The organism is Mycobacterium sp. NGS61 (genome assembly GCF_059812325.1).
Window position 1 is genome coordinate 172378 of record NZ_JCALCL010000002.1, and the last position, 115343, is coordinate 287720.

Here is a 115343-nt window from a genome sequence, read left to right on the forward strand (position 1 = left end):
CCCTGCGTCAATACACTCGGTGCATCCAGCCCAACTTTGTCCCCGCGAGGCCGCCGCAATGACCGTGTCCGCAGTCGAAGCGCCCGCTGCGGCGGCCGCCGAGCGTGGCCCGACGGTAGGCCCGTTGTGTTGGCCCGCGGCGCTGTGGTCGGTGATGTCCGTGCGCTGGGCGGCGGTGGCGCTGCTGCTCTTCGCGGCCGGCTTCGCGGCACAGCTCAGCGGTGCGCCGCAGGGTATCTGGTGGTCGTTGTACCTGGCGTGCTATCTCGCCGGCGGCTGGGGATCGGCGTGGGCCGGGGCGCAGGCGTTGCGTCACCGGGAGCTCGACGTCGACCTGTTGATGATCGTTGCCGCGGTGGGCGCGGTGGCCATCGGGCAGATCTTCGACGGCGCGCTGCTGATCGTGATTTTCGCGACCTCGGGGGCGCTCGACGAGGTCGCCACCAAGCACACGGCGGACTCGGTCAAGGGATTACTGAACCTGGCGCCCGACCGGGCTGTGGTGGTCGACGGGCACGGCAACGAACAGACAGTGCCGGCCGGCGAACTGGTGGTCGGTGACCGGGTGGTGGTGCGGCCGGGAGAGCGCATCCCGGCCGACGGGGCGGTGCTGGCCGGCGCATCCGAGGTCGACCAGTGCTCCATCACGGGTGAGTCCATGCCGGCCGCCAAGTCGGCGGGCGATGAGGTGTTCGCCGGTACGGTCAACGGATCCGGGGTGTTGCACGTCGTCGTCACGCGCGACCCGTCGCACAGTGCGGTGGCCCGCATCGTCGAGCTGGTAGCAGCGGCGTCGGCGACGAAGGCGAAAACCCAACTGTTCGTGGAGAAGATCGAGCGGCGCTACTCGGTGGGCGTGGTGGGTGCCACCCTCGCCCTGATCGTGATCCCACTGTTGATCGGCCTGCCACTGCAGTCAGTTCTGTTGCGCGCCATGACTTTCATGATCGTGGCCTCACCGTGCGCGGTGGTCTTGGCCACCATGCCGCCGTTGCTGTCCGCGGTCGCCAACGCCGGTCGGCACGGTGTCCTGGTCAAGTCCGCGCTGGTCATGGAACATCTCGCCGACATCAGCGTCGTCGCGCTGGACAAGACCGGCACGCTGACCTGTGGGACACCGCAATTGAGTACCGTCGAGGTGTTGCGGCCGGAGCTGGCGGACGCGCGCCGAATACTCGAATTAGCTTCCGGCGCAGAGCAATTCAGTGAGCACCCGCTGGGTCGCGCGATCGTCACGGCAGCCCGCCGTCGTGGGGTCGCCATCGCGGCGGCCGAGGACTTCCGCGCCCTGCCCGGCCGCGGGGTGCGGGCGACCGTGGACGGTGCTTTCGTCGAAGTGTGCAGTCCGGACAGCTATCGGGGGGAACCGCCGGCCGCGCTGGCGGCGATGTTGGCGGATGGTGCCACGGCGGCCGTCGTCGTCGTCAACGGAGTGGCGGTCGGGTTGCTCGGACTCACCGACCAGATTCGCGGCGACGCCGCGGTGTCGGTGGCTGCGCTGAGCGCGTTGACCACGACGCCACCGGTCTTGCTGACCGGCGACAACGTGCCCGCGGCGCGACGGGTGGGCCGGGCCGCCGGCATCACCGACGTGCGCGCGGCCATGCTGCCCGACCAGAAGGCGGCGGCAGTCCGCGCGCTACAGGGCGCGGGGCACCGGGTGCTCGTCGTCGGCGACGGGGTCAACGACGCGCCCGCCATGGCCGCGGCGTGCGCGTCGGTGGCGATGGGCGCCGGGGCCGACCTCACGCTGCAGACCGCCGACGGGGTGACGGTCCGCGACGAACTGCACACCATTCCGACGATCATCGGGCTGGCCCGGCACGCCCGCCGGGTGGTGGCGGTGAACCTCGCGGCCGCCGGCAGTCTCATCGCGGTGCTGGTGCTGTGGGATCTGTTCGGGCAGCTCCCGCTGCCGCTCGGGGTCGCCTGCCACGAAGGTTCCACGCTGCTGGTCGCCCTGAACGGACTGCGCCTGTTGACCGACCGGGCGTGGCGGGCCGCCGCGTCGGGTTGCGGCCCGGCAGCCCCGCCGGGAACAAAGACCGTGGTCGCGGCGTTACCGCTGACGTGACTACCCAAGACCTCACCGCTACACAGTTCAACGACACGATCGCCGGCAACGAGATGGTGCTCGTCGACTTCTGGGCGTCCTGGTGCGGCCCGTGCCGGGCCTTCGCGCCGACGTTCAAGGCGGCCTCCGACAAGCACCCCGATGTGGTGTTCGCCAAGGTCGACACCGAAGCCGAGCAAGAGCTGGCCGCGGCGGCCCAGATCCGGTCCATCCCCACGCTGATGGCGTTCAAGAACGGCCAACTGCTGTTTAACCAGGCGGGCGCCCTGCCGCCGGCCGCGCTGGAAGACCTGATCCAGCAACTGAAGGGCTACGAGGCTGCGGAGGCTGAAGTAACCGAGGTCTAGACCCGGCAGCCCGCGGGCGCTCTGCGATACCGTGCACAGGTGAGTCTGGTCCTCCTGGAACACCCGCGGCCCGAGATCGCCCTGATCACCCTGAACCGTCCCGAGCGAATGAACTCGATGGCCTTCGACGTCATGGTTCCGCTGCGGGAGGCCCTTGAAGAGGTCGGCACCGACAACTCGGTGCGGGTGGTGGTGCTCACCGGCGCGGGCAAGGGCTTCTCGTCGGGGGCGGATCACAAGTCCGCGGGCTCGGTTCCGCACGTCGATGGCCTGACCCGCCCGACGTATGCGCTGCGGTCCATGGAGATCCTCGACGACGTCATCCTCAAGCTGCGCCGCCTGCATCAACCGGTGATCGCCGCGGTGAACGGCGCGGCCATCGGCGGCGGACTGTGTCTGGCCCTGGCCGCCGATGTGCGGGTGGCCTCTACCACCGCATACTTCCGGGCGGCGGGCATCAACAACGGCCTGACCGCCAGCGAACTCGGCCTCAGTTACCTGCTGCCCAGGGCCATCGGGTCGTCGCGGGCCTTCGAGATCATGCTGACCGGCCGTGACATCTCCGCCGAGGAGGCCGAACGGATCGGATTGGTGTCCTGCCAGGTGCCGCCCACCCAGCTGCTGGACACCTGTTATGCGATCGCGGCGCGCATGGCGGCGTTCTCGCGTCCGGGTATCGAGTTGACCAAACGCACACTTTGGAGTGGACTGGACGCCGGTAGTCTCGAGGGACACATGCAGGCCGAGGGCCTGGGACAGCTTTTCGTCCGTCTACTCACCTCCAACTTCGAAGAAGCGGTTGCCGCACGCGCGGAGAGACGGCCGGCGGTGTTCACCGACGAAAAATAGGGAGCAGATGTGATCACGGCTACGGACCTGGAGGTCCGCGCTGGTGCGCGCATCCTGCTCTCACCCGACGGGCCGGCGCTGCGGGTGCAGCCCGGTGATCGGATCGGGTTGGTCGGCCGCAACGGTGCGGGCAAGACCACCACCCTGCGGATCCTGGCGGGGGAGGGCCAGCCCTACGCCGGTACGGTCACCCGCAAGGGCGAAATCGGTTATCTGCCACAGGATCCCAAAGAGGGCGATCTGGACGTGCTGGCTCGCGACCGGGTGTTGTCCGCCCGCGGTCTCGATGTGCTGCTCACCGACCTGGAAAAGCAGCAGGCGTTGATGGCCGAGGTCGCCGACGACGACGCGCGGGACCGCGCCATCCGCCGCTACGGCCAACTCGAGGAGCGCTTCGTCGCGCTCGGGGGTTACAGCGCCGAAAGCGAGGCGGGCCGCATCTGCGCGAGTCTCGGTCTGCCCGAACGAGTGCTCACCCAGCAGTTGCACACCCTGTCCGGCGGGCAACGGCGCCGGGTGGAGTTGGCGCGAATCCTGTTCGCCGCCTCCGACAGTGGCGCGGGTTCGTCCACCACGTTGCTGCTCGACGAGCCCACCAACCACCTCGACGCGGATTCGGTGGGCTGGCTACGGGACTTCCTGCGGTCGCACACCGGTGGCGTGGTGATGATCAGCCACAACGTCGACCTGATCGCCGATGTCGTCAACCGGGTGTGGTTCCTCGATGCGGTGCGCGGTGAGATGGACGTCTACAACATGGGCTGGCAGAAGTACCTCGACGCCCGCGCGACCGACGAGCAGCGTCGCCGCCGCGAGCGCGCCAACGCCGAACGCAAGGCCGCCGCGCTGCGCACCCAGGCCGCCAAGCTGGGTGCCAAGGCCACCAAAGCCGTTGCCGCGCAGAACATGTTGCGCCGCGCCGACCGGATGATGGCCTCGCTGGACGAGGAACGCGTCGCCGACAAGGTGGCCCGCATCAAATTCCCCACCCCGGCCCCGTGCGGCCGCACCCCGCTGGTGGTCAAAAGCCTGAGCAAGACCTACGGCTCCCTGGAGGTGTTCACCGGGCTCGACCTGGCCATCGACCGCGGCTCGCGGGTGGTCGTGCTCGGGCTCAACGGTGCCGGCAAGACCACGCTGCTGCGGTTGCTGGCCGGGGTGGAGACGCCCGACACCGGCGGCCTGGAACCCGGACACGGTCTGCGCATCGGCTATTTCGCGCAGGAGCACGACACCTTGGACAACGACGCGACGGTCTGGCAGAACATCCGGCACGCCGCTCCCGAATCCGGCGAGCAGGAGCTGCGCGGGCTGCTCGGTGCGTTCATGTTCAGCGGCCCGCAACTCGACCAGCCGGCGGGCACGCTGTCCGGGGGTGAGAAGACGCGGCTCGCGCTGGCCGGCCTGGTCGCATCCACCGCCAACGTGTTGCTGCTCGACGAACCGACCAACAACCTCGACCCGGCCTCACGCGAGCAGGTCCTCGACGCGCTGCGCAGCTACCAGGGCTCGGTGGTGCTGGTGACCCACGACCCCGGTGCGGCCGAAGCCCTGGACCCGCAACGCGTCCTGTTGTTGCCCGACGGCACCGAGGACTACTGGTCCGAGGACTATCGCGACCTGATCGAACTGGCCTGAGCTCCCGCTGGATCTACCGGACGGCGAGTTCGAGGCGGTTCAAGCGACGGACCAAGATGCTCGGAAGCCACTCGCCGACGTCTGCCGGCTCGATCCAGGTCGTGCGTTCCAGCAGCATCCTGAACACGATGTGCGCCTCCAGCCGCGCAAGGGCGGCGCCGACGCAGAAGTGCACTCCCTTCCCGAAGGCCACATGGCCTTTGGCGCCGGCGCGGTCGAGGCGGAACTCGTCGGGCGCTTCGAAATGTGCTGGGTCGCGGTTGGCGGCGCCCCACATCAGCAACAAGTGGGAATCGGCCGGCACCGGCACCCCGCCCAGGGTGGTGTCGCGCCACACGTGGCGATAGTGCCCGCGGAAGGGGGCCTCATACCGGAGTGCCTCTTCGATGAAGGCGTTGAGCAGGTCGGGATGCTCGCGCAACTGCTGTTGTATCGCCGGCTGTTCGGCCAGCACCCAGGCGGCGCTGCCCAGCAACGATGCGGTGGACTCGCCGGCAGCGCTGAACAGCGTGATCATGATGCCCATCGCCACCATCTGATCGACTTCGCCCGATGCGTACCGAGCCGCCAGGTCGGCGATCAGACCGGATTCGGCTGAGTTCCCGGCCTTCTCGAAATGCTCCATGACATAACCCGACAATTCGAATGCAGCCACGCCGGCTGCCTCGAGTTGAGATTGTGTGACGACTCCGTCGAGCATCGTGGTGGTGGCGAAGCCCAACCTGATCAGGTTGTCGACATCGGCGTCGGGCAGACCCAGCAGCTTGGCAACGACCATCATCGGAAGCCGGTTGGCTATCGCGCTCATCCACTCGATACGCCCGTCCCGCAGGCCCTCGACCCACAGCCGCTGGGCGACCTCGCCGGCAAATTGTTCGATGATGCGGACGCGCTTGGCAGCTAGATGTGGCAGCAGGATCTTGCGGTGAACCGCATGGATCGGATCATCGGCGGTGGCCAGAGCGTGGTGGGGGCTGCCGGCCTCCATCATCGGGAACGGGGTGATGGTCCCGTCGTCGTGGTAGACCATCGTCGCGGTGAGGTTGGAGGAAAAGTCTTCGACCCGCTGGACGGCATCAACGACCGCATCCCAGCCGCAGACCGCGTAGAACGCCGAGTCCCCGATGCGGTGCACCGGGGCCTGGGCGCGCATCCGTGCATACAGCGGATAGGGATCCTGCAAAGCCTGCGCGCCGAAGAAGTTGAGCGGCTCATCCAGCACAGGCATGCCCTCAGGTTCGTGCCAATCAGCTAACCGGTCAACACTTCCCGCTGAAGTTGATAACCGTTGCAGATTCCCACCCAGCTGCGAATCCTCAGATCGGCGACGCCATCAGCTAATTAGCGTGAGAAGATTCCAGTCAAAATTCTCATGGTGCGAAATGCCTTGCAATGACGTCGACGCCGGTGGACCATCGTCGTATGCCCCGGACGGACTGGCTGGTCGGGCGGGACCGCCACACCGAAGCTGCCGAACGGATCTACGCCGCTGCGGCCGACCTCATCGCCGACGTCGGATACGACGCATTCACCATCGAGGCCTTGGCCGCCAGGGTGCACTGCTCTCCGGCGACGATCTACCGGCACGCCGGCGGCAAAGCAACCATCCGCGATGCCGTCGTCGCCCGGCTCGGCACGAAGATCGTCGATTCCGTCCGCGGTGCCATCGAGGACCTGACCGGCCCCGACCGCGTTGTCGCCGCGACCATCGTTGCGCTCCAACGGGTGCAAGCTCAGCCCATGACTCAGCTCTTCCAGTCGATGAACATGAACTCCGGCAGCGACTGGCTCGCCAATTCGCCTGCCGTGCAAGCCTTTGCCGCTGAAATGCTCGGCCCCGACAACCCCGACCCACTGGCCGTGCAGTGGCTGATCCGGGTGTTCCTGGCGCTGTGGTGTTGGCCGTTGAAAGACCCGGAAGCTCAAATGGCATTGCTGCGGCGCTTTTTCGCAGCGTCCTTCGCCGACGACTGACGGTCCCGTGCAACAGCCGGGTAGGCGACCATGACACTGTCCCCAACGAAGATGGATCAGGCCAGATCCGGCCGCCGCACCGAATTCTCCACCAGGTCCAGCACCGCCGCCAACCGCTGCGGGTCTTCGCCCGACGCCAGCCGCGCCACCAGACCGTCCAGCACCAGGTCCAGGTAGCAGTGCAGCACGTCGGCGGGCACGTCGTCGCGAACCCGGCCGGCCTGCTTCTGCCGGTGCAACCGTTCGGTGGTCGCGGCCGCCAGCTCGGCGGACCGTTCGGCCCAGCCGCGGCTGAACTCGGGGTCGTGACGCAGCTTGCGCGCGATCTCCAGCCGAGTGGCCAGCCAGTCGAACTGCTCGGGAGCGGCCAGCATGTTGCGCATCACCTGGATCAACCCTTGGCGCGAGGCGACTTCCGCCATGCGCTGGGTGTCCTCGCGCGCGAGCGCGAAGAACAGCGCGTCCTTGTCGCGGTAGTGGTGAAAGATCGCACCACGCGACATGCCGATCTCTTTCTCCAGCCGGCGCACCGTGGCCTGGTCGTAGCCATACTCGGCGAAACAGCGGCGCGCGCCGTCCAGGATCTGACGGCGCCGCGCCTCGAGATGGTCCTCGCTGACTTTGGGCACAGGCGGGGGATGTGGTTGCGGCTAGCCAGAGTTCAGCATGTTGCGCAGTACGTACTGCAGGATGCCGCCGTTGCGGTAGTAGTCGGCTTCACCCGGGGTGTCGATGCGGACCTTGGCGTCGAACTCGATCGGGTCGCCGGTTTCCTTGCTGGCCTTGACCTTCACCGTCTTCGGCGTCTTGCCGTCGTTGAGTTCTTCGATGCCGGTGATGTCGAAGGTCTCGGTACCGTCCAGGCCCAGCGACTGCGCCGACTCCCCGTCCGGGAACTGCAGCGGAATCACGCCCATGCCAATCAGATTCGAGCGGTGGATACGTTCGAAGGACTCGGTGATCACCGCCCGCACGCCCAGCAGCCGGGTGCCCTTGGCCGCCCAGTCGCGCGACGAGCCCGACCCGTACTCCTTGCCGCCCAGCACCACCAGCGGGATGTCTTCCTTCGCGTAGTTCTGTGCCGCGTCGTAGATGAACGCCTGCGGCGCATCCTCTTTGGTGAAGTCGCGGGTGTACCCGCCGGACACGTCGTCGAGCAGCTGGTTGCGCAACCGGATGTTGGCGAAGGTGCCGCGGATCATCACCTCGTGGTTGCCGCGGCGTGAGCCGAAGGAGTTGTAGTCCTTGCGCTCGACGCCATGCTCGTCGAGGTACTCCGCGGCCGGGGTGCCCGGCTTGATGCTGCTCGCCGGCGAGATGTGGTCGGTAGTGACCGAATCACCAAGCAGCGCAAGAACTCTGGCGCCCTTGATGTCACTGACCGGCTCGGGTTCCTTCGACATCCCGTCGAAGTAGGGAGGCTTGCGCACATACGTCGAGTCCTCGTCCCATTCGAAGGTGTTGCCGCTGGGCGTCGGCAGGTTCTGCCAGCGCTCGTCGCCCTTGAACACGTCGGCGTAGTTCTTGGTGAACATCTCCTGGCTGATGGCCGAGGCGATGGTGTCCGACACATCCTTCTGCGACGGCCAGATGTCCTTGAGGAAGACATCGTTGCCGTCCTTGTCCTGGCCCAGGGGGTCCTCGTCGAAGTCGAAGTCCATCGACCCCGCCAGCGCATAGGCGACCACCAGCGGCGGCGACGCCAGGTAGTTCATCTTCACGTCCGGGTTGATGCGGCCCTCGAAGTTGCGGTTACCGGACAGCACGGCCGCGACGGCAAGGTCGTTGTCGTTGACCGCCTTCGAGATGTCCTCGGGCAGCGGCCCGGAGTTGCCGATGCAGGTGGTGCAGCCGTAGCCGACCAGGTAGAAGCCCAGCTTCTCCAGGTACGGCCACAATCCCGCCTTGTCGTAGTAGTCGTTGACCACCTGCGAGCCCGGCGCCATCGTGGTCTTCACCCACGGCTTGGAGGTCAGCCCCTTCTCGACGGCGTTACGTGCCAGCAGCGCCGCGCCCAGCATCACTTCGGGATTGGAGGTGTTGGTGCACGACGTGACCGCCGCGATCACCACCGCGCCGTGGTCCAGCACGAACTCGCCGTATTCGTCGGACTTCACCTCGACGGGGTTGCTGACCCGACCCTTGGCATGCACTGCGGCCGAATGGACCTTGGGAGCGTCGTCGGCGTGGCCGTTGTCCGGCGAACCGGGATCGCTGGCCGGGAACGACTCGTCCACCGTCTCATCCAGTTTCGAATAACCCTGCTTGTCGTCGGAGCCGTCTTCGACGTAGCTGGTGATGTGCTTGCGGAAGGTCGACTTGGCTTCCGACAACGCAATTCGGTCCTGCGGGCGCTTCGGGCCGGCGATCGACGGCACCACCTCGGACAGGTCGAGTTCCAGGTACTCGGAGAAGTTCGGTTCGTGGTCGGGATCGTGCCACAGCCCTTGCTCTTTGGCGTAGGCCTCGACCAGCGCCAGCTGCTCTTCGCTGCGCCCGGTGAACTTCAGGTAGGAGATGGTCTCTTCGTCGATCGGGAAAATCGCTGCGGTGGAACCGAATTCGGGGCTCATGTTGCCCAGCGTGGCGCGGTTGGCCAACGGCACTTCGGCGACACCGTTGCCGTAGAACTCGACGAACTTACCGACGACGCCGTGCTTGCGCAGCATTTCGGTGACGGTCAGCACCACGTCGGTGGCCGTGACGGCCGGCTGGATCTCGCCGGTCAGCTTGAAGCCGACGACGCGGGGGATCAGCATCGACACCGGCTGACCGAGCATCGCGGCCTCGGCCTCGATGCCGCCCACGCCCCAGCCGAGCACCCCGAGGCCGTTGACCATCGTGGTGTGGGAGTCGGTGCCCACGCAGGTGTCCGGGTAGGCGACTGTCTTACCCGCGCCGTTGGCGCGGGTCATAACGACACTGGCCAGGTATTCGATGTTGACCTGGTGCACGATGCCGGTGCCGGGCGGCACCACCTTGAAGTCGTCGAACGCACCTTGCCCCCAGCGCAGGAACTGGTAGCGCTCGCCGTTGCGTTCGTACTCGATCTCGACGTTGCGCTCGAAGGCGTCGGCGGTGCCGAACAGGTCGGCGATCACCGAGTGGTCGATCACCAGATCGGCCGGCGCCAGCGGGTTGACCTTCTCGGCGTCGCCGCCCAGGTCGCCGATCGCCTCGCGCATGGTGGCCAGGTCGACGATGCAGGGCACCCCGGTGAAGTCCTGCATCACCACCCGGGCGGGGGTGTACTGGATTTCGATGCTGGGTTCCGCCTCGGGATCCCAGTTCGCGATCGCCTCGATGTGCTCCTTGGTGATGTTGCTGCCGTCTTCGTTGCGGAGCAGGTTCTCGGCGAGCACCTTGAGGCTGTAGGGGAGTTTCTTGGTCTCAGGGACGGCATCGAGACGGTAGATCTCGTATTCTTTGTCGCCGACCTTGAGGGTGTCGCGGGCTTCGAACGAGTTCACCGAACCTTTGCTAGTCACATCAACTCCCGAGGATTAAGTTCTTCCCGCCGACGGGCCGTGTCGGCGGGGGCGGTGCAACTTTAACAGTACGCTTGTCCTGCATTAGATTGCCACCCGCTCTTGCCCAGTCTTGTCGCATCGCGCGCTCCTGGGAAGGTCGGGTCTCACCCCCGGCCGCACCGGGCGTCGCACGGCCGAGCGTCGCACCGCCGAGCGTCGCACCGCCGAGCGTCGCACCGCCGGGCGTCACACCGCCGAGCGTCACACTAGAGTGATTGCGGTCGCCGAGCGTCACGCCAGCGTGGCACCTGGGGTCACGGCGGGACCCTGCGGTCGCCGAGCGTCACGTCAGCGTGGCAGTCGGCGTCGAACGTCACGCCAGCGTGACAACCTGGGGTGACGGCGAGACCCTGCGGTCGCCGAGCGTCACGCCAGCGTGGCAGTCGGCGTCGAACGTCACGCCAGCGTGACAAACCTGGGGTGACGCCCAGACACCCGGCGCCTGCGGGACACCCGGGTCGAAGAGATGACGACGGAGGAAGTACGCGATGACCGAACTGCCGTTGCCGCAGACGATCCCGTTTCTGCCCGCATACATCCCGCAGGACGTCGACATCAACGCGATCAAGGCCGAGGTGCACGCGGACGGCGTCGCGGCGCCCCCGGGACCCGAGCCGGGTCTGCTCGACATCGTCAACCATGCCCGCAGCGAAGGCATCACGCTCAAGATCGTGCTGCTCGACCACAACCCGCCCAACGACACCCCGCTGCGCGATATCGCGACCGTCGTCGGCGCCGACTACCCGGACTCCACCGTCCTGGTGCTCAGCCCCAGCTACGTCGGCAGCTACAGCTCGCACTTCCCGCGCGTCACGCTGGAAGCCGGGGAAGACCATTCCAAAACCGGCAATCCGGTGCAGTCTGCGCAGAATTTTCTCAACGAGCTCAATACCCCAGAGTTCCCCTGGACTGGCCTCACCATCGCTTTGCTGATCGGGGTGTTTGCCGCGGCTGCGGGCACCCGACTGATGCAGCGTCGCAATCGCCGACCAGCAACGTCGCCGACTCGGCCCGAGGTGGCTTCCAGCGCCGACGCGTAGGGCATCCAAGCAGGTGGCGACCCTGCGTTGCAGCGCCTGCAGGCTCTGATCCTTCCTGGTTGGCAAACCCTCCAGGTCACTGTTGGGTCACAGTAAACGCACTTCCTGAGTGCAATTTGTGACTTGCGTTTCTTTAGCGGCAAGTGTGACGTACGGTGCGAATGATGCTGATGTTGTTTATGGCGCGTTCTGCGAAAACCGGCGCCGTCCGTCCGATTTAAGCCGTAGGAGATCCAAGTCGAATGAGACGGACACGCCCTGGCTCTGCCTCTCAAACCGCCGCCCGGCTGGTGCGCCCAGCCGTTCCGGCGGTATTGAGCGTGGCGCTGTTGCTGGGCACCCCCGAACTTGCCCACGCCGAGCCTGCCGCGGACAGCATCGCGGTGCTGATTGCCAACGTCGCCCGGGCCAACCAGCGCCTCGAAGACCTGAGCGCCACCGTCGAAATCGAGCAGGAGAGCGTCAACAAAGCCCTCGTCGCCGTCGAGGACGCCCGCGAACAGGCCGAGGTCGCCGGTCGCGAACTCGAAGCCAGCCAGCAGGCCGTCAAGGACGCCGGTGCGGCCATCACCGCAGCCCAGCGCCGGTTCAACGTCTTCGCGGTCGCGACGTACATGAACGGCCCCGACGGCGGCTACCTGTCCGCCCACAGTCCCGACGAGATGATCGCCGCCGCCGGTGCCGCCCGCACCATGGCCGCCAGTGCGCAGGCCGTGCTGACCCGGTTGCAACGCGCCCGCACCGAGCAGGTGAACAAGGAATCAGTGGCGCGGTTGGCCAAGCAGAAGGCCGACCGGGCCGCTGTCGACGCCAAGGCCAGCCAGGACGCCGCGGCCCACGCGCTGGAGGACACCCGGCGCAAGTTCGACCAGCAACGCGAAGAAGTCAATCGCCTGGCAGCCGAGCGTGAAGAAGCCGAAAACAAGCTGCAGCAGGCCCGATTCGTCGCGTGGACGCAGTCGGGCGGCCAGGGCACCCCGCCGAACATGTGGGACACCGCCGGCGGCACCGGCGGTGGCCGTCGCTGGGACGGCTGGGACCCCTCGCTGCCGCAGGTGCCCAGCGCCAACGTGCCCGGGGACCCGATCGCGGTGGTCAACCAGGTGCTCGGCTACTCGGCGACCTCGGCGCAGGTCACCGCCACCATGGGCAAGCAATTCCTGCAGGGGCTGGGCATCCTCAAGCCCGACGACACGGGCATCACCAACGCGCCGACCGGTGCGACGTCGGGGCGCATCCCGCGGGTGTACGGACGGCAGGCCTCCGAGTACGTGATCCGTCGCGGCCTGTCCCAGATCGGCGTGCCGTACTCCTGGGGCGGTGGCAACGCGGCCGGACCCAGCCACGGCATCGACTCCGGCGCCAACATCACCGGCTTCGACTGTTCCGGACTGGTGCTCTACTCGTTCGCCGGCGTGGGCATCAAGCTGCCGCACTACTCGGGTTCGCAGTACAACATGGGCCGCAAGATCCCGACCTCCCAGATGCGCCGCGGCGACGTCATCTTCTACGGCCCCGGCGGCAGCCAGCACGTCACCATCTACCTCGGCAACGGCCAGATGCTCGAGGCGCCCGACATCGGTTTGAAGGTGCGAACTGCGCCGGTACGCACCAGCGGCATGACGCCGTTCGTGATCCGCTACATCGAGTATTAACGAGGACTCATGCGCCACAAGCGAATTCATCTGCCCCTAGCCCGGCTCCTGCCCCTGATCCTGGGGTTGGTCGCCGGGCTGGTGGTCGCTGTGGCGCCCCCCGCCGCCGCCGACGGGGAGTGGGATCCCACCCTGCCCGCCGCGGTGAGCGCCGGCGCCCCGGGCGACCCGCTGGCGGTTGCCAACGCCTCGCTGCAGGCCACCGCACAGGCCACCCAGACCACGCTCAACCTCGGCCAGCAGTTCCTCAGCGGCCTCGGCATCAACCTCGGCGGTACGCCGGCGGCCGCCAACACCAGCGGCAGCCGGATTCCGCGGGCGAACGGCCGGGAGGCCATCGAGCACGTGATCCGCCGTGCCGGATCCCAGATGGGCGTGCCGTATTCGTGGGGCGGTGGCTCGCTGGAAGGCCCCAGTAAAGGAGTGGACTCCGGTGCGGGCATCAACGGCTTCGACTGCTCGGGTCTGATGCGGTACGCGTTTGCCGGCGTCGGTGTGTTGATCCCGCGGTTCTCCGGGGACCAGTACAACGCCGGGCGCCACATCCCGCAGAACGAGGCCCGGCGCGGCGACCTCATCTTCTATGGCCCCAACGGCAACCAGCACGTCACGATGTATCTGGGCAACGGACAGATGTTGGAGGCTTCCAGCCTGGCCGGCAAAGTCACGATCAGCCCGGTGCGCAAGCCCGGCATGACTCCGTATCTGACTAGGATCATCGAGTACTGAGCCGAAGAGCCGGGGGGCGTACCAGGGGTGGTGCCGGCCCGTCAGCGAAGCCGGTGACGTCGACGGATTCCAGGACGCCTGGAATAGTTGAACGCGGGCACGTCGCTGCCCCGCGATATTGGTCGTGACGGCAGTCGTGTCCGAAAAGAGCTGTGGAGGGTTATTGATGACAACAGCAGGTGGCGGTTACCCGGGCCAGGGTGCACATTCTGGTCCCGCACTCGCCAAGGAGGCGCCGTCGGGCGGCGCTGATGGGCTGGCCGCCGAAGTGCACACCCTCGAGCGGGCCATCTTCGAGGTCAAGCGGATCATCGTGGGCCAGGACCAGCTCGTCGAGCGGATGCTGGTCGGTCTGCTCGCCAAGGGGCACGTACTGCTGGAAGGTGTACCCGGCGTTGCCAAGACGCTGGCCGTGGAGACCTTCGCCCGCGTCGTCGGCGGGACATTCGCCCGCATCCAGTTCACCCCGGACCTGGTGCCCACCGACATCGTCGGTACCCGCATCTACCGGCAGGGCAAGGAGGAGTTCGACACCGAGCTCGGCCCGGTGGTGGTGAACTTCCTGCTCGCCGACGAGATCAACCGTGCCCCGGCAAAGGTCCAGTCCGCACTGCTCGAGGTGATGGCCGAACGTCACGTGTCCATCGGCGGCAAGACTTTCCCGCTGCCCAATCCGTTCCTGGTGATGGCCACCCAGAACCCGATCGAGCAGGAGGGCGTCTACCCGCTGCCCGAGGCGCAGCGCGACCGCTTCCTATTCAAGATCAACGTCGGTTACCCGACGCCCGAAGAGGAACGCGAGATCATCTACCGGATGGGTGTCACCCCGCCGCAACCCAAGCAGATCCTCGACACCGGTGACCTGCTGCGCCTGCAGAACGTCGCGGCCAACAGCTTCGTCCACCACGCGCTGGTCGACTATGTGGTCCGCGTGGTGATGGCCACCCGCCAACCCGAGCAGCTGGGCATGAACGACGTCAAGACCTGGATCGCGTTCGGCGCCTCACCGCGCGCCTCGCTGGGCATCATCGCCGCGTCGCGGGCCCTCGGGCTGGTGCGCGGGCGCGACTACGTGATTCCCCAGGACATCATCGACGTCATTCCCGACGTGTTGCGCCACCGCCTGGTGCTCACCTACGACGCGCTGGCCGACGAGATCACCGCGGAGACCGTGATCAACCGGGTGCTGCAGACGGTCGCCCTACCGCAGGTGAATGCCGTTCCGCAGCAAGGGCATTCGGTGGGACCGGTGATGCAGGGCGCCACTGTGGCGGCTGGCGGTCGGTGACCGACTCGAAACCCGCCGCGGCTAAGCCCGCGGTGCGTCATCCGCCTTCGATGATGCGTGGCACCATCGACGACCCGAAGTTGTCGGCGGCGCTGCGCACCCTCGAGCTGACCGTGAGCCGCAAACTCGACGGCATCCTGCACGGCGATCACCTGGGCCTGATCCCGGGGCCGGGCAGCGAGCCGGGGGAGTCGCGGATCTACCAGCCCGGTGACGACGTACGCCGGATGGACTGGGCGGTCACCGCGCGCACCACCCACCCGCACGTGCGGCAGATGATCGCCGACCGCGAACTGGAGACGTGGCTGGTGATCGACATGTCGGCCAGTCTGGACTTCGGCACGTCGGTCTGCGAGAAGCGCGACCTGGCGGTGGCTGCCTCGGCGGCCATCTGTTACCTCAATGTGGGCGGTGGAAACCGGATCGGGGCGCTGGTGTCCAACGGCACCGACACCATCCGGGTGCCGGCGCGCTCTGGTCGCGAGCACGTGCAGACCCTGTTGCGCACCATCGCGACCACGCCGAAGGCGCCGGTCGGGGTGCGTGGAGACCTGGCCGCCACCATCGACGCCCTGCGCCGGCCGGAACGGCGCCGCGGCATGGCGGTGATCATCAGCGACTTCCTGGGTCCGATCAACTGGATGCGACCGCTGCGTGCGATCGCGGCCCGGCACGAGGTGCTGGCCGTCGAAGTGCTCGATCCGCGTGACGTCGAATTGCCCGACATCGGCGACGTGGTCCTGCAGGACGCGGAGTCCGGGGCGGTTCGCGAATTCACCATCGACAGCCAGCTGCAATCCGACTTCTCCCGGGCCGCATCGTCACATCGCGCCGACGTGGCCCGCACGATCCGCGGTTGCGGCGCATCGGTGATGACGCTGCGCACCGACCGCGACTGGATCGCCGACATCGTTCGTTTCGTGTCCAATCGCCGACGCGGGGCTGTGGCGGGGCGCCGGTGAACCACACCCATCCCGCGACGGCCACATATTCCACGACGGGTTTGTTATGAGATTGCCCCTGCTCGGGCCGATGAGCCTGTCCGGCTTCGAACACTCCTGGTTCTTCCTGTTCCTGCTGGCCGTGGTCGGCCTGGTTGCGTTGTACGTGCTGTTGCAGCTGGCGCGGCAGCGGCGCATGTTGCGGTTCGCCAACATGGAGTTGCTGGAAAGCGTTGCGCCCAAACGGCCTTCGAAGTGGCGGCACGTCCCGGCGATCCTGCTGGTGTGTGCCCTGGTGTTGCTGACCATCGCGATGGCCGGGCCCACCAACGACGTCCGTATCCCGCGTAACCGCGCGGTGGTGATGCTGGTGATCGACGTGTCGCAGTCGATGCGCGCCACCGACGTCGAACCCAACCGGATGGTCGCCGCGCAGGAGGCCGCCAAGCAGTTCGCCGACGAGCTGACCCCCGGCATCAACCTCGGTCTGATCGCCTACGCGGGTACCGCCACGGTGCTGGTGTCGCCGACCACCAACCGGGACGCCACCAAGGCCGCGCTGGACAAGTTGCAGTTCGCCGACCGCACCGCCACCGGGGAGGCGATCTTCACCGCCCTGCAGGCCATCGCCACCGTCGGCGCGGTGATCGGCGGCGGGGACACGCCCCCGCCGGCCCGCGTGGTGTTGTTCTCCGACGGCAAAGAGACGATGCCGACCAATCCGGACAACCCCAAGGGGGCCTTCACCGCGGCGCGCACCGCCAAGGACCAGGGCGTGCCGATCTCCACGATTTCCTTCGGCACCCCCTACGGCTTCGTCGAGATCAACGACCAGCGCCAGCCGGTGCCCGTCGACGACGCGACGCTGAAGAAAGTCGCCCAGCTCTCCGGCGGCAACTCCTACAACGCCGCCACGCTGGCCGAATTGAAGGCGGTCTACGCCTCGCTGCAGCAGCAGATCGGCTACGAGACCATCAAGGGCGACGCCAGTGTGGGCTGGTTGCGGCTGGGCGCGCTGGTCCTGACGTTGGCCGCGTTGGCGGCGCTGCTGATCAACCGACGGCTGCCTACTTGAGCTTCAGTTCAACGCGATGACCGCCGACGGCGGGTACGACGCCGGGATCGGGTTGATGTTCTGCACGATCGGCGAGCCCGGTGGCGGCGGCAACACCCGGCTCAGCGTGAAGCGCGCGCCGTCGGCCAATTCCTGACGGGTGCACATGAACTCCTCGGTGGTCCGCAGCCGCCAGCGGTCCTGACCCAGACAGGCGCGGTTGCCGTCGCGGGTGACGGCAAGCGCCATCGCCAGTGCGTCGGCCCACGATTCGTCGGTTCGGGTCTCCAGCACCACCGGGCGGCCGTGCGCGTGGGCGGCGATATAGCTGAGCGCTGCCGGCACCCCGGCCAGTTCGTCACGGTCCCGCCGCAATGCGGGCGTGTTGAGCGCGAGCGTCACCCCGACCGTCAGGCCCAGGGCCGCCGCGGCGACCGGCAGTCGGCGTACCCAGCCCTGGTCGCGGGCCGTGGCCAGCAGCACCAGCGCCACCGCGCCCAGCATCAGCAGCGCCAGCGGCAGCGCGTAGGAGAAGATGCCGATGTAGGACGCGAAGAGTTGGTCCACCCCGTACCAGCAGTACAGGCCGAACAGCGCGGTGGCCACGGCGGTCACCCGCAGCAGCTGACGGCAGAAGTCGTGCGGGGTGCCGTCGGGCAGCGTGGCGAGCGCACGGACCAGCAGGACGTTCCCGACGAACAAGACGACCAGGATCACCGCGCCGGCCGCCGGGTTCGGCCCCCAGAACTGCACCAGGAACCGCGCCGTGTCGAGCAGCGGGTTCGGCGCCCGGTGGCCGTAGGAGATGTACTTCGCGATCTCCCCGGGCCAGTGCAGCATCTCGTTGAGCACGATGGGCAGCAGGAACACCACCAGCACGACCGCGGCGATCAGCAGGTCGCGGCGGTGTGCGAGCAGGTTGCGCCGCTGCGGGAGCAGCGCCGCCAGGGCCAGCAGCGGGACCAGTGCCAGGAACTCGGCGTGCCCGTGCACCAGCAACCCGCCGGCGAGCACCATGATCCACAGGTGGCGCAGCCGGCCGGCCGCGACCGAGGCGACCGCGAACAGATACAGCAGGAAAGGCGCGAAGCAGGCGTGCGGGATCCAGGTCGAGCAGACCAGCTGGGTGTGCTTGGCCAGGAAGATCAGCAGGACACCGAACGCGGTGAGCACCGCGGGCACCGAACGCACCCAGGTGTAGAGGATGGTCAGCGCCAGCCCGAGCAGCGTCGCATTGAGCGCCATGATCGTCATCGCCTGCCCGTTGTAAGGCGCCGGAACCAGGTGAGTCACGTCGTGCAGCAGCCACTCGCCGAAGGCCTGCAGGTAGAAGTAGGCCGGGCCGGGGTGATGGAAGCCGACCCGGGAATAGTGCCCGGTCAACAGGTCGAAGTGCTTGGCCTGGATGGTCAGCATCGAATTCGACGCGGGATCGCCGGCCTCGTAGATGGCCTGGGTGAACAGGTCGGTATTGCGCAGCAGCAGCAGGATGAACAAAGCGCCGCCGCAAGCGGCGAAGATCGCTCGGGCGGGCGGGGTCCGGGAACGGGTCGACGGGTCGGCCATGCGGCCCTGATCCTATGCAGCCGCGTGGCCGCCAGGGTTTGTCGGGGGCACCGGGTTTCGGGCCGACCGCGGTGAGGCGATAGGTTGACGGGGTGACTGGTGCAGCCACTGAAATTGCCTTCGAACCTCCGGCCGACGGCGGCAAACCGCCGTTCGTGTCGCGATCAGTCCTGGTCACCGGCGGAAACCGGGGTATCGGACTGGCCATCGCCCAGCGGCTGGCCGCCGACGGGCACAAAGTGGCCGTCACCCACCGCGGCTCCGGTGCGCCCGAGGGGCTGTTCGGCGTCGAGTGCGACGTCACCGACAACGCCGCCGTGGATCGTGCCTTCACCGAGGTCGAGCAGCATCAGGGGGCGGTCGAGGTGCTGGTGTCCAACGCCGGCATCTCCGCGGACGCCTTCCTGATCCGGATGACCGAGGAGCGGTTCCAGAAGGTCATCGACGCCAATCTCACCGGCGCGTTCCGGGTGACCCAGCGGGCCTCGCGCAGTATGCAGAAGAAGCGCTTCGGCCGGATCATCTACGTGGGCTCGGTCTCCGGCAGCTGGGGGATCGGCAACCAGGCCAACTACGCGGCCTCCAAGGCCGGCCTGATCGGCATGGCCCGCTCGATCTCCCGGGAACTGTCCAAGGCCGGGGTGACGGCGAACGTGGTGGCTCCCGGGTACATCGACACCGAGATGACCCGCGCGCTGGACGAACGGATTCAGGCCGGGGCGCTGGATTTCATCCCCGCCAAGCGGGTCGGTACCGCCGAGGAGGTGGCCGGAGTGGTCAGCTTCCTGGCGTCCGAGGACGCGAGTTACATCGCCGGCGCGGTCATCCCGGTCGACGGCGGCATGGGCATGGGCCACTAGGTAAAGGACGGACATGGCAGGCTTGCTCGACGGCAAACGGATCCTGGTCTCCGGGATCATCACCGACTCATCGATCGCGTTCCACATCGCCCGGGTCGCTCAGGAGCAGGGCGCTCAGCTGGTGCTGACCGGGTTCGACCGGCTGCGGCTGATCCAGCGCATCGCCGACCGGCTGCCGGAGAAGGCGCCGCTGATCGAACTCGACGTGCAGAACGAGGAGCATCTGGCCAGACTGGCCGAGCGGGTCAAAGCCGAGATCGGCGAGGACAACAACCTCGACGGCGTGGTGCACTCCATCGGGTTCATGCCGCAGACCGGGATGGGCATCAACCCGTTCTTCGACGCACCCTACGAGGACGTGTCCAAAGGCATTCACATTTCGGCGTATTCGTACGCGTCATTGGCAAAGGCGTTGCTGCCGATCATGAATCGCGGTGGCTGCATCGTCGGGATGGACTTCGACCCCACCCGGGCGATGCCGGCCTACAACTGGATGACGGTTGCCAAGAGCGCTCTGGAATCGGTCAACCGGTTCGTCGCGCGCGAGGCCGGCAAGGTCGGCGTCCGCTCGAATCTTGTTGCGGCCGGGCCGATTCGGACGTTGGCGATGAGCGCGATCGTGGGTGGCGCGCTCGGCGAGGAAGCCGGCGCACAGATGAAGCTGCTCGAGGACGGCTGGGACCAGCGCGCCCCGATCGGTTGGAACATGAAGGACCCGACGCCGGTCGCCAAGACGGTGTGCGCTCTGCTCTCCGACTGGCTGCCGGCCACGACGGGTGACATCATCTACGCCGACGGCGGCGCCCACACGCAGCTGTTGTAATGGATTTCGACGCGCTCCTGCTGCTGTCCTTTGGTGGTCCGGAAGGGCCGGAGCAGGTGCGGCCGTTCCTGGAGAACGTCACCCGGGGACGCAACGTGCCCCCGGAGCGGCTCGACGACGTCGCCGAGCACTACCTGCATTTCGGCGGGGTCTCACCGATCAACGGAATCAACCGGGCGCTGATCGCCGAGTTGCAGGACCAGCAGGGTCTGCCGGTCTACTTCGGCAACCGCAACTGGCAGCCCTACGTGGAAGACACCGTTGCGACGATGCGCGACAACGGGATTCGCCGGGCGGCGGTATTCACCACCTCGGCGTGGAGTGGCTACTCCAGTTGTACGCAGTACGTCGAGGACATCGCCCGGGCCCGGGCGGCGGCCGGGCCGGATGCGCCCGAACTCGTCAAATTGCGAACGTACTTCGACCATCCGCTGTTCGTGGAGATGTTCGCCGAGGCGGTCGCTGCCGCAGCCGGCACCGTGCCCGACGATGCACGGTTGATCTTCACCGCGCACTCCATTCCGATCGCCGCCGATCAACGCTGCGGTCCGAATCTGTACAGCCGCCAAGTGGCTTACGCCGCACGGTTGGTGGCGTCGGCGGCGGGGTACCGCGACTTCGACGTGGTGTGGCAGTCGCGGTCCGGGCCGCCGCAGGTGCCGTGGCTGGAGCCCGACGTCGGCGACCATCTGGCATCGTTGGCGGACAAGGCCGTAATCGTCTGTCCCATCGGCTTTGTCGCCGACCACATCGAAGTGGTCTGGGATCTGGACCACGAGTTACGGCTGCAGGCTGCAGATCTCGGCGTTGCATTCGCCCGCGCCGCCACCTTCAACGCCGACGCCCGGTTCGCCCGGCTGGCCATCGATCTGATTGACGAACTGCGCGACGGCCGCGCGCCGGCACGGGTGTCCGGCTCCCGTCCGGTGCCCGGTTGTCTCGCCAGTGCCAACGGCCAGGCATGCCTGCCGCCGCACTGTGCCCGCGAAATCGCGTAGGGCAGGTTCGGCTGCCGCGCCCCAAGCCGCTTTGGCGGCGGTGACTCCGTTGCCCTGAGCAATCGCGCGACCATCCCCCGGATGCTGACGGATGGGGCGCGCGTGGTCAGGCCGCGGCGATAGCAAACACGCCGCGCCCGGGTCTGACACCGCTACCCGTCGGCGCAGAATTCAGTCGGCCCACGCGGACTGCAGGATCGCGGTGACCGCGGCCATGCGCGCCGAGCGGACCACCGCGCTGAGCGGCCGCAGGGCATTGGAAGCGAGCTGCGTTTCCGAAGAAGATTGCGTACCAGTCAATTCCGGTGCGGCGGTACGGTCGGGCAACCGGCTCAGCCCGGCGCTGACCGCGATGATCGCATCGACATGCGCGGCGTTCTCCAGCACCCGCAGCGCGCGGGTGGGCGCGTGGTCGGGAATCCGGTGTTGCCGTGCGGATTCCAGCATCTGCTCGACGAGCCCGCGCGGATTGTCAACGCCGCTGGCCGATTCCAATCCCATCACGCTCAACGCATCGGCAGCCGACCGCACTGCCGAACGCAGTGTGTATTCGGCGTCGCCCAGTTCGTGGTGGTCGAACACCGGGACGCCGGGCAACGAGTACACCATCCACGTCAGCGCGCACAGTTCGGGTTCGTCGGCTTCGTCGTCGTCGCTGTAGGCGTACTCGGGCACCAGTCCGATCGCGCTGCGCGCATCGTCGGGGTTGGTGACGATCACCGCCTCGCCGGCAGCCAACGCGTCGCGTTCAAACTGGGTGCCGGCGCACAACCCGCGCACATCGCCGGGCACCGGGATCACCACGTTGATGGTGCCGCGCGGACGGTCGGGCGTCTGACGACCGACTGCCGCCCGCAGCGTCTGCAGCAGCGACACCGTCCCGGCGTCGCTCACATCGGGCCACGGCAGCCCGGTGTGGCCCGCCGCGACGGCGTCGTAGGCCGCAACGGATTGCGTTGGCGCCCAGAGGGATAACGCATCAAGGACGTCGTCGGGCGCGGCCTTGCCTGCGAGCCAGGCGTTGGCCCACATCGACAGTGAGACACTGGGGCACCACATGGTCTCGCAGTGTAGTGGCTCGCCGCCACGGGCGTGGATTGTCGGAGATCACGCGTATTCTGTGCCCATGCCCGTCGCACTGATCTGGCTCATCGGAGCTCTGGTGCTGGTCGGTGCGGAGGCCCTCACCGGCGACATGTTCCTGCTGATGCTCGGCGGCGGCGCGTTGGCCGCCGCGGGGGTCAGCTGGCTGACGGACCTGCCGGTCTGGGCGGACGGAGTGGTGTTCCTGGTCGTGTCGGTGCTGTTGCTCACCCTGGTGCGGCCGCAACTTCGCCGGCGGATGACCCCGCAGACCGCGCTGCGGACCGGCGCGGAGGCGCTGGAAGGCAAGCACGCGGTGGTGCTGGATCGGGTCGCCCACGACGCCGGGCAGGTCAAGCTGGACGGTCAGGTGTGGACGGCGCGCCCGCTCAACGACGGCGACGTCTACGAACCCGGCCAGTCCGTCACCGTCGTGCACATCGACGGGGCCACCGCCGTGGTGTTCAACAACGCATAGCGACCGACTGAAGGAGTTCCGGTGGAAGGTGCGGTGACCGGCCTGGTCCTGCTGGCCGTCCTGGTGGTATTCGCCATCATCATCGTGGCCAAATCGGTGGCCCTGATACCGCAGGCCGAGGCTGCGGTCATCGAGCGACTGGGCCGGTACAGCCGCACGGTCAGCGGCCAGCTGACGTTGCTGGTGCCGTTCATCGACCGCATCCGGGCCCGCATCGACCTGCGTGAACGGGTGGTGTCCTTTCCGCCGCAACCGGTCATCACCGAGGACAACCTGACGCTGAACATCGACACCGTCGTCTACTTCCAGGTCACCGTCCCGCAGGCGGCGGTCTACGAGATCAGCAACTACATCGTCGGTGTCGAGCAGCTGACCACCACCACGCTGCGCAACGTGGTCGGCGGCATGACCCTCGAGCAGACCCTGACCTCCCGCGACCAGATCAACGCCCAGCTGCGCGGCGTGCTGGACGAGGCGACCGGCCGCTGGGGGCTGCGGGTGGCGCGGGTGGAGCTGCGCAGCATCGATCCGCCGCCGTCGATCCAGGCGTCGATGGAAAAGCAGATGAAGGCCGACCGGGAAAAGCGCGCGATGATCCTGACGGCCGAGGGCACCCGGCAGGCGGCGGTAATGCAGGCCGAGGGGCAGAAGGCGGCGCAGATCCTGGCCGCCGAGGGTGCCAAGCAGGCCGCGATCCTCACCGCTGAGGCCGATCGGCAGTCCCGGGTGCTGCGCGCCCAGGGTGAACGCGCCGCCGCCTATCTGCGGGCGCAGGGGCAGGCCAAGGCCATCGAGAAGACGTTCGCCGCGATCAAAGCCGGCCGACCGACCCCGGAGATGCTGGCCTACCAGTATCTGCAGACGTTGCCGGAGATGGCGCGCGGCGACGCCAACAAGGTGTGGGTGGTGCCCAGCGACTTCAACGCTGCGCTGCAGGGCTTCACCAGGTTGCTCGGCAAACAGGGCGAGGATGGGGTGTTCCGGTTCGAGCCGTCCCCGGTGGACGACGCGCCGCGGCACTCCGCGGACGACGACGACGCAGAGGTGGCGGACTGGTTCACCACCGGCAGCGATCCGGCGATTTCCCAGACGCGCGCCGCCACCGATGTCCTGCCGCTGCAGCCCGGTCAACGCCCGGTGGATGGGCCGCCGGAGCTGCGTCAATAGGATTGCCGGATGAGCACTTTGACTTCACCGAAGACCTACGCCGGACTGGCTGCGTTCCACGCCCTGGACGCGGTGTTGTGCGCGGTCGAGGCGCCGCCCATCAAGAAGGCGCTGGACACCGTCCAATGCCCGGAGAACGTGCGCCCGGTGTTGCCGGTGGTGAAGGTGGCCGCCGCCGTCGGCCTGGCGTCGGTGAACCGGTTTCCGGCGCTGGCTCGGCTGACCACGGCGATGCTGACGCTGTATTTCACATTGGCGGTAGGCGCGCACCTGCGGGTGCGGGACACGGTGGCCAACACGTTGCCGGCCGCGTCGTTCCTGGCGTTGGTCCTGGCGATGACGGTCAAGGGGCCGGACACCGCCGACGCTTCGTAGCCTCGCGGTGTCCGCGCCCGCGACCGAAAGCCGTGCTAGCGCGGAGCAGTCGGCGATGCGCTGGGCCCCGCGGAAGGCGATGCCGGTGGCTGACCCGGCCCCGGTGGCTGCTGCCCGGCCGGCCCACCCGGCCCAGCAGGTCCCATTGGGGGCGGCCCGCCCGGGAACGGCGGCGGCAGCATGCCGTGTGGACCGCCCATCGGGCCTTTACCGCCGGCCATCGGACCGCCCGGTCCGCCGGGACCGGGGAAACCCATGTGCGCTGCGCCGGGTGGCGGTCCGAAGCCTGGTGGCGGCGGTGGAGGTCCGAAGAAGGTGATCGCCAGCACGGCGGCTCCCGCGGTGAACATCGAACCGATCAGTCCACCCAGCAGTCCGGCGCCGAACAGCGCGCCGAGGGGAAAGCGCCGTTTCTGCGCCGCCGCCGGAGCAGCAGCGGGCGGCGGAGCGACGACTGCCTCGTCGCTCGGTGTCGTGGTGTGGTCGGAGGTCATGGGGACTCCTCGGGTCGTTGGTGCGTTGCTGGACGCGACGGTAGGAGCCGAACTTGAAGCAAAGCTGAAGATTGCCGGAGCCGGCCCGGCGCAGTCCGGACCAAGCAGCGTCGTGTGAACAATGGGGGGCATGACTCGCGCCGATCGCACCGGTAGCAGGACCGGCCAATTCAGCGTCGGCACCCCGCGGGTGTTGGTGGTCGAGGACTCCGAAACGATTCGGGTGATGGTCAGCGAGGCGCTGTCCGACGTCGGTTATCACACCGACACCCGTTGTGACGGAAACCGATTGGAAGAGGTGCTGGAAGGTCTGCGGCCCGATCTGGTGGTGCTTGACGTGATGTTGCCGGGCCGGGACGGATTCGAACTCATCGACGTCGTGCGGCAGTGGGGCGACATCGGCATCGTCTTGATCACCGCCCGTGACGGCCTGCCGGACCGGTTGCGCGGCCTGGACGGGGGCGCTGACGACTACGTGGTCAAACCTTTCGAACTGGCCGAGCTCGTCTCTCGGGTCGGGGCGGTGTTGCGGCGACGGGGACGGCTGCCCACCGTGGTCCAGTTCGGTGACGTGATCCTCGACGTCGACGCAGGCGTTGCGGCGCGCAACGGTCACCCGCTGGACCTCACCGCCACCGAGCTGCGGCTGCTGACCTTCCTGGTGGAGCAGCGCGGGCGGATCGTCAACGCCAACCAGATACTCAGTGCGGTGTGGGGATACGACGCCTACGACCCGAATCTGGTGCAGGTGCACGTCAGCGGGCTGCGGCGCAAACTCGAGGCGCACGGCCCGCGGATTCTGCAGACCGTTCGCGGCATCGGTTACCGCCTGCAGCCACCGCAATCGTGACGGGCACGGTCACGCCCACCCCGTCGCTGCGGCGACGGGTGGTGCTGCTCGTCGTGGCGCTGCTGGCGGTGCTGCTGGTCGTGCTGGGCGTGACGGTCGATATCAGCCTGCGCGTCCAGGCGCGGCACAACCTGAACGAACGGCTGCTCGCGGCGACGTCGCGAGTTGATGCTCTGGTCGCCGCCCACACCGCGCCGGATCTGATGGCCGCGCAGTTGAATGGTGGCAGCGTGCGCGCATTGATCGTGACGGCCGATGGTGTCACCTATGGCGATCCGGGCATCAGCCCCGACACTAGAGCGGGTTCTACTGTGCCGCCGCCCTTTCCGCCGCCGCCGGTGCACCGGCCGGGGCCGCCGCCGTCGGGCAGGCCGCCGCTGCCGCCGGGCATGTTGCCGCCGCCGCCACCGCCTAGCGGCACCCCTGCTGACGCGAGTGCGACCGTGGTGGTGCACCCGCTGCCCGACGGCGCCCGCTTGATCCTGGTCGCCGACACCACCCAGACCACGCAGGTGACCCGTCAGCTGCGCCAGCTGATGATCGGCGCCGGACTGGCGACGCTGGTGTTGGCTGCACTGTTGCTGGTCGTCGTCAGCCGGACCGCGCTGCGGCCGCTGGACGGGTTGACTGCGCTGGCCAAGGACATCACCACCGGTGACCGCGGCCGGCGGCTGCGGCCGTCGCGCACCGATACCGAATTAGGCCGCGCTGCAGACGCTTTCGATGGGATGCTGGATGCGCTGGAGGATTCTGAGTTGCGCGCCCGGCAGGCCGCCGAGGCCGCGCAGCGCGCCGAAACGGCGACGCGGCAGTTCCTTGCCGACGCCGCGCACGAGCTGCGCACCCCGATCGCGGGCATCCAAGCCGCCGCCGAGCAACTCGCCGCCCACGAGACCGGCTCGGAGTCCAGCGCGCAGCTCCGGCGGGCCGCCTTGTTGCAGTCCGATGCCCGACGGGCCGGTCGGCTGGTTGCCGACATGCTGGATCTGAGCCGCATCGACGCCGGCTTGACGCTGGACGTCCGGGAAGCCGATCTGGCTGCGATCGTCGAGTCCGAAGTGCAGCGCGCCGCCATGTTGGCGCCGGCGGTCTCGGTGCGGCGCACCGGGGTGTCCGAGCTCAACGTGACGGCGGACCCGACCCGGGTGGCGCAGATCCTGTCCAACCTGCTGGACAACGCGCGGCGGCACACGCCGGCGGGTGGCTCGATCACCGTCGAACTCGGTGCCGATCCGGGCGCGGCGACGGTGACCGTCACCGATACCGGGCCCGGCGTTCCCGACGACGAGCGGAACCGCATCTTCGAGCGTCTGGTCCGGCTGGATGCCGACCGTGCCCGCGACCACGGCGGGGCGGGACTGGGACTGTCGATCGCCCGCGCGCTGGCCCGGGCCCACGGCGGCGACCTGGTGTGCCTGCCCCACGACGGGGGTGCACAGTTCCGGCTCAGCTTGCCAAATTACCTTGTCAGGTCGGCAAATTCAGGTAACCGGGCGGCTATCTGATCCCATGTCAATTGGTTGCCCGCTATCGCAACCACGAATTGCTCGGCGGCATCGACATCCAGGTCAGTCGAAACCCGATAGCCGTTCAGGCCGAGGAGGAGCCAGCAGGCCGCCCAACCGGTGCGCTTGTTCCCGTCGGCCAACGATTGTGTCGTCACCAGTGAGTGCAGCAGCGCTGCCGCTTTATCCCAGACCGACGGATATGCATCTGTACCGAAAACCGTTGCCGCAGGGCGCATCAGACTGGATTCGAACAGACCGGGATCACGCACCAACGGCCGAAAGCCGCAGGCGTACTCCGCTGCGATCAAGACCTCGTCGGTGCTCGGGAAGTCCGTCACGCCAAGCGGCGGTTCAGTTCGGCGGAGCGCTGAGCTATCTCCTGACTTAGAGCACGTATCCGGCCTTCGCGATCGACCGCCTTGGCCAGGATCGCCTGTTTCGCGAACGCCCGCATGGAGGTCCCTGTGCTGCTTGCCGCCGCACGTACGGTTGCCAGTTCCTCTTCGGAGAATTCGACATTCAACGCTGGCATGGTTGACCCCCAATTACTTGGTACTACGAAGGTACCAGATTTGGTACCTGGGCAACGAGCGGCCAAATGGGGGCGGGGCTCCAGGCATGGACGGCAACGGTGGCGCGGGTGGCCAGGCGGCGCGGGCGGAGCGTTTGCCAGCGGCGGCGCCAATGGAGCGGTGCTCGGCAATGGCGGCATCGGCGGAATGGGTGGCGCCGGTGGCAACGCCGGCTATCTGTTCGGCCACGGTGGGAATGGTGGTGTCGGTGGTGCTGGGGGTGGCGGTTCGGCTGGCGAGGGTACTGGCGGCACCGGTGGCTCGGGAGGTCTGTCCGGGCTCTTTGGTGACGGTGGCGTCGGGGGAAGCGGGGGAACGGCGTTCAGCGTTGCCGGCACTGGGGGCACCGGAGGCAACGGCGGCAACGCTCAGCTGCTAGGCAACGGCGGCAACGGCGGCAACGCTCAGCTGCTAGGCAACGGCGGCAACGGCGGCAATGCGGGCACCGGACTCTGCCGTCGGGCTCCGGGAGTCGGCGGCAGCGCCGGGCTGCTGTTCGGGCTGGCTGGGATCAGTGGCAGCTGACATCGGTTCCCGTTGCCTGCAGCCAGTTAGAGCTGCACCCACTCGCCGCGAGCTGCAGAAGTCAGCACCGCCTCGGTGAGAACCGCTGCGCGATAACCATCTTCGAACGTCGGCAGCCCGTCCGGCGCCCCGCCCCGAATGGCCGAGTACACGTCGGCGACGAAAGCGTCGAAGCAGTCCTGATATCCCTGCGGGTGGCCGGCCGGAACCGTCGAGAGCCGCACCGCGTCGGCGGCGGAGAAACCGGCGCCGCGCTCCAGCAGCGTCGAACCCTCGGCTCCGCCGACCCAAAGCCGGTCGGATCGCTCCTGCTCGAAGCCGAAGGCAGCGCGTTCGGTGTCGACGTACAACTCGAGTCGGTTCTTGCGACCCCAGGACACCTGGCTGACGTTCATCGATCCGATCGCGCCGTCGGCCGTGCGGAACAGCAGTGCTGCAAGGTCTTCCGTCGGCTGCGACGCCTGGCGGTCGTGGACCGTTGACGTCATAGCCGACAACGCGACGATGCGGTCGCCGGTGACGAACTCGGCAAGATCGCACCAGTGGACTCCGATGTCGGCAAACGCCCGCGAGGGTCCCCCCGATGCCGGATCGACGCGCCAGTTGGACGCCCCCGCATCGCCCAGCCAATCCTGCAGGTACCCACCGTGGATGAGAAAGATGCGTCCGCTGTCGCGCAACCTGGCGCGCATTTCCCGCACCGACGGGTAGAACCGATACGCGAACGGCACCGCGTGCACCACCCGTCGCGCCTTCGCCTCGGCAAGCATGGCGGCGGCTTGCGCAGTGGAAACGCCGATGGGTTTCTCGCAGATCACGTTGGCGCCAGCGGCCAGAGCAGCTGAAACCTGTTGGGCGTGAACGGCATTCGGGGTACAGACGTGTACTAGGTCGGCATCGCCAAGTAGGTCGTGCGGCGACGACGACGATGCGGCCACACCCCACGCGTCGGCGGCACGGGCCGCGCCCTCTTCGGTGCGACCCACCACCCCGACGACGACGCCGCCGGCCCGGCGCACCGCCCTGGCGTGAACGGCGCCGATGAACCCGGTCCCGATGATCACCGAACGCAGCATCGAGGCGATACTACGGATGTGCCTGATGCCCGTCCGGTCGTAGTCCTTTCGGCTGCGCCGCGAGCGATCGATCAGCTTTTCCGGCCGGGCAGGTTCGAGGCGCTCGAGGCGGATTTCGAAGTCATTGTCGACGATGGCTTTACCCGGCTCGACGAGTTGCTGCCCGAGGTTTTCGCGATCGTCGGTCAGCCCGACCTGCCCCGGGAACGGCTGGTCCGCGCCGAGAAGTTGCGGGCACTGGTGAACGTCGAGGGGAATTTCTTTCCCAATGTGGACTACCCGGTGTGTTTTGCGCGCGGGATTCGGGTGCTGGGGTGTGGTCCGGTGTACGCGCAGCCCGTCGCCGAGTACGCGCTGGGTCTGGCGCTGGATTTGTGTCGGGGAATCAGCCGGGAGGACCGCGCTTTGCGGGCCGGCACGGAAAGCTGGAGTGCCGAGAGCACCGCGGACTCGATCCTGCTGTCCGGTGCGGACGTCGGCCTGATCGGTTTCGGCTTTCTCGGTCGCGCACTGCGCGCGCTGCTGGTTCCGTTCCATCCGGTGCTGCGCTGCTTCGATCCGTGGCTGCCCGACAGTGTGATCCGCGAGCATCAGATGATTCCGGCCGAGCTGAACGAGGTGCTGGCGCGCAGTCAGGTCATCGTCGTGCTGGCCACGGTCACCAGCGAGAGCGAACATCTGCTCGGCGCGGCGGAGTTGGACACCATTTCGCCAGGTGCCCGGGTCGTGCTGGTCAGCCGCGCCGCCGTCGTCGACCTCGACGCGCTGCTGGACCGCGTGGCGGACCAGCGGTTCCTCGCCGCCGTCGACGTGTGGCCCGACGAGCCGCTACCAGCTGACCACCGCGCCCGCGGCATCGAAGGGCTGGTGCTGTCCGCACACCGTGCGGGCGGGATCGCCAGCGCCTTTCATGACATCGGCGAACTGGTCATCGACGACCTGCGGCTGATCAAGGCCGGCCTGCCGCCGGTACGGTCGCAGCTCGCCGCACCGGAGTTGGTGGGCCGGTACCGCAACCGCCCGGTGGGTTGAGTCTCAGCCCGTCACCACACTGAGACCCCACTGCTCCAGCCACGGCCGCACCAATTCGGCCACCGAAAACGTTGCCGGCGTCGAACATCCGGGATTGGGGTCGTTCTGCCGTCCGCCGCGGATGTGGATGCCGACCGCCGCTGCGCCGTCCCGACGAATGAGGTAGACCGGGCCGCCGGAGTCGCCGCACTGACTGGCGGCCAGGAACACCACCTTGCTGTCGGTGACATCGGTGATCTGTCCGCATTCCACCCGGCCGGTCTTCATGCCGAATTTGCACAGCTGCTGGCCGAGCTGCAGTTCGTCGGCGACGCCACTGACCGGCATCGAGGCGGTGATCGCCGCCGTCTGTGGCACCTTGTCGGCTTCGAGGGTGATCAGCCCGATGTCATGGTCTTCGCCGCGGGTACCTTCGCTGACCGTCTGGGTGAACGTGCCCACGGTCACGTACGACTCGGCGGCGGAATTGATGCTGACTTTGCTTGTCTCGCCGGGCTTGTTGCAGTGACCGGCAGTGAGCAACGCCCGCTGGCCGGTGTTGGTGTGCACCAAAAATCCTGCGGTACAGGCCATTCCGCCGGTGCCGTCGGCGTAGCTGACCGCGATCGCGGTGCCCGGGCCGACGGTGGCTGCGGCCGGCAGCGGGAACGGGATGCGGATGGGCGGCTCGGATGCCCGGAGGATCGGTGTCCTGGGGCCGGGCAGGAACATCGCGCACACGAAGGAGGCGGCGCTGAGGAGCGCGAAGAACGACAGTCGCCAGCTGTGGAAGCGCCGGTCGCGGGTATGGCGCCAGGAGGCCAGCACCGGCCAGGCCGCCACCACCAGGCACAGTGATGCTCCGGCGGCGAGAGCGATGGTGCGCACCAGCGATGCCTGTGGTGACAGGTTCGCGAAGGCACCGACCATGACGTCGATCTTTCAGGTAAAGCCGAGCGTGCTCAAACCGAGCGCGCCGGCTCCGCGTCGACGGCGGGCGGCGGCGTTTCGAACGCCGGCCCGGGGTGCGCGGCATGCTGCTGGCGGTATTTGCGCACCTCGTAGATCAGCCCGCACATGCCCAACGCCCCCGTGCACACCGACACCAGCACCAACAGTGGGTTGCCGTCGCCGGCGAATGCGTTGCCCAGGATCACCACGGCGGCGGTGCCGGGCAACAGCCCGGCGACGGTGGCCCAGGTGTAGGGCAGCACCCGTACCGCGGAGGCGCCGGCGGCATAGTTGATCGCCGCGAACGGCACGGCGGGGATGAACCGCAACGACAGGATGGCCAGCCAGCCTCGTTCGCGCAGGCGCTCATCGAGTCGCGCGATCGCCCGCCGGTGATCCAGCCGCTTCAGCCGCCACCCGATGGCCCGCACCAGCAGCAGCGCCAGCACAGCGCTGGCGGTGCTGGCGCTCACCGCGATGGCCACCCCGAGCGCCGTCCCGAACAGCAGTCCAGCCGCGATGGTGAACGCGGTGCGGGGAAACGGCGCCACGGTCACGACGGTGTGCACGAGCAGGAAGGCGAACGGAAACCACGGCCCCACCGATCGCGCCCAGTCGCGCATTTCCAGCGCGGTGGGCAGCGGAACCAGCAACGCCACGGCCACCAGGGCTGTGATTCCCACCACGGTGAAAATCAGCCGCAGCCGCGAGGTCTGCCGCACCGCCTCAGCCATCGCCGTCGCGACACCGCGCACGGTATCGACGGTTTTGCAGATGAGGGGGGCCGGCATGATTTCCAAGGGTACGGGGCGCAGGTGAATACCGAGTTGCCCTCGGCTGGCGTTTCGCGGCACACCGCGGTGCAGATAGTCGCACCACGATTCCTCTTTTGCGGTGCAAATCAACTAGCGTAATTTGCGAGTTGCACCCCCTCAGACAACCCCAACAGTGCTGGGAAAACAGGAGCAATCGGTGTCCATTGACGTACCCGAGCTGGCGGACCTGGAACAGGTTCGCGGCCGTTGGCGCAGTGCCGTCGCCGGTGTGCTCTCCAAGAGCACCCGCACCGACCCGGCCGAGTTGGGTGACGAGCCCGAACAGCGCCTGGAAACACCCACCTACGACGGTTTCGTGATCCGGCCGCTCTACACCGCCTTTGATGAGCTTCCGGAACCGCCGCTGCCCGGCCAGTGGCCGTTTCTGCGCGGCGGCGACCCGACCCGCGACGTCAAGTCCGGGTGGAAGGTCGCAGAGGCCTTCCCGCTGCCCGGCCTGGCCGTCGAGGAGGCCAACTCGGCGCTGCTGGCCGCGCTCGGCGAAGGGGTCAGCGCGCTGCTGATCCGGCTGGGGGAGTCGGGGGTGGCTCCGGACCAGCTCGAAGCGCTGCTCGACGGTGTGTACCTGAGCATGGCGCCGGTGATCCTGGACGCGGGGGCTGATTTCGTTGCCGCCGCCGACGTGATGTTGCGACTGGTGGATGCGGTCGACGAGGACCAGCGCGCCACCGTGTCGGTGGATCTGGGCGCCGACCCGCTGACCGCGACGCTCAGCGACCGCACCGCCCCGCCGATCCAGGACGTCGTCACGGTTGCTGGGTGGGCTGCTGGCAAACCCGGGGTGCGGGCCGTCACGGTTGACGGCCCCGCCTTCAACAACGCGGGCGCGACCGCGGCCTGGGAGCTCGCGGCCACCATCGCTGCTGCGGTGGCCTATCTGCGGCTGCTCACCGAATCCGGCCTGTCGGTCCCAGATGCGTTGCGGCAGATCAGCTTCCGGCTCGCCGCCGACGACGACCAGTTCATGACGCTGGCCAAGATGCGCGCCGTGCGTCAATTGTGGGCGCGGGTGGCCGAGGTCGCCGGCGATCCGGACGGAGGCGCGGCGGTGGTGCACGCCGAAACGTCGCTGCCGATGATGACCCAGCGCGATCCGTGGGTGAACATGCTGCGCAGCACGTTGGCGGCCTTCGGCGCGGGTGTGGGTGGGGCGGACACCGTACTGGTGTACGCATTCGACGTGGCCATCCCGGGCGGCTGGCCGGGCACCGCCACCAGCTTCGCGCGCCGCATCGCCCGCAACACCCAGTTGCTGCTGCTCGAGGAATCGCACGTCGGCCGGGTGCTGGACCCCGCCGGCGGGTCCTGGTTCGTCGAAGACCTCACCAAGCAGCTGGCCGAGCGGGCCTGGCAGCACTTCCAGTCCATCGAGTCCGAGGGCGGATTCGTCGACGCCCAGGATTACCTCAAAGGTCAGTTGGACGAGCTCGCCGCAAAACGGGCCGACGACGTCGCGCACCGCCGCATCGCGATCACCGGCGTCAACGAGTTCCCGAACCTCGGTGAAGCGCCGCTGCCGCAAGGTGACTCGCTGGGGCGCGCCGGTCATGTCGTGCGTTACGCGGCCGAATTCGAGGCATTGCGGGATCGTTCCGACGTTTACTTCGCCGAGCACGAGGTGCGGCCACAGGTGCTGTTGCTGCCGCTGGGGCCGCTGGCCGAACACAACATCCGCACCACCTTCGCCGCCAACCTGCTGGCCTCCGGCGGCATCGAGGCGGTCAATCCGGGACCGCTGGATGCGGCCGGGGTCGCGGGAGCCGTTCAGGAAGTGGGTTCGCTGAAGGCGGTGGTGATCTGCGGCACTGACAAGCGCTACGCCGACGATGCATCCGAGGTGGTGGCCGCCGCGCGCGACGCTGGCGTCGAGCGGGTGTATCTGGCCGGGCCGGATAAGGCGGTGGCCGAGGCCGAGCACCGACCGGATGAGTTTTTGACTCTGAAAATCAATGCGGTGCAGACACTTTCGGATCTGCTGACTCGATTGGGGGCTTAGCATGACCACGACGGTTCCCTCGATTGGCAGCTTCGCCGACGTCCCACTGGAAGGCGATAAGGACGTACCGAAACCCACCGCGGAGGCGGTGAACGAGTACGTCGAAGCGGCCGCCAAAGCGCACTGGTACACCCCCGACCAACTGCAGTGGCAGACGCCGGAAGGCATCGACGTCAAGCCCGTCTACATCGCTGAGGACCGCCGGGAGGCCGGGGAGGCCGGCTACCCGCTCAACAGCTTCCCTGGTGAGCCGCCATTTGTGCGCGGGCCGTACCCGACGATGTACGTCAACCAGCCGTGGACCATCCGCCAGTACGCCGGCTTCTCCACGGCGGCGGAGTCCAACGCGTTCTACCGGCGCAACCTGGCAGCCGGCCAAAAAGGTTTGTCCGTCGCCTTCGACCTGGCCACCCACCGCGGGTACGACTCCGACCACCCGCGCGTGCAGGGTGACGTCGGAATGGCCGGTGTGGCAATCGATTCCATTCTCGACATGCGGCAGTTGTTCGACGGCATCGACCTGTCGACGGTGTCGGTGTCGATGACCATGAACGGTGCGGTGCTGCCGATCCTGGCGTTGTACGTGGTGGCCGCCGAGGAGCAGGGGGTGCCGCCGGAGAAGCTGGCCGGCACCATCCAGAACGACATCCTCAAAGAGTTCATGGTGCGCAATACCTACATTTATCCGCCCAAGCCGTCCATGCGGATCATCTCCGACATCTTCGCCTACACCAGCGCCAAGATGCCGAAGTTCAACTCCATCTCGATCTCCGGCTACCACATCCAAGAGGCCGGGGCCACCGCGGATTTGGAGCTGGCCTACACGCTGGCCGACGGCGTCGAGTACATCAAGGCAGGCCTGGACGCTGGGCTGGACATCGACAAGTTCGCCCCGCGGCTGTCCTTCTTCTGGGGCATCGGGATGAACTTCTTCATGGAGGTGGCCAAGCTGCGGGCCGGGCGGCTGCTGTGGAGCGAACTGGTCGCCAAGTTTGACCCGAAGAGCGCCAAATCGCTGTCGCTGCGCACCCATTCGCAGACCTCGGGCTGGTCGCTGACGGCGCAGGACGTGTTCAACAACGTGGCTCGCACCTGTATCGAGGCAATGGCCGCCACCCAGGGCCACACCCAGTCGCTGCACACCAACGCCCTGGACGAGGCACTGGCGCTGCCCACCGACTTCTCCGCGCGCATCGCCCGCAATACCCAGCTGGTGCTGCAGCAGGAGTCGGGCACCACCCGGCCGATCGACCCGTGGGCAGGTTCGTACTACGTGGAGTGGCTGACCCATCAGCTCGCGCAGCAGGCCCGTGCCCACATCGAAGAAGTTGCCGAGCACGGCGGCATGGCCCAGGCGATCGGCGAAGGCATCCCCAAGCTGCGCATCGAGGAGGCCGCCGCGCGAACCCAGGCCCGCATCGACTCCGGCCAGCAGCCGGTGATCGGGGTGAACAAATACCAGGTAGAAGAGGACCAGGAGATCGAGGTCCTCAAGGTAGAAAACAGCCGGGTGCGTTCTGAGCAGCTGGCGAAGTTGAAGGATCTGCGGGCGAACCGGGACGCTGAGGCGGTCGAGGCGGCACTGGCCGAGCTGACCCGGGCGGCGTCGGCGTCCGGACCTGCGGGTGAGGACGGGTTGGGCAACAACCTCATGGCACTGGCGATCAACGCGGCCCGGCACAAGGCCACCGTGGGGGAGATCTCCGACGCCCTGGAGAAGGTCTACGGGCGCCACCAGGCTGAGATTCGCACCATCGCGGGGGTCTACCGCGACGAAGTTGGAAAGGCGCCCAACATCGCTGAAGCCACTGAACTCGTCGAAAAGTTCGCCGAGGCCGACGGCCGCCGGCCCAGGATCCTGATCGCCAAAATGGGCCAGGACGGCCACGACCGCGGACAGAAAGTGATCGCCACCGCGTTCGCCGACATCGGGTTCGACGTCGACGTGGGTTCGCTGTTCTCCACCCCCGAAGAAGTGGCCCGGCAGGCTGCCGACAACGACGTGCACGTGGTCGGGGTGTCCTCGCTGGCTGCGGGACACCTGACGCTGGTGCCGGCGCTGCGCGACGCGCTGGCCGAGGTGGGGCGCTCCGACATCATGGTGGTGGTCGGCGGGGTGATCCCGCCCGGAGATTTCGACGAGCTGTACGAGGCCGGGGCTGCGGCGATCTTCCCGCCGGGGACGGTGATCGCGGACGCGGCAATCGGGTTGCTGCAGAAGCTGGGCGAACGCCTGGGATACGAACTAAGCGAATGACCTGAGGATTCCGCTTCGCGCGGTGGCTGGAAAGTGCACTGCCACTTGAGTTTTGGCGAAATTCATACTGGCTCCAGGCAAAGGCGCGCCGAGCGTAATAAATCGGTCCACGCAGACCGAGCTTGCGCTCTGGACTAGAGCGGGTTTGATATGCGGCGGAGCTGCTTTGACAGCCTGTGCCCACTGTCTGATTCGCGCATGGAATCGCCCACTTGAAGGCCGTTGGTCAATTAGATTGGCTGAATGCGTGCTGCCTTCACCCGCGTCAGCAGGCAGCGCGGAATTGTCGGCGCCGCCGATGGATGCGCGTCGGGGAACCCGACATTGGAAGGCCGCGAGCCTGGTCCGGATGTCACGAGGACGGCGAAGAGGAGACAGCGTGTATTCATACTTCTGACGCTGTGGGTGCTAGCCTGCACAACTTTCCACGTGTTTGTTGTGATGTCGGTCTATTCCAATGCAGTCGTATTGCTGCAGTACTATGCTATCAATTATAAATACGGATTTGTACGCCGTGGTTTAGCCGGTGAGTTGATCCGAATATTTCCTGAGCACAACTACTTTGATGTCGCATATGCGATTCTGTGGGCTTCAGCGATAACGTGGCTGATCTGCTTGGCGTTCTTCGTCTGGCTTGTCTTGAAGCCCAACCCAGGCTCAGAGCGGCGGAGGATGCTGGCTCTACTGGTTCCCGTCCTGCCCTTCTCGGTTTCCTACCTGGTATATAACGCGCATCCCGAAATATGGGGCATGTCTGCTCTCGTCATATTCAGTATCGCCGTTCGAAGTGCTGGCAGCCGCCGGTCGAGGGTCATCTACTGCGTGATCTACGGTGCGACCGGAGCAGTCTTCACCTTGATCCATGAAGCCATGGCGGTGCAGTTCGCCCTCGGCGCAGTCCTTGCGATAACCGTTCTTGCGAAAGACACTACGAGCGCGGCGAAGCGCCTACTCAGTCTATTAGCCGTAGGACCAGGCCTGTTGGCGCTGGTTTTTGTGGCGATGCTGGGTCGTCGTGATACCGCGACGTCTTTGTGTACTCAAATTCCACATGGACTGGTTGACGATCCCGTAGGGACATACGATGCCCCCCATCGAAGCCTGAGTTTTTTATTCGGTCAGTTTCAACATCAGTCGGATTTCCACGACTGGGTGTGTACGAAGACCATGCCGTTTTTTTACATGGATATTTTTGACGGTGCTAGGGTGGTGGCGTCCTATGGACTGCCTAAGCTTTTCGCTTCACTGGTCCTTGGTATCGCTATATTGTTTCTGACATTGTCGGCTGTCCGCTATGTATGCGGAGTTTCTGCCCGTTCATTTGCCCAAGAAATTTACAATGATCGTCGGATGGTGTTGCTCAGCATAGCACTCCTGCTTCCGCTTTTCGTGACCGCCGTTGATTGGACGCGTTGGTATACCGTCATTGCTCTGGACATAACCACTGTTTATATTCTTTATGCGATTGAGAGACCTGAAATCGATCAGAGGGTGACCCGACGTGACTGGCAGGTATTCGTCGCAGCTGTCGTCGTCTTTGCGGCCATACCTTTCGGCAACCTCAACAACGTTGGCTCGTAGTCAGGCTCAGTGCTCGTAGCTTGTGGCGGGCAGTCTGGGGATCGCACGTGCCCACCCCGGGATGGCCGTCCCGAACCAGCCTCGCGATATGGGATTCTGGAGAACCGACAAGAACCCGTCCAGGCAGTCAGCCGTCGTGGGAAGGCTAAACCGTGACCGTTCCCCATCTCGCTCGCGTCCCGGCAAGTAAGTGATGTCGCCAACTGGCAGCTCCGTGACGGAGCTATCCGAAGCGATCCGAGGAGGCGACCGCGCAGCCCTGCCGCGGGCCATCACACTGCTGGAATCGACGCGCGCCGACCATCGAGAGCGGGCGCAACAACTGCTGCTGGAACTGCTGCCCGATTCCGGCAATGCCCATCGGGTCGGCATCACCGGCGTGCCGGGGGTGGGTAAGTCCACCAGCATCGAAGCCCTGGGCATGCATTTGATTGGACAGGGCCACAAAGTGGCGGTGTTGGCTGTCGATCCGTCCTCAACGCGGACCGGTGGCTCAATTCTGGGCGACAAGACCAGGATGGCGCGCCTGGCAGTGCACCCCGATGCCTACATCCGGCCGTCTCCCACGTCGGGGACTCTGGGCGGCGTGGCAAAGGCGACCCGGGAAACGGTTGTGTTGTTGGAGGCAGCCGGTTTTGACGTGATCCTGATCGAAACCGTGGGCGTCGGCCAGTCCGAGGTCGCAGTGTCCAACATGGTCGACACGTTCGTGTTGCTGACGCTGGCGCGAAGTGGGGATCAGTTGCAAGGTATCAAAAAGGGCGTGCTGGAGCTGGCCGATATCGTGGTGGTCAACAAAGCCGACGGTGCCCACCTCAAGGATGCGCGGATGGCCGCGCGCGAACTCTCCGGAGCCATCAGGCTGATCTATCCGCGCGAAACCCTGTGGCGGCCACCGGTTCTGACCATGAGTGCGATGGAGGAAACCGGCCTGGCCGAGTTGTGGCAGACCGTGGAGAAGCACCGCGACGTACTCACCGAGGCCGGCAAGTTCGAGGCGCGTCGTCGCGACCAGCAGGTGGACTGGACCTGGCAGATGGTGCGGGACACGGTGCTGGACCGGGTTTTGTCCAACCCGGAGGTGCGCAGGATCCGCCCCGACGTCGAGCGGCAGGTGCGCGACGGTGAGCTGACCCCCGCTCTAGCCGCCCAGCAAATACTTGAGATCGCGACGACTTAACAGATCGGTAAATATGTCCGGGTTTGCCGGTGGGCAGTTAGACGGGTGAAGTAAATTCAGATTCGTGACGGTAGACATCGGAGTCGATCGACGCGCTGTTCCTTCCCACGATGCCCCTGACGCAGGGCATGGTGTGTTCGGCGCCGCGGACTCCCACTTCGGATGCGTCGTTCGTGCTTTCTCTACCATGTGGCCCGGTCACCGCTTCGGCGGCGGCGCGTTGGCGGTCTATTTGGACGGGCAACCCGTCGTCGACGTGTGGAAGGGCTGGGCGGACCGGGACGGCAAGGTGCCGTGGTCGGCTGACACCGCGCCGATGGTGTTCTCGGCCACCAAAGGCATGGCCGCCACCGTCATCCACCGACTCGCTGACCGCGGCCTGATCGACTACGAGGCACCGGTCGCCGAGTACTGGCACTCGTTCGGCGCCAACGGCAAGGCCGACATGACGGTTCGCGAGGTGATGAAGCACACCGCCGGCCTGTCGGGCCTGCGCGGAGCCACCCAGGCGAACATCTTCAATCATGTCGAGATGGAGGAACGGCTCGCAGCGGCGGCGCCGGGACGGCTGCTGGGTCAACCGGCCTACCATGCGTTGACCTTCGGTTGGCTGATGTCGGGACTGGCCCGCGCAGTCACCGGCAAGGACATGCGGGCGCTGTTCCGCGAGGAACTCGCCGAACCGCTCGGTACCGACGGCTTTCACCTGGGCCGTCCGCCGGCCGGCTCACCCACCCGGGCCGCCGAAATCATCATGCCCCAGGACATCGCCGGCGCCCCGATCGTCAACTGGGGGATTCAGAAGATCGCCAATCACTTCTCCGGCGGGTACCGCTCCATGTATTTCCCGGGAGTCATCGCCTCGGTGTCGGGGAACATGTCGATGCTGGACGCCGAGATCCCGGCTGCCAACGGCGTGGTCACCGCACGAGCTCTCGCCCGGATGTACGGTGCGATCGCCAACGGGGGAGAGGTCGACGGCACCCGGTTCCTGTCCCGACGGCTGGTCGCCGGGCTCACTGGTGAGCGGGTCGTGCAGCGGGACCGGAACATCTTCGTGCCCATGGCATTTCACCTTGGATATCACGCACTGCCCATCGGCAACGTGATGCCGGGCTTCGGCCACGTGGGCCTGGGAGGGTCAGTCGGTTGGGCCGACCCGGAATCGGGTCTGGCGATCGCGGTGGTGCACAACCGTCTGCTCACGCCATTGGTGTTGACCGACCACGCTGCGTTCGTCGCTCTGGCGGCGCTGATTCGTCAAGGTGCTGCGAAGGCACGCAAGCGGGGGTATCGGCCGGTGCACGGGTTGGGCGCTCCGTATTCGGAGCCGGGTGCGGTGGCGGGGTAGGGGCTACCCGAGGTTTTCGAAGGCGCCGATCTTCTCCAGGGTTACCGCGAGCGGGTCGGCGCCGTCGTGTACGCGGCGCTCCCAGTCGATAGTCCAGCCGACAGCGTCGTGGAAGCGGAGCCGGTTGCGCCAGCCGAGTTCACGCTGCGCCTTGGTCGCGTCGAGGGCCAGCAGATTCGCTTCGTGCGGATGTTCCCCGGGCTGGTTGTCCCAGTGGGCGCCGCCGCCCCACAGTTCGGCGGCGAGTGTCGCAACCTGGCCGACCTCGACGAAGCTGTCCCGGCCGGGGCCGATGTTCCATTGGTCCTGGCCTTTTGCGCCGTCGGACAGCAGGGCCTCCGCGATGACCAGGTAGCCATTGAGGCAGTCCAGGACGTGCTGCCAAGGCCGCACTGCCTGGGGGAAACGCAGCAGGGGTGGTCGTCCGCCCGCGTAGGCGCGCACCAGGTCCGGCATCAGCCGTTCGGGGCTGACGTCGCCGCCACCGATTACGTTGCCGCCGCGAGCGATAGCCGTAGGGCAACCGGGATAGCTGCGGACCCATGACTGCGTGAGCAGGTCGGCCATCGCCTTGGAGGCGCTGTACGGGTCATCGCCGCCGAGTGGGTCGGTCTCGACGTAGCCGGCCTCCTGGTTGATGTTGCGGTAGACCTTGTCGGTGGTGACGACGACATGGGCGCGCACCGACGGCGTTTTCGTCACTGCCTCAAGCACGTTGAGGGTGCCCATCGCGTTGGTCTCGTAGGTGTAGCGCGGGTCCCGATAGGACTCGCGCACCTGCGATTGCGCGGCCATGTGTATGACGACATCGGGGGCGGTGGATCGGATCGCGGCGGTGGTTGCCTGCGCATCGCGGATGTCGACTCGGTGATCGGTGAGCAGTTGCCTGGTCAGCGCGGCCTGCTCGAAGAGGCCGCCTGGGGGGGCGTCGAGAGCCAGGCCGGAGACCGTATGGCCGCGGCTGCGCAGCAACAGGATCAGCCATGGACCTTTGAAGCCGGTGTGACCCGTGATCAGGTAGTGCATCAGCTAATTGTGCGTACGGGCTCAGGTGCGCGAATCACTCCATCTGGCCGCGTGCGGGCGGATCGATATGTCCCAGTGATGAAGGTCCCCTTGTTCCGTTGTGAGCGGCGAACTGATCATATTAAAAGACCAGCGGGGCTACCCGTGGGTCCTAGCCGGGTGCGGCCCAAATCCGATCGCTTGTTGCAGTGTCGCTACGATCGGCACGACAGATCGAGGTCGCACAGGCCGGAACGTCGCCGTATTTGGCCCCCTTCGGGTCGTGTGTGTACTCCGCACCTTTGAACAGCCACCGGTCGAGCACTAGGAAGCGTCCTACCCACACGATGCCGAAACCAATGACCTGCGCACACAGCACAGCTGCGCCCCGAACGACAGTTGCATGGTCAGCAATTAGCCGTTCGACCAAGTAGGTAAATGCGGTAGCCAGTGAAACGCCTAGCATTACGGCGAACCAGAATACAAGTATCTGCCTGTGAAGTTCTCGTCCCGAACGGTCCCGCCAAACCAAGTGCCTATTTGCGAAAAAATTCGGGACCGCAGCGATGGAGGCGGCTAAGACAGAAGCCGTGACGTAATCGTCGAGCCAGCGGCCCAACAGCAGGAGTAGACCTTGTCCAACGGGAAGAAAAGCTAGCGAAACCCACGCATACCGTAGCTTCCTGCGGATCGCCTCAGGTAGCGAGTAGGAAGCTGCACCCGACGGCCACAGGTTCATGTGGATTGAAATTAGTTGTCAACGAGGCTGCTCGGGCGGGAATCACAGAATTAGTCGGCGAGAGCACTGACGAGATGAACCCGGTGAAAGCGCTGACGGAAGTCTGTACGGCACAACTTCGCCGACGTGCACCTCTCGTTCGGCGAGGGCTCGGGAGCGATGTGCTGTGAGGTGGCTGCGGTCAACACGACTATTTGCCAACAGTGAATGAATTACACTAACGCCACTGGTAAGTTCTCGGCTTGCTGTCGTGACGATCTGAGCATTTCGTTATCCGGCTAGCGGCACCAGCTAATTACAGTATGTCTAGATGCGTCACCGTCGATCTGCCACTGTCGATGAACGGGGATGGAGTACAGGATGCAACGGATGGCGAGGCAAATAACCATTAACCGTCGGTGCTTGCGGCTCAGATACAGCAATCGGGCTGCAAGTTCTTACAAGTGATTTTCTATATCTGTTCGTCCGCGCCGGTCATTACATTAACTACCGCAAGCCCCCGTAGTGACTCGGCTCTCATTGCGCCCCGCAAATAGTTTAGCCGGCCTTTCTTGTCACGAGATTCCGCAAATCTTGATTCGATGTAGCCCTGCGCAGCGGTCAAAGGCTCGAGTCCATGACATAAGCTGGCTTTTACGAAAAATGCGTTGTTACCTGCCGTATTGCTCCCGATGAAGTCATAGCCTTTCGACAGCGCGAGATGGCACAATGCACCCAGGGAGGCACCGTAATAGAGGTTGCCATGCAAACCCCAGCGATTGAACTTTGGGTCGTAGGGAATGGTGATCGCACGGTCCCGTCCGAAAACACTATTGTATTCGACGATGACGACAGCCGGGTCAATCACCGTAATGGCCTGCCAGACCCAGTAGTCGTTACCGTCGATATCGATATGCAAGATTCCAACTTCGCCAGCGAAACCATGATTGAGAAGCAATTGATTGATGTTCTCGGCGGTAACAAAAGCGCAGGCGCTCTGTAAGTCATATTTCCAGGAAATCTCGTCGCGACGGATCGCATCAATATTGCGTTGCGACCCATCCATCACCAAACCCCGCCAGTTGTTGTTAATCAACAAGAAACGAGTGTTTGCTTCAGTGTAGGTTTCGACGCCGAACTCGACAAAAGATTGATTTATCCCTGGCAGGCGTTGTATTAACCACTGGATGATGCCATCGTCGCCCCATTGGCTGAACACCGAAAACTCAACTTCAGCAAGATTGCGGACGGCTGGCTTGTCGCGCACCACCCAAGAGAGTTGCCGACCCACTAGGGCCTTTAACTTCTCGTCTTCCGCAGTCCCCACTGTCTCTCCTGCTGCTCGTATTCGATGGTTGCTCATTGAGCATGTCGGTCACTAAGGGTCATCGTAGGACGCGCCGACCCCGGTGTGCACGAGCGATGTTCCGTGCGTCCAGGCACAACTGGTGCGGTCGCCGCCCGGCAACTGAGTAGCCACGCGAAACGCTTAGGTTCTATCAGGGTTCGGCCTGGCCAAATATGGAACCTCCTAGGCGGAAGCGACCATCCTCGGCGAGCTGTCGACTTGTATCGGATGGAGCCGTCGAGCAGCGGAATATCACGTGCGAGTTGTACTGAGACATCTAACCGAATCCCGACGACAAGACGGCTGGTCGACTGCACATCGCTGAATACCGTTAGCGGGCGGAGTCGACGCCGCATGGACATCCTTGAAACAGTTTATGATCTCTATCTCGTGTGTATGCCCCGGCTTGACACAGGTACCGTTCGCCGTTCGACGCAGGGGGCGTTCGGCACTCTCTACTAGTCGTGCGACGTCGCGGTGCCAGCCACGACAAATCCCCGTTCGGAGGTCGGTTACGTTGCTAAGATGACGCGGTTGACGCGATTGAGGCAACCTGGCGCCTCGGCGAGCCGACTGCCTGGGTCTTGCTACTGCAGATCATAGGTGGTCTATCGGGGTGCACCAGGCCTCGCCATATCGAGTTGAAGCGGGATAGGAGCCAGTCGACATGCAAGCGCTCGTCGGTCGAGATCTTGGCCAGGACAAGCACCGGGTTCGCTTCTGGCTCGCAGAAGATGCACACAGTGTGCCGCGCACGTCACGGCACGGCCAGTTCGGAAGGCTTGCCCACCTTGTGTGGCTGGAAGTCTCTCGTCTTGGTTATTCAGCACTTGCGAAGCCGGCTAGTTTTGGCAACGTTTTCTCTATCCGGCGGCGACCCGGTGCCCGCGACATCAGCAACCTTGCGGTGCAGCGTCGGTCGGTGTTGTCGCAACGTCCCCGTGTTCTGACAAGTCCGATTGTTAATGCATCTGTCAAATAAGGATCGCCGTCTTGAGTCAGTATCAGATACCTATATATCGACCCGACTTAAATGGCAATGAAAAGAAGTATGTCACCGAGTGCTTAGACACTTCGTGGATCTCTTCGCGCGGTCTTTTCGTCAACGAATTCGAGGCGCGTTTTGCCGCGCGAATCAACGTCGAGCATGCTGCGTCCGTATGTAATGGCACGGCCGCACTCCACGTGGCGTTGATGGCTCTCGGTATCGGACCAGGCGATGAGGTCATCGTTCCGACGCTGACTTACATCGCCGCGGTGAACGCGATTGCCTACACGGGTGCGACTCCTGTATTCGCCGACTCTCTGCCGTCTACTTGGCAGATTGATCCTGAAGACATCCGCCGCCACATAACGGCGCGCACCCGCGCCATTATGCCGGTACACCTCTACGGGCAATCATGCGATATGGATTCGATCGTCGCCATTGCCAACGAGCACCGACTATTCGTGGTGGAAGATTGCGCCGAGGCCTTCGGTGCGCTGTACAAGGGCCGTCACGTCGGCACCTTCGGCGATGTAGCAACATTCAGTTTCTTCGGTAATAAGACCATCACTACCGGTGAAGGTGGAATGGTGGTATCCAACGATAAGACGCTCATTGAACGAGTGCGACACCTCAAAGGCCAGGGTTTGGCTGCGCATCGTGAGTACTGGCACGACGTGGTGGGCTATAACTATCGCATGACGAATATAGAGGCTGCTCTGGGGCTTGCGCAGCTGGAGCGCGCCGACGATTTTATTACGCGTAAGCGCAATTTAGCCGAGCGTTACATTGCCGCCCTAAGCCACTTGCCTATCGAAGTGCACAGAGAAGCACCGGATACTTTTCACAGCTATTGGATGTTTTCCATCCTCGTCGATCAATCTGAGCAGCGCGACGCATTGCGCATGCATCTCGCGGACGCAGGAATTGAAACGCGACCGCTGTTCTATCCAGTGCATACTATGCCCATGTATGCCCGGAATTATCGCAAGCACAGAGTAGCGGAAGATCTGGCCTGGCGTGGAATTAATTTGCCCAGCTGGCCTGGACTGCAGCAGCAACACGTGGAGCAGATTGCCAAGGAAATCGACAATTTCTACTCCAATGCCACGTGATCTATTAATCGCGGGGTCCAGCGGGCAGGCCAAGGAGGTCGCGCAATTAGCCCGGCGCATCGACCCTATGGGGGCGAGGTGGTCGCACATTCGATATGTCACGGATCGGGCTGCCGAACTAGGTACAAGCCTGCTATATGGTCAGGTAGAGCTATTAGACGAGCAACTGTTGCATCGAGACGTTGAAGCTGACGTAGTAATAGGTGCGGGCAAGCCCACTTTGCGCCGTAGTATCGCGCATAAGTTCCTCGCCAACCCGGTGCTGAGATTTCCAAACCTCGTCCACCCGTCGCTGGACATCGATCTAAGTATAGTCCGACTAGGCCGAGGCAACATAATTACTCAGGGTACGGTCATGACCTGTGATATAGAGATTGGCGATTTCAATTTATTTAATTGGAACTGCACCGTGGGCCACGACGCTCGGATTGGCTCCTTCAACGTGATCAATCCTGGAGCCGCAATATCCGGTCGTGTTGCGCTCGGCGATGCGTGTCTGTTAGGCACCGGTTCTCGAATTCTGGAGACGTTAAGCATTAGCTCAGAGACTGTCATCGGCGCGGGAGCCGTTGTCACACGGTCGATCGTGAATCCCGGTGTATATATGGGGGTCCCGGCTCGCCTTCAAGGCATGCCGCTATGAAGATCGGCGTCCTAGGGCACAAATTCATCGAGTGGGAGGGGGGCATCGACTTCCTGCGGACAATCTGCGAAAGTTTGGCGGCAGCAGACCGAGCGGCTGAGTTGCATGTTCTCGTTCCCACACATGGACCACGCGTCGCCGTTCAAGCACTTGAACTAAGAATATACCGTATGGCTAAACGACTTCAGGGACAGCAAATTGCGACTCAGCGGACGCCGGATTTGCGTAATTTATACGCCTCGGCCCCTGATGCGCGCACGACAGTCGCAGTTCACCGAATAGACCTAGGTAGTACTGCTATTCGCCGTGCCTTCAGAGATTTGCAACTCGAGATACTGTTGCCCTCTTTCGAAACTCTAGCATTCGGTGACGAGATTCCCTGGCTGGGTTATCTGTACGATATGCAGCACAAATACCTGCCGCATTTCTTTTCACCGCAAGAGCTAACGCAACGAGACTTAGCTATGGGGCGCATGCTGCGAGAAGCCAAGGCAGTAATAGTGAACTCTCGCAGCGTAGCCACTGACGTGCGGACCTACTTCCCAGGCGCTTCTGCGCAAGTCTTAGCACTTCCCTTTAGCGCGGCCCCTCAGCCGGACTGGTTCCAACTCGACCCGCAGATTGTTTGCGCGAAGTACTCGGTTCGCCCCAACTACTTTGTAATCTGCAATCAGTTCTGGAAACACAAGGATCATGGCACGGCCTTTAAAGCGTTTGCATCCCTGGCCCGACTTTATCCGGAGCTCCAATTGGTCTGCACCGGGGATACATCTGACTATCGTGACCCTCAGTACTTTCCCGGGCTGCAGCAACTACTGAGCGAACTGGGCATTGAAGACCGGGTCGCAATCCTGGGCCGCATCCCAAAGCCAGATCAAATCGCACTTGTACGCGGTTCAGTGGCACTAGTACAGCCCACGATGTTTGAGGGCGGGCCAGGTGGTGGTGCTGTCTATGATGCGGTTGCGCTAGGCATACCCTGCATTGTGTCTGACATACCAGTCAACCTGGAGATCAACGAGTCCGAGGTGCGTTACTTTAAGTCACGGGATTCAGCATCTTTACTCGAGGTCATGTGTCAGAGCTACGCCGAGTCCGCCGCGTCGAGCCCGCCCGATGCGGCCGAACTAGTTGCCCGAGGGCGAAGACGCCGGAAGGAATGTGGCAACGTCCTCATGCAAGCCGCAGTGGCTGTCATTGAGCAGCGGCCGGCACCTTGATTTCGAAGAAAGTCCACTGAGCGTGAGGGGGTCGCACCCTTACGGCCTCGGTTTACCGGTGATATTCCGTCCGTGAGCGGTGCAAACGATAGGACCCATTCGATGTCTGCAGACTGTGCTTCCACACCGGATGATCCGATCATGCGCCTACCGCAACATATGCCATCATCGACACCACCCGACGGCGCCGAAACGACAGTCGCCGCGCGAAGTCCCACCGACGAGACTTCAAATGCACGACCACGGACGTTGGCGCTCCTCTCAGCGATCGCGTGCACGGTCTTTGGTGTCAAACTCATCGTGATCGCCACTCTGGGTTCGACGATGCCGTTGTTTGACCAATGGGATGGTGAAGCGGTTAAAACCTACCTGCCTTACTTGCACGGCACGTACTCTATTGGTGATTTGTTTGAACCCCACAACGAACATCGAATTGTATTCACACGGCTTTTGGCGCTAATTCATCTGGAGCTAGCGGGCGAGTGGAACACTCACTTGGAAATGATTTTCTGTGCCGTCATTCATGCTTTCTTAGTCACTTGGCTTTGCGCTTTACTGATTCCGCTTGTTGCGCCGAGGCGACATATGCTTTTTGCTTGCTTCATTGTGGTAGTGTTTACACTTCCACTAGGATACGAGAACACTCTGTTAGGGTTCAATTTTCATTTCTATCTGACCCTGCTGTTCGGACTCGCGGCCATTGCTACGTTTGCCTCAGCAGCTCCTTTCACGTGGCGTTGGTTCATTGGATTAGCCGCCGCGATCCTCAGCTACTTGTCGTTCTCTTCGTCAGGCATTGCTGCGATTGTTACCGCCGCAGTACTCGTCACCTTGCAGCTAGTGACAAAGGTGAGAGAACGGTGCAATCGTGAGTTTTTGGGCGTGACCGTCATCGCGTTGATCGGTATAGGCATGCTGCTGTGGGAAATTTCCGTCGTAAATGCGTCTGGTACGCCCTCGAATGTAACCCCTCTAGGGTTCCTCTTGGGGCTTCTCTTTCTTGCCGGTCCCACAATTTTAGGAATAATCGGTATTCAAGGTCCAGCTATATGGTTCTGCCGAAATACAATGATCAATCGGCCGCCGTCCCATGATCGGGCATGGGTTGCGGTGGGCATTACCGCCTGGGTAGCTATCCAGCTGGCAATAGTTGCATATGGTCGAGGGACTGCTATCGGAGTGCGGTATATGGATATGCTACTTCCCGTCTATCCAGTCGCGTTCGTAGCGGTATTTTTGTTAGCTGATCATATATCTAGTGATCGCCTGAAGCGGTACGCGAGAACGGGTGCGGTAGCGTGGGTTTTCGTTACGGTAGTGTTGATTACGGCTCTGGGCTACTATATGGCCATCCTTCAGGCGATTGATTGGAATAAGTCTGCTCGACAACAGGCAATTAATGCTAGAGCGTACATGGCAACACACAGCCGCGAATCACTAAAGGTGAGAGATCATAGTTATCTGGTTGACGTCACTTTCCCCAACCTTGACGAATATGCGCGGATTCTTGATGATGCCGATGTTAGGGCAATAATGCCGCCAGAAATCCGGCCAGTTGACGCCGACAATATGAGTGCCCGCAAGCACTTATTGCTTGAGGGGGCGCTCGCTAGCGCCACGGCTAGTAGCGTTCGCTTTGTGTTGGGCCTCGGACCGGCACTCGTTGCGTTAGGTGTAGGTTTATTTTTTTCGCTCGCGGCCCGCGGTACTTTGTACGCCCGCGGGGAGTCCCAGAGCCTGAGCGCACCCGGATCTCGAGTCGAATCGGTCTAATCTCCATTTCAGCTGATGGTGCGGGCCACCGAGATGTAGGGCACCTGCAGGCGGCAGCGCGCCTCGGGCGGCGTCCGGTGGATCTTCGCGCTCAACTAGGGCCGTTCTGCGCAAGTTGGTCGTTTACTGTCGCACTGTACTTGCGTGCTCTAAATACCAGGCCACGGTGGCCTCGACACCCGTGCGAAGGGTGATCTCGGGTTGCCAACCGGCCTCCCGGAGCACTGAGACATCTAGGACCTTGCGCGGTGTGCCGTCGGGTTTGGTTGTATCCCAACGGGTTTCGCCGGTATAGCCTACCGCTGCGGCCACCAGGGTGGCGATCTCACTGATCGTGTGGTCGACGCCGGTGCCGACATTGACCTGCTCAGGCCCATCGAAGTTCTCAAGCAGGAACAGACACGCACTTGCCAGGTCATCGACATGCAGCAATTCACGACGGGGAGTTCCGGTACCCCAATTGGTCACTTCTGGTGCACCGCTCGCTTTCGCGTCTTCATATCTGCGGATCAGAGCCGGCAGCAGATGGGAGCCTGATGGCGAAAAATTATCGCCAGGCCCGTAGAGGTTGGTCGGCATCGCCGAAATCCACGGCAGACCGTGTTGTCGCCGTACCGCCTGGACCTGGATGATGCCGGCGATTTTCGCTATCGCGTACGCGTCGTTTGTCGGTTCTAGGGGTCCGGTGAGAAGGGCGCTTTCTGGGATGGGCTGCGGGCTGAACTTCGGGTATATGCAGGAAGATCCGAGGAACAACAAGCGCGGTACCTGCGCGGCGACGGCAGCATCGAGAAGATTGACCTGAATCTGCAAGTTCTCGGAAAGAAAATCGGCGGGGTACGTGCTGTTAGCCATGATGCCGCCGACCCTGGCTGCGGCATCGATGACGACGTGGGGTTTGGCTTCCTGAATGAAGTCAAATGTTGCGGCTCGATCGGTCAAATCGACGTCGCCGCGTGAGCGAAGGATCAAGTTGGTGAAGCCTTCATCGGTGAACTTCCGCACCAAGGCCGATCCGACCAGCCCGCGGTGACCTGCGATATAAACCGGGACGGCACGGTCAAGCACGCCGACAGCGGTGTTTGCGCTCATGTCCGACCAGAGAGCACTGGTTTGTCGATCCACGGTTTGCCTTCATACTCGAGCGCAGCGATGTCGGCGTCCACCATGATTCGTGCCAGCTCGCCGGTATGGACCGAAGCCCGCCACCCGAGAGCGTCGGCTGCCTTGGAAGCATCACCGATCAGCGAGTCGACTTCGGTCGGCCTCAAATATCGCTCGTCGAACTTGACATGGTCCTGCCAGTCCAGACCGGCATGCGCGAAGGCTGTCTGGGCAAATTCCTGTACCGTGTACCCCCGACCAGTGGCCAATACATAGTCATCCGGCTCTGACGCCTGGAGCATTCGCCACATTCCTTCGACATACTCAGGTGCGTAGCCCCAGTCACGAACGGCATCGAGGTTGCCCATGTAGACCTCAGACTCTATGCCGGCTTTGATGCGTGCTACCGCTCGCGTGATTTTACGAGTGACGAATGTTTCGCCACGACGCGGTGATTCGTGATTGAACAAGATGCCGTTGACCGCAAACAACCCGTAGGCCTCGCGGTAATTCCGTGTCACCCAGTAGGAGTAGACCTTTGCCGCGCCGTAGGGGGAGCGTGGATAAAACGGTGTCAGCTCGTTCTGCGGGGGTGGCGACGCGCCGAACATCTCCGATGAAGAAGCTTGATAGAACCGGCACTGCACCCTCGAGAGTCGCACCGCTTCCAGCAAACGCATGGATCCGGTGCCGGTGGTATCGCCAGTGTGCACCGGCTCGTCGAAGCTGACCCGCACATGGGACTGCGCCGCAAGGTTGTAGACCTCGTCGGGTTCGATCGTGCTCAGCAGGGTCACCAGGCGGGTCCCATCAATCAGGTCACCGTAGTGCAGGAACAATCGTGCACCCGATTCATGGGGGTCGACATACAGATGGTCGATCCGCGATGTGTTGAACGTCGAAGCCCTGCGGATGAGCCCGTGCACCTCATAGCCTTTGCTGAGCAACAGTTCGGCGAGATATGAACCATCCTGTCCCGTGATTCCGGTGATCAGGGCTCGTTTCATCGGATTCCTCAACGTTTGATGGCGGCGTCCCGCACCCATTGTTGCTGTAGCCGGCGCGTTACCGGCGCTGACTCATCCTAGTTGGTGACACCGAGCTGCCGGTCACGATTGCCACCTCGTGCCACTGGTGCGTCGTTCGGCCGCGCAGCAGGACGATCTGGCGAATTTGCGCTGTGCGCAGGGGTTATCTTCCTGCGGATCAAGTCCGAGGCAAACTCACTGGTCTGTTCGGCTCTTCACCGCACACTTCTCAGTTTGGGTCGTCTGAGGCGTGCGATCCTCCGGTCGAGCAATTCCAAAGCCGACGCCTTGACGTATAACGGCAATCGTTTTTCCATCTCTCGATCCCGGCCGTTGCTGAGCCCGGAAACGTCGTTGAAGTCCGCGACGACGATATCCATGTATTGGATGTCTAACGCAGGATTCGAGAAGCAACGGATGTTGAAATCCCAGTCCGCCCAGAGCTTGTAGCGCAGGTTGTAGGGGCCGATCCCGGCAAAGAGCCGGCGTCGGTAGAACATCGACTGATGGCAGATGTTCTTCTCGAAGAGTAGGCGGTCGAGGTCGAAGGGCCCGGCATAGCGGGAGGAGGTGGATCGCATCAGCACGTCGCCGTACACCAGGTCGCTGGTCTCGTGCTGGCCAATGTACGCAGCGACTTTGGCCAGTGTCTGCTCGTCGTGCAAGGTGTCGTCGCCGCCCAAGAAGAACACCCATGATCCGGTGGATTTTTCGACGCCGCGGTTCATCGCATCGTAGACGCCATCGTCGGGGTCGCTCTGAATCACCAGACGCTGCGACAATTGGGGCCGGAAACCTTCGGCAACCCCGACGGTGTCATCGGACGAGTCCCCGTCCATCACGAGTAGTTCGTAGTCGCTACAGGTTTGGCGGGCGACGCTCTCAAGGCAGGCATGCAAAGTCGACGCCACGTTGAAGGTAGGAACGATGATGGAAAACATGGGCTCGGCCACGGCGCGATGCTAGCAGCGGCCCACGGATCTGAGGCGGCGATTGCGGCTCGGATTTTGACTGAGCAGACGCGACGAACCGCATGTTTGCCCCGATGCAGAAGAACTGTCGGAGCCGACCATGGGCGGAACCGCCCTCGGGCGGACCTCAGCCGATGTACGGTTACGTCGTGTCGTTACTGATCGCCGTGCCGGTCTACGGCCAGCACGAGTACACGCACGCTCTCATCGCCGATCTCGAGCGCGAGGGTGCCGACTACCTCATCATCGACAATCGCGGCGACTATCCGAAGATCGGCAGCGAACGGGTCGTCACACCCGGTGAGAATCTTGGTTGGGCCAAGGGCAGCGACGTGGGCTTCCGCACCGCGTTCGACGAGGGCTACACCCATGCGATGACGCTTAACAATGACACGCGCTTGTCGAAAGGGTTCGCGGCCGGCCTGCTCGATCCAAGCCTGCCGAAGGATGCGGGGATTGTCGGCCCGATGATCGACCAAGGCTTTCCCTGCGCAATACCGGAGCTACAGCCGGCCGCCGCGGATTACGTCCCGCGACCGCGATATCGCGCCGTTCCCGCGGTGGAGGGTACGGCGTTGATGATGTCCCGCGAGTGCTGGGATGCGCTGGGCGGCATGGATTTACACAGTTTTGGTCGCTACGGGTGGGGGATCGACCTGGATCTGGCTCTGCGTGCCCGTAACGCCGGATACGGCGTGTACGTCACCGAAATGGCCTACATCAACCACTTCGGTGGCAAAACAGCCAAGGCTAATTTCGGCAGCTGGCGATACGAGTGGAACGCCAATTACGCGCTGGTGCGCGGATTGGGCCGCGTGCATGGTCGCAAGTGGCGCGACAAGTTCGACGGTGCGCTGATGGGCGGCGGCCCGGGCCCGTCCGGATGGCGCGCCAGGGCCTTGCTGACAGCGGCAATGGCCGGTGAGGCGGGTGCCTTCGTCGACCGTCGCAGAAGCAATTCAGGGAAGCGGTAACCGCGCCCTCGAAGCTTTGACATACTCACCCAGTGAGTCTTCGCGCGCGAGTGAGATCCAGCCCGTTCGTCATGAAAGCCGTAGCGAAATACGGCTATCCGATAGGGACCCGCCTGATGGGTCGTGACGAGATGCTGTTCATCAACTTCGCCTACGAAGAAGACCCTCCGTTGGGAATTCCTTTGTCGGACACCGACGAACCCGACCGGTACTGCATCCAGCTCTACCACCAGACCGCGATCCAAGTGGACCTCACCGGAAAGCGGGTGTTGGAAGTCAGTTGCGGCCACGGTGGCGGCGCCTCGTACATCACCAGGACTTTCACACCGGCCGCGTACACCGGCCTGGACCTCAACTCGGCTGGTATCGCGTTCTGCCGCAAGCGTCATCAACTGCCTGGACTCGACTTCGTACACGGTGACGCCGAGAATCTGCCCTTCGACGACGAATCTTTCGACGCCGTAATCAATGTCGAGGCCTCTCATCACTATCCGCACCTGCCGCGCTTTTTCAACGAGGTGACCCGCGTACTGCGTCCGGGAGGGCACCTTCTCTACACGGATTTCCGCGTGTCTCACCTGGTGGATGAGTGGGAGGCGGTGCTGGCCGACATCCCGCTGCGGCTCGTCTCCAAGAGGGTGATTGACGAGGAAGTCAAGCGGGGGATGAAGGAACGTTCTCCGCGCATCGAAGCGGTGATCAGTCGCCGTCTGCCGGGGTTCCTACAGCGCTACGCGCGCGACCAGGCCGGCATCCCCGGGGGAAGCCTCTACGACTGGGCACAGGCAGGGGTGTTCTCCTACCGCATTTACTGCTTCGTCAAAGACTGAACTCAAAGACTGAACGAGGGTCTTGGCGGCGAGGCCCTAACTCACGCGCTGCACTCAGCGGCAACCCGGTAACCGCGCACCGCAAGCGGAATAAAGAGCCCGATCAACGCGATCGCCCAGCCGAGCGTCAGCGCCAAGGGCAGCAGGACGGGGCCTTCGTGGGCCAGAGCGCGCATGACTTCGATCGGCGGTGACATGGGCTGCACCCGAACCACCGGCTGGATCCAGTGTGGAAACAGCGCGACAGGGGTGGTCCCTGAGCTGATGAACACCAGCGAGGTGATCGCAGCGGCCAGGTACGTCACGATGGCGCGTCCGTTGCTGCGCACCGCCAGGGTCAGCACCAGAGCGGTGAAGCCGACCACCACGAGCGGCGGAATGACGATGTACGCCAGCGCGGTGTGCCAACCGTGCGCAAAGCGCAGCCCCATCGCCGTTCCGACGGCAGTGATCAGGATCGTGCCCATCAGTGCGCGTGCCGCTTCGGCGATCAACCGTCCGCCGATCGCGCTGGCCCGGTGCACCGGCAGCACCCACATGCGGCTGAGCAACCCCGACGACCGCTCCATCGGGATGCCGACGGCGCCACCCAACGCACCGAACATCCCGGCCAGAACCGCGCACATCGGGACCAGGCCGTAGATGCTGTCGACGCCGGTGACTTTATGGATCTGCTCACCGAGCACGGCCTTGTAGACCACTAGCAGGCAGATCGGCAGAATCACCGTCGCCAGCACCGCCGCTGGTTCGCGACGCCACCGGATCATGATCCGACCGGCGTGCAGCCAGCTCTGACTCAACAGAGCATTCAACGAGCCGACCTGCGAGCTCATCGTCCACGCCTCTGCATCCGCAGGGTGATTGCGCCGAAAATCAAGAACATGCCCAAACACCATCCCAAGGCCGCCTTCGCATGGTCGACAGGTACTTGTCCGCTCGCCAACCCGCGCAGCGTTTCCGCGGTCTGGGACACCGGCTGGTTGCGCACGAACGGCCGCACCCACTCGGGGAAAGTCTTCTCCGGTGCCACTCCAGTAGACAGCAGAATCAGCATCAACTGGGGGATCAGCAGCAGTTGACTCGTTGTTTCGATGCTGCCCCCGCTGGACCCCAAGGCGTCAGCGCCCAACGACACGGCCAGGCAAAGGACCAGGGCGAGCAGGATGAAAGCCAGTCCATAGACCGGTCCGCCGGCCATCCGGAAGCCGAATGCATATCCGGCGATCATGGTCGCGGTGAGGGCTATCGACGCCCGCACCAGCGTGGCTGTGATGCGCGCGCCAACCGGTGCCATGGCGGTGATCGGCATAGTCCGCAACCGTGTGCCCAGCCCGAACCAGCGATCGCGGCCCGCACGGTCTGCGGTGAGCGCTGCGGCCATGATCATCGACTGAACCACCACTGCGGGTAACACGTACTGCGGGTAGGTCAGACGCCCGGTATCGATGAGGCCGTGGGTGGCCATCGTCAGCCCGACCAGGCTGATGATGGGCACGAATATCTCGAAGATGATTCCGGCATCGCGCAGCGTAGTGCGCAGAGATCGCTCGGTGAGGGCAACCAGCGCTGTCATGATTGCGGGACGGTCTGATTGGTCAGGTGCAGGAATGCTTCATCGAGCGAAGGCTTGCGTAGCGAGATGTCGGCGATCTCGATTCCGATCGAGTCGAGCCGGCGAAATACCTCGCCCAGAGTGGCCACGCCATCGCGGGCAAGCACTGACACCGAGTTGTTATCGGCATCGAGGTCGATGCCGTCGAGCCCGGCCAGCGCCTCAGCAACCTGGGGCAGATCAGAGGGGTTGGCGGGCGTCACCTCGCAGTAGCTCATGCCCACCTGGCGCTTGAGTTCCGCGGCGGTCCCATTGGCGATTACCTGTCCGTGGTCGAAAACCACGATGGAATCGCTCAACACGTCGGCCTCTTCGAGGTACTGCGTGGTGAGCAGCACCGTGACATCCTGCTCGGCCAGCGAACTGACGATGCTCCACACGTCGCGCCTGCTACGGGGGTCAAGGCCCGTGGTGGGCTCGTCGAGGAACAGCACTTTGGGTGTGACCACCAACGCACTGGCCAAGTCGACACGTCGCCACATGCCGCCGGAGAAGGTCGATACCCGCCGGTCGGCGGCCGCGACGAGGTCGAATTGACCGATCAGCTCGTCAGCGCGGGCTTTGGCTTGCTTACGGCCGAGTCCCCGCATCCTGCCGAACAGAACCAGGTTCTCCCGGGCGGTCAACATCGGGTCCACCGCGGTGAACTGCCCGGTGATACCGATCTCCGAGCGCACCTTGGCCGCCTGCCGGGTGACGTCGTACCCGGCGACCATTGCGCGGCCCGATGAGGGACGGAGCAGCGTGCACAGGATGTTCAGGGTAGTTGTCTTGCCGGCGCCGTTATGGCCCAGGATCGCGCACACCGACCCCGCGGGAACGGAGAAATCCACCCCACGCAGCGCGTAGGCGTTACCTCCGAATGTCTTTGTGAGGCCATCGACCTCGACCGCAAGTTGGCCCACCGGCCGAGTATTTCATGACCGGTAGTCCCACGCTGGATTATCGCCACAATCGTCAAAATTCCGGCCGTCCCGCAGGTCGGCGGTATCGCTGGCCAGCGGGGCGGGGAAAAGTTGCACGCTAGTGCCTGAAATCGCCCTGCCACCAGCGGCTGGACTGATACTCTACGACCTTCACTGCCCAGCGAATGGAACGACATGACCGCGCTGCAACGCTCTTTCACCGAGGATGGTCCGCGGCCGGACCGCCGCGCCAGATTGCGACGCGCCGGGCGGCGAGCGCAGGCCACACTCATGCCGTGGTCCCCTCGGGTGCTGGGAAAGCGGCTGGAAAGCCAGGCCCGGACGCTGGGTGACCACATCAACCGGGGCGACACGGTCCTGGACGTCGGATGCGAGACGGGGCACCTGTGCAAATACCTCGCAGAGATGCACGGGGCGACCGCATCCGGCATCGACGTCCACGACGCGACGACGATCCCGATCGACTTCAGTGTGTTCGACGGCAGATCAATACCTTTCGAGGACAATGCGTTTGACCACGTTGTGCTCAGTTTCGTGCTGCACCACGCAAACGACCCGATGGCGTTGATCAAGGAATGCCGGCGAGTGGCACGACGCAGCATCATCGCGTTTGAGGATCTGCCCGAGACGAGGGTGGAAAAACTGCTGACCAAAGGCCATATCGGCTTGTTCAGAGTGGCTTACCGACTAGAAGCTGCCGGCGACTACCGCACAGCGCTCGAGTGGATCGAAAAAAACGCCCTCGAAGTCTCCGAAACGCCGCTGCCGCTGGACTGGTTCGACGTGCTGTACCGGGTTCCGCACGTCATGCTGGTCTACAAACTTGCGAATGACTGAAGGACGATGAGATTCGTCCTTGCCAGCTGCGGGACGCGGGGCGACGTCGAGCCCTGCGCAGCGGTGGGTCTTGAGCTGCTGCGTCGAGGGCATGACGTCGTGATGGCCACTCCGCCTGATCAAGTCGGCTTCGTTCAGAAAATGGGGCTGGCGGCGGTTCCCATGGGTCCGCCCACTGGGGACATACCGGATGTTTTCGTCACCCCGTGGTCTGTCAAAGACCCCATCAAACCCGTTCGCGATGCGATGGAACACATCCACCAGCGGTGGGCCGATGTGAGTGAGACATTGAAATCGCTGGCCGCCGGGGCCGACCTGATCTTCACCGGTGTCTCTTATCAGGAATCCGCCGCCAACGTCGCTGAGTATTACGACATTCCGGTTGCTGCATGGCATCACGTCCCGATGCGGCCCAATGGCCACCTGATCTCTGTGGTGCCGGCGCCGTTGCTCAGATCTGCGATGCGGGTGACCGATTGGGCGCAGTGGCGCTTGATCAAACGCCCAGAGGATGCGCAACGGCGCGACCTCGGCCTACCGCACACCACCGCGCCAGCATCACGGCGGATGGCGCAGCGCGGATCGCTGGAGATACAGGCTTACGACGCGCTGTGTTTTCCCGGCCTGAGTGAGGAATGGACTGCACAGCGCCCGTTTGTCGGGGCACTTACCGCAGAGTTGCCAACGGACTCGGACGACGAGACGCTGGCGTGGATTGCCTCGGGCACCCCACCGATCTACTTCGGATTCGGCAGCATGCCAGTGGAATCGCCGGCCGACATGGTGCGCATGATCACCACGGCCTGCGCGGAACTCCACCAGCGCGCTCTAATCTGTTCTGGCGCAACCGATTACACCGACCTGCCCAATTCGGATCGGGTCAAGGTCGTACGCGGTGTGAGCCATAGCGTCGTTTTCCCCAAATGCCGGGCAGTAGTCCATCACGGCGGCGCCGGCACTACCGCTGCGGGACTGCGCGCCGGAGTGCCGACCCTGATCCTGTGGGTTGCTTCTGACCAACCGATATGGGCGACGGTGGTGCGGCGGCTCAAAGTTGGTAAAGCTCGCCGCTTTTCACGCACGACCGCGAAAACTCTGACGAAAGATCTGCGGCGGGTCCTGAGCGCGCAGCCGGTTGGCCGAGCCCGCGACGTTGCCGCAGAGCTGACGACAGCCACTACCAGCGTCGTGACTGCGGCCGACCTGCTCGAGCAGGCCGGTCGTGGTAAACGATTCCGCTGATATGAGTCCCGCATCCGTTCCGCTCGGTCTGCTATGCCGGCCCGGAGTGGTTACCGTCAATGTACGGTTGCTGGCGTGTCGGTTCTGATCACCGTCCCGGTCTTTGGGCAACACGAGTACACGCACGCCTTGGTAGGCGATCTGGAACGCGAAGGCGCCGACTACTTGATCGTCGACAATCGAGGCGATTACCCCCGGATCGGCAACGAACGCGTAGACACACCCGGGGAGAATCTCGGCTGGACGGGCGGTAGTGAATACGGCTTTCGAATTGCCTTCTCAGAGGGTTACTCCCATGCGATGACCCTCAATAACGACACCCGGATCTCGAAAGGCTTCGTCGCCGGCTTGCTCGATCCGAGGCTGCCCGACGACGCCGGGATCGTCGGCCCGATGTTCGACCACGGGTACCCGTACGCGATGGACGAGCAGAAGCCCCACGCCGCGGATTACCGGCCGCGGCCGCAATATCGCGTAGTGCCCTCCGTGGAGGGAACCGCCCTGGTGGTCTCCCGCGAATGCTGGGAGGAAACCGGCGGTATGAACCTGGTGGACTTCAAGCAGTACGGGTGGGGGCCCGACCTCGACCTCGCGTTCCGGGCACGCCGGGCCGGATTCGGGGTGTACACCACGGAAATGGCCTATATCAACCACTTTGGACGCAAGACCGCAAACGCGCACTACGGCGCGTGGCGGTATGAGTTGTGGGCAAATATCGCGATGCTGCAAGGGTTGCGGCGGCTGCACGGCTCGGGCGCTGCGCTTAATATCATGCGCCAGATCGGCCTGGCTCACGATCGCAAATGGCATAGGCCAATCCCGCTGATTAACCCCACTGGCCAGGCGGCCGACTGATCTGGATACCTTGACGGTTCCTGAACGGAAACCAACGGGTCGAAGGTAACGTGATGTCCGTGGTTGAGTCCTCCCTTCCCGGCGTGCTGCGTGAGCGCGCCAGTCTGCAGCCCAACGACACGGCGTTCACATATGTGGATTACGAGCAGGACTGGGACGGCGTTCGTACCTCATTGACGTGGGCGCAGTTGTACCGGCGAGTGTCGAACCTGGCCGAAGATCTCAAGGCTTACGGTTCGACGGGCGATCGGGCGCTCATCCTGGCGCCACAGGGGCTCGAGTACCTCGTCAGTTTCTTGGCTGCGATGCAGGCAAACCTGATCGCGGTTCCGCTGTCGGTACCTTACGGCGGTGCCCACGACGAGCGGACCGTTTCGGTTCTGGCCGACACCTCGCCGGCCGTCATCTTGACGACCTCAACCGTGGCGGAGAACGTCCGAGAGGTGGTGGAGGCAAACGGACCGGCTACCAAACCGGCGATTGTCGAGGTTGACGGGCTGGACTTGGATTCACGGCGGAGACCTTCGGGGCCACGGTCACGGTCCGCGCGGAATGAACAACCGGATTTTCTTTACCTGCAATACACGTCCGGATCGACCCGTACGCCTGCCGGCGTCATGGTCAACAACCGAAACGTCTTCGCCAACTATGAGCAGATCATCGGGGACTTCTTCAAGGCTCGGGGCGGTGTCGCGCCCCCGGGCCTGACGATTGTGTCCTGGTTGCCCATGTATCACGACATGGGACTGCTGCTGGGGATCGTCATGCCGATCCTGGGTGGCTTCACCACGGTGCTATCCAGCCCGGTGGGCTTCCTGCAACGGCCGCTGCGTTGGTTGCAGCTCATGGCCGAGCCTGAGTGCACCGTCTCGGCAGGCCCCAACTTTGCCTTCGAACTAGCCGTGCGCAAGACGAGGAACGAGGACCTGTCCGGACTCGATCTCGGGGGACTGCACAGCATTCTCAATGGCAGCGAACGGGTGCAACCGGCGACGCTCAAGCGATTCACGGACCGATTCGCACCGTTCAATTTTCCGCCGGAGGCACACCGTCCGTCTTATGGGATGGCCGAAGCCACCGTGTACATCGCCACCCGCGAACCTGGAAATCCGCCAGAAATCGGCTACTTCGACAGCGACAAGTTGCCCGAGGGTACCGCGGTCCGGTGTGAGATCGGGTCGGGCACACCATTGGTGAGCTACGGTTCACCCCAATCCATGGACGTTCGCATTGTGGACGCCGACACCGGTCGGGAATGCCCAGAGGGAACCGTCGGTGAAATCTGGGCGTCCGGCGACAATGTCGCAGCCGGATACTGGCAGAAACCTGAAGAGACACAACGTGTTTTCGCGGCAAAGATCGTTGACCCGGCACCGGAAACGCGCGAAGGCCCCTGGCTGCGGACCGGCGACTCCGGGTTCGTCTCTGACGGTGAGCTTTTCATCATTGGCCGCATCAAGGATCTGCTGATCGTCTACGGCCGCAATCATTCTCCCGATGACATCGAAGCGACCATCCAGGAGATCACCTCGGGCCGCTGCGCCGCGATAGCCGTTCCCGACAAGGGCATCGAGAAGCTGGTTGCCATCATCGAACTCAAGAAGCGCGACGACAGCGCGGAATCGGTGGACCGCCTGCACGACGTCAAACGTGAGGTAACTTCAGCGATTTCGAAGTCTCATGGACTGAAGGTCTCGGACCTGGTGCTGGTGTCGCCCGGCTCGATTCCGATCACCACAAGCGGCAAGATCCGGCGATCCCAATGCGTCGAGTTGTACCAACAGGACGTATTCGCCCGCCTGGATGCCTAGCCGGCATTACGTCAGAGGCGCGCTTCCGCTGCCATTCGATTCGCCGTTGCCGGCGCCATTGCCCACCGTCGCTGCGACGACCGGTTGTTGGGGGATGACGCTGTAGCCGAACAGCGGCAGTGAATGACCGAGGAATTCGTCCTCGTGCTTCTTTTTCTTCTTGCCGTTGGAATTGACCGGGGCTGAAGCTCCCCACTGCAGATCATCGGTGAGTTGTTTGCGCACCCCGGTGAGGTCGAACAGCGGAAGCGAGTGGCTGGGTTCGAAGTGGCCCGGCCGGCGGTTCTTGGTAGCGGCGCCCGCCGGTCGCTTCCGCCGGTTGGCGGGCGCGGTGGCGCGGGTCCGTGTTTTCGGCGGCGGTCTCCGCTTGGCCGGGTCCGGAATCAAATGAAGCCTGATCAGATGGGGGGAGATCTTCTTCCACGTCTGCTGCAGCTTCTCGTTGAGCACGTCGTTTCCGGAGCCGTCCAATTTCGACGGCCACCAGTTTTTCTGACCGATCATGGCGGCCAAGGCCGGTACGGTAATGGTCCGCACCAAGAAGGTGTCGATCACAATGCCGATGCCGATGATGAAGCCGGCTTCCTGCATGGTGCTGATGCTGGCGGACAGCAGGCCGAACATCGATGCCGCGAAGATCAGCCCTGCCGAGGTGATCACGCCACCAGTGGTTCCCACGGTGCGGATGACGCCGAAGCGCACCCCGTGCGGCGACTCGTCGCGTATTCGCGAGATCAGCAACATGTTGTAATCCGCACCGACGGCGACGAGCAGGATGAACGAGAGCCCGGGCAGACTCCAGTGCAGTTCCTTACCCAGTAGGAACTGGAATACCAGAACGCCGATGCCCAACGCCGACATATACGAAAGCAGCACTGAGGCAATCAGATACAGCGGTGCGACAATAGCGCGCAGCAGAAGCACCAAGATCAGGAACACGATGACGATGGTGGCGATGATGATGAAGTTCATGTCGGCGTTGTAATAGTCGCGAGTGTCCCGAAGTCCCGTCGGAACTCCCGCGACCATGATTTTCGCGTCCGACAACTCGGTGTTCGGTGTGGCTGCGCGCGCTGCCTTCTCGATCGCGGTGATCTGGTCCATCGCGGCAGTGCTGAACGGACTGAGCCCGCTTTGAATGAAGTATCGCGCCGCGTGACCGTCAGGCGAGATGAACAGCTGGGCGCCCTTCTTGTACTCCTCCCTGGTCGTGATCTGCGGGGGGAGGTGGAAGCCCGCCATGGACGGCTTGCTGGCGTCGTGCTTCATCTCCAGCAGGAACCCGGACGCTTCATTCAGACCCGACCCGATCCGTCGGGTCTGATCTACCAGCTCCTTGACTCCGAAGGCCAAGGCACGGCTACCGTCTGCGAGGGCATTGGAACCTGCTTGGGCCTGGTTCATGGTGGACTGCAGGTTCTTGATGGTCTTGAGGGCGTCGGAGGCTTGAGTCAGCATCTGCTGAATCTTGGCCAGCGTTTGACCAATAGTCGAAGCTTGTTCCGCCGCTTGCAGATTGCGCGCCATCGCCTTGATGGACAGCAATGTTCCGTTGTCATCGGCGGAAACCATTGCCGCCAGGCCGGCGCGTGAATTCACACACGCCGGATCGATATTGCAATCGGGGCTGGCATAGAGCGCTCGGACCATCGGCCCGGCCCAAGCGGCCACGTTCTCCGCATTCGTGGTCGAGGCGTTCAAGCTGTCGCTGAGGTTCTTCATCTGACCGGTGAACCGTGCGCCCTGCTCCAGCGCGCTGATGGCTTTGTCGCCGCCCAGCATCTGCTCCATGGCGGTCAGTGCCGCGACTGTTCCGCTGAGGCTGGAGACGGCGCCGGTGACTTGGTCGCGAAGCTGGGAGAGAGCGTCCGCCAATTGGTTCGCGCCGCCGACCAACCGGTCCAGGTCACCCCCGTGATTCTCGATCTGGTTGGAAGCTTCGTCGAGTTTGCCACCGACTTCACCGGCCTGCCACGACACCTTCATCTGTTCCAGCGGTTCCCCATTGGGCCGCGTCAGGCCGCGCACCATCGTGATGTCCGGGACTTGACTGACCCGACCGGCCACCTGCTCCAGATCCGCCAGCGCCGACGGTGTCCGCAAGTCGTGGGATGACTGGATGAACAACATCATCGGAGTCATCGCGTTCATCGGGTAGTGCTTGTTCATCGCCTCGTAGCCCTTGGAGCTGTCGACCTCGTCCGGCAACGATTTGAGGTCGTCGTAGTTGTAACGCACGGCTCCCATGCAGGCGGCGAGGGCAATGAGCACGACAAGACTGGCGGCCAGATGGATGCGCGGCTTGCGCACGATGCGGATTCCCGAGCGCCGCCACAGTTGGGTGGTGAGGTCGCGGCGCGGCTTGATCCAGCCACGCCTGCCCGCGAGTACCAGCACTGCGGGCAGGAACGTCACTGCCGCCAGCAGCGACACCACGATCGAGATCGAAATTGCCGGACCGATCGCGGAGAACACTTCGAGTTTGGTGAACACCATCGCCAGGAAGGTGACCGCGACGGTGGCGGCGGACGCGGCGATCACTTTGCCGATCGACATCAACGCCTTCTTGACCGCGATGTCGGAATCGTCGCCGTGCCTCAAATAGTCGTGATACCGACTGATGAGGAAGACGGCGTAGTCCGTTCCGGCGCCCATCATGACCGCGGTCATGAAGACGATGACCTGCAAATTGGTGTCCAGGCCGAGTTCAGCTGCGCCAGAGAGCACGCCCTGGGCGGTGGCCAGCGAAATGCCGATCGTCGCAAGCGGAATGAACATCGTCACGATGTTCCGATAGATCACGATCAGGATGATCAGCACACTGAGGACGGTGGCGATCTCGATGAAGTGAATATCTTCCTGACCGATGTCGGTGATGTCGGAGATGGTGGCCAACGGCCCGCTGAGGTCGGCGTGCAGTGTCGTGCCGGCCACGGTTTGTTTGACAATCGCAGCTACCCGCTTGTAGGTGGCCAGGGTGGCCGGATCGTTCTGGTCCCCAGGAACATTCACCGGCAGGATGAACGCTTTGCCGTCCTTGGCGACCAATAGCTTGCGCATCTCCGGGTCGTCGAGGGCGTTCTGCACGGACATCTTGTCCTGCGTGTCTTCGTTGAGTTTGGTGACGAGTTTTCGGTAGGTGGCGTCGTCGTCGGGGGTCAGACCCTTCTCGTTGGTCAAGACGACCATCAGCAGGGCAGTGGGCGTCGCCGCTGCGGCGGTCGAATCGCTTTTCTCTTCTTGCTTGCCGTCGGGTGTCGTGCTCCACGCCTTGGCCATCTCTCTGGCGACGACCATCGTCGGGGCATCGTCAGGGAACGGACTGGGCGGGTGTTTTCCCGCTTGTACCTGCAGCGGCGGGAAGGAAAGGAAGAGCACCACCGCCACGGCGATCCATGCTCCGATGGTGAGCCACGGATACCGCACCACGAACTGACCTAGGCGGTCGTAGATCCCCCCGACCTTGGCAGCCTCACTAGAACCGCTCGACACCCCTACAAACCTACAAGGTCATTCCGGTCTCGGTGGGGTAACGAGGCGCCGCCGTCAATCGTGACGTTAGCGTTACACCTGTCGCGGTCATGAGAGCTTTCCGCTCCCGCGTACTGGTACTGCCGAGCCAGATTGACGAACCTTCTCCTCGATCAGATCCGCGGCCTTCTGCACGCTGACCGCTGTCGGGGTCATGCGTTTCGCCATCTCGCGAGCGCGATTGACGTACTTGGGCTCGAGAATTTTGCGCAGATCTTTCAGCAGTGATTGTTTGGTGACGCCGGCGAATCGTCGCGCTTTGCCGATCCTGAGCTTGACCACCTGGGCTGCCCACAGGGGCTGTTCGGCGCTGATCCAGAGCACCAGGGTGGGCACGCCGGCTTTCATCCCGGCCGCGAGAGTGCCGGGGCCACCGTGGTGAACAACGGCGCGACACTTCGGAAAGACGGCGGCGTGGTTGGCGTCGGCGACGAGTTTGACGTTGTCGGGAACCGGGATGTCACCCAGATCGGTGACACCGCCGCAAATCAGAGCGCGAGTGCCCAATTCGGCACAGACTTCGCTGATCAAAGCGACTGTGTTCTCGGGGGTTTCCACCCGCATACTGCCGAAGCCGAAGTAGATCGGTGGGGTGCCGTCGGCGATCCAGGACAGGACTTCGTCGTCGGAGGAGGTCGGCAACTCCAGCGTCAGCGCGCCGACGAACGGACGCTGGTCACCCCACTCTTCCTTGAGCCCGGGAAAGAACACGTCGTCGTAGCCCTGGATCTCCAACCATCCGTGCCGGCCGATCCGCTTCGCGGACGACACCTTGGTGGTCGGCATGCCCAGCGCGCGGCGCTGCTCGTTCTCGGGCCCCTTGGTCATCAACCAGTACAGGCCATAGACCCCTCGCATCACGGTGCGGATTGCCGGCGGCGGAAGCAACGGAAGGATGTGTCCGTGTACGCGCTGCGGAAAGTAGTGCAGTGCGGCCAACGGGATATCGAGGTATTCGCAGACGTTCGCCGGAACACCCTGATAAGTCTGGCCCGAGACGATGACGTCGGCATCCTTGGCCAGTGCCACCAAGGTTTCACCCATCTCAGCCCAGCCCCGGGTGAGGTACTCCGCGCCCGGACGTAGCACACCGAGCGGATTGCGGACCCGCCAGAAGCTGCGGAAGATCTCTTCCTCTAACTGCGCATGCGAATCCGGGCCATAGGCAACGGCTTTCAGGCCCGCCGACTCGACGAAGCGAACGAGATTCGGCGGCACCGCCATCTGCACTTCGTGCCCCCGACGCTGAAGCTCTGCACCGACCGCAGCGCAGGGTTCAACGTCGCCGCGGGTGCCATGGACGGCGAGGACAGCTTTCATTGCCGGTAATCAACTCCGTTAAATCTCTTCGCGTAGCGAAGGTGAGCCGTGTCGACTCTATTGCGCCACCCGAACGGGAGTGTTCGCCAACGTGCCGGCCACCACCCGCTGGAACACCGACTTCAGCTGGTCGGTGAAGCGGGTCACCGATTCCCGCGCGATCGGGTTGTTGGGGTAGGACACCATGATCGAGACCTCGTCGAACAGGCGGAACACCGTCGAGTACTTGTACGCCGGGCTGCGTCCGTCGGTGTATGCCGCTGCGTTCACCCCGTCCAGCGCGGTCGCGACGATGCCGGACAGCGGCGGCAGGCCGGCATCCATGTAGCTCATCATCGTGAACTGCGGGCCGGGCTTGCGCAGCCACGGGGCCAATTCCAGGACGCGATCGAAGGGCACCTCTTTGACGTTCATGTTGGCGTCGAAGGATGCCTGGGCGGCGCGCGCCGTCTCCTCGAAAGAGTTCGGGTCGATCGGCACGGTGAAGGGCACGATCCCGGTGAACCAGCCAACCGTCATGTACTCCGCCGGAGTCTTGCGCTTGTCGGTGGGGGTGAGCCCGTAATACGTGAGCTCGCCGGTCATTTCGTAGTACGCCAGGGCGGCGCACGCGAACAGCCCGCCGCTGAACCGGGCATCTGCCTGGCGGCACATGTCCTCGAACTTCGCCGTCTGGTCGGCGGCCAGCAACTGCTCCACGCGGACGTCACCGCCGCACGCGATCGACTGGTCGCCCAAGGGCAGCGGGAAGTCGGGCAGCGTCCCACCGTTGGCTTCGGCGAACTCGACCCAGGTCCGCACCTCCGGCGACTCCAGCGTCATGGACGCAATGGTTTCGGCTTCGCGGATGCAGAAATCGTCGTAACTCGCCGCCGGCGGCATGGTCATCGGGGCCCGGCCCTCGACCAGCGCGTTGTAGTTCATCACGATCTCCACGTACAACCCGGCGATCAGCATCGGATCGCAGTGCAGGTGGTCCACCACCGCGTACAACGCGAATTTGTCTTCGTATTGAATGATGCCGTACCGGAAGCAGTCCCACTGCAACGGATCCGGGGTGGCCATCACGTGGGCTTCCCAGTCGGGCTGCGTCATCGTGCCGTACGTCTTGGCGACGAAGTTGATGTCACGCGGGTTCTTCAGGGTGTGGCGGACGATGTTGTCCGGATCCTTGAACTCGAACCAGCTGTGGTACGTGCCGTGGCGGCGCAGGTGCGTGTTGATGACGTACGTCATGGCGCGAATGTCGCAGCGGCCGGGCACTTCCCACGAGCCCATGATCGCGCGCGAGTAGTCGAGCCCCTTGTCGCGGAACTCGACGTAACCGCGAAGGTGACCCGCCTGCATGCAGCTCGGAGGCACAGGAGTAGCTGGAGCTTGCTGTGCCTTCGCGAGGCACCCGGCAGTCGGCTCCCACGCGATGACGGTGCCCTGACCCGGGTCCCAGTCGTACGCGTTACCGACACGCAAGCTGTCGTGCTCAGACCCTCCGCCTATGAACACGCTTCCTCCTATGTTAGAAGTCCTGCAGGACAAGTCATTTCGCGATCACATCAAGTCATGCGGACACACCTTCTTTGGGTGCCATCTTGTCGACCAGGTGATCCGCCAATCCTCGGACGGTGGTGATGTCCGCGGAGGTGATGCGTACGCCGGTCTGAGCCTCGATGTGCGTGCGCAACTCGAGATTGCCCAGCGAGTCGAGGCCGTACTCCGACAACGGGTGATCGGGGTCGATGTTGCGACGCAGGATCAGCCCGATCTGCTCGGACAGCAGCCGGCGCAACCGGCCGGCCCATTCCTCCAGCGGCAGCTCGGACAACTCGGCGCGCAACTTGCTCGAGCCAGAACGCTTGTCGCCCGCGGTCTTGAACATCTCGAGGAACTTGCTCCGCGCAGCGAACGACGCGATCCACGGTGTCCCGATGAGCGGGGTGTAGCCCGAGTACGCCCGGTCGTGGCGCAGCAGCGCCTCGAACGCGTAGGCACCCTCATCCGGAGCGATCGCGGCGCCGCTGTCCTCGGCGAAGTCCGCGCCGCGGCCGATCTCACCCCACGCGCCCCAGGCGATCGCGGTGGCGGGCAGGCCCTGTGCGCGCCGCCAGGCGGTGAACGCGTCCAACCAGCTGTTGGCCGCCGCGTACGCGCCCTGACCCGGCGAGCCCAGCAACGCGGCCGCTGAGGAGAACGAGCAGAACCAGTCCAGCTCCGCCGTGGCGCACGCCTCGTGCAAGTTCCACGCGCCGTACACCTTGGGAGCCCAGTCCCGGTCGATCAGCTCATCGGTGATGTTGGTCAGCACGGCGTCCTCGACCACCGCGGCACCGTGCAACACGCCACGCAACGGCAGCCCGGTGGCCGTCGCTGTCGCCACCAACTTGTGGGCCGTGTCGAGCTGCGCGATGTCGCCGCACATCACCACCACGTCGGATCCGATCGAACGGATGAGTTCGATTGTCTCCAAAGCCTTTCGCGTCGGCTGCGACCGCGAGCTCAGCACGATCCGGCCGGCTCCGGCCGCGGCCATCTTCTCGGCCAGGAACAATCCCAGACCGCCCAGGCCACCGGTGATGATGTACGAGGCGTCCCGCAGGAACGTCGGCGCCTGCTCCGGGGGCAGGACCACGCTGCTGCGTCCGGCCTGCGGAATGTCCAGGATCAGCTTGCCGGTGTGTTGCGCACCGCTCATCACCCGGATCGCCGTTGCCGCCTCGGCCAGCGGGTAGTGGGTGGCCTCGGGCATCGGCAACTTGCCCTCGGCGGTCAACCGGTACACCGTGCTCAGAATCTCGCTGACCTGCTGCGGGTGGCTGACGGACATGATGCCCACATCCACACCCCAGAACGCCAGGTTCCGGCGGAACGGGAACAGGCCCAGCTTGGTGTCGCCGTAGATGTCACGCTTGCCGATCTCGACGAACCGCCCGCCCAGCGCCAACAGCTTGAGGCCGGCGAGTTGAGCTGCCCCGAACACCGAGTTGAGCACGATGTCGACGCCGTAGCCGTCGGTGTCGCGCCGGATCTGCTCGGCGAAGTCGATGGTGCGGGAGTCGTACACATGCTCGATTCCCATGTCACGCAACAGCTGTCGACGCTGCTCGCTGCCGGCGGTCGCGAAGATTTCCGCACCGGCCATCCGGGCGATCGCGATCGCGGCCTGCCCCACACCGCCGGTCCCCGAGTGGATCAGCACCTTGTCGCCGGCCTTGATGCGGGCCAGGTCGTTCAGGCCGTACCAGGCGGTGGCGTGGGCGGTGGTCACAGCTGCGGCCTGCGCATCGGTCATCCCGGCCGGCAGTTTGGTGGCCAGGCGCGCATCGCAGGTGACGAAGGTGGCCCAGCAGCCGTGCGGAGACATGCCACCGACGTGGTCACCGACCTGGTGGTTGGTGACGCCGGGGCCAACCGCAGTCACCACACCCGCGAAGTCGGTGCCCAGCGCCGGCAGGATCCCGTCGAGGCTCTGGTAGCGGCCGAAAGCGTTCAGCACGTCGGCGAAGTTGATGCTCGACGCGGTGACCGCGACCTCGATCTGCCCGGGCTCCGGGGGAACCCGGTCGAAGGCGGCGAACTCCAGCGTCTGCAGATCACCCGGCGTGCGGATCTGCATGCGCACCCCGTCGCTCTGATGAGACGCGACGGTGGTCTGCCGCTCCTCGGGGCGCAGCGGCGCGGGGCACAGGCGAGCGGTGTACCACTCGTCGTTACGCCACGCCGTCTCGTCTTCGTCGGTGCCGGCCAGCAGCAACTGACGCACGACCTGCTCGGCGTCGGTCTGCTCGTCGATGTCGATGTGGGTGGTGTGCAGGTGCGGGTGCTCGGCGCCGATGACCCGCAGCAACCCGCGCAATCCGCCCTGCTCGAGGTTCGGGACGTCTTCGGTGAGCACGATCTGCGCACCCCGGGTGACGACGAATAGCCGCGGCGCCTCACCCTGGACCTCCGCCAGCTCCGTCGCGATGCGAACCAGGTGGTGGACGTAATCGCTACCGCGGCGCGGTGATTCGCTGTCCGGGGTGCCGTTGCGCGGCGCGGTCAGCACCACCAGTCCGGTGAAGCCGCCACGGTTGAGCTGGTCGCGCAGCCGCTCGGCCATCGCGGCGTGGTCGCCATCCAGATGCCAGGACAACGTCGTCGACTCCGCCTCGTGCAGCTTCATCGTGTCGGTGAGCGACGTCGCCATCAGATCGGCGGCTTCAGAGGTGCTGACGATCAGCCATGAGCCAGGCTCGGTGGCGGCCACGTCAGGCAGTTGCCGCTGTTGCCATTCGACGGTGAGCAGCCGCTCGCCCAGCACGCGAGCCCGCTCGCCACTGGCCGATACACCGGTGCCCATCTGCAGTCCACGGACGGTCAGCACCACGGCGCCGTGCTTGTCGAGCAGGTCGAGGTCGGCCTCGACCGCTCCGCCGGTCGCCGAAGTCACCCGGGAGTGGCAGTACTTGGCGGTGTGGACGGGTCCGTGCAGCCGGAGCTCACGAACGCCCAGGGGAAGCAGCAAACCGCCGAGACTGGCGATCGCGACGCTGGGGTGCGCGGCCACCGACTGGAAGCACGCGTCGAGCAGTGCCGGGTGCACCCCGTAGTTGGTCTGCTGGGTGCGGATGACGCTGGGCAGGGAGATTTCGGCCAGCACCGAGGTGCCGGTTTCTTCCGCGGTGTGTGCGACCGACAGGCCGGTGAAGGCGGGCCCGTACTGAATGCCGCACAGGTCCAGGGCGTCGCGCAGGTCGCCGCCCTGCACGGCACTCGGGTGCACCGACTGCAGGGCCTCGATGTCCTGCGGTGCCGGCGCGGGGTTTTCGTCGGCGGCGTGCAGCACGGCGGAAGCCCGGCGCGCCGAGACCCCGTCCTCGTTGGTCTCGACAGCGAAGTTCAGCTCGTCGGGCACCTCAGCCGTCGCGGTGAGGGTGACCTGAGTTTCCTCGTCGAGCAGCAACATCTGCTCGAACCGGATGTCGCGCACCACGGCGCCGTCGCCGAAGATGGTGCGGGCCGCGGCCAGCGCCATTTCGCAGTAGGCGGCACCGGGCAGGGTGGCGGTGCCGTGCACCTGGTGGTCGCCCAGCCACGGCAGCGCGTCGGTGCCGATCTCGGCCTGCCAGACGTGTCGCTCGGGGTCCTCCGGCAGCCGCACGTGCTGACCCATCAGCGGGTGCACGGCGACGCTTGAACTCAGCGCGCGCGAGCTGTGCCCGTCGCGGCTCAGCAGCAGCGTGCGGTGAGTCCACGCGGGCAGCGGAGCATCGATGAGGTGGCCGTAGGGGTACACGACGGAGAAGTCGACGGTCGCACCCGTCGCGAACAGGTCGCCGACGAAGCCGCGCAAACCGAACGGCAGCGGCTGCTCGCGCCGCATGGCGGCCAGCGCTGCGGCCGTCATGTCGAGGCTGCGTGCGGTCTGGTCCACGGCGTGGGTCAGCAGCGGGTGCGGCGACAGTTCACCGAAGACGCGGTAACCGTCCTCGAGCGCCGCCTGCACCGCCGCCGAGAACCGGACGGTGTGGCGCAGGTTGTCCACCCAGTAGTTGGCGTCGCAGTACGGCTCCTCGCGCGGGTCGAAGGAGGTCGCGGAGTAGTAGGGGATCTCCGGGGTCAACGGCTCGATGTCGGCCAGCGCGTCGTACAGGTCATCCAGAATCGGGTCGACCTGTGGCGAGTGCGACGCCACGTCGACGGCCACTTCGCGGGCCATCACGTCGCGGTCCTCCCACGTTGCGATCATCTCGCGAACGCTCTCGGTGGCACCGCCGATCACGGTGGACTCCGGCGAAGCAACCACCGCGACCACCGCGTCGTTGATGCCACGGGCCATCAGCTCCGAAAGCACCTGCTGGGCAGGCAGCTCCACCGACGCCATGGCTCCGGAACCGGAGATCTTGGTCATCAGCCGGGACCGGCGGCAGATTACGCGTGTGGCGTCTTCCAGGGACAGCGCCCCGGCGACAACGGCCGCCGCGCACTCGCCCATCGAATGGCCGACGACTGCGGCCGGGTTCACACCGTAGGACTTCATCGTCGCCGCCAGCGCTACCTGCATGGTGAACAGGGTCGGCTGCACGCGGTCGATGCCGGTCACCTTGTCGGGCGCGGTCATCGCTTCGGTCACCGAGAAACCGGACTCGGCGGCGATCAACGGCTCGATCTCGGCGACCTTCGCCGCGAAGACCGGCTCGTTCGCCAGCAGATCCGCACCCATGGCGGCCCACTGGGATCCCTGACCGGAGAAGACCCAGACCGGACCGCGTTCCTCCTGACCCACCACTTCTGGGTAGAGCGCTTCGCTGTCGGCGACCTCGCGCAGCGCGGTCACCATCTCCACGGTGTTCCGGGCCAGCACGGTGGTCCGCACCGAACGGTGACCACGGCGGCGCGCCAGGGTGTATGCCAAGTCCCGCGCGGCGAATTCGGTCGCGTGCGCCTCGACCCAGTCGGCCAGCCGCGAAGCGGTCCGGCGCAGGCCGTCTGCAGAGGAAGACGACAGGGGGAGCAGCAGGGTGTCATCGCCGGCCGGGGTGGTGGCGATGCCATTGGGCGAGGTCGGAGCGGGTGCCTGCTCCACGATGGCGTGCACGTTGGTGCCGGAGATTCCCCACGCCGACACGCCTGCGCGGCGCGGACCATCGCCGGCCAGCGGCCACTCGGTGTTTTCCACCGGCAGGAAGAGTTTGGTGTCGATCTGCGCCAGCTCGTCCGACAGCGACTCGAAGTGCAGGTTCTTCGGCACGATGCCGTGCTGAAGGGCGAGGACCGTCTTCATCATCCCGAGTGCGCCGGCAGCCGCCTGGGTGTGCCCAAAGTTGGTCTTGGACGCGCCGATGGCGACCCTGTTGTCTTTGGCGTACACCTTCGAGAGGCTGGTGTACTCGATCGGGTCACCGACCGGTGTGCCGGTTCCGTGCGACTCGACCATGCCGATGCTGCCGGCGTCGACACCCGCGGCCTGCAATGTCGTCTGGTACAGCGCTGCCTGCGCTTCCCCGGAGGGCATGGTGATGTTCGGGGTGCGGCCGTCCTGGTTGGCCGCCGTCGCACGAATGACAGCCAAGATCCGGTCCCCGTCGCGCTGCGCATCCGAAAGACGCTTGAGCAGCAACAGCACGCAACCCTCGCCGGAAACGAAACCGTCGGCGTTGGCATCGAAGGCGTGGCAACGCCCGGTCCCGGACAGCATGCCGCCCGCTGAGGCCGATGCCGACCTGCGCGGCTCCAGCATCACGTTGACGCCGCCCGCGAACGTCATGTCGCTCTCGCCGTCGCTGATGCTGCGGCAAGCCTGGTGAATTGCGAACAATCCGGAAGAACACGCAGTATCGATCGTGGATGCAGGCCCTGCGAGGCCCAGGGCATGGGAGATGCGCCCGGATGCCATGCTGAACAGCGATCCCGGGTTTCCGTACGGACCGTCGAAGGCGTCCGAGGCCATCTGAACTTGCTGATAGTCGGCATAATTCACGCCGACGAAGACACCGGTCTGTTTGGCGATGGTGTCCTTGGTGAGGCCGGCATGCTCCATTGCTTCCCACGCGGTCTCCAGCAGCAGGCGGTGCTGCGGGTCCATCGCAGTGGCTTCTTTTTCACTGATGCCGAAGAATTCGGGATCGAAATCGCCGACGTCTTTCAGGAACGAGCCCCACTTGCAGACCGAGCGTCCGGGCACTCCCGGCTCGGGGTCGTAGTAGTAGTCGTTATCCCAACGGTCGGCAGGAATCTCGGTGACGAAGTCGTCGCCGCGGAGCAGTGCGTCCCACAGCAGGTCTGGTGAATTGATGCCCCCCGGCATCCGGCAGGCCATCCCAATGACAGCTACCGGAGTGACGCCCGTCCTAGCCACTAACCCTCCACCTCTCTGCCTATCCCCAAGTTCCTATCACCGCCGCACGCTCTTATCAGCGCTTCGGTAAATTTCGCTGGACCTTTAATGGGCCTGCAACATTGCAGTGCCGCAATCCAGCCACCTATCGACCCCCGCAGCGAAGCAGCCTGAAGAACTTGATGCGTCCAAAGCGTAGCTGGTTCGTTGCGCACGCGTGGAAAAATCGTGCGATCGTACAAAAATTTTATGTTGCAGTGCACGTGGGCACCTGACCTTCGTCCGGATCTGGACGCATCTCGGCGGCCTGTCGCCGGCCAGGTGCGGACATCGACCGGCTGAGCTGGGGCTTTCATACTTGTTGTGCGACAGTGCAGTACGGCGTGTGTACAGGTCAGCGCGCTCGAGAACCGGGATTTGGGCCCGCAGGTGGGGTGGGGGACGCTCACCAGCCCAGACATGTGATCTACAACACATCGTAATGAGGAAGGCCGCATACGCCGAGTTTGCTCGGACCCGGGCGGCCGACTGGTTCGCCCCCAGCGGAGGGGCTGCGGGCTACAGCGGGTTGAGCGCCGTAGAGGTGCAGTCGGTGAGGCCATATTAGGCGTTGTTGCAACAGCGTGTGCGGCTTTTGGAAGATTTTCATCGGCTATCTGCGGGGAGGTGAAGAGGGCGAAGACAGGGCGCTAAATCCAGATCAAGCTTTGCCCTCCCCGGCCAAATCATCACGGTATCGTCGAGCCGTGTTCGAGCCCTCCATCCCCGTTCTGCTGCGCGAATATGCCGAACTGCGGCCCGACGAGCCGGCGTTCACTTTCGTGGATTACGAGCAGGACCCGGAAGGCAGCGCAGAAACTCTGACCTGGTCGCAGTTGTATCGGCGGATCCGCAATGTCGCGCGGATCTTGCGGACCTATGGGGCGACCGGCGATCGCGCGGTGGTGTTGGCGCCGCAGGGAATGCATTACGTCGTCGCGTTTCTCGGCGCATTGGAAGCCGGTCAGATCGCGGTACCGCTGTCGGCTCCGCAAGGTGGCGCCAGCGACGAGCGCGCCAGTTCGGTCCTGGGCGACGCGTCGCCGACTGCGATTCTGACCACGTCCTCGGTGGCCGGCAGCATCGCCGAACACATCGAGCCGGGGAAAACCGCTCCGGCAATGATCGAACTCGATTTGCTGGATCTCGACACCGCTGATCCAGCCCCACACGAGATCCCCGATCTGCCCGACATCGCCTATCTGCAATACACCTCCGGATCCACCCGCACCCCGGCGGGCGTCGTGATTTCGCACCAGAACATGGTGGTCAACACCCAACAGATCATCGCCAGCTACTACCGGGAGGACGGCGGGATTGCGCCGCCGGATACGACGGTCGTGTCGTGGCTGCCGTTCTTCCACGACATGGGTTTGATTGTGGGCATTAGCATTCCGATCGTTGCCGGGGTGCACGGTGTGCTCTCCAGCCCGCCCGCGTTCCTGCAGCGACCGGCACGCTGGATGCAGTTGTTGGCTACCCACACCCAGCCATTCACCGCGGGCCCCAACATCGCTTTTGAATTGGCGGCGGCGAAGACGTCGGACGACGACCTGGCGGGACTCGACCTGGGTCACGTGCGCAACATCCTCAACGGCGCCGAACGCGTGCAGCCTGCCACGCTGCAACGCTTTGCTGAACGTTTTGCCCGATTCAATCTGCAGCCCAAGGCGCTGCGGCCGTCCTACGGTCTTGCCGAGGCCACCGTGTACGTGGCGACCCGTGAAGCAGTCGGGCCGCCGGAAATCGTGTACTTCGAGTCCGAACAACTGACGGCCGGTGTTGCGAAGCGCTGCGCACCCGGCGAGGGCACGCCGCTGGTCAGTTACGGCACGCCCCAGTCGCCGATCGTGCGCATCGTGGACCCCGAGACCGGCATCGAATGTCCGGCGGAAACGGTCGGGGAAATCTGGACGCACGGCGAGAACGTCGCCGACGGTTATTGGCAGAAGCCCGACGAGTCGGCACGCACGTTCGGTGCAACACTGGTCGACGCCGCCGCCGGCACCCCGGCCGGACCCTGGCTGCGGACCGGGGACCTGGGCTTCTTCTCCGGTGGCGAGATGTTCATCATCGGCCGCATCAAGGATCTGCTGATCGTCTACGGGCGTAACCACTCTCCCGACGACATCGAGGCGACGATCCAGGAGATCACCGCCGGTCGCTGCGTTGCGATCTCGGTCACCGGCGATGACGGCGTCGAGAAACTGGTCACCATCGTCGAGTTCAAAGTGCGCCCGGATGCCGAAGACGCCGCCGCGCGGGTGGGGGCCGTCCGACGCAAAATCACGTCGGCAATAGCAAAAGCGCACGGTCTGAGTGTGGCCGATCTCGTTCTGGTGCCGCCTCATTCCATTCCGCTGACCACGAGCGGCAAGGTCAGGCGGAGGGAGTGCGTACAGCGTTATGGGCGCGATGATTTCACCCGCTGGGACGCGCTGATCGCACGTCCGGAGCCGCACCCGGCCGCCGAGACTGACGTGCGCCCCGCCGCGGACGCGGGTTTGCCGCAACGGCTGCGCGCGCTGCGACATCAGCAGCACGAGCTGCTGGTGGGGCTGGTCTGCGAGCAGGCGGCTGCGGTACTGGGTCATTCCAGCACCAGCGACATCGATGCCGAATCCGCTTTTCAGGACCTCGGCTTCGACTCGGTGAAAGCTACTTATCTGCTGGACCGCCTCAAAGCCGTCACCGAGTTGCCGTTGTCACCCACCCTGGCCTTCGACTATCCGACCCCGGCGGCGTTGGGCGCCTACCTCGGGCAGCTGTTCGGCGGTTCGGTCGCGGCGGGTTCGCCGGTGCCCGCGCAGACGGCGTCGGACGAGCCGATAGCAGTGGTAGGCATGGCCTGCCGGTTTCCCGGGGGAGTGGACTCGGCCGAGGCGTTGTGGGAGCTGGTGGCTGGCGGCACCGACGCAATGGTGGGTTTCCCGACCGATCGCGGTTGGAATCTGACGGATTTGTTCGACTCCGATCCCGACGCCGTCGGCAAGACCTATACCCGTGCCGGTGGGTTCCTGGCCGGGGCGGCCGGGTTCGACGCGGAGTTTTTCGGCATCTCGCCGCGCGAGGCCCAGGCCATGGATCCCCAGCAACGGTTGCTGCTGGAAGTGTGTTGGGAGGCCCTGGAAACCGCCCGACTCGACCCGGCCTCGTTGGTGCGTTCGCAAACCGGGGTGTTCGTCGGCACCTGGTCGCAGCCGTACGGCGCGGAGGCTGCCGGCGGCGCGGAGGGGTACGCGTTGACCGGCCAGTCCACCAGTGTGGCGTCCGGGCGAGTGGCCTACGCACTGGGTCTGCAGGGTCCGGCCATCACGGTGGACACCGCGTGCTCCTCGTCGCTGGTCGCCACCCATCTGGCGTGCCAGTCGCTGCGCAACGGCGAGAGCACTCTGGCGCTGGCGGGTGGGGTCACGGTGATGACGACGCCGCTGATCTTCACCGAGTTCGCCCGGCAACGGGGCTTGGCGGTGGACGGGCGATGCAAAGCGTTCTCCGCCGACGCCGACGGCACGGGCTGGGGTGAAGGCGCAGCGGTCCTGGTCTTGGAGCGGCTCAGCGACGCCCGACTCAACAACCATCCGGTGCTGGCGGTGATCGCGGGATCTGCCATCAACCAGGACGGCGCCTCCAACGGCCTGACCGCACCCAACGGTCCCGCGCAGCAGAACGTGATCCGCCAGGCGGGCGCCAACGCCGGCATCGGCTTGGATCAGGTCGACGTCGTGGAGGCCCACGGTACCGGCACCACCCTCGGCGATCCGATCGAGGCGGGCGCACTGATAGCCACCTACGGTGCCGGCCGCGACCCCGAGCGTCCGCTGTGGCTGGGGTCGATCAAGTCCAACATCGGGCACACTCAGGCCGCGGCGGGCGCCGCCGGGCTGATCAAAATGGTTCAGGCGCTCAATCACGACGTACTGCCCGAGACGCTGCACGTCGATCAACCCAATCCACGTGTCGACTGGTCCGGTGGAGCGGTCCGGCTGCTGACCGAGGCGGTGCCATGGCCGGTCACGGATCATCCCCGTACGGCTGCGGTGTCCTCCTTCGGCATCAGCGGCACCAACGCGCACGTCATCGTGCAGCAGGCCCCTGACGCCGCAATAGATTCCGACGCGTCGGCCAGTGCGGCAACCCCGGTACTGGTGTGGCCGGTCTCGGCGCGCAGTCCGCGGGCCCTGGCCGGTCAAGCCCACCGGTTGCGCGACTACCTGCACGATCACCCCGAAACCGGACTGACCGATCTCGGCTTCAGCCTGGCCACCACCCGTACCCACCACCCGTACCGGGCCGCCATCACCGCAAGTGGCCTCGGCGGAGATCCCCGCCGCGAACTGGTGGAGGGCCTGGAAGCGCTGATTGCCGACCTGCCCCATCCGCACGTGTCGCGCCACCACCTCGCCGCACACCACCAACCGCCGGAGACGGTGTTCGTTTTTCCCGGCCAAGGCGCCCAGTACGCCGGCATGGGCTTGGAGCTGTACCACCATCACCGCGAATTCGCGCGCAGCCTCGACGAGTGCGATGCAGCTCTGCGCCCCGCCACCGGGTGGTCGGTGCTCGGCGTCTTGCGTGAGGAGCCCGACGCGCCGTCGCTGCAGCGGGTGGACGTTGTCCAACCCGTCCTGTTCGCGATCATGGTGTCGCTGGCCGAATTGCTGAAGTCCTACGGGATCGTTCCGGATGCGGTAGTGGGGCATTCGCAGGGCGAGATCGCGGCGGCCTACGTTGCCGGTGCGTTGTCGCTTGCGGACGCTGCCAAGATCGCGGCGCTGCGCAGCCAGGCGCTCACCACACTGTCCGGCAGCGGCGGGATGGTCTCCATTGTGCTTCCCGCACAAGAGCTTCAGCCCCGGCTGCAACGTTGGGACGGAGCTGTCAGCATCGCCGCGATCAACGGGCCGTCGCACACCATTGTCAGTGGCGACCCCGTCGCACTCGAGCAACTCACTGCGGCGTGTGAACGTGACAATATTCAAATACGTTCCATCGCAGTGGATTACGCGTCGCACGGCAGCCAGGTGGAGCGGCTGCGGGACCATCTGTTGACGGAGCTGGCCGGGGTGTCCGCGTCGCCGGCACGCATCCCGCTGTATTCCACCGTGGACAGCGCGCGATCGGGTCAGCCGCTCGACACCACCGAGATGAACGCCGACTACTGGTATCGCAACCTGCGGGAGCCGGTTCGGTTCCACGACGTGGTCGCCGAGTTGCTGGGCCAGCGCGAGCGCTTGTTTGTGGAATTGTCGCCGCACCCGGTGCTGGCTGCGGCGATCACCGACACACTGGCCGGCACCCCCGAGCGGCCCGGCTCGGCGGTGCTCACCATGCTGCATCGCGACCGGTCGGACCTGGACACCGTGGCTGCCGCGCTGGGTCAACTCCACAACCACGGCAAATCGCCGTCCTGGGCGGCGCTCTACCCCGACGCCCGAGCCGTTGGGCTACCCACGTATGCCTTCCAGCACCGTTCCTATTGGGCGACGCCCACTCCGGTGTCCGGAGCCGCCGGACTGGACACCAGTGTTGAAGGCGCGCTGTGGCAAGCCGTCGACGCCGAGGCGGTTGACGCCTTCGCTGAGGTATTGGGCTTGGGCGACCAGGTAACCGGGTCGTCCCTGGAAGCTGTCGTGCGCGCCCTGCGGCAGTGGCGCGGCGACGTCGGCGTTCGGTCAGCGGCGAACACATTGCGCTACCGCGTCGACTGGCGTGCAGTGACCCCGAACACTTTCCCGACCACTCGTCGTCGCTGGCTGGTGCTGGCGTTCCCGGAACAAGCCCACGATGCCTGGGTCGCCGGTATCGCCGAGAAGTTCGCGACCGACGTGCTCACGGTAGATCCGAGCGAACTCGGCCGAGAGTCGTTGTCCGCCTTGTTGAAGACGGCCAGTGCGCGGGCCCACTATGACGGGATCGTCTCGTTCCTGGCCACCGACGAACGACCACACCCCGACTTCTCGGGCCTATCGGTTGGTCTGCTCTCCACACATTCTCTTGCGCAAGCACATTGCGATTCCGGTCTCGGAATTCCGTTGTGGGTCATCACCCAGGGCGGTGCGACGGTATCCACCGACGATGACCCGCCGAGTCCGAGCCAGGCCGCTGCGTGGGGGCTGGGACAGTCGGTGTGCCTCGAGCACCCGGACCTGTGGGGCGGATTGGTTGATCTCCCGCCGAGCGCGACACCGCGCGACATCGCCCACCTGTACGCGATTTTGAGCTGCGTGCAGGACGAAGACCAACTCGCGATCCGGCAACAGGGCGTGAGCGCGCGTCGATTGGTCGCGGCGCCGTTGGTGCAAGAACGTGCCGGCAGCTGGACGGCTTCGGGAGCGGCTCTGATCACCGGTGCTACCGGGCGGCTGGGTAAGCACCTGGTCGGTTGGCTCGCCGAGGCCGGCGCCAATCCCATTGTGCTAGTAAGTCGCAACGCTACCGAACACCCGCAGACCGCTGAACTGGCCCAGACATTGCAGGCCCGCGGGGTGACTGTCGCAGCGTATTCGGTGGATGTGAGCAACCGGACGGCGTTGGCGGCCGCGCTTGCCGGCATCCGCGCCGCCCACGGTCCGCTGCGGACCGTCGTGCATGCGGCGGCAGCTATCGGATGGAACTCCATCTCCGACACGACCGCTGAGGAGCTCGCCGACAGTTACGCCGCGAAGGCGGTCGGTGCGGACAATCTGGTTGAACTGCTGGAGAAAGACCCACCCGAGACCTTCATCCTGTTCTCGTCTGCGGCTGCGACTTGGGGCGGCGCCCAGCAAGGTGCCTACGCCGCCGCCAACGCTCACATAGATGCGCTGGCAATTCGGTTGCGCCGCAATGGAATCAGGGCAGTGGCACCGGCTTACGGCCTGTGGGCGGACGAGGCCAGCAGTATGCCCGCCGAGGTGCTGGACATCTTCCAGCGAATCGGTGTCAATCCGATCCCACCGACGACTGCGCTGGCCGGACTGCGGCAGGCCATCGACGCCGACGACACCTTGATCACCCTCGCGGATGTGACATGGGATCGGTTCCTGCCCGCGTTCACCGTACGTCGCTCACATCCGTTCCTGACCGAATTGACGGCACGCGCGAGTGGCAGCGAAATCGACCGGGTGACGCCTGAACCCGGGGTCCGGGATCAGCTGGCCGGCCAAACCGCGGAACAGCAGCTCGATACGCTGACCGCGTTGGTGACCAACGCCACCGCCGCGGTGTTGGCCCACCACGATCCGGAAGCCCTCGACACCGGGCTTGCGTTTAAAGATCTCGGCATCGACTCGCTGACCGCACTGGAACTGCGCAATACCCTCAGCGCGCAAACCGGGCTGACCTTGCCTGCGTCCCTGGTCTTCGAGCACCCGACCCCGTCGTCGCTCGCCGGCCACTTGCGGGAACTGCTCACCGATGCCGCTGCGCCGGCCGCTTCGACACTTCAGCCCACCACGGTCGAGGACCAGCCCGCGGACAATCTGCTCGAATACCTCGACCAGGCAGCATTTCTCGCAACCCGGGCGGTGCACGGTGCCCTGATTCAGGTGACCTGGATTTACAACCGCGGTGCTGACCTCGACGCGCTGCGGCGCTTCCACCAGAACCTCGGATCGGGGATGTTCGGTCGCCTGGTCGAGCGGTCGCCATTGCCGTTCGCGCGCGACCGCTGGGTGTTGGCGCCGGCGCCGCAAGACATGGACGTCGTCGCTACGCCGCGGCGGCGCGCCGACGTGAGCGAGTGGGCCGACGAGCGGGCGCGGCTACCCATCGACCCGGAATGGGGTCCCGGCTGGCATCTCGGGGTCCTACCGCTCGAGGACGGCGGCACGGCCGTCAGTCTGGTGGTTTCCCATGCTGTCGTCGACGCCATCGCATTCGGCCAGGCGATCGCTGATGCCGCCGAGGGCAGAACACACGACCTGGGGTATCCACCCGCGGGGTCGCGTCCCCGCAGGCGCGCGCTGCGCGAGGACTTCCGGCAAACCGTCAAAGAACTCCCCGATGTCGGTCATGCGCTGGTGGCGGTGGCGCGACGGGCGCGGCGTGACCGCAAGGAACTGACATCATCGATCAAAGCTGCGCCGCCTGCCCAGCTCTCGGCCGATGCGGATCAGACTATCGAGATGCCTGCCCTGACGGCGTACATCGGGCTCGCGGAGTGGGATAACCTCGCGAAAACCCTTGGTGCCAGCAGCCATTCGCTGGTGGCGGGGGTCGCATGCCGACTCGCGGTGCGGGTCGGAAGGGTGAATGACGACGGAGCGGTCACGCTGCGGCTGGTGGCGAACCTGCGAACCAACGGAGACATCCGCGGCAACGCGATCACAGCTGTGGACGTCGCCGTCGATCCCACACCCGTGGCGACGGACCTTCGGGACCTGCACCTCAAGATCACCCAAACCATCCTCGAGGCGATGGACAATTCCGACAACGAATGGTTGGCGCCCCTCCCGCTGACACCGCTGACACCGAAGCGGGTGGTCCGGCGCCTGGCGGGGGTGGCAGCCGGTGGCGCCACGCTGCCGGTGACTGTCTCCAACATCGGCGAATTGCCCCCGGCGCTGAACCGGCCCGACGGCACCGACGCCGACGAAGCGCACATGCGACCGTTCGAACCTGGCATGAAGAAGAGCACACTCGAGCGCATGGGGGGACAACTGCTGCTGGTTTCCGGGCGGGACCGCGGCAAGATCTTCATCAGGATTTCCGCGTACCTGCTCGGTCAGCCGAACACCAAAGACGTTCTGCGCGAACTCATTGTGAGTACGTTCGCCGAATTCGGTCTGACGCCGGAGATCGACTGGTAGCCCCCGTCAGGGCCGCTGCGACCGCAGCTGGACAGGGCTGCGGGGCACCGCGAATTCGCGGCCCTCGGCCACCCGCAGGTAGACCTGCTTCAGCGTCTGCAGATACCGATCGATGGACTCATAGGCCACCGGGTTGCTGGGAAATGACGCCGTCACGGTGGTTTCCTCATGAAACTTGTTGACCCACATGCATACTCGTGCCGCGATTCGACCGTCGCTGAACGCCTGGATGTTCATCCGGTCCAGTTGGGTAGCGATGACTGCGGACAGCGGCGGTACGCCGGCATCCAGGAACGACAGCATGGGAAAGCTGCCCTGCGCGGGCGGTCGGCGCAACCAGGGGGCGAGTTCCAGGACACGCTCGAACGGCACTCGGGCCAGGTGGGTGCCGGAGTCGAAAGCGGTCTGGGCGCTGCGGGCGGTCTCGCCGAAGGAGTCGCCGACGTGGACGGCGAACGGGACGTGGCCGATGAACCATCCGGTGGTCATGAACTCTGCGGCGGTGCTACGGGTGCCGACCGGGGTGACGGCGCAATACCTCTCCGAGCCGGTCAGCTCGTATTCGCAGAGTGCGGCGCACGCGAACACGCCGCCGCTGAACCGCGCGCCGGCCGCGGTGCATGCGGATTCGAACCGGGCGGTCTGCTGGGCGTCCAGCAGTCGCACCGAGAGCAACTCACCGCTGGTGAGCATCGTTGTGTCGCCGAGCGGTAGCGGGAAGCTCGGCAGCGTTCCGTCGTTGTCGTCGAAGAAGTCGATCCACTGCCGGATTTCGGGGGAGCGCAGGGACAGCCCCGCGGTGTAGGCGCTCTCGCGCACGCAGTAGTCGGTGTAGCTGCCGGCCGGCGGAAAGGCGATGGGACCGTCGCCGTCGATCAGTGCGTAATACATCTCCCTGATCTCCCAGAAGATGCCGCCGATGAACATCGGGTCCACGTGCAGATGGTCGACGCTGATGCAGACGGTGAAGTGGTCGTGGCGCTGGATGACCGCGAAGCGGAAGCAGTCCCACTGCAGCGGATTTGGTGTCGCCAGCACCTGGTCCTGCCACTGCGTCGCCGACATTTCGCCGTGTTGTTCAGGCGTGAGCTCGATGTCCGCGGGGTCGGCGATGGTGTGCCGGACGATGTGGTCTCGGGCGGTGAACTCAAACCAACTGTGGTAGGTGTCGTTTCGGCGTAGGTGGGCGTTGAGCACGTAGGTCATCGCGCGGATGTCGCACTGGCCGCCGATGTCGAAGGCGATCACCAGTAGCCGCGACATGTGCAGCCCGCGCTGCTGTTGTTCCCGGAAGCCGCGCAGATGTCGAGCCTGGATGTAACTGGGCGGGACGGCACTCGTCGGCGCCTGCCGTGCCGCTCTCACCGAAGCCGGCGCGGGACGCCACCACCAGACCGAACCCGGAGCCGGGGCCCAGTCGCGGACTGTCCCCAGACCCAGCTGACCCATCACCACCACCGCGCGCTCCTGTCAGTCCGGCGAATTCTCAGGGTATTTCGTATCCGCCGGGGACCCTCACATTGACACCGGAGCGTCCTGCACCGGGGCGAGTTTTCCGTACAGGCGATCGGCCAGGTCGCGCACCGTGGTGATATCGGTGGAGCGCAACCGTATTCCGGTGTCGGTCTCCAGTCGGGTACGCAGCTCGAGATTCCCCAGTGAATCCAGGCCGTAGTCCGATAACGGCCGGTCCGGATCGACACTGCGGCGCAGGATCTGGCCAAGCTGATCGGACACCAACCGTCTCAGCCGGCCCGCCCACTCATCGGCCGGTAACTCCAGCAGCGCGGTGCGGAACTCTGATCCGTCGTGTCGCCGCCCGGCAGCACTGAACATCTCGGCGAATCGGCTGCGTGCCGCGAGCGCGGAAAGCCACGCTGAACCGGTGGTGGGGGTGTAGCCGGAGTAGCAACGGGTATGGCCCAGCAGGGCTTGGAAGGCGTACGCGCCGTCGTCGGGGGCGATCATCGTGGTGCCCGTATCCGCCAGCGTTGCGCCACGGCCGATTTCGGCCCACGCGCCCCACGCGATCGCGGTGGCGGGCCGACCGTGCGCCCGCAGCCAGTGCGCGAAGCCGTCCAGCCAACTATTGGCCGCCGCATACGCGCCCTGCCCCGCAGAGCCCAGCAGCGCCGCCGCCGACGAGAATAGGCAGAACCAGTCCAGCGGGGCTGTCCTGCTCGCCTGGTAGAGGTTCCACGCACCGCGGACCTTGGGCGCCCAAACGCGTTCCAGCAGGTCGTCGGTGATGGTCGTCAACGTCGCATCCTCGACCACGGCGGCCGCATGCAACACACCGCGCAAGGGCAGGCCGGTGGCCGTTGCCGCGGCGACCAGGCGGGCCGCGGTGGCGGGGTGGGCGATATCGCCGCACACCGTCACCACGTCCGCGCCGGTAGATCGGATGAGTTCGATTGTCTCCAGCGTTCCTTGGGAGGGCAGCGTCCGTGAATTGAGCACGATGCGACCCGCGCCGGCCATCTGTTCGGCGAGAAACAAGCCGAGCCCACCGAGTCCGCCGGTGATCAGGTAGGCGCCGTCGCGCCGGAACACCGGTGCCTGTTCCGGCGGCACTCGGGCAGCGCATGTCGTTGCCCCGGGAACGTCAAGGATGAGTTTTCCGGTGTGCTCGGCGGCGCTCATCGTCCGAATCACGTTGCCGGCGTCGGTAAGTGGATAGTGGGAGCGCTGCGGCTGCTTCAGACCGTCCGCGACGAGCCGGTAGACGTCCGATAGCAGCTTCTGGATGCGCCACGGCTGGGTGGCGGTCATCAGAGCCAAGTCGACGGCGTGCAGCGACAGGTTGCGCCGGAGCGCGTAGAGCCCCAACCTCGTGTCGTCGTAGATATCGCGCTTGCCGATCTCGATGAACCGGCCGCCGAAGGCGAGCAGGTCTATGCCGGCGCGCTGCGCGGTACCTGTCAGCGAGTTGAGCACGACATCAACACCGTAGCCGTCGGTATCGGCTCGGATCTGCTCGGCGAAATCCGTGCTGCGCGAATCGTAGACATACTCAATCCCCATGCCGCACAGCAATTCCCGGCGTTGTGGGCTGCCGGCCGTAGCGAAGATCTGCGCTCCGGCAGCACGGGCGAGCGCCGCCGCGGCCTGGCCGACACCGCCGGTGGCGGAGTGGATAAGCACCTTATCGCCGGCGCGCACGCGAGCGAGTTCGTTCAGACCGTAGAACGCGGTGACATAGGCGGTGGTGACGGCAGCGGCCTGGCCGTCATCCAGGCAGGGCGGCAGTTTCGCGGCGAGCCGGGCATCGCAGGTGACGAAGGTTCCCCAACACCCACCCGGCGCCATACCGCCGACTCGATCACCGACCTCCAGGTTGGTCACTCCGGCTCCGACCGCACTCACCACGCCGACGAAGTCGAGACCTAATTCCGGCTGCTCGCCGTCGAAAGACGGATAACGTCCGAACGCCGCCAGCACGTCGGCGAAATTGACGCTGGACGCGCGGACCGCGACCTCGATCTGCCCGGCTCCCGGCGGTCTGCGGTCGTCTTTGACGCACTCGACGGTTTGCAGGTCGCCCGGGATGCGGACCCGCAACCGCATGCCGTCGTGCCGCGGGTCGATCACCGTCGTCATCCGCTCGTCCGGGCGCAGCGGCGCCGGGCACAATCGTGCCGTCAGCCATACGTTGTCCCGCCACGCGGTCTCGTCTTCGGTTGTGCCCGAAAGCAGTTGACAGGTAACCAGGTCCGCAGCGGTCTTGTCGTCGAGGTCGATCTGGGTGGGGTGTAGATAAGGGTGCTCGGCGCCGATCACCCGCAGCAACCCGCGCAGGCCGGCCTGAGCGAGGTTGACGGCGTCGCCGTCCAGAACCGGTAGGGCATTCCGGGACACCACATAGAGCCGGGGCGCAGCACCGCGGACCTCAGGGAGTTCGCGGGCGACGTGGACGAGCCGGCGGACGGGTTCGGTCTTCAGCGGGTCGGTGGTTTCAGGTCCGGCGATCACCACGACACTGCCAGTTTCGTCGGCGGCCAACTCACTGTGCAGTGGCGCGGGGTCGTCCGTCCATCGGCAGACGGTGCATCGCGCTCCGCGTTGTCGCAAGGTGTCGGCCAACTCGCTGGGCAGCGGGTCGTCGTCGGAAAAGCTTAGGAGCAAATAGGTTCCACCGGCGCCTGCGGGTTCGGGCAGTTTCTGTCGTTGCCAGTCGATGGCCAGCAGTCGCTGGTCGAGCAACCGGTCTCGGTCGGCGGCCGCCGAGTTTCCGGTGCCCATCAGGAGCCCGCGGACCACCAGCAGCACAACGCCGCGGTCATCCAGCACGTCGATGTCGGCCTCGACACCGGCGACGCAGGTCGTCACCGTGGTCAGGCAGTACCGCGGCATCGAAGACGAAGCGTAACCACGCAACCGGCGTACCCGCAGCGGCAGCAGCAGCCCGCCAGAATCCATGCCGTACACGGCGGGATGCGCTGCCACCGACTGAAAGCAGGCATCCAGCAAGGCGGGATGCATCGTGTATCCCGCTTGCCGCGTGCGGATCGGATGGGGCACGGCGATCTCACCCAGGACGGTGCCGACGACACCCGCGGCGACGTGTGTCACATCCAAACCGGTGAATGCCGTGCCGAACCGAATCCCTCGCTCGCCGAACCATTCTCGGAGTTTGGTGCCCTCGACCCGTTGTGGGTGGGCCGCGAGCAGCGCGTCGAGGTCGTGCGGTTGCGGTGAGTCGTCCTCGGTACGGTGCAGGGTCGCGGTGGCCCGGCGGGACTTGTCACCGCCCGACTCCGTTTCGACGACGAACGTGACAGCGCCGCCAGGTTCCACGGTCGCCGAAGCTCCGACGGGTGTCACGCCGTCCAGCAACAACATTTGCTCGAAGCGGATGTCACGGACCTCGGCCCGCCCACCCAGCACCGCGGTGGCCGCGGCCAAAGCCATCTCGCAATACGCCGCACCCGGCATGGCCGCCACGCCGTTGATTCGATGATCACCCAGCCACGGCAATGCGTCGGTGCCGAGTTCTGCCAGCCACGCGTGCCGTTCCGGTCTCTCCATCAGGCGCACGTGTGCACCCAGCAGGGGATGTGCGGCAACGGTGTTGGCGGCTGGTTTCGCGGCGGTGATGAGCAAACGCCGGTTGCTCCAGACCGGCAGCGGCGCGTCCACCAGACGCCCCTCGGGGCACAGCGTTGCGAAATCCACTGCGGCACCCGCGCCGTGCAGATCGGCCAGCAGGCCGCGTAACCCGTCGGGCATGGCCACTTCACGGCGCATCGCCGGGATCACAGCCACGGGCATGTCGAGACTCTGCGCGGTTTGCTCGACGGCTCGGGTCAACAGTGGGTGCGGTGAGAGCTCGCCGAATACCCGGTGCCCATCGGCGAGCGCAGCCTTGACCGCGGCGGAGAACCGCACGGTGTGGCGCAGGTTGTCCACCCAGTAGCGCCCGTCGCAGCTGGGGCGTTCGCGTGGGTCGAAGGAGGTCGCCGAGTAGTAGGGGAGCTGCGGTGGCTGCGGATTCAGCTCGGCCAGTGCCTCGGCCAGTTCGTCGAGGATAGGGGTGACCTGCGCAGTGTGCGAGGCCACGTCGACGGCGACCTCGCGGGCCAGGATGTCGCGCTGTTCCCACCCCGCGACCAGTCGACGCACCACGTCGGTAGCGCCGCCGATCACGGTGGACTGCGGTGCGGCCACCACGGCGATCACCACATCTGTGATGCCGCGGTGGGCAAGCTCGTCGCGGACCTGCGGCGCGGGCAACTCCACCGCTGCCATCGCGCCCGCACCCGCCAGCCGCATACACAGCCGCGAGCGGCGACAGATGACGCGGACACCGTCCTCGAGCGAAAGTGCCGCTGCGACAACGGCGGCCGACACTTCACCCAACGAATGCCCGATCACCGCACCCGGCCGGACACCGTAGGCCTGCATCGCCGCGGCCAGCGCGACCTGCATGGTGAACAGGGTCGGCTGCACCCGGTCGATGCCGGTCACCATGTCTTCAGTCATGGCCGCGGTCACCGAGAAACCCGCTTCGGCGGCGATCAGCGGTTCGGCGGCGGCCACCGTCGCCGCGAAAGCCGGTTCGGTAGCCAACAGGTCCGCGCCCATCGCCGCCCACTGCGAACCCTGCCCGGAGAACACCCACACCGGACCGCGGTCATCACGGCCCGCCGCAGGTCGCAGCGGGTCATCGCGACCGGCCACGGCACGCAGCCGCGCGACCAATTCGGCGTTGTCGGTGGCCGACAGCAGGGTGCGCACCGTGCGGTGCGCGCGCCGCCGCGCCAGCGTGTAGGCCAAGTCCGTGGCTGAGGGTTGCTGCGTCGCCACCCAATCCGCGGTCCGGCGCGCTGTCTGGCGCAGCGCGTCGGGTGAGCTGGCTGACAACGCGAAGATCCGCGAGCGTGACTCCTCCCGAGCAGGGACCGAAACCATAGGCGCTTGCTCGAGGATGGCGTGCGCATTAGTTCCCGACATGCCGTACGACGACACCGCGGCCCGCCGTGGCATACCGCCGGGCCACGGCGTAACCTGTTGTGGCACAAACAGTCCGGTGTCAATAGCAGCCAGGTCGTCGGGCAGTGCGGTGAAGTGCGCCAGCGGTGGCACCACTGCGTGCTGAAGAGACAGCACCGCTTTGAGGACCCCCACCACGCCGGCGGCCGCCTCGGTGTGCCCGAGGTTGCTCTTCGCCGAACCCAGCGCGCACCGATGCCCGTCAACCCCGTACACGGTTGCCAGACTGCGGTATTCGATCGGATCTCCGACCGGTGTGCCGGTGCCGTGCGCCTCGATCATCCCGACGGTGCCCGGGTCGACGCCGGCCGCCGACAACGCCGCGCGGTACGCCGCGACCTGCGCGTGCAACGACGGCATCGTGATCGTCTCAGTGCGGCCATCCTGATTCGTCGCGGTGCCGCGCACTACGGCCAGGACCCGGTCGCCGTCGCGCAGCGCGTCGGGCAGCCGTTTGAGCAGCACCACCGCACACGCTTCGGAACGGACGAACCCGTCGGCGCCGGCGTCGAACGGACGGCACCGTCCGGTGGCAGAGAGCATGCCCTGCCCGGAGGCGGAGGCGAACATCTGCGGTTCCAGCATCACCATGCACCCGCCGGCCAGGGCCAGGTTGCTCTCGTATTCATGCAGACTGCGGCACGCCATGTGCACCGCAACCAGACTCGACGAGCACGCGGTGTCCACCGTGATCGACGGCCCCCGCAGACCCAGGGCGTAGGACACCCGGCCCGAAGCCATGCTGAACGCGGTGCCGGTGAACCCGTACGCGTCGCCCAGGGCGCCGGCCGCGTCGGTAACGTGGGCGTAGTCGTCGTGACACATCCCGATGAAGACGCCGGTCAGCGAGTCTGCCAGCGACGTCGGGGGCAGCCCGGCGTGTTCGACAGCCTCCCACGAGGCTTGCATCAGCAGCCGGTGCTGCGGGTCGATCGCGGTGGCCTCGCGTTCACTGATGCCGAAGAACTCTGGGTCGAAACCGCCGACGTCGTCCAGGAAGCCACCCCAGCGCGAGACCGACCGGCCGGGCACCCCCGGCTCGGGGTCGTAATAGGCGTCGGCGTCCCAGCGGTCGGCGGGCACCTCGCCCACCAGGTCGTCGCCGCGCAGCAGCGCGTCCCAGAACTTGGCCGGGGAATCGATGCCGCGGGGGAGTCGGCAGGCCATGCCGATGACAGCCACCGGAGTGACCTGTCTGGGCTCCATCGTCGTGCCACCTCGCCGTCCTGCACCGGGCTTCGTGGCCATCTTCCGTGCGCAGGGACCTCGTCGTCGGGATCAACGCGCCGATGGTTTGATTCGCGCACCGCGTCACTTCGGGCGAGTAGTGTTCCAGCCGTGGTTGGCGCTGCTGTCCCCGCTGAATACGTGAAGTTCAGATGACCCGCGCCGACAAGCCCGCCCGCATCCCCCTGCTGCCCGTCGACGAAGCCAAAGCCGCCGCCGACGAGGCGGGCGTACCCGACTACATGGCCGAACTCAGCATCTTCCAGACGCTGCTGAACCATCCGCGGCTGGCGCGGGTATTCAACGACATGCTGGCCATGATGCTGTGGCACGGCGACCTGGACCGCCGACTGCGTGAGCTGGTGATCATGCGTATCGGCTGGCTCACCGGATGCGACTACGAGTGGACCCAGCACTGGCGGGTCGCCTCCCGCCTGGGAGTGTCGCCCGAGGATCTGCTCGGCGTCCGGGATTGGCAGGCCTACAACGGGTTCGGGCCCACCGAGCGGGCGGTGCTCGCCGCCACCGACGACATCGTGACCGACGGCGTGGTCAGCGAATCCAGCTGGGCGGCCTGCGAGGCCGAATTGAGCACCGACAGAACGGTTCTCATCGAACTCGTGACCGCCATCGGCGCATGGCGGATGGTTGCCTCCGTCCTGCGGAGCCTGCAGGTGCCCCTGGAAGAGGGCGTGGCCAGCTGGCCACCGGACGGCGTAGCGCCCTCGAACGGGTAGTGGTCGCGGCGTAGCGTCGGCGGCATGCGAACCAGGGTTGCCGAGATGCTCGGCGTCGAGTTTCCGATCTGCGCCTTCAGCCACTGCCGCGATGTGGTGGCCGCGGTGACCAATGCGGGCGGGTTCGGCGTCCTGGGCGCCACCGCGCACAGTCCCAGACGTCTGGACAGCGAACTCACCTGGATCGAGGAGCAGACCGGCGGCAAGCCCTACGGCGTCGATCTGTTGTTGCCGCCCAAGTACGTCGGCGCCGACACCGGTGGGATCAACTCCAGGCAGGCCCAAGACCTGCTGCCGGAGGAGCATCGCGCCTTCGTCGATGAGCTGCTGAACCGGTACGAGGTAGGTCAGGCCGCCGACGACGAACCGGTGCGTGGCGGTCTGAACATCTCGCCCAAGGGCTACGAGCCTCTGCTGGAGGTCGCGTTCGCCCACAACATCCGGTTGATCGCCAGCGCGCTCGGGCCGCCGCCGCGCGACCTTGTCGAGCGGGCGCACCGCCACGACGTGCTGGTCGCCGCGCTGGCTGGAACGACCGAACATGCGCGCCGGCACGCCGCGGCCGGGGTAGACCTGATCGTTGCCCAGGGCACCGAGGCCGGCGGACACACCGGTGACGTGGCCACCATGGTGCTGGTGCCCGAAGTGGTCGACGCGGTGGCGCCCACTCCGGTACTGGCCGCGGGTGGCATCGCCCGGGGCCGCCAGATCGCCGCGGCGCTGGCCTTGGGCGCCGAAGGCGTGTGGTGCGGATCGGTGTGGCTGACCACCGAGGAAGCTGAGACCGCGCCGGTGGTCAAGGACAAGTTCCTGGCCGCCACCTCCTCGGACACGGTGCGGTCGCGCTCGATGACCGGCAAGCCGGCGCGGATGCTGCGCACCGCCTGGACCGATGAATGGGAGCGGCCCGACACCCCCGCGCCGCTGGGAATGCCACTGCAGACCGCCCTGGTCACCGATTCGCAGGTGCGGATCAATCAGGCCGCGGCACATCCGGGCGCGAAGGCACGCGAGTTGGCGACCTACTTCGTCGGACAGGTGGTCGGTTCCCTGGACCGGGTGCGGCCCACCCGCGCGGTGGTGCTGGACATGGTCGAGGAGTACATCGACACCGTCGGGCGGCTGGAAAGCCTGGCCGACTGACCCCATCCTTGCCGCGAGCGTCCCTCGAATGCCGCTGATTGCGGGCGTTGAGCGCACATATGGGGTCGCTCGTGGCCTGACACGGGGCCGCTCACCCGCTCAGCGCGAGCGTCCCCGAAATGCCGCAAAGTGCGGCCTCTGACCGCACATCTGAGGGCGCTCGCGCCCAACAGGGACCCGCACTGTGACATTGAACACGTCGCAGTCGCCCCAGGTCAGGGTGCCTCAAGGCTGCGAGACAGCTGTGTGCCCGCATGGAGATGACATAAAGATCGCGAAACTGCGGGATGGCGCGTTGACCGGGCAGGGCCTGTGGTGCATTATCGGTCAGGCAAGCACCTCGTTAGGTGAGGCGGCTACACGAACATAGGCCACTGACCCCGAACGTCGAAAGACGCCCCGGGTCAGGACAGCTCTTCCCGGCTTAAGGGTTGAGCCCAGGTGGCTTCCGGTTTACCGGACACGTCGGGTAGTGCCAAAGCTCTGACGAGAGGGGTGCGGATATCCGACGATGGTCGGATTCTGTTCTCCTTCGTGCACCCAGACAACATGTGTGTCGTGGCTGAGAGGAGGTGAGGGACGCATGAGTTCCAGTGGCAGTCCGGGTCGAGATCCGGATGTTTCGTCCCTGACCGGTCTTCGGCGCGACGTGTGCGGCTGAGTCGCTCACTTCCTCCGACCGGAACCGTTGCGGGACGGGACTTACCAAGATTCCTTTGAGGTCCACCTGTCAACGTTTGGTCAACCGCTAGGAGGCGATCATGACCGCTGCACTGTACGACGAAGTCACCACCCTCACCGCCGCACCACGGCTGCACCTCGTGCGCGACGTACCCGCGCCCACGAAGCCGGCCCGCCGCATCGACGTCGCCGGCGCCGGCAACGACCCACTGGTCGACGGCGCCGCCCGCCTGCTCACCGTGCCGCTGCGGCACGTCTACGCCGCACTGTGGCGCATTGGTGTGCTCGAAGTCCAGGCGTGACGCATGGATATCGACCAACCGCGGACTCCGAGGGACTAGCCGACTGCAGGCGCGTCCTGCGGTGAGCCAGTCCCTCGGAGTCGTGCAGTTCCATTCGCCATTAGAATCCAATTGGCGTTGATCCGGCCATCACCGGGGAGCCTTCGGAAGAACAGCCGGTACGGCCCAGTAGAACCGAACGGGTGGGCCCGTCACAGCCCTCTTGAGCGGTCACGCGCCAGCGTGGCAAGCGGGGTGGTACCGCGGCGCTTGCGCACCAGCGCATCGTCGTCCCCGGCCAGAGGTGGCTAGAGGGAGACGACGTACGTGACCGATCGGGTTTATCCGAAACTCGCTGCCGGGGCGCCTGATTTTCCGGCCCTCGAACTCGAGGTGCTCGACTACTGGTTCCGCGACGACACCTTCCGTGCCAGCATCGCAAATCGGGACGGCGCAACCGAATACGTGTTCTACGACGGTCCGCCGTTCGCCAACGGTCTGCCGCACTACGGACACCTGCTGACCGGCTACGTCAAAGACATCGTGCCCCGCTACCGCACCATGCGCGGCGACAAGGTGGAGCGCCGATTCGGTTGGGACACCCACGGATTGCCCGCCGAGCTGGAGGTTGAGCGACAGCTGGGCATCACCGACAAGTCCCAGATCGACTCGATGGGGATCGCCGCGTTCAACGACGCCTGCCGCGCGTCGGTGCTGCGCTACACCGACGAGTGGCAGCAGTACGTCACCCGCCAGGCCCGCTGGGTCGACTTCGACAACGACTACAAGACACTGGACCTCAGCTACATGGAGTCGGTGATCTGGGCGTTCAAACAGCTGTGGGACAAAGGCCTGGCCTATGAAGGCTACCGGGTGCTGCCGTACTGCTGGCGCGACGAGACCCCGCTGTCCAACCACGAATTGCGGATGGACGACGACGTCTACCAGAGCCGGCAGGACCCGGCTCTGACGGTCGGGTTCCGCGTTCAGGGTGGCCCGCTGGACGGCACCTATCTGTTGATCTGGACGACGACGCCGTGGACGCTGCCTTCCAACCTCGCGGTCGCGGTGCACCCGGACGTGACATACGTGCATGTGCAGGCCGGCGAGCGACGCTACCTGCTGGCCGAGCCGCGGCTGTCCGCCTATGCGCGCGAACTGGGCGAGGAGCCCGAAGTGCTTGGGACACTGCGTGGCTCGGAGCTGCTCGGCACCCGCTATCTACCGCCGTTTGCCTATTTCCTGGACTCGCCCAACGCCTTTCAGGTCTTGCCGGCCGACTTCGTCACCACCGAGGACGGCACCGGTCTGGTGCACATGGCTCCGGCGTACGGCGAGGACGACATGGCGGTGGGGGATGCGGCCGGGATCAGGGCGGTCACCCCGGTCGACGCCAAAGGCCGATTCGATGCGACCGTGCCGGATTACCAGGGCCAGCACGTCTTTGCCGCCAACCCGCAGATCATCCGCGATCTGAAGAACCAGAGCGGGCCCGCTGCGGTGAATGGCGCGGTGCTGCTGCGGCACGAAACCTACGAGCACCCCTACCCGCACTGCTGGCGCTGCCGTAACCCGCTGATCTACCGCGCGGTGTCGTCGTGGTTCGTGCGGGTGACCCAGTTCCGGGACCGCATGGTCGAGCTGAATCAGCAGATCACCTGGTACCCCGAACACGTCAAGGACGGCCAGTTCGGCAAGTGGCTGCAGGGCGCGCGCGACTGGTCGATTTCCCGAAACCGGTACTGGGGCACCCCGATTCCGGTGTGGAAGTCCGATGACCCGGCCTATCCCCGCATCGACGTCTACGGCAGCCTGGATGAGCTGGAACGCGATTTCGGGGTGCGGCCGTCGAATCTGCACCGCCCTTTCATCGATGAGCTCACCCGACCCAATCCCGACGACCCGACCGGGCAATCGACGATGCGCCGCATCTCCGATGTGCTCGACGTGTGGTTCGACTCCGGTTCCATGCCGTATGCGCAGGTGCATTACCCGTTCGAGAACCAGGACTGGTTCGACGGTCACTATCCCGGTGACTTCATCGTGGAATACATCGGGCAGACCCGCGGCTGGTTCTACACGCTGCACGTGCTGGCCACCGCGCTGTTCGACCGGCCGTCGTTCAAAACCTGCGTGGCACACGGGATTGTGTTGGGCTCCGACGGCCAGAAGATGAGCAAATCGCTGCGCAACTATCCCGACGTGACCGAGGTGTTCGACCGGGACGGCTCCGACGCGATGCGGTGGTTCCTGATGGCTTCGCCGATCCTGCGGGGTGGCAACCTGATCGTCACTGAGCAGGGTATCCGCGACGGGGTGCGCCAGGTGCTGTTGCCGTTCTGGAACGCCTACAGCTTCTTGGCGCTGTACGCGCCGAAAGTCGGTGTCTGGCGCACTGATTCGGCGAATGTGCTGGACCGCTACATCCTCGCCAAGCTGGCGGTGCTGCGCGAGGACCTGACCGCGGCGCTGCATGTCTGCGACATCTCCGGCGCCTGCGAACAGTTGCGCCAGTTCACTGAGGCGTTGACGAATTGGTATGTGCGACGGTCGCGTTCGCGGTTCTGGGTCGAAGAGGCCGATGCGATCGACACGCTGCACACGGTGCTGGAGGTCACCGCGCGGTTGGCCGCGCCGCTGCTGCCGTTGATCTCCGAGATGATCTGGCGAGGCGTGACCGGCGGGCGCTCGGTGCACCTGACCGATTGGCCGCAGGCCGGTGAGCTGCGCGCGGATCCGGACCTGGTCGCGGCGATGGACCAGGTCCGGGAGGTGTGTTCGGCGGCGTCCTCGCTGCGCAAGGCCAAGAAGCTGCGGGTACGCCTGCCACTGCTGAAACTGACCGTGGCAGTGGAGCATCCGGAGACCCTGGCGCCGTTCACCGACCTGATCGGCGACGAGTTGAACGTCAAACAGGTCGAGCTCACCGACGCGATCGACACCTACGGACGGTTCGAGCTGACCGTCAACGCCCGGGTGGCCGGACCTCGTCTGGGCAAGGACGTGCAGGCTGCGATCAAGGCGGTCAAAGCGGGCCAGGGCGTGGTGAACCCGGACGGCACGCTGACGGCGGGTCCGGCGGTGCTGCAGCCTGAGGAGTACAGTTCGCGCCTCGTCGCGGCCGACCCGGAATTCACCGCGGCGCTGCCCGGCGGCGCCGGCCTGGTGGTGCTCGACGGGACCGTGACCCCGGAGTTGGAAGCCGAGGGTTGGGCCAAGGACCGCATCCGGGAACTACAGGAGTTGCGCAAGTCGACCGGGCTGGACGTGTCCGACCGGATCAGCGTGGTGATTGCGGTACCTGCCGAGCGCGAGGAGTGGGCCGCCACGCACCGGGACCTGATCGCGGGCGAGATCCTGGCTACCAGGTTCGAATTCGGTGAGCCCGCGGATGCGACGGAAATCGGCGACGGGGTGCGGGTGGCGATAACCCGCGCGACCGGATAGGTTCCGCGCCGGTGCGGGGGGCGTGTTAGCCGAGGAGGCCGAGCAGGCCGCCCCCGCCCGTCTGGCCGCCGGTCCCGAGCAGGTCACCGCCGCCGAGCAGGCCGCCGGTCCCGAGCAGGCCACCGCCGCCGAGCAGGCCACCGAGGTCTGGCAGGCCGCCGAGACCCGGTAGCAGGCCGCCGAGACCGGGCAGCAGGCCGCCCAGGTTTGGCAGGCCACCGAGACCCGGCAGCAGGCCTCCCAGCCCGCCGAGCAGCCCGCCCAAGTCCGGCAGGGCGACGTCGGGCAGCAGGCTGCGCACCCCGTCCAGTAGACCGCCCAGGTTCGGCAGGGAACCGATGCCCGGCAACACGACTTCCGGCAGGGGCACCAGCGGACCGCTGATATGCGGTGCGCCGATGGCTTCGGCCAGTTGTTGCGGTGCGTAGAGCAGCAGACCGGGCAGGATGCCGCCGGTCGGCGTCCCGCCGAGGGGCACCGACAGCAGCGGGGTCGGACTGCCCAGCGGATTCACCACAAGCGTCGTGACGTCGAGGGGGGTCAGGATTCCGCCGAGCGGAATCTGCGCGGTCAGCGGCACAGTCACGCCGCTAAGCGCACCGAGCCCGAGCGGCAGGGTGACCCCCGGTAGGCCGACACTCCACATCACCTGACCATTGAGGAAGCCGTCGGTGACGACCGCCGGGGCGGTGAGGACCGCAACTAACGCCCCGAAACCGTCGCCGCTCTGTATTGCACTGCCGAAGGCCGACGCGACGGAATACATCGCGTTGGCCGTGGTGATCGGTGAGCCGATGAAATCTATACCCAGCGCGATCGGGAACCCGAAGAACGCGGCGCCAAGCTCCAACTGGCTGAGGGCGATCGGTGATGTCAACGGGTTGATATTTGTTCCGACGGAATACGAGAAGTCGGTAAGCGTGCCCAGCACATTCACGAAGTTCTGCCCGATTCGTGCCGGTATCGACGCGATGGGTGCCAGGTCCGCCAATACCATATTCGCGGCCCCGCTGCTCAAGTGCTGCCCGGCATTGGCAAACGCGGTGGAGATTATCTGGCCGTAGCTGATCTGATTGGCGATGAATTGGCGCAAGAACGGGAACGGGTTGGCGGCCAAGCCGTTTCCGAGACTCTGCAGGTTGGCGATCGTGTTGGCGAACAGTCTCTCGTACGGTCCGGTGATCGCCGTCAGGCTCACCGGCGTCGGACCGGGCGCCGGCCCGAAAACGCCGGGCAGCAGCGCATTGAGCGACGGCAGACCAAGACCACCGAGTAACCCGCCCGGGTTGAACAGACCGAGTCCGCCCAGCAATCCGCCGGAGCCGCCCAGCAGCGCGGCGGGGTTGCCCAGCGCACCGGTCAGGCCATCCAGAATGGACGCTGCCGGCAACGCGGCGGCTGCGGCAGCTTCGGTACCCAGGTAGGCGCCGACACTCGCGTTGAGCACCCGGACGAACTCCGCGTGGAACGCGCGCGCCTGGGCGCTGACCGCCTGGTATTCCTCGCCGAATTCGGCGAAGAGCGCGGCGACCGCACCTGATACTTCATCGGTGGCCGCGGGCGCGATATTGGTCGTGAAGCCGGCCAGCGATTGGGAGACTTCGGATAGTGATCCGTTCACGCCTGCGAGATCTTGAGCGGCGGCTTGGACCCATTCCGGCACAACGACAAGTGACATAGCGATCTCCCTCGACCCGTGTCAACGTTAACCGGCATCCGCTGAGGGGGGATCACCATCGATAAAGCTAATTAAACATGCGTTTAATATTATATTTTAGGTTAACTAAAGACCTCCCGGCACCGCGGCCGCGCCGAGCCGTTCTGAGCGCTCGCGCTCAGCCCCATAGCATCGACAACCGTGGAGTCCCGATGGGTGCTGCACCTGGACATGGATGCGTTCTTCGCATCGGTGGAGCAGCTGACCCGGCCGACCCTCAAGGGCCGGCCGGTACTGGTCGGCGGGCTGGGCGGTCGGGGAGTGGTGGCCGGTGCCAGCTACGAGGCGCGGGTGTTCGGCGCGCGCTCGGCGATGCCGATGCATCAGGCTCGCCGGCAGGTCGGTGCGGCCGCGGTGGTGCTGCCGCCCCGCGGCGTGGTGTACGGCGTGGCCAGTCGCCGTGTCTTCGACGCGGTGCGCAGTCTGGTCCCCGTCGTCGAGCAACTGTCGTTCGACGAGGCGTTCGGCGAACCGGCCCAGCTGGCCGGTGCGTCGGCCGACGAGGTGCAGACGTTCTGTGCAACGGTGCGCCGACGGGTGCGTGAGGAGACCGGTCTGGTCGCCTCGGTGGGTGCTGGGTCAGGCAAGCAGATCGCCAAGATCGCTTCCGATCTGGCTAAACCCGACGGTGTCCGGGTGGTCCGCCGCTCCGAGCAGCAAGAGCTGCTGAGCGGATTACCGGTGCGGCGGCTGTGGGGGATCGGCCCGGTCTCCGAGGAGAAACTGCACCGCCTGGGCATCGAGAACATCGGGCAGCTCGCAGCGCTGGCTGACGCGGAGGTCGCCGACATCCTCGGTGCCACCGTGGGGCCCGCGCTGCACCGGTTAGCGCAGGGCATCGACGACCGTCCCGTCGCCGAGCGTGCCGAGGCCAAGCAGATCAGCGCCGAATCCACCTTCGCGGCCGACTTGACCACGCTGGACCAGCTGCGCGACGCGATCGAGCCGATCGCCGAGCACGCGCACCGTCGGCTGCTCAAAGACGGTCGCGGCGCCCGCACGGTCACGGTGAAGCTGAAGAAGTCGGACATGAGCACGCTGACCCGCTCGGCGACGCTGCCCTACGCGACGACCGAACCCGGTGCGCTGGTGTCGGTGGCCCGCCGGCTGCTGCTCGATCCGTTGCAGATCGGGCCCATTCGTCTGCTCGGTGTGGGCTTTTCCGGCCTCAGCGACGTGCGCCAGCAGTCGTTGTTTCCCGACCTGGACCTGCCGCCGGAACCGGCTGAAGCGCATCAGGATTTCGAGACCCTGCGTGCGGTGCTGCTGACCGGGCAGGACGGCGGGTCCTGGCGGATCGGTGATGACGTTGCGCACCGCGACTTCGGGCACGGCTGGGTGCAGGGCGCCGGCCACGGCGTCGTCACCGTGCGGTTCGAAACGCGCGGCACGGGACCGGGCCAGGCCAGAACTTTCCCCCTCGACACCGCCGACCTCGCGGCCGCCAACCCGGTCGACAGCCTGGACTGGCCCGACTACGTCGAGGCACTGCGCGAGCACGTTCGGTCAACCCCAGCGGTCGAGGATGTCGCCCACGGGTAGGCCGGCGGCCAGCGTCGCCATCAGCAGCACCCGGGCCTGCGGCGGTGCCAGCCGCGGCACCAGCACCGCGCCGGCCTGCACCAGATCGTGGCCGGGGCCGTAACCGGCGCTCACCCCGCCGTTGGGCACCCGGGTGGACACCGCGACCGTCACCCCGGCGCGGCACAGGCGCCGGACACCGTCGACGACCGCGCGTCCGGCGTTGCCGGATCCCAGCGCCTGCAGCACCACCGCGCGGGCACCCGCGGCGGCGAAGGCGTCCAGCGCCACCGCGTCGCTGCCCAGGTAGGCCGCCGCGATGTCGACGCGCGGCGCGTCAGCGGCCGCCAGCTCGCCGAGAAACGTCCGCTGCTTGGGGTGCGTCAAAACCAGATCGTTGTCCAACACGGTGCCGGCCAGCTGCCCGGCGAAACCGCTCAGATCCTGGGTGACCTCCTTGCGCAAACCCAGCGGCTGCAACACCCGGCCGGCGAAGCACACCAGCACCCCCAGGTCGCGAGCCACCGGGCTGGCCGCCACCGCGACGGCGTCGCGCAGATTGGCCGGGCCGTCGGCGTCCGGCGCGTCCGCGCTGCGCATCGCGCCGGTCAGTACCACTGGGACGGGGCCGGCGTGGGTCAGTTCGAGCCACAGCGCGCTTTCCTCCATGGTGTCGGTGCCATGGGCGACGACGATCCCGTCGGCTCCACTGGCGACCGCCCGATGCATGGCCGCGCGCATCAGATCCCAGTCCGGCGGAACGAGTTCGGAACTGTCGACCGCCAGCACGTCGACGACGTCGAGGTCGATATCGACGTCGAATCCCGACAACAGTTGCGCGCCCGAGCGGGCGGGCCGGCGCACCCCGTCGGCGCCGGTGCTCGTCGAAATCGTCCCTCCGGTGGTGATCACGGCGACGCGCCCCATCCCGGCATCATCCCGCACGCCCGCCCCGGCACTGCTGGGGGATGATGGTGAGGTGCCTGACGAACCAACCGGATCCGCAGATCCGCTGACTTCAGCCGGTGACGCCGAGGAACCGCGCGCACCCGGGGCTGCCGCGCCGCGGCGGTTGCGGCTGCTCGTCTCGGTTGCGGCTGTGGTGCTCGCGCTGGACGTGGTGACTAAGGTGTTGGCGGTCAAACTGCTGCCTCCCGGTCAGCCGGTGTCGATCATCGGTGACACGGTGACCTGGACGCTGGTGCGCAATTCCGGTGCCGCGTTCTCGATGGCGACCGGATACACCTGGGTGCTTACCTTGATCGCGACCGGTGTCGTGGTCGGCATCTTCTGGATGGGCCGGCGGCTGGTCTCGCCCTGGTGGGCGCTGGGGCTCGGGATGATCCTGGGCGGTGCGATGGGCAACCTGGTCGACCGCTTCTTCCGGGCGCCGGGCCCGCTGCGCGGACATGTGGTGGATTTCCTGTCGGTGGGCTGGTGGCCGGTGTTCAACGTCGCCGACCCGTCGGTGGTGGGTGGCGCCATCCTGCTGGTGGTGCTGTCCATCTTCGGCTTCGATTTCGACACCACAGGTCGACGGAAAGTCAACGGCGACAACGCTATTCCGCCGGAACCCGAGAACGCGGGTGACTGAGCGCACGTTGCCGGTCCCAGAAGGATTGGCGGGCATGCGCGTCGACGCCGGGCTGGCCCGGCTGCTGGGACTGTCGCGCAGTGCCGCGGCGGCCATCGCCGAAGACGGTGGTGTCGAACTCGACGGCGTACCAGCCGGGAAATCCGACCGACTCACTTCGGGTGCCTGGCTGCAGGTGCGGCTACCCGAACCGCCGAAACCGTTGGAAAACAGGCCCGTTGACATCGAGGGCTTGACAGTGCTGTATGCCGACGACGACATCGTGGCCGTCGACAAGCCCGCCGCGGTGGCCGCCCACGCCTCGGTCGGTTGGACCGGGCCCACCGTGCTGGGCGGCCTGGCCGCCGCGGGCTACCGCATCACCACCTCGGGGGTGCACGAGCGGCAGGGCATCGTGCACCGTCTGGACGTCGGCACGTCCGGGGTGATGGTGGTGGCGCGCTCCGAGCAGGCCTATACCGTGCTCAAGCGCGCGTTCAAACAGCGCACCGTCGACAAGCGGTATCACGCACTGGTGCAAGGACATCCGGACCCCTCCAGCGGCACCATCGATGCGCCGATCGGCCGGCACCACGGCCCGGAGTGGAAGTTCGCGGTCACCAGCACCGGCCGGCACAGCATCACCCACTACGACACCGTGGAAGCACACGTGGCCGCCAGCCTGCTCGACGTGCACCTGGAAACCGGCCGCACCCACCAGATCCGGGTGCACTTCGCCGCGCTGCACCACCCCTGTTGCGGTGACCTGGTTTACGGCGCCGATCCGAAACTCGCGAAAAAGCTTGGCCTGCAACGTCAATGGCTGCATGCGCGGTCGTTGGCTTTCGCGCATCCGGCCGATGGCCGGCGTGTCGAGATCGTCAGCCCCTATCCGCCCGACCTGGAACACGCGTTGAGCGTGTTACGCGCTGAGGGCTGACACGTCCCGCTCACTGGGTGTGGCACACGAAGTTGATGCCGTTGAGGTTCAGCCTGACCTCGCCCTGGTGCTCCCAGTACTCGGAGCCCTGCCGGCTGTAGCGGGCGCCGCTGCCCGACGGCTGGACGAACAGGATGATCCGGGTGCCCTTCCAGTTCAACACCGCCGCCTTGGGATCCAGATCGTTGTAGAACTGTGCGGTCAACGGACCGTCCCCGGGCGGACAGTTGTAGGTCACGACCGGCGGGGCGACCGTGGCCGGGTCGGCGATCGCCAACTCGACCAGCCGCGTCTGGTAGGCCTCCACCAGGCAGGTCCGGACGTCGACGCGGTCGGTGCAGCCGTCGCGCACTGTCATGAAAGCGTTCTGCGCGGTCGCGAGCGTGGACTGGTCAGCCCCGGGGCGTGCCAGTGCCTGCTGATACGCCGTCTGCGCCCGGCGGTCCAGGACGGTCAGTTCCGGGTCGTTACACACCAGCTGCTGAGCTTTGACGGTGGATCGGGCGCAGTCCAGGGCCGGTGTCGGCGAGGTGGTGGTGATGCTGGCCGACAGGCCCGGTGCGGCGCTCGCGGTCGACGAGTCCGGGTGCGACGGTCGCGAACCGCACCCGCCGAGCAGCACGGTGGCCGCGATCACGGCGACGACTGAGACGAGCTTGCCCGACATCGGCATTCGGTACCTATTCATCGGTCGATATCCTAGGTTGGCTTTATGACCTGTGTCACACCGTCCACACTGCCCTCAGGAGCAACTGTCAATGAACCTCGGTGATCTCACGAACCTGGTTGAAAAACCGTTCGCGGCCGTGTCGAACATCATCAACACGCCGAACTCCGCCGGGCGATATCGGCCCTTCTACTGGCGGAATCTGCGCGACGCCGTGCAAGGCCGCACACTCGAAGAGGCGGTCGATGGAAAGATCGCGCTGATCACCGGCGGGTCCTCGGGCATCGGCGAGGCGGCCGCACACAAGATCGCCGAGGCGGGCGGCATCGTGGCGCTCGTCGCGCGCACCAAAGAGAACCTGGACAAAGTCGCCGACGACATCCGCGCCAATGGCGGTACCGCCCACGTCTACCCGTGCGACCTGTCCGACGTCGACGCCATCGCCGAGATGGCCGATAAGGTCATCGAGGACCTCGGCGGCGTCGACATCCTGATCAACAACGCGGGCCGGTCCATTCGGCGATCGTTGGCCCTGTCGTACGACCGGATCCACGACTACCAGCGCACCATCCAGCTGAACTACCTGGGCGCGGTGCAGCTGATCCTCAAATTCGTCCCAGGGATGCGCGAACGCGGCTTCGGGCACATCCTCAACGTGTCCTCGGTCGGCGTCCAGACCCGGGCACCGCGGTTCGGCGCCTACATCGCCAGCAAGGCCGCGCTGGACAGCCTGTGCGACGCGCTGCAGGCCGAGACCGTCAGCGACAACGTCCGGTTCACCACCGTGCACATGGCGCTGGTGCGCACGCCGATGATCAGCCCGACCAAGATGTACGACAAGTTCCCGGCACTCACGCCGGACCAGGCCGCCGGCGTGATCACCGACGCGCTGATCCACCGGCCGCGGCGGGCCAGCTCGCCGTTCGGGCAGTTCGCCGCCGTCGCCGACGCCGTCAACCCAGCCGTCATGGACCGGGTGCGCAACCGCGCATTCGGCATGTTCGACGACTCGTCTGCTGCCAAAGGCAGCGAAAGCGATACCGACACAAAGGATCTCGACAAGCGCAGCGAAACGTTCCTGCAGGCCACCCGCGGAATCCACTGGTGATGTCGTGAGCCTTCCCAAACCGAGCAAGCAATCGACCGTCGTCATCACCGGCGCCTCCTCAGGCATCGGCACCGAACTGGCCAACGGGCTGGCCCGCCGGGGCTTTCCGCTGATCCTGGTCGCGCGGCGCCGCGAACGCCTCGACGAGCTGGCCGAAAAACTGCGTGCGGAACACAGCGTCGACGTGGAGGTCTTCCCACTTGACCTGTCCGACAACGAATCCCGCGCAAAGCTGGCCGAACGGCTGCGCAACGAGCCGATCGCCGGGCTGTGCAACAGCGCGGGCTTCGGCACCAGCGGGCGCTTCTACGAGCTGCCGGAGGAGCGGGAAAGCGAGCAGGTCACCCTCAATGCACTGGCGTTGATGGAGCTGACCCGCGCCGTGCTGCCCGGAATGGTCAAGCGGGGCGCCGGTGCGGTGCTCAACATCGCCTCGATCGCGGGCTTCCAGCCGATTCCGTTCATGGCGGTGTATTCAGCGAGCAAGGCGTTCGTGCTGACGTTCTCTGAGGCCGTGCAGGAGGAGCTGCACGGTACCGGCGTGTCGGTGACCGCCCTGTGCCCGGGCCCGGTTCCGACCGAGTGGGCTGAAATCGCCAGCGCCGAGCGGTTCAGCATCCCGATCGCGCAGGTGTCCCCGAAGGACGTCGCCGAGCAGGCCATTGCGGGCATGCTCGCCGGCAAGCGCGGGGTGGTGCCCGGTGTGGTGCCCAAGATCGTCAGCACCGGCGGCAGGATTCTGCCGCGCAGCCTGCTGCTGCCCGGCATCCGGATCGGCAACCGGCTGCGCGGCGGCCCGAGTCACTGACCGGGCGTCAGCCCTGTCGCCACGGGTGGGCGTCCAGCCAGTTGGTGACCGTCGAGATCACCTCGGCGTTCGCGTTCTCGTCCTGCTGGCGTAGCTGGTCAACCAAAACCGAAATGCGTTGCAGCAGAGCACCATAAGCTGCGGCTGCGGCGCCTGCGTACTCTTCTGCCGCCTCGGCCTGCCAGGACGCGGAGTAGTGCGAGGGCAGGTTGTGCAGTTGCTCGGCGAGGTCTCGTGCCTCCGCCTGCGCCGTATCCACCAGGTTGCGCACCGTCTCGACATCCTCGGCCGGGCCCGCTTCCAGAATGCGGTCGAGTTCGCGCACGGTGGCCAGCGCCAACTCGATGGACCTGGTGTGGGCGGCCACCCCCAGCGGGGGCACCGGAAGCGCCAACAGGTTCGCCGCCGCCACACCGGGCTCGCGCACCCGCGCCGCTTCCTGAGCAGCGGCGGCCTGCTCGCGGGCCGCCGCCAGTTCGGTCGCCGAAGTCGCGCGCAACTGCTCGATCTCGCTGTAAGCGCGGGCCACGGCCGCGCCGGCATTCTCGGCCTCGGCGCGGGCACGCGCCACCTCGGCCTGCGCTGCTTCGCGCAGGGCGGCGAGCTGCTGGCCGGCTTGCGCGCGCGCCTCAGTCAACTCTGCGGCCGACGCGGTGCGCACCTGCTCGGTCTCCGCTTTGAGCCGGGTCATCTCGGCCGCGGCGGCGGTGCGGAGCTGCTCGAGCTCTGCCTTGGCCCGGGCCACCTCAGCTTCGGCTGCCCGGTGCGCGGCGGTGATCGCACCGGTGGCCTGCCCGCGGGCCGAGGCGACTTCGGCCGCGGCATCGGCCCGGATCTGGTCGAGTTCGCGGCGCACTTCCTCCAACGCGCGCTCGGCGCTTTCCCGGGCAGTCGCGCGCTCGGCGATGCGCTGCTCAGCACGGGCTTCGGCGGCTGTGGCCCGCTCGTTGGCTGCGGCGATCTCGGCCGCGGCATCGGCGCGCACCCGTTCCAGCTCGGCGCGCACCTGCTCGAACGCCTGGCGCCCGGTCGCCCGGTCCGCGGTGCGCTCGGCGATGCGCTGTTCGGCGCGGCTTTCCGCGGCGGTGACCTGCTCGGTGGCCGTGGCGAGTTCGGCGGCCGTGTCGGCGCGCACCTGAGCGAGTTCGGCGCGTACCTGTTCCAGGGCCCGCTGCGCGGCGGCCCGCTCGGCGGCGCGTTCAGCCTTTGTTGTTTCCAATGTTGTTTCGAAGGCCTGCTGCGCGGCTTGCCGCTCGGCCGCCCACTGCTCTTCCTGCCGCGCGGCCTGGGCCTGCACTTCGCGTGCCCGCTCGCGCGCCGCGGTGGCCACCCGCGCCGATTGTTCAGCCTGCGCCCGGGCCATCGCCACGGCCGCCTCGGCGTCTTTGCGGCCTTGCTGCGCCTCCCGCGCGTGCGCCTCGGCCGCGACCCGCATGTGGTCGGCCTCGACCAGTCGCATCACCGGCGAGAGCCGCTTGCGTGCCGGGCCGGATCGATTTCGGTGCTCGACGAGGTCGCGCTCGCTCATCGCCGCCAGCGCCAGCAATGCCGCGGGCGGTTGCTGTCCGAGCCGCTCGGCGGCGGCGACCGAATCCGCGGCGGCGCGCAGCGTCAACGCCGCCCACTCCGCGGGGTCGAGATCCTCGATGTGTTGTCGTGTGGTGCTCACCCGTGCCGGCGCCTTCCTTTGCCGGCCGGTTCGATAGCGGCCTCATCGGTGGGTGCCGGGGGCTGGTCGGGGGCGGGGGGCTGGTCAGCGGGCGGGACCGACGGCTGGGATTCCCGGGGCTCGCGGGCAGCCGGCGCGTCCCGTCGCGGCGGAGATTGCCGCGCCGCGAGCTGAGACAGCGGTCCAGCCTGCTGCGCCAACACCAGGGAGAATTGGTTGAGGTACACCGTCACCGACCGGGCCAGCGTCTCGTCCCCGAGGAACTCGGCGTCACGCAGCAGCCCGCGCAGCATCTCCAGTGCCAGCTCGGGCCCCAGACCCAGGGTGGCGTTCTCGTGTGCTGCCGGTTCGATCCCCGCGGTCTCCACCACCCACACCAGCCGTTGCCAGCAGCGGTCCAGGGCCGCGCTGCGCTGCGCGTCTTCGCGAAGCTCCTGATGATGCCGGTCACGCTGGTCCTGCTGCAGCGCTTCACGTTTGGCGGCCCGGCGCGCGGCGATGAATGCGATGACCGCCAGAATGATCGCCACCGTCAGGGCAGCCACACCGCCGAATCCCGCCGACGTCAGGAAGTCGCGCGCGGGAGGGAGGGCCCCTTCCGCCACAAAATGACGCTCGTGCAAGCTCATGGCTCGGACCGTATCAAACGGGCCCGGATAAAAATCGCGGCAAAAATCGCGGTGGGAGCGCAGCGGCTATCGGTCCGGCACGATCTTGAGCACCTGTCCGGGTTTCACCAGCTGATCGGACCGGTTCGTGCGCGCCGCGGTCAGCGCGTAGACCGCACCTGCGGAATCCACCGCCACACTCATGGCATGAGAACCCAGCGCCACCTGCACCGGATCGCGTCCGGGCGGCAACTGGAAGAAACCCTTGCCGAAGCCGTCGCCGACGAAGATGTCCCCGGCGTCGTCGAACGCGATGTGATTCGGCTCGATGAGTCCGGGGATGGGCACCACGACGGCAGCGGTGGCGCCGACGGGGAGTTTGAAGACCTGGCCACGTCCGGTACCTCTGATATTCGAGGACACGTAGACGGTGCCGTCTTTGGCGACCGCAATTCCACGGGGCAGATGGAGCCCCTCGAAAGACAAGTCGGTCGGTCGGTTTTGTCCCGGTGCGAGCTTGCGCGCCCCGTACTTCACATTCGGGCCCTCGTCCATGAGTGCACCGACTGCGTAGGTGTTGCCCGCATCGTCGACCGCGATGCCACTGACCGAGGTGAATCCCCGAAACGGCAACCGAATCGGGCTGGATTTGCCCGCCTCCAACAGGTAAACCTGGGCGCCTTCGCTGTAGAAAAGATTGCCGGCCTTATCGACCGCCAGGTCCGTCGCGGAGCGAAAATTCACCCCGGGAACTTCCACCGGGGTCGCCGCGCTGGCCCCCGGCGCCAGCTTCCAGAGCTGCAGCGGGCCGGGTTCGAACATGCTGATGCCCGGATGCGGGATCACCGCGGCCAGCGCGTAAATGTTGCCGGAGCCGTCGACAGCGACACTTTTCGTCGGGAACATCTCGGGAAATGGCAGCACAGTCGGCTGCGCCGTGTAGGTGCGCCGCGGCGGGGCGGCCTTGGTGGTGGATGCCGTCGAGTCGTTGCGGTGCACGACCTTGGGGATCACGATTGCGCCGGTCACCACCACGGCGATCACGGCGACGAGGGCGACAGCCGGGCCGATGTAGCGGCGCCGTCGTGGTGGCGGTATCGGCAGCTGCATCGGCCGGGAGTGCGGAAACGATACGGTAGGTGACTGTCCGTACATCGGAATAGGTTGCGGGACATGATTATTGGATGACTGGCCAGGAGGCGGGAGGGTGAACGTGCGGGTGGCCGCCGCGGACGGCGGTGCCGGGTTGCTGTTCGGCGGCGCAGGGGGCGGGATCGGCGGGTGGACGCGCTGCGCGGCAGCGGCGAATTCGCCGGCGCTGCGGTACCTGTTGGCGGGATCGGCTGCCGTTGCGCGCTCGATGACAGCGTCGAACTCAGCCGGGATTCCGGCTCGCCGCTCGACCGGCGTCGCCGGGTCGAACGGTTGCCCTGTCAGGCACTCGTAAAGCACCCCGGCCAGCGCGGCGATGTCGGCGCGGTAGACCGCGTCGGTGTCGGTGACCAGCACCCGGGTCCGGTCTGCCGAGGGCGTCGCTCCGCCGAGGTCGGCCAAATAGGCTGAACCGTCGCGCGCCAGCAGAATGTTGGCGGTGCTGACGTCGCGGTGGATTCTGCGGTGGGCGTGCGCATCGTCGATCGCCGCCGCGACTTGGCCTACCAGGTGCACCGCACGGACCGGATCGAGCGGGCCACCTTGTGCCAGTAGCGATTTCAGATCGCTGGGCTCCGTCATCAGCCCACCGCGGCTTTGAGCAGCCGGTTGTTCTCGGTCACGTAGATGCCGCCCGCCGCGTCGATCGCCATACCACCGAAGGACTGATTCTCCGGCGCGAACAGCAGGGTCGGGGACGAGGCACCCGCGGACAGCTTGATCAGCCGACCCATGTTGTCGGCGTTGTCGGCCACGTATACGTCGCCCTTGGCGTCCACCACGACGATTTGCGCCCTGCCCAGCTGTCCGAACGGCAGCTGGGTCGGGTTGCTCTCGCCTAGGGCCAACTTCAGCACCCGGCCCGCCTGCAGGGCGTAGACGTTGCCGGCGCCGTCCGTCGCCACGTCCTCGAAAATGCCGGTACCGAACGGCAGCGTGGTGGGGGTCGCGGCACCCGGCGCGAGCGCCAGCACCCGGTCGTTTGCGGCAACGTAGACAGTCCCCGCAGCATCAGCTGCGACGCCATGGGGAAGCATGCGGCCGAAGGGCAACTCGACCGGATCACCGGCGCCGGGCCCCAATTTCAGAATCCTCCCGGCGCCGTCCCGGGGGACATCGGCGACATAGACGTTGCCGGCTGCGTCCACGCTCACCCGTTTGGGCCGGACCAGTCCGCGAAACGGCACCTCAGCGGGCGCATCGGAGTCGGCGGTCAGCTTGTACACCCTGGGGCTGCTGGTGTCGACGACGTAGATTTCCCCGGCCGGGCCGATCGCCACGCCCGCGAGCTGACCGGTTCCGATAATCGGCAATCGGGTGGCGTTCAGGGCGGGGGCGGCGCTGGTGGACGGCGAGCCGGAGCCGCCGGGCGTCGGCGATGCGCTGGTGTTGGGCGCAGCATGCCGGGTCGTGTCGGGCGTGGCCACGACCGCGACGACGCCGACAATGGCGGCTACCAGCGCGATCACGCCCACGGCCAGCACTGCACGGCGACGGGGCTTGCGGTGCAACTTCATTGGCGTGCGCGCAGTGGGCGCGCCCGGGTGTGTCCACGGTTGGGTGGGGACCGCGTGCGGCGGAGTCCAGGGCTGCACCGGGGTGCTCAGCGCGTGCTGAGCGGCCGCACCCAGTTCACCGGCGCTGCGAAAGCGAACCTGCGGGTCCTTGGCCATTCCACGCGCGATCACCTCGTCGAAACCGATCGGGATCCCCGGGTGGTCCTGGCTGGGGCGCGGCGGCGGGGAGGTCAGGTGCGCGGCGACCAGAGCGGGTATTTCGGTGCGACTCTCATACGGTGCGGCCCCGGTCAGGCATTCATACAGCACACAGGCCAGTGCATAGATGTCCGCACCCGGCGTGACCTGGCCGGACGCCAGACGTTCCGGTGCCAGGTAGGCGAACGATCCGATGGTGGTGCCCTCGCTGGTGAGCTTGGTGTCGGTGGCGGCATTGGCCAGGCCGAAGTCCACCAGGCAGGCGAAGTCGTCGGGACCGAGCAGAATGTTGGCCGGCTTGACGTCGCGGTGAATCACCGTTTCGGCGTGCGCGGCATCCAGTGCCGCGGCGATCTGCCGCACCACGTGCACCGCCCGGGCCGGGCTGAGCGCGCCGCCACGTTCCAGGGTGCTCTGCAGATCCGTACCGTCGATCAGGCGCATGTCGATGTAGAGCTGACCGTTGATCTCACCGCAGCCGTGGATGGGCACCACGTGCGGGTCGTGCAGCCGTCCGGCGGTGCGGGCCTCCCGGAACAGCCGCTCCCGGAAAGCCGGGTTCTGCGAGTAGCTGCTGGACAGCAACTTCAGCGCCACCACCCGGTGCATGACCGTGTCCTCGGCTTCGTAGACCTCACCGAATCCGCCGCTGCCCAGCAGCCGGCGCAGCTGATACGGGCCGAACCGCGACCCCGGGAGGAAGCTGGCAGTCATTGCGCGGCACCCAATTCGAGGACTTTGCCGGTCGCGCAGTCGTCGCCGCGGTGACAGTCGACGACGAACAGATCGCCGGCGTCGTCCACGGCGATACCGAACGGGTAGTTGAGGGTGGGAAAGGCGACCTGGGTGGCAGTGCTCGCACCGCTGGCCAACTTGAAGACCCCGCGGCCGTCGATGTCGGTGACGTAGACGTTGCCGTTCTTGTCCACAGCCACACCGTACGGTTGCTGCAGGCCGGGAAACGGCAGTTCGGCGGGGGTGTCGGCACCGGCAGCCAGCTTCAACACCCGCCGCTCCTCCACATCGGCGATGTAAAGGTTCCCGGTGCTGTCCACCGCGATTCCGGCTGGCATGTTCAGCGGTGTGGTCGGCATCAGGGCGGTGGCACTCGTCGCGCCGGGGGCCAGCTTCAGCACCTGCCGAAGCGTGGCGTCGGTGACATAGACGGTGCCGTCGGCGCCGACCGCCACCCCGACCGGTCTGCCCAGGTGCCCGAACGTCAGCGGAGCAGGCCCACGACCGCCCGGCGCCAACTTCCACACCGCGGATGCGTGGAAGTCGGCGACGTAGACCGCACCCGCCGGGTCCACCGCGACCCCTTCGCCGTACAGCTCACCGAACGGTAGCTCGGTAGGCGAGGGCTGGCCGGGTGGCAACCTCAGCACCCGGCCATTGGGGGAGTGGCTGCTCAGCTCGACCGCGTAGACGCTGCCGTCGTGACCGACGGCCACCCCGCGGGCCTGCACCAGGTCCGGGAATTTCAGCACCGTCGGGACCGTCGAGGACGGCCGCGGCGTGCTGGTCGCCGCGCGCCCGGTGGCAGCATCCCGGCGCGTGACAACAACGACGGCCGCCGCGGCCGCCACCGCGACGATGATGGCCGCCGCGACGGCGACCACCCTGCGACGGCGCGGTTTTCGGCGCTCGGGTGGCACCCACGGCGGTGGCGCGGCCGGCACGGGCGGGGGCAGCGGCACCGGCGGCGGCGCGGTGGTCCACTCGCGGGTGGTCGCGGCCGGACCCAGTGCGTTGTGCGCGGCGGCGGCCAGCTGACCCGCGCTGGAATAACGGTCGTCGGGATGCTTGGCCATGCCCCGCGCGATGACCTCGTCGAACCCGGCGGGGATGCCGGCCCGCTGCTGGCTGGGCCGCGGGATCGGGGCGGTCAGCTGGGCGTTGATCAGCGCGGTCAGATCCTGGTGCTGGGCAAACGGTGGTGCCCCGGTCAGTAGTTCATAGAGCACGCACGCCAGCGAGTACACGTCGCAGCGCGGGTCGATCACTGGATTCTCGCAAAGCCGTTCCGGAGCAACGTAATCGAACGTGCCGACCGCCTTTCCGGTGCCGGTCAGCCGGGCGTCGCCGGCCGCGCTGGCCAGGCCGAAGTCGACCAGGCTGGCGAAGTCGTCACCGGAGAGCAGGATGTTCGCCGGTTTGACGTCGCGGTGTAACACCGTCTCGGCGTGCGCGGCGTCCAGGGCTGCCGCGACCTGGCGCACCAGATTCACTGCCCGCGCCGGCGGGAGCGGGCCGTCCCGGCGCAGCACGGTGTCCAGATCCACGCCGCGCACCAGTCGCATGTCGATGTAGACCTGGCCGTCGATCTCGCCGCAACCGTGGATCGGCAGCACGTGTGGTTCCCGCAGCCGGCCGGCGGTGCGGGCCTCCCGGAACAGCCGCTCGCGGAACACCGGGTTTTGCGAATAGGTGCTGCTCAGCAGCTTCAACGCCACCACGCGGTGCATGGCGGTGTCCTCAGCTTCGTACACCTCGCCGTAACCGCCGGCACCCAGCAGCCGCACCAACCGATACGGCCCGAACTGCGACCCCGCCCGATTCTCGACCACCGACCTGCCCTCCGCTTCGCCGCTGAGCGTATCCGGGGTGGAGGGCCGCCGGTCGCGCTGGCGTTACGCTCACCGCTATGGCATCCGTTGACCTGACCCTGGACGTACCGATGACCCCGCAGGAAATGTGGGAGCACGTCTCGGACCTGTCGACCCTGGGCGACTGGCTGGTCTTGCACGAGGGCTGGCGCAGCGAGTTGCCCGACGTCGACGACATCACCGAAGGCACGCAGGTGGTGGGCGTCGCGCGCTCCAAAGGCCTGCGCAACCGGGTGACCTGGACGATCACCAAGTGGGATCCGCCGCACAAGGTCGCGATGGCCGGGGACGGCAAGGGCGGAGCAAAGTACAAGGTCACGCTGACGGTGACGCAATCCAAGGACGGCGCCACCCTTGGCCTGTCCGTTGACCTGGGCGGCCCCGCGCTGTTCGGTCCGATCGGCAAAGTCGCGGCCCGCGCGGCCAAGGGTGACGTGCAAAAGTCGCTCGACAACTTCGTCGAGTTGTACGGCTGAAACCGGCCAAGACACGTGCTGCGACACGCCGGGACCGTGTCGGTGCGCGGTCATAGACTTGCCTCCCTATGAGTGAGTCGTCGTTCGTGCACCTGCACAACCACACCGAGTATTCGATGCTCGACGGTGCCGCGAAGATCTCCCCGATGTTCGCTGAGGCCGCCCGGCTGGGCATGCCCGCGATCGGCATGACCGACCACGGAAACATGTTCGGCGCCAGCGAGTTCTACACTTCGGCGTGCAAGGCCGGGATCAAGCCGATCATCGGGGTCGAGGCCTACATCGCGCCCGGCTCGCGCTTTGACACCCGTCGCATCACCTGGGGCGATCCCGGGCAGAAGGGCGACGACGTATCCGGCAGCGGGTCCTACACCCACATGACGATGATGGCCGAGAACGCGACCGGCCTGCGCAACCTGTTCAAGCTGTCGTCCCTGGCGTCGTTTGAAGGCCAGCTGGGCAAATGGTCGCGCATGGACGCCGAACTCATCGCCGAGCATGCCGAGGGCATCATCGCCACCACCGGTTGCCCGTCCGGCGAGGTGCAGACCCGGTTGCGGCTGGGCCATGACCGCGAAGCGCTGGAGTCCGCCGCCAAGTGGCGCGAGATCTTCGGCGCGGACAACTTCTTCCTCGAGCTGATGGACCACGGAATCTCGATCGAACAGCGGGTCCGGCAAGGTCTGCTCGACATCGGCCGTCAGCTCGGTATCCCGCCCCTGGCCACCAACGACTGCCACTACGTCACCCGTGACGCCGCGCACAACCACGAGGCGCTGCTGTGCGTGCAAACCGGCAAGACGCTCTCGGACCCCAACCGGTTCAAGTTCGACGGCGACGGCTACTACCTCAAGTCCGCCGCCGACATGCGCCGACTCTGGGACGACGAGGTGCCCGGGGCCTGCGACTCCACCCTGCTGATCGCCGAACGGGTCCAGTCCTACGCCGACGTGTGGACGCCGCGGGACCGGATGCCGGTCTTCCCGGTGCCCGAGGGGCACGACCAGGCGTCGTGGCTGCGCCACGAGGTGATGGCCGGCCTGCAGCGGCGCTTCCCGGCCGGCGTGGGCCAGGACTACCTCGACCGGGCCGACTACGAGATCAAAGTCATCTGCGACAAGGGCTTTCCGGCTTACTTCCTGATCGTCGCGGACCTGATCAACTACGCGCGGTCGGTCGACATCCGGGTCGGGCCGGGCCGTGGTTCGGCGGCGGGTTCGCTGGTCGCCTACGCGATGGGCATCACCAACATCGACCCCATCCCGCACGGTCTGCTGTTCGAGCGGTTCCTCAACCCCGAGCGCCCGTCGGCGCCGGACATCGACATCGACTTCGACGACCGGCGGCGCGGTGAGATGGTGCGCTACGCCGCCGACAAGTGGGGTCAGGACCGGGTCGCCCAGGTCATCACCTTCGGCACCATCAAAACCAAAGCGGCGCTGAAGGATTCGGCGCGAATCCACTACGGGCAGCCCGGATTCGCGATCGCCGACCGGATCACCAAGGCGCTGCCGCCGCCCATCATGGCCAAGGACATCCCGCTGTCGGGCATCACCGACCCGGCCCACGAGCGGTACAAGGAGGCCGCTGAGGTCCGCAGCCTGATCGAGACCGACCCCGACGTGC

The 115343-nt window shown here is 65.8% G+C and carries 80 protein-coding genes, 1 pseudogene and 1 riboswitch (1 of these 82 running past the window's edge); of the genes and pseudogenes, 47 read left to right on the plus strand and 34 right to left on the minus strand.

The annotated features are described in order from the left end of the window. The first annotated feature begins 58 nt into the window (after nucleotides 1-58). The 4 genes from AC5Y3Z_RS05610 to AC5Y3Z_RS05625 are packed head-to-tail and all read left to right on the plus strand — an operon-like array spanning nucleotide 59 to nucleotide 4908. Nucleotides 59-2074 carry a heavy metal translocating P-type ATPase gene (locus AC5Y3Z_RS05610; protein ID WP_473139594.1) on the plus strand — a complete coding sequence of 672 codons (2016 nt, stop codon included), beginning with the start codon at nucleotides 59-61 and terminating at the stop codon, nucleotides 2072-2074. Then, complete coding sequence (gene trxA, locus AC5Y3Z_RS05615; RefSeq protein WP_473139595.1) at nucleotides 2071-2421, plus strand: thioredoxin; 351 nt, start codon at nucleotides 2071-2073, stop codon at nucleotides 2419-2421. The genes AC5Y3Z_RS05610 and trxA overlap by 4 nt, the downstream gene beginning before the upstream one ends. A 21-nt stretch (nucleotides 2422-2442) precedes the next feature. Continuing rightward, nucleotides 2443-3270, plus strand: a complete 828-nt coding sequence (locus AC5Y3Z_RS05620) for an enoyl-CoA hydratase (RefSeq protein ID WP_473139673.1) — start codon at nucleotides 2443-2445, stop codon at nucleotides 3268-3270. Between the two features lie 9 nt (nucleotides 3271-3279). Further along, a complete protein-coding gene (locus tag AC5Y3Z_RS05625) occupies nucleotides 3280-4908 on the plus strand; it encodes an ABC-F family ATP-binding cassette domain-containing protein (protein WP_473139596.1) in 1629 nt (542 codons plus the stop codon). Nucleotides 4909-4921: 13 nt separating this feature from the next. Here AC5Y3Z_RS05625 and AC5Y3Z_RS05630 read toward each other — a convergent pair whose 3' ends face one another. Next, on the minus strand, nucleotides 4922-6136 hold the full coding sequence (locus AC5Y3Z_RS05630; RefSeq protein ID WP_473139597.1) for a cytochrome P450: 1215 nt from the start codon (nucleotides 6134-6136) through the stop codon (nucleotides 4922-4924). A 194-nt stretch (nucleotides 6137-6330) separates the two neighbouring features. Here AC5Y3Z_RS05630 and AC5Y3Z_RS05635 point away from each other — a divergent pair, with 194 nt between their 5' ends. Next, nucleotides 6331-6882 (plus strand): TetR/AcrR family transcriptional regulator, encoded by a 552-nt coding sequence (locus AC5Y3Z_RS05635; protein ID WP_473139598.1) that lies wholly within the window; start codon nucleotides 6331-6333, stop codon nucleotides 6880-6882. Nucleotides 6883-6938: 56 nt separating this feature from the next. Here the strand turns inward: AC5Y3Z_RS05635 and AC5Y3Z_RS05640 are convergent, their stop codons facing one another. After that, the gene (locus AC5Y3Z_RS05640) at nucleotides 6939-7511 is read right to left on the minus strand and encodes a TetR/AcrR family transcriptional regulator (RefSeq protein WP_463825085.1); all 573 of its coding nucleotides are present in this window, start codon (nucleotides 7509-7511) and stop codon (nucleotides 6939-6941) included. Nucleotides 7512-7532: 21 nt separating this feature from the next. Beyond that, a complete protein-coding gene (locus AC5Y3Z_RS05645) occupies nucleotides 7533-10370 on the minus strand; it encodes an aconitate hydratase (protein WP_473139599.1) in 2838 nt (945 codons plus the stop codon). A 530-nt stretch (nucleotides 10371-10900) separates the two neighbouring features. Here AC5Y3Z_RS05645 and AC5Y3Z_RS05650 point away from each other — a divergent pair. From AC5Y3Z_RS05650 to AC5Y3Z_RS05675, 6 genes are all read left to right on the plus strand, one after another. After that, entirely contained in the window at nucleotides 10901-11452 is a 552-nt protein-coding gene (locus tag AC5Y3Z_RS05650; RefSeq protein WP_473139600.1) for an Rv1476 family membrane protein, read from the plus strand. 242 nt (nucleotides 11453-11694) lie between these two features. After that, nucleotides 11695-13107, plus strand: a complete 1413-nt coding sequence (gene ripA, locus AC5Y3Z_RS05655; RefSeq protein ID WP_473139601.1) for an NlpC/P60 family peptidoglycan endopeptidase RipA — start codon at nucleotides 11695-11697, stop codon at nucleotides 13105-13107. 9 nt (nucleotides 13108-13116) lie between these two features. Beyond that, on the plus strand, nucleotides 13117-13836 hold the full coding sequence (ripB, locus tag AC5Y3Z_RS05660) for an NlpC/P60 family peptidoglycan endopeptidase RipB (RefSeq protein WP_463825089.1): 720 nt from the start codon (nucleotides 13117-13119) through the stop codon (nucleotides 13834-13836). Between the two features lie 166 nt (nucleotides 13837-14002). Then, a complete protein-coding gene (gene moxR1 / locus AC5Y3Z_RS05665; protein WP_463825090.1) occupies nucleotides 14003-15124 on the plus strand; it encodes a chaperone MoxR1 in 1122 nt (373 codons plus the stop codon). Nucleotides 15125-15174: 50 nt separating this feature from the next. After that, entirely contained in the window at nucleotides 15175-16086 is a 912-nt protein-coding gene (locus AC5Y3Z_RS05670; protein WP_463825451.1) for a DUF58 domain-containing protein, read from the plus strand. A 46-nt stretch (nucleotides 16087-16132) separates the two neighbouring features. Then, complete coding sequence (locus tag AC5Y3Z_RS05675) at nucleotides 16133-17140, plus strand: VWA domain-containing protein (RefSeq protein WP_463825091.1); 1008 nt, start codon at nucleotides 16133-16135, stop codon at nucleotides 17138-17140. A 3-nt stretch (nucleotides 17141-17143) separates the two neighbouring features. On the opposite strand, the gene AC5Y3Z_RS05680 is transcribed toward AC5Y3Z_RS05675, so the two are convergent. Next, entirely contained in the window at nucleotides 17144-18685 is a 1542-nt protein-coding gene (locus tag AC5Y3Z_RS05680; RefSeq protein WP_473139602.1) for a hypothetical protein, read from the minus strand. A gap of 92 nt (nucleotides 18686-18777) precedes the next feature. Here AC5Y3Z_RS05680 and fabG1 point away from each other — a divergent pair, with 92 nt between their 5' ends. From fabG1 to AC5Y3Z_RS05695, 3 genes are read left to right on the plus strand one after another with little or no spacing between them, the layout of a single operon-like run. Further along, nucleotides 18778-19545: a 3-oxoacyl-ACP reductase FabG1 gene (fabG1, locus tag AC5Y3Z_RS05685; RefSeq protein WP_463825093.1), complete on the plus strand. Its 768-nt coding sequence runs from the start codon at nucleotides 18778-18780 to the stop codon at nucleotides 19543-19545. Between the two features lie 13 nt (nucleotides 19546-19558). Further along, nucleotides 19559-20368, plus strand: a complete 810-nt coding sequence (gene inhA, locus AC5Y3Z_RS05690) for an NADH-dependent enoyl-ACP reductase InhA (protein ID WP_473139603.1) — start codon at nucleotides 19559-19561, stop codon at nucleotides 20366-20368. Beyond that, nucleotides 20368-21366, plus strand: a complete 999-nt coding sequence (locus tag AC5Y3Z_RS05695) for a ferrochelatase (RefSeq protein WP_463825095.1) — start codon at nucleotides 20368-20370, stop codon at nucleotides 21364-21366. Before inhA ends, AC5Y3Z_RS05695 begins: the two co-directional genes overlap by 1 nt. Before the next feature lie 171 nt (nucleotides 21367-21537). Here the strand turns inward: AC5Y3Z_RS05695 and AC5Y3Z_RS05700 are convergent, their stop codons facing one another. Beyond that, complete coding sequence (locus tag AC5Y3Z_RS05700; RefSeq protein WP_473139604.1) at nucleotides 21538-22425, minus strand: Rv1486c family protein; 888 nt, start codon at nucleotides 22423-22425, stop codon at nucleotides 21538-21540. A gap of 67 nt (nucleotides 22426-22492) precedes the next feature. Between AC5Y3Z_RS05700 and AC5Y3Z_RS05705 the strand changes: the two genes are divergently transcribed. Genes AC5Y3Z_RS05705 through AC5Y3Z_RS05715 form a run of 3 tightly spaced genes read left to right on the plus strand, consistent with a single transcriptional unit; the run spans nucleotide 22493 to nucleotide 24469 of the window. Then, nucleotides 22493-22927 (plus strand): NfeD family protein, encoded by a 435-nt coding sequence (locus AC5Y3Z_RS05705; RefSeq protein ID WP_463825097.1) that lies wholly within the window; start codon nucleotides 22493-22495, stop codon nucleotides 22925-22927. A gap of 21 nt (nucleotides 22928-22948) precedes the next feature. After that, nucleotides 22949-24094, plus strand: a complete 1146-nt coding sequence (locus tag AC5Y3Z_RS05710) for an SPFH domain-containing protein (RefSeq protein WP_463825098.1) — start codon at nucleotides 22949-22951, stop codon at nucleotides 24092-24094. Between the two features lie 9 nt (nucleotides 24095-24103). Beyond that, a complete protein-coding gene (locus AC5Y3Z_RS05715) occupies nucleotides 24104-24469 on the plus strand; it encodes a DoxX family protein (protein ID WP_463825099.1) in 366 nt (121 codons plus the stop codon). Between the two features lie 35 nt (nucleotides 24470-24504). Here AC5Y3Z_RS05715 and AC5Y3Z_RS05720 read toward each other — a convergent pair whose 3' ends face one another. Continuing rightward, nucleotides 24505-24963, minus strand: coding sequence for a hypothetical protein (locus AC5Y3Z_RS05720; RefSeq protein WP_473139605.1), 459 nt, complete (start codon nucleotides 24961-24963; stop codon nucleotides 24505-24507). A 130-nt stretch (nucleotides 24964-25093) separates the two neighbouring features. Here AC5Y3Z_RS05720 and AC5Y3Z_RS05725 point away from each other — a divergent pair, with 130 nt between their 5' ends. Together AC5Y3Z_RS05725 and AC5Y3Z_RS05730 are read left to right on the plus strand one after the other, a co-directional pair. Beyond that, a complete protein-coding gene (locus AC5Y3Z_RS05725) occupies nucleotides 25094-25813 on the plus strand; it encodes a response regulator transcription factor (RefSeq protein WP_473139606.1) in 720 nt (239 codons plus the stop codon). Beyond that, nucleotides 25810-27318 carry a HAMP domain-containing sensor histidine kinase gene (locus tag AC5Y3Z_RS05730; protein WP_473139607.1) on the plus strand — a complete coding sequence of 503 codons (1509 nt, stop codon included), beginning with the start codon at nucleotides 25810-25812 and terminating at the stop codon, nucleotides 27316-27318. Before AC5Y3Z_RS05725 ends, AC5Y3Z_RS05730 begins: the two co-directional genes overlap by 4 nt. Here the strand turns inward: AC5Y3Z_RS05730 and AC5Y3Z_RS05735 are convergent. Both AC5Y3Z_RS05735 and AC5Y3Z_RS05740 read right to left on the minus strand, forming a co-directional pair. Further along, entirely contained in the window at nucleotides 27273-27659 is a 387-nt protein-coding gene (locus tag AC5Y3Z_RS05735) for a type II toxin-antitoxin system death-on-curing family toxin (protein ID WP_473139608.1), read from the minus strand. The genes AC5Y3Z_RS05730 and AC5Y3Z_RS05735 overlap by 46 nt on opposite strands. After that, nucleotides 27656-27853, minus strand: coding sequence for a hypothetical protein (locus tag AC5Y3Z_RS05740; RefSeq protein ID WP_463825105.1), 198 nt, complete (start codon nucleotides 27851-27853; stop codon nucleotides 27656-27658). The genes AC5Y3Z_RS05735 and AC5Y3Z_RS05740 overlap by 4 nt, the downstream gene beginning before the upstream one ends. A gap of 160 nt (nucleotides 27854-28013) precedes the next feature. Between AC5Y3Z_RS05740 and AC5Y3Z_RS05745 the strand changes: the two genes are divergently transcribed. Then, on the plus strand, nucleotides 28014-28418 hold the full coding sequence (locus tag AC5Y3Z_RS05745; protein WP_473139609.1) for a hypothetical protein: 405 nt from the start codon (nucleotides 28014-28016) through the stop codon (nucleotides 28416-28418). Nucleotides 28419-28444: 26 nt separating this feature from the next. On the opposite strand, the gene AC5Y3Z_RS05750 is transcribed toward AC5Y3Z_RS05745, so the two are convergent. Next, nucleotides 28445-29494: a Gfo/Idh/MocA family protein gene (locus AC5Y3Z_RS05750; protein WP_473139610.1), complete on the minus strand. Its 1050-nt coding sequence runs from the start codon at nucleotides 29492-29494 to the stop codon at nucleotides 28445-28447. An 18-nt stretch (nucleotides 29495-29512) separates the two neighbouring features. Between AC5Y3Z_RS05750 and AC5Y3Z_RS05755 the strand changes: the two genes are divergently transcribed. Further along, complete coding sequence (locus tag AC5Y3Z_RS05755) at nucleotides 29513-30526, plus strand: NAD(P)-dependent oxidoreductase (RefSeq protein WP_473139611.1); 1014 nt, start codon at nucleotides 29513-29515, stop codon at nucleotides 30524-30526. A 3-nt stretch (nucleotides 30527-30529) separates the two neighbouring features. On the opposite strand, the gene AC5Y3Z_RS05760 is transcribed toward AC5Y3Z_RS05755, so the two are convergent. Together AC5Y3Z_RS05760 and AC5Y3Z_RS05765 are read right to left on the minus strand one after the other, a co-directional pair. Next, nucleotides 30530-31435, minus strand: coding sequence for a S1 family peptidase (locus AC5Y3Z_RS05760; RefSeq protein ID WP_473139612.1), 906 nt, complete (start codon nucleotides 31433-31435; stop codon nucleotides 30530-30532). A 32-nt stretch (nucleotides 31436-31467) separates the two neighbouring features. Further along, nucleotides 31468-32247 (minus strand): TVP38/TMEM64 family protein, encoded by a 780-nt coding sequence (locus AC5Y3Z_RS05765; protein ID WP_473139613.1) that lies wholly within the window; start codon nucleotides 32245-32247, stop codon nucleotides 31468-31470. A gap of 181 nt (nucleotides 32248-32428) precedes the next feature. On the opposite strand from AC5Y3Z_RS05765, the gene mutA reads away from it, so the two are divergent. The 5 genes and pseudogenes from mutA to lipL all read left to right on the plus strand — a co-directional run bounded on the left by mutA (nucleotide 32429) and on the right by lipL (nucleotide 40657). Continuing rightward, entirely contained in the window at nucleotides 32429-34288 is a 1860-nt protein-coding gene (gene mutA, locus AC5Y3Z_RS05770; RefSeq protein ID WP_473139614.1) for a methylmalonyl-CoA mutase small subunit, read from the plus strand. A 1-nt stretch (nucleotide 34289) separates the two neighbouring features. Beyond that, a complete protein-coding gene (scpA, locus tag AC5Y3Z_RS05775; protein ID WP_473139615.1) occupies nucleotides 34290-36545 on the plus strand; it encodes a methylmalonyl-CoA mutase in 2256 nt (751 codons plus the stop codon). 243 nt (nucleotides 36546-36788) lie between these two features. Further along, nucleotides 36789-38126 (plus strand): Rv1490 family membrane protein, encoded by a 1338-nt coding sequence (locus tag AC5Y3Z_RS05780; protein ID WP_473139616.1) that lies wholly within the window; start codon nucleotides 36789-36791, stop codon nucleotides 38124-38126. A 193-nt stretch (nucleotides 38127-38319) separates the two neighbouring features. After that, nucleotides 38320-39317 (plus strand): annotated as a pseudogene (meaB, locus tag AC5Y3Z_RS05785) (methylmalonyl Co-A mutase-associated GTPase MeaB). A gap of 53 nt (nucleotides 39318-39370) precedes the next feature. Further along, complete coding sequence (lipL, locus tag AC5Y3Z_RS05790; protein WP_473139617.1) at nucleotides 39371-40657, plus strand: esterase/beta-lactamase LipL; 1287 nt, start codon at nucleotides 39371-39373, stop codon at nucleotides 40655-40657. A gap of 3 nt (nucleotides 40658-40660) precedes the next feature. Here the strand turns inward: lipL and rfbG are convergent, their stop codons facing one another. The 3 genes from rfbG to AC5Y3Z_RS05805 all read right to left on the minus strand — a co-directional run bounded on the left by rfbG (nucleotide 40661) and on the right by AC5Y3Z_RS05805 (nucleotide 43707). Beyond that, entirely contained in the window at nucleotides 40661-41683 is a 1023-nt protein-coding gene (gene rfbG / locus AC5Y3Z_RS05795; RefSeq protein ID WP_473139618.1) for a CDP-glucose 4,6-dehydratase, read from the minus strand. A gap of 151 nt (nucleotides 41684-41834) precedes the next feature. Continuing rightward, nucleotides 41835-42401, minus strand: a complete 567-nt coding sequence (locus AC5Y3Z_RS05800; RefSeq protein WP_473139619.1) for a GtrA family protein — start codon at nucleotides 42399-42401, stop codon at nucleotides 41835-41837. A 451-nt stretch (nucleotides 42402-42852) separates the two neighbouring features. After that, nucleotides 42853-43707, minus strand: coding sequence for a hypothetical protein (locus AC5Y3Z_RS05805; protein ID WP_473139620.1), 855 nt, complete (start codon nucleotides 43705-43707; stop codon nucleotides 42853-42855). 1014 nt (nucleotides 43708-44721) lie between these two features. Here AC5Y3Z_RS05805 and AC5Y3Z_RS05810 point away from each other — a divergent pair. The 3 genes from AC5Y3Z_RS05810 to AC5Y3Z_RS05820 all read left to right on the plus strand — a co-directional run bounded on the left by AC5Y3Z_RS05810 (nucleotide 44722) and on the right by AC5Y3Z_RS05820 (nucleotide 49464). Beyond that, the gene (locus tag AC5Y3Z_RS05810; RefSeq protein ID WP_473139621.1) at nucleotides 44722-45828 is read left to right on the plus strand and encodes a DegT/DnrJ/EryC1/StrS family aminotransferase; all 1107 of its coding nucleotides are present in this window, start codon (nucleotides 44722-44724) and stop codon (nucleotides 45826-45828) included. A gap of 639 nt (nucleotides 45829-46467) precedes the next feature. Then, nucleotides 46468-47691 carry a glycosyltransferase family 4 protein gene (locus tag AC5Y3Z_RS05815; RefSeq protein ID WP_473139622.1) on the plus strand — a complete coding sequence of 408 codons (1224 nt, stop codon included), beginning with the start codon at nucleotides 46468-46470 and terminating at the stop codon, nucleotides 47689-47691. A 300-nt stretch (nucleotides 47692-47991) separates the two neighbouring features. After that, the gene (locus tag AC5Y3Z_RS05820; protein WP_473139623.1) at nucleotides 47992-49464 is read left to right on the plus strand and encodes a hypothetical protein; all 1473 of its coding nucleotides are present in this window, start codon (nucleotides 47992-47994) and stop codon (nucleotides 49462-49464) included. A gap of 123 nt (nucleotides 49465-49587) precedes the next feature. Here AC5Y3Z_RS05820 and AC5Y3Z_RS05825 read toward each other — a convergent pair whose 3' ends face one another. From AC5Y3Z_RS05825 to AC5Y3Z_RS05835, 3 genes are all read right to left on the minus strand, one after another. Continuing rightward, a complete protein-coding gene (locus tag AC5Y3Z_RS05825) occupies nucleotides 49588-50556 on the minus strand; it encodes a GDP-L-fucose synthase family protein (protein ID WP_473139624.1) in 969 nt (322 codons plus the stop codon). Continuing rightward, a complete protein-coding gene (gmd, locus tag AC5Y3Z_RS05830; protein ID WP_473139625.1) occupies nucleotides 50553-51575 on the minus strand; it encodes a GDP-mannose 4,6-dehydratase in 1023 nt (340 codons plus the stop codon). Before gmd ends, AC5Y3Z_RS05825 begins: the two co-directional genes overlap by 4 nt. 236 nt (nucleotides 51576-51811) lie before the next feature. Then, nucleotides 51812-52537, minus strand: coding sequence for a glycosyltransferase family 2 protein (locus tag AC5Y3Z_RS05835; RefSeq protein ID WP_473139674.1), 726 nt, complete (start codon nucleotides 52535-52537; stop codon nucleotides 51812-51814). Between the two features lie 164 nt (nucleotides 52538-52701). Here AC5Y3Z_RS05835 and AC5Y3Z_RS05840 point away from each other — a divergent pair, with 164 nt between their 5' ends. Then, on the plus strand, nucleotides 52702-53541 hold the full coding sequence (locus tag AC5Y3Z_RS05840; protein WP_473139626.1) for a glycosyltransferase family protein: 840 nt from the start codon (nucleotides 52702-52704) through the stop codon (nucleotides 53539-53541). 71 nt (nucleotides 53542-53612) lie between these two features. Beyond that, on the plus strand, nucleotides 53613-54371 hold the full coding sequence (locus AC5Y3Z_RS05845; protein WP_473139627.1) for a phthiotriol/phenolphthiotriol dimycocerosates methyltransferase: 759 nt from the start codon (nucleotides 53613-53615) through the stop codon (nucleotides 54369-54371). A 41-nt stretch (nucleotides 54372-54412) separates the two neighbouring features. Here the strand turns inward: AC5Y3Z_RS05845 and AC5Y3Z_RS05850 are convergent, their stop codons facing one another. From AC5Y3Z_RS05850 to AC5Y3Z_RS05860, 3 genes are read right to left on the minus strand one after another with little or no spacing between them, the layout of a single operon-like run. Next, nucleotides 54413-55204: an ABC transporter permease gene (locus AC5Y3Z_RS05850; protein WP_463825128.1), complete on the minus strand. Its 792-nt coding sequence runs from the start codon at nucleotides 55202-55204 to the stop codon at nucleotides 54413-54415. Further along, entirely contained in the window at nucleotides 55201-55944 is a 744-nt protein-coding gene (locus AC5Y3Z_RS05855; RefSeq protein WP_463825129.1) for an ABC transporter permease, read from the minus strand. Before AC5Y3Z_RS05855 ends, AC5Y3Z_RS05850 begins: the two co-directional genes overlap by 4 nt. After that, the gene (locus AC5Y3Z_RS05860; RefSeq protein ID WP_473139628.1) at nucleotides 55941-56888 is read right to left on the minus strand and encodes an ATP-binding cassette domain-containing protein; all 948 of its coding nucleotides are present in this window, start codon (nucleotides 56886-56888) and stop codon (nucleotides 55941-55943) included. Before AC5Y3Z_RS05860 ends, AC5Y3Z_RS05855 begins: the two co-directional genes overlap by 4 nt. Nucleotides 56889-57083: 195 nt before the next feature. On the opposite strand from AC5Y3Z_RS05860, the gene AC5Y3Z_RS05865 reads away from it, so the two are divergent. The 4 genes from AC5Y3Z_RS05865 (at nucleotide 57084) to AC5Y3Z_RS05880 (ending at nucleotide 61654) form a co-directional block, all read left to right on the plus strand. Then, nucleotides 57084-57746, plus strand: a complete 663-nt coding sequence (locus AC5Y3Z_RS05865; protein ID WP_473139629.1) for a class I SAM-dependent methyltransferase — start codon at nucleotides 57084-57086, stop codon at nucleotides 57744-57746. Nucleotides 57747-57752: 6 nt separating this feature from the next. Continuing rightward, nucleotides 57753-58988 (plus strand): glycosyltransferase, encoded by a 1236-nt coding sequence (locus AC5Y3Z_RS05870; RefSeq protein WP_473139630.1) that lies wholly within the window; start codon nucleotides 57753-57755, stop codon nucleotides 58986-58988. 75 nt (nucleotides 58989-59063) lie between these two features. Then, a complete protein-coding gene (locus AC5Y3Z_RS05875) occupies nucleotides 59064-59843 on the plus strand; it encodes a glycosyltransferase family protein (protein WP_473139631.1) in 780 nt (259 codons plus the stop codon). A gap of 53 nt (nucleotides 59844-59896) precedes the next feature. Continuing rightward, complete coding sequence (locus AC5Y3Z_RS05880; protein WP_463825134.1) at nucleotides 59897-61654, plus strand: AMP-binding protein; 1758 nt, start codon at nucleotides 59897-59899, stop codon at nucleotides 61652-61654. Between the two features lie 6 nt (nucleotides 61655-61660). On the opposite strand, the gene AC5Y3Z_RS05885 is transcribed toward AC5Y3Z_RS05880, so the two are convergent. The 4 genes from AC5Y3Z_RS05885 to pks2 (AC5Y3Z_RS05900) form a co-directional block, all read right to left on the minus strand. Beyond that, nucleotides 61661-65146 carry an MMPL/RND family transporter gene (locus AC5Y3Z_RS05885; RefSeq protein ID WP_463825135.1) on the minus strand — a complete coding sequence of 1162 codons (3486 nt, stop codon included), beginning with the start codon at nucleotides 65144-65146 and terminating at the stop codon, nucleotides 61661-61663. An 87-nt stretch (nucleotides 65147-65233) separates the two neighbouring features. After that, entirely contained in the window at nucleotides 65234-66505 is a 1272-nt protein-coding gene (locus AC5Y3Z_RS05890) for a glycosyltransferase (protein WP_463825136.1), read from the minus strand. A gap of 57 nt (nucleotides 66506-66562) precedes the next feature. After that, nucleotides 66563-67852, minus strand: a complete 1290-nt coding sequence (locus tag AC5Y3Z_RS05895) for a condensation domain-containing protein (RefSeq protein WP_463825137.1) — start codon at nucleotides 67850-67852, stop codon at nucleotides 66563-66565. Nucleotides 67853-68063: 211 nt separating this feature from the next. Beyond that, nucleotides 68064-74339, minus strand: a complete 6276-nt coding sequence (pks2, locus tag AC5Y3Z_RS05900; RefSeq protein WP_473139632.1) for a sulfolipid-1 biosynthesis phthioceranic/hydroxyphthioceranic acid synthase — start codon at nucleotides 74337-74339, stop codon at nucleotides 68064-68066. A gap of 725 nt (nucleotides 74340-75064) precedes the next feature. Between pks2 (AC5Y3Z_RS05900) and AC5Y3Z_RS05905 the strand changes: the two genes are divergently transcribed. Then, nucleotides 75065-83149, plus strand: a complete 8085-nt coding sequence (locus AC5Y3Z_RS05905) for a type I polyketide synthase (protein WP_473139633.1) — start codon at nucleotides 75065-75067, stop codon at nucleotides 83147-83149. Between the two features lie 6 nt (nucleotides 83150-83155). Here AC5Y3Z_RS05905 and AC5Y3Z_RS05910 read toward each other — a convergent pair whose 3' ends face one another. Continuing rightward, nucleotides 83156-84598 (minus strand): condensation domain-containing protein, encoded by a 1443-nt coding sequence (locus AC5Y3Z_RS05910; protein ID WP_473139675.1) that lies wholly within the window; start codon nucleotides 84596-84598, stop codon nucleotides 83156-83158. 66 nt (nucleotides 84599-84664) lie between these two features. Then, the gene (gene pks2 / locus AC5Y3Z_RS05915; protein ID WP_473139634.1) at nucleotides 84665-90847 is read right to left on the minus strand and encodes a sulfolipid-1 biosynthesis phthioceranic/hydroxyphthioceranic acid synthase; all 6183 of its coding nucleotides are present in this window, start codon (nucleotides 90845-90847) and stop codon (nucleotides 84665-84667) included. Nucleotides 90848-91020: 173 nt separating this feature from the next. Here pks2 (AC5Y3Z_RS05915) and AC5Y3Z_RS05920 point away from each other — a divergent pair, with 173 nt between their 5' ends. From AC5Y3Z_RS05920 to ileS, 4 genes are all read left to right on the plus strand, one after another. Next, nucleotides 91021-91605 carry a carboxymuconolactone decarboxylase family protein gene (locus tag AC5Y3Z_RS05920; RefSeq protein ID WP_463825142.1) on the plus strand — a complete coding sequence of 195 codons (585 nt, stop codon included), beginning with the start codon at nucleotides 91021-91023 and terminating at the stop codon, nucleotides 91603-91605. A gap of 24 nt (nucleotides 91606-91629) precedes the next feature. Then, the gene (locus AC5Y3Z_RS05925) at nucleotides 91630-92748 is read left to right on the plus strand and encodes an NAD(P)H-dependent flavin oxidoreductase (protein WP_473139635.1); all 1119 of its coding nucleotides are present in this window, start codon (nucleotides 91630-91632) and stop codon (nucleotides 92746-92748) included. A 332-nt stretch (nucleotides 92749-93080) separates the two neighbouring features. After that, a riboswitch (M-box (ykoK) riboswitch) is annotated at nucleotides 93081-93250 on the plus strand. Between the two features lie 259 nt (nucleotides 93251-93509). Beyond that, a complete protein-coding gene (locus AC5Y3Z_RS05930; protein WP_473139636.1) occupies nucleotides 93510-93731 on the plus strand; it encodes an Rv1535 family protein in 222 nt (73 codons plus the stop codon). A gap of 306 nt (nucleotides 93732-94037) precedes the next feature. Further along, nucleotides 94038-97157: an isoleucine--tRNA ligase gene (gene ileS, locus AC5Y3Z_RS05935; RefSeq protein ID WP_473139637.1), complete on the plus strand. Its 3120-nt coding sequence runs from the start codon at nucleotides 94038-94040 to the stop codon at nucleotides 97155-97157. A 25-nt stretch (nucleotides 97158-97182) separates the two neighbouring features. Here ileS and AC5Y3Z_RS05940 read toward each other — a convergent pair whose 3' ends face one another. Next, entirely contained in the window at nucleotides 97183-98835 is a 1653-nt protein-coding gene (locus AC5Y3Z_RS05940; protein WP_473139638.1) for a PE domain-containing protein, read from the minus strand. 180 nt (nucleotides 98836-99015) lie between these two features. On the opposite strand from AC5Y3Z_RS05940, the gene AC5Y3Z_RS05945 reads away from it, so the two are divergent. Further along, entirely contained in the window at nucleotides 99016-100416 is a 1401-nt protein-coding gene (locus tag AC5Y3Z_RS05945) for a DNA polymerase IV (protein WP_473139639.1), read from the plus strand. On the opposite strand, the gene AC5Y3Z_RS05950 is transcribed toward AC5Y3Z_RS05945, so the two are convergent. Next, entirely contained in the window at nucleotides 100381-101322 is a 942-nt protein-coding gene (locus AC5Y3Z_RS05950) for an asparaginase domain-containing protein (RefSeq protein WP_473139640.1), read from the minus strand. The two genes, AC5Y3Z_RS05945 and AC5Y3Z_RS05950, sit on opposite strands and share 36 nt — an antisense overlap. Nucleotides 101323-101374: 52 nt before the next feature. Between AC5Y3Z_RS05950 and lspA the strand changes: the two genes are divergently transcribed. Together lspA and AC5Y3Z_RS05960 are read left to right on the plus strand one after the other, a co-directional pair. Continuing rightward, nucleotides 101375-101989 carry a signal peptidase II gene (gene lspA / locus AC5Y3Z_RS05955; RefSeq protein WP_463825150.1) on the plus strand — a complete coding sequence of 205 codons (615 nt, stop codon included), beginning with the start codon at nucleotides 101375-101377 and terminating at the stop codon, nucleotides 101987-101989. 34 nt (nucleotides 101990-102023) lie between these two features. Continuing rightward, the gene (locus tag AC5Y3Z_RS05960) at nucleotides 102024-102908 is read left to right on the plus strand and encodes an RluA family pseudouridine synthase (RefSeq protein ID WP_473139641.1); all 885 of its coding nucleotides are present in this window, start codon (nucleotides 102024-102026) and stop codon (nucleotides 102906-102908) included. A gap of 10 nt (nucleotides 102909-102918) precedes the next feature. On the opposite strand, the gene AC5Y3Z_RS05965 is transcribed toward AC5Y3Z_RS05960, so the two are convergent. Continuing rightward, nucleotides 102919-103596 carry an MliC family protein gene (locus tag AC5Y3Z_RS05965; RefSeq protein WP_473139642.1) on the minus strand — a complete coding sequence of 226 codons (678 nt, stop codon included), beginning with the start codon at nucleotides 103594-103596 and terminating at the stop codon, nucleotides 102919-102921. Between the two features lie 70 nt (nucleotides 103597-103666). On the opposite strand from AC5Y3Z_RS05965, the gene AC5Y3Z_RS05970 reads away from it, so the two are divergent. Next, entirely contained in the window at nucleotides 103667-104683 is a 1017-nt protein-coding gene (locus AC5Y3Z_RS05970; RefSeq protein WP_463825153.1) for an SDR family NAD(P)-dependent oxidoreductase, read from the plus strand. Nucleotides 104684-104687: 4 nt separating this feature from the next. Then, a complete protein-coding gene (locus AC5Y3Z_RS05975; protein ID WP_463825154.1) occupies nucleotides 104688-105491 on the plus strand; it encodes an SDR family NAD(P)-dependent oxidoreductase in 804 nt (267 codons plus the stop codon). A 7-nt stretch (nucleotides 105492-105498) separates the two neighbouring features. Here AC5Y3Z_RS05975 and AC5Y3Z_RS05980 read toward each other — a convergent pair whose 3' ends face one another. The 5 genes from AC5Y3Z_RS05980 to AC5Y3Z_RS06000 all read right to left on the minus strand — a co-directional run bounded on the left by AC5Y3Z_RS05980 (nucleotide 105499) and on the right by AC5Y3Z_RS06000 (nucleotide 113202). Continuing rightward, nucleotides 105499-107160 (minus strand): coiled-coil domain-containing protein, encoded by a 1662-nt coding sequence (locus AC5Y3Z_RS05980; RefSeq protein WP_473139643.1) that lies wholly within the window; start codon nucleotides 107158-107160, stop codon nucleotides 105499-105501. Then, complete coding sequence (locus AC5Y3Z_RS05985; RefSeq protein WP_463825156.1) at nucleotides 107157-107789, minus strand: hypothetical protein; 633 nt, start codon at nucleotides 107787-107789, stop codon at nucleotides 107157-107159. Before AC5Y3Z_RS05985 ends, AC5Y3Z_RS05980 begins: the two co-directional genes overlap by 4 nt. A 66-nt stretch (nucleotides 107790-107855) precedes the next feature. After that, nucleotides 107856-109502 carry a hypothetical protein gene (locus tag AC5Y3Z_RS05990; protein ID WP_473139644.1) on the minus strand — a complete coding sequence of 549 codons (1647 nt, stop codon included), beginning with the start codon at nucleotides 109500-109502 and terminating at the stop codon, nucleotides 107856-107858. Next, nucleotides 109502-111349, minus strand: a complete 1848-nt coding sequence (locus AC5Y3Z_RS05995) for a serine/threonine-protein kinase (protein WP_473139645.1) — start codon at nucleotides 111347-111349, stop codon at nucleotides 109502-109504. Before AC5Y3Z_RS05995 ends, AC5Y3Z_RS05990 begins: the two co-directional genes overlap by 1 nt. Next, nucleotides 111346-113202: a serine/threonine-protein kinase gene (locus AC5Y3Z_RS06000; RefSeq protein WP_473139646.1), complete on the minus strand. Its 1857-nt coding sequence runs from the start codon at nucleotides 113200-113202 to the stop codon at nucleotides 111346-111348. The genes AC5Y3Z_RS05995 and AC5Y3Z_RS06000 overlap by 4 nt, the downstream gene beginning before the upstream one ends. A 77-nt stretch (nucleotides 113203-113279) precedes the next feature. Here AC5Y3Z_RS06000 and AC5Y3Z_RS06005 point away from each other — a divergent pair, with 77 nt between their 5' ends. Together AC5Y3Z_RS06005 and dnaE are read left to right on the plus strand one after the other, a co-directional pair. Beyond that, on the plus strand, nucleotides 113280-113717 hold the full coding sequence (locus tag AC5Y3Z_RS06005) for a type II toxin-antitoxin system Rv0910 family toxin (RefSeq protein ID WP_463825160.1): 438 nt from the start codon (nucleotides 113280-113282) through the stop codon (nucleotides 113715-113717). Nucleotides 113718-113785: 68 nt separating this feature from the next. After that, nucleotides 113786-115343: the beginning of a DNA polymerase III subunit alpha gene (dnaE, locus tag AC5Y3Z_RS06010; protein WP_473139647.1), read on the plus strand. 1982 nt of this gene lie beyond the right edge of the window; only the first 1558 of its 3540 coding nucleotides appear in the window; it begins with the start codon at nucleotides 113786-113788; its stop codon lies off the right edge, out of view.

Bases quoted from the DNA above. Each gene is read 5' to 3' on its own strand.
- AC5Y3Z_RS05610 (WP_473139594.1), top strand. From the start codon at position 59: ATGACCGTGTCCGCAGTCGAAGCGCCCGCTGCGGCGGCCGCCGAGCGT.
- AC5Y3Z_RS05630 (WP_473139597.1), bottom strand. From the start codon at position 6,136: ATGCCTGTGCTGGATGAGCCGCTCAACTTCTTCGGCGCGCAGGCTTTG.
- AC5Y3Z_RS05635 (WP_473139598.1), top strand. From the start codon at position 6,331: ATGCCCCGGACGGACTGGCTGGTCGGGCGGGACCGCCACACCGAAGCT.
- AC5Y3Z_RS05650 (WP_473139600.1), top strand. From the start codon at position 10,901: ATGACCGAACTGCCGTTGCCGCAGACGATCCCGTTTCTGCCCGCATAC.
- ripA (WP_473139601.1), top strand. From the start codon at position 11,695: ATGAGACGGACACGCCCTGGCTCTGCCTCTCAAACCGCCGCCCGGCTG.
- ripB (WP_463825089.1), top strand. From the start codon at position 13,117: ATGCGCCACAAGCGAATTCATCTGCCCCTAGCCCGGCTCCTGCCCCTG.
- moxR1 (WP_463825090.1), top strand. From the start codon at position 14,003: ATGACAACAGCAGGTGGCGGTTACCCGGGCCAGGGTGCACATTCTGGT.
- AC5Y3Z_RS05670 (WP_463825451.1), top strand. From the start codon at position 15,175: ATGATGCGTGGCACCATCGACGACCCGAAGTTGTCGGCGGCGCTGCGC.
- AC5Y3Z_RS05675 (WP_463825091.1), top strand. From the start codon at position 16,133: ATGAGATTGCCCCTGCTCGGGCCGATGAGCCTGTCCGGCTTCGAACAC.
- AC5Y3Z_RS05680 (WP_473139602.1), bottom strand. From the start codon at position 18,685: ATGGCCGACCCGTCGACCCGTTCCCGGACCCCGCCCGCCCGAGCGATC.
- inhA (WP_473139603.1), top strand. From the start codon at position 19,559: ATGGCAGGCTTGCTCGACGGCAAACGGATCCTGGTCTCCGGGATCATC.
- AC5Y3Z_RS05695 (WP_463825095.1), top strand. From the start codon at position 20,368: ATGGATTTCGACGCGCTCCTGCTGCTGTCCTTTGGTGGTCCGGAAGGG.
- AC5Y3Z_RS05700 (WP_473139604.1), bottom strand. From the start codon at position 22,425: ATGTGGTGCCCCAGTGTCTCACTGTCGATGTGGGCCAACGCCTGGCTC.
- AC5Y3Z_RS05705 (WP_463825097.1), top strand. From the start codon at position 22,493: ATGCCCGTCGCACTGATCTGGCTCATCGGAGCTCTGGTGCTGGTCGGT.
- AC5Y3Z_RS05715 (WP_463825099.1), top strand. From the start codon at position 24,104: ATGAGCACTTTGACTTCACCGAAGACCTACGCCGGACTGGCTGCGTTC.
- AC5Y3Z_RS05720 (WP_473139605.1), bottom strand. From the start codon at position 24,963: ATGACCTCCGACCACACCACGACACCGAGCGACGAGGCAGTCGTCGCT.
- AC5Y3Z_RS05725 (WP_473139606.1), top strand. From the start codon at position 25,094: ATGACTCGCGCCGATCGCACCGGTAGCAGGACCGGCCAATTCAGCGTC.
- AC5Y3Z_RS05740 (WP_463825105.1), bottom strand. From the start codon at position 27,853: ATGCCAGCGTTGAATGTCGAATTCTCCGAAGAGGAACTGGCAACCGTA.
- AC5Y3Z_RS05750 (WP_473139610.1), bottom strand. From the start codon at position 29,494: ATGCTGCGTTCGGTGATCATCGGGACCGGGTTCATCGGCGCCGTTCAC.
- AC5Y3Z_RS05760 (WP_473139612.1), bottom strand. From the start codon at position 31,435: ATGGTCGGTGCCTTCGCGAACCTGTCACCACAGGCATCGCTGGTGCGC.
- AC5Y3Z_RS05765 (WP_473139613.1), bottom strand. From the start codon at position 32,247: ATGCCGGCCCCCCTCATCTGCAAAACCGTCGATACCGTGCGCGGTGTC.
- scpA (WP_473139615.1), top strand. From the start codon at position 34,290: ATGACCACGACGGTTCCCTCGATTGGCAGCTTCGCCGACGTCCCACTG.
- AC5Y3Z_RS05780 (WP_473139616.1), top strand. From the start codon at position 36,789: ATGCGTGCTGCCTTCACCCGCGTCAGCAGGCAGCGCGGAATTGTCGGC.
- rfbG (WP_473139618.1), bottom strand. From the start codon at position 41,683: ATGCACTACCTGATCACGGGTCACACCGGCTTCAAAGGTCCATGGCTG.
- AC5Y3Z_RS05800 (WP_473139619.1), bottom strand. From the start codon at position 42,401: ATGAACCTGTGGCCGTCGGGTGCAGCTTCCTACTCGCTACCTGAGGCG.
- AC5Y3Z_RS05815 (WP_473139622.1), top strand. From the start codon at position 46,468: ATGAAGATCGGCGTCCTAGGGCACAAATTCATCGAGTGGGAGGGGGGC.
- AC5Y3Z_RS05825 (WP_473139624.1), bottom strand. From the start codon at position 50,556: ATGAGCGCAAACACCGCTGTCGGCGTGCTTGACCGTGCCGTCCCGGTT.
- gmd (WP_473139625.1), bottom strand. From the start codon at position 51,575: ATGAAACGAGCCCTGATCACCGGAATCACGGGACAGGATGGTTCATAT.
- AC5Y3Z_RS05835 (WP_473139674.1), bottom strand. From the start codon at position 52,537: ATGTTTTCCATCATCGTTCCTACCTTCAACGTGGCGTCGACTTTGCAT.
- AC5Y3Z_RS05840 (WP_473139626.1), top strand. From the start codon at position 52,702: ATGTACGGTTACGTCGTGTCGTTACTGATCGCCGTGCCGGTCTACGGC.
- AC5Y3Z_RS05845 (WP_473139627.1), top strand. From the start codon at position 53,613: ATGAAAGCCGTAGCGAAATACGGCTATCCGATAGGGACCCGCCTGATG.
- AC5Y3Z_RS05850 (WP_463825128.1), bottom strand. From the start codon at position 55,204: ATGAGCTCGCAGGTCGGCTCGTTGAATGCTCTGTTGAGTCAGAGCTGG.
- AC5Y3Z_RS05855 (WP_463825129.1), bottom strand. From the start codon at position 55,944: ATGACAGCGCTGGTTGCCCTCACCGAGCGATCTCTGCGCACTACGCTG.
- AC5Y3Z_RS05865 (WP_473139629.1), top strand. From the start codon at position 57,084: ATGACCGCGCTGCAACGCTCTTTCACCGAGGATGGTCCGCGGCCGGAC.
- AC5Y3Z_RS05870 (WP_473139630.1), top strand. From the start codon at position 57,753: ATGAGATTCGTCCTTGCCAGCTGCGGGACGCGGGGCGACGTCGAGCCC.
- AC5Y3Z_RS05880 (WP_463825134.1), top strand. From the start codon at position 59,897: ATGTCCGTGGTTGAGTCCTCCCTTCCCGGCGTGCTGCGTGAGCGCGCC.
- AC5Y3Z_RS05890 (WP_463825136.1), bottom strand. From the start codon at position 66,505: ATGAAAGCTGTCCTCGCCGTCCATGGCACCCGCGGCGACGTTGAACCC.
- AC5Y3Z_RS05895 (WP_463825137.1), bottom strand. From the start codon at position 67,852: ATGCAGGCGGGTCACCTTCGCGGTTACGTCGAGTTCCGCGACAAGGGG.
- AC5Y3Z_RS05910 (WP_473139675.1), bottom strand. From the start codon at position 84,598: ATGGGTCAGCTGGGTCTGGGGACAGTCCGCGACTGGGCCCCGGCTCCG.
- pks2 (WP_473139634.1), bottom strand. From the start codon at position 90,847: ATGGAGCCCAGACAGGTCACTCCGGTGGCTGTCATCGGCATGGCCTGC.
- AC5Y3Z_RS05920 (WP_463825142.1), top strand. From the start codon at position 91,021: ATGACCCGCGCCGACAAGCCCGCCCGCATCCCCCTGCTGCCCGTCGAC.
- AC5Y3Z_RS05925 (WP_473139635.1), top strand. From the start codon at position 91,630: ATGCGAACCAGGGTTGCCGAGATGCTCGGCGTCGAGTTTCCGATCTGC.
- AC5Y3Z_RS05930 (WP_473139636.1), top strand. From the start codon at position 93,510: ATGACCGCTGCACTGTACGACGAAGTCACCACCCTCACCGCCGCACCA.
- AC5Y3Z_RS05940 (WP_473139638.1), bottom strand. From the start codon at position 98,835: ATGTCACTTGTCGTTGTGCCGGAATGGGTCCAAGCCGCCGCTCAAGAT.
- AC5Y3Z_RS05950 (WP_473139640.1), bottom strand. From the start codon at position 101,322: ATGGGGCGCGTCGCCGTGATCACCACCGGAGGGACGATTTCGACGAGC.
- AC5Y3Z_RS05960 (WP_473139641.1), top strand. From the start codon at position 102,024: ATGCGCGTCGACGCCGGGCTGGCCCGGCTGCTGGGACTGTCGCGCAGT.
- AC5Y3Z_RS05965 (WP_473139642.1), bottom strand. From the start codon at position 103,596: ATGAATAGGTACCGAATGCCGATGTCGGGCAAGCTCGTCTCAGTCGTC.
- AC5Y3Z_RS05970 (WP_463825153.1), top strand. From the start codon at position 103,667: ATGAACCTCGGTGATCTCACGAACCTGGTTGAAAAACCGTTCGCGGCC.
- AC5Y3Z_RS05985 (WP_463825156.1), bottom strand. From the start codon at position 107,789: ATGAGCTTGCACGAGCGTCATTTTGTGGCGGAAGGGGCCCTCCCTCCC.
- AC5Y3Z_RS05990 (WP_473139644.1), bottom strand. From the start codon at position 109,502: ATGACGGAGCCCAGCGATCTGAAATCGCTACTGGCACAAGGTGGCCCG.
- AC5Y3Z_RS05995 (WP_473139645.1), bottom strand. From the start codon at position 111,349: ATGACTGCCAGCTTCCTCCCGGGGTCGCGGTTCGGCCCGTATCAGCTG.
- AC5Y3Z_RS06005 (WP_463825160.1), top strand. From the start codon at position 113,280: ATGGCATCCGTTGACCTGACCCTGGACGTACCGATGACCCCGCAGGAA.